Genomic DNA, 112,557 nt, shown 5'->3' on the forward strand with positions numbered 1-112,557 from the left:
AGCGCGATGGTCGAGGCGAGAGACGTCCACAAGCATTTCGGCAGTAACCACGTCGTGCGCGGCATCAATCTCACCGTCGCGAGGGGGGAGGTCACGTGCCTGCTCGGTCCGTCCGGCTCCGGGAAGAGCACGTTGCTGCGCTGCATCAACCACCTGGAGAAGATCGACGCGGGCAGCATCAGCGTCGACGGTGAGCTCGTCGGCTACCGCCGCGTGGACGACAAGCTCTACGAACTGCGCGACAACGAGATCGCCGAGCGCCGGCGCAGCATCGGCATGGTGTTCCAGCACTTCAACCTGTTCCCTCACATGACCGTGCTCGAGAACCTGATCGAGGCCCCGATCCAGGTGCGCCGGGAGAAAGCGAAGGACGCGAGCGCACGCGGACGCGAACTGCTCGCGCGCGTCGGCCTCTCCGACAAGGCCGACGCCTATCCCCGGTCGCTCTCCGGCGGCCAGCAGCAGCGCGTCGCGATCGCGCGAGCACTCAACATGCGCCCCACGCTCATGCTGTTCGACGAGCCGACGTCGGCGCTCGACCCCGAACTCGTCGGCGAGGTGCTCGACGTCATGCGGGGCCTGGCCGCCGACGGCATGACCATGATCGTCGTCACCCACGAGATCGGATTCGCCCGCGAGGTCGCCGACACCGTGACGTTCATGGACGACGGCGTCGTCGTCGAGAGCGGGCCGCCGAACGAGGTGCTCGACGCACCGCAGCACCAGCGCACACGGTCGTTCCTCGCCAAGGTCCTCTGAAGGCCAATTTTCGCAGAGAAAGGACGGCCACCATGCAGTCTTTCGACATCGCCGTCGTGGGCCAGGGCGCCCTCGGCAGCGCGGCCGCGTATCACCTCGCGCGACGCAACGCGAACGTCGTCGCATTCGAGCAGTTCGAGCTCGGGCACGTGCGCGGTGCCTCACACGACACGTCGCGCATCGTCCGCACCTCCTACGGGGCCGAGCGCTACGTGCGGCTCGCCCAGTCGGCGTACCGGGACTGGGCGGACTTCGAGGCCGTCTCCGGCGAGCGGCTCGTCACCACCACGGGAGGCCTGATCTTCCTGCCCGTCACGGGGCCGTATTCGGCGGCGGACTTCACCACGAGCCTCGCGGTCGTCGGCATCCCGTACGAGCTGCTCAGCCCGGCCGAGGTGCACGAGCGCTGGCCGCAGTTCCGGATCCCGGAGGGGGTGGAGACCGTCTACACGGCCGACACCGGGATCGCGCACGCATCGCGCACGGTCGCCGCCCTGCAGATGCAGGCCCGCGCGCACGGAGCGGTGCTCCGCGACCGCACACCGGTCGTGCGGCTCGAGCCGGACGACACCGGCGTCGTCGTGCACACGGACGCCGGAGCGGTGCACGCCGGCAAGGTCGTGGTCGCCGCTGACGCCTGGACCAACACGCTGCTCGAGCCGCTCGGCGAAGCCATCCCGCTGGTCACGATGCAGGAGCAGGTCACCTACTTCAAGCCCGCCGACGCTTCGCTGTTCGAGCCCGACGGATTCCCGGTGTGGATCTGGGAAGACGACTTCTGCTTCTACGGGTTCCCGACCTATGGCGAGCCGACGATCAAGGCAGCACGCGACGTGTCCGACAACGTCATGACGCCCGCCGATCGCACCTACGAGCCGTCGGACGACCTGCTCGCCCAGCTCACCGAGTTCGTGAACTCGACGATCCCCGCCAGCGGAGCCGCGCTGCGGACGGTGACGTGCCAGTACGCGCTGACCCCGAACCGCGAGTTCGTGCTGGGCCCGCTGGAGCGGCACCCGAACATCATCGTCGCACTCGGCGCCGGGCATGCCTTCAAATTCACCCCTGCGATCGGGCGCATCCTGGCCGAGCTGGCGATCGACGGCACCACCGCGGACGACATCTCCGCGTTCATGCCCGGCGCCTGACCGCTCTACCCGTGCGGGCACCGACGGCCCGGTGACAGTGGTTGGACACCTTCCCAGGCACCGGGCTGCCGCTGAGGCTTGCCGCGGTGAGCAAGAGTTCGTCGAGCCGCTGCGCGCCTCCGGCGTGCCGGTCCGGCGCCCGATCGGTCCGGATCGGGCAAGACACTAGCGGCGGCCCGACTGCTCGACGTATTCGCGGAGATCGGACAGTGCGAGATCCCAGGCCTCGTCGTGCTTCCGGTACTCCTCCTCGAGCTCCGGCCGCCGCCACCCCATGGCCTCGAATCCCCACTCGGTCACGTGGACCTCCGTGCCGTCGTCCACCTCGGCAACGTCGAACACGACCAGTAGGGAGTGACGCTCGGTGGAGCACCACCGGAACGAGAACCGATACGGCCGGTAGGTCTCGACGACGGTGATCTCGCCGAGGGCGTCGTCCGGCCACCACAGGCGCCGGCGCGCGGGTCGGCTGATCGCCGTGAACACGTCGTCCGGCGTGGCATTCACCAGAATCTGCTGGGTGATCCACACCCGCGCGGATCGGTGCTTTCGACGTTGCCCGGCCGCTACGAAGCACAACGCCAGTCCGGCTCCCGCGAGGAGGAAGCAGGCGCTGGTCGGTCGCTGACCGCTGGGTGGGGTGGGGGTGGCGGCGACCAGGAGGAAGTCGGCGATCCCCCATACGACCGCGAGCCCTCCGAGGACGTAGAGGACCGTGGGGAGCGGGCTCATCGGCGTGGGCGGCCGGCTCTGGGCCGGCCAGACCGCTGGCTGGTAGACCATGTGCGCTCCCTCGGGGAGACGACGAAGGACTCGTACCGTGACAGCGACGTCTACACGCGACCTATACGGCGTCGCGCCGAGCGGGCGTGGGTCGCTCGGGCCATGCGCCGACGACCTCGGCGCCGTTTTAACAGTCGTCTCAGGATCGCTCGGTAAGAAGTAGGCATCGCCGGGCGACGTGGGTCCGGGCCTCGCCGGCATGGCCGGACGCGCCGCGCTCGACAGCGGCACGGTCAGCGCCGGCCCGTACCGGACGGCCGCGACCCGGAAAGGCAGCCATTCATGATCTCTGTGCTCGTGGCGGACGCCCAGCCGCTGCAGCGCTTCGGCTTTCGCATGCTGCTGGAGAACACGCCCGACACCGAGATCGTCGGCGAGGCCGAGAACGGCGCCGAGGCCGTTCGGCGGATCACCGATCTGCGTCCCGACGTGGTGCTGATGGATATCCGCATGCCGGGCCTCGACGGGATCGAGGCCACCCGGCGCATCGTGGCCACCGGTGGGCGGTCGCGGGTCCTGGTGCTGACCACGTTCGACTCGGATCGGTACGCGTTCGCCGCGCTGCGGGCCGGGGCGAGCGGATTCCTGCTCAAGGACATCCGCCCGGACGAACTGCTCGCCGGTATCCGGGCCGTCGCCGCCGGGGACGCGGTGATCGCGCCGGCCCTGACCCGGCGGCTGCTCGACGCGTTCGCCGACCAGCTCGATGGTGAACTCTGCGGGCCCGTGCGGCAGGATCCCCGGCTGGACTTCCTGACCGACCGGGAGCGCGAGGTCCTCGTCGCCATCGGCCACGGCCTGACCAACGGCGAGATCGCGCAACGGTTCACACTGTCGGAGTCGACGGTGAAGACCCACGTCGGACGGGTCCTCGCCAAGATCGGCGCACGCGACCGGATCCAGGCCGTCATCCTCGCTTACGACCTGAGACTCACCCGGCCTGTTCAGCACTTCGTCCCGCGCGACCGGTGACGCCACCTCAGGACTTGCGGGGAGAGACCGTCATGATGCCCGTGCACATCTCGTCGCTGGTGCCGTCGCCCCAGACCACGTAGCGCGGCGGCAGCTTCTTCAGCTGCGGCAGCTGTTTGCGCAGCCCCGCGTCGTGCGTACACGTGACCCGCAGCGTGTCCCCCGGACCGACCTCCACCGGCGACGGCAGCGTCATCAGCCGTTGGTTGTCGAAGTCGAACTGCGGCACGTCCAGCACGACCTTGGCCTTCGGCGTGCCCGGGTTGAGTTCGACCTTCAAGGCCCGCCCGAGCATGTGCATGTGGCCGAAACCGGCGAACAGCGTCATCGGCTCCTCCACCTCGTGGTCGCAGGTCTGGGTGTTACCGGGCGTCGGCGTTCCCCCGCTGCACTCCTCCACCTGACGGTCCGCCATTTCGCCGACGTCCGGCCCGAACCGTTTCGTCACGTCGGCGATCGAGGCCGCCCGATCGCAGAGCGGGCCCGACTCGTCGGCGGCGCAGGGCAGGTCGGTCGGCGCGTCGACCGACCACGTTTCGAGTTCGCGGGTCTGCGGCGTGCCGTCGGTCAGCCGCAGCCGCACCGCCGAGCGGTCCGATCCGCTCGACTTGCCGTCGGTCGCGAGCAGGTTGTAGTGGATCTGGAGGACGACCAGGCTGCCCGGCTCCAGCTTGTAGCCGGCGTCCTGGTCGAGCAGCGTCTCCGCAGCGCCCGGCGCCCAGGTGTCCACCCATGCCGCGTCCCCTTCCTCGACCTCGGCGCCGGCCACACCGGTTCCGCCGAAGCACTGCCACCCGAGACCGGGGGTCTTCGCGTCCTGCGCGCGCACCGCGGCCGCGCCGCCCGGCGGCACCGCGTACACGATGGCGTGGTGCGCGATGGCGACGTTCTCCGGTGTGAACTGCGTCCCGGTCAGGAACGCCGCCTTGGTCAGGCCCGGATCGATCGCCTGGCACCGGTACTCGTCCGTGCCGCCCTCCGGCGGTACGGGCGTGTAGGCCTCGGCCATCTTCCGGTTCAAGAAACGCTCGCCGGCGCGCAGCGGCTGAACCGACGACTCGCCCGTGTGCGCGCTGTGCGAGCCGGCCGCCGGGGGCGATGGACTGGTGCCGGCGTCCGACCCACAGGCGGCGACGGTAGCGATCAGCGTCATGGCGGCTGCCGCGAACATCCACCGTGGACTGTCAGATTTCCTCATGGCCCGAACGCTAGGACCGGCTCCGTCCGGTTTCGTCGTACCGCGGTCGTCATCCTCGGCCGATGACTGGTACCGCAGTACCACCCCGGCAGAGCCTGAGCGTCGGTTTAACGGTCGTCTCAGATTCGCTCGGTACCAAGTGGCCTCGGACAAGCGATCCATTCCGTCAGGAGGCTATTCATGTCAGTCAAAGAAGCTCCGCCCGGCCGGTGGGTGCCGTGGCTGGTGATCGGGTTGTGGGTGGCGCTGGCGGTGGTCATGGTGCCGTTCAGCGGAAAGTTGAGCTCGGTCACCACCGACAAGGCCGTGGACACCCTGCCGGCCAGCGCCGAGTCCACCACGGTGGCGGCGCTGGAGGACAGCCTCCCCGGTGGCGAGGACAACACGTTCGTCTTCGTGTACCACCGCACCGGCGGCCTGACCGACGCCGACCGCGCGACGGCCGAGCGCCACTACGCCACCCTGGCCAGGCGGTACCCACCCACAACGGCAGCGGACGACGGCCCTCCGACGAGGCTGTCCACCGACGGCGAGGCGATGATGTTCACCCTCGACGTGAGCACGGCCTACGGCGGAGCGGAGACCCTCGTCGGCCCGTTGCGGAACGCCGCGAAGGACCGCCCCGCCGGCCTGGAACTCGAGGTGACCGGCCCGGCCGCGATCGACGGCGACATGGAGGCCGTCTTCGACGGCATCGATGTGCAGGTCTTGCTCACCACCATCATCGTCGTCACGATCCTGCTCATCCTCACCTACCGCAGCCCGGTGTTGTGGTTCGTCCCGCTGGTGGCCGTGGGCGCGGCCGCGCTGACCGCGATGGCGAGCGTCTACCTGCTCGTCAAGGGCTTCGGAATCGTGGTCAACGACCAGAACTCCGCGCTCCTGACGATCCTGGTGTTCGGCGTCGGCACGGACTACGCGCTGTTGCTGATCGCCCGGTATCGAGAGACTTTGCACCACCACGAGAACGTCCGGGTAGCGATGGTTCACGCCCTACGCGGCGCGGCGCCGGCCATCGTCGCGTCCGCGGCCACCGTGGTCGCCGGCCTGCTCTGCCTGCTCGCCGCGGACCTGAACAGCACCAGCGGGTTGGGCCCGATCGGTGCGGCCGGCATCCTTTGCGCGCTGGTGGCCATGCTGACGCTGTTCCCGGCGGTGCTCGTGGTGCTCGGCAGGCGGATCTTTTGGCCGGCCATCCCGCGGTTCAGCGCTTCTGTGGTGGAGAAGCCGGGCCTGTGGGGGCGGCTCGCCGCGGTCCTCAACCGCCGCCGGTGGCTGGCGACGCTCGGCGCGCTCGGCATCCTCGGCGTGCTCGTCGTCGGGCTGTCGGGCAACACCGGCGCCCTGCGGGAGCAGGACCAGTTCCTGAACGCGCCCGAGTCGGTCACCGGCTTCACCGTTCTGCGCCAGCACTTCCCGGAGCTCGGCGGCCAGCCGATGACGATCTACACGCGCCCGGCGTCCCAGGAGCGGGTGCTCGACGTCGCCAAGGGCACGCGCGGCGTGGCCATGGCCGCCCCGGGTCCGACCAGCGGCGGCTGGACCGAGATCTCGGTGTTCCCGAAGGACGCGCCGGACAGCCCCGCGGAGTACGACACGATCAAGCGGGTCCGTACCGCCGTGCATGCGGTGGACGGGGCGGAAGCGATCGTCGGCGGACCGAGTGCGGAGCACCTCGACACCGAGGTGACCACCCGCCGCGACGAGAAGCTGGTGATCCCGCTGGTGCTCGCCGTCGTCCTGATCATCCTCGGGCTGCTGCTGCGCGCGATCGTGGCCCCGCTGGTCCTGATGGCCACCGTGGTCGTCTCGTTCGCCGCAGCCTTCGGCGGTAGCGTGTTCGTCTTCGACACGGTCCTCGGTTTCGAGGGGATCGACTATTCGGTGCCGCTGCTGGCATTCCTGTTCCTGGTGGCGCTCGGCGTCGACTACAACATCTTCCTGGCCAGCCGGGCCCGGGAGGAGACCGTGCGTCTCGGCACCAGGGAGGGCATGCTGAAAGCCCTTTCCGCCACCGGTGGCGTCATCACCTCGGCCGGTCTGGTCCTGGCGGCGACGTTCGCGGTCCTCGTCTCGCTTCCGCTGGTGATGCTGATCGAGGTCGGGTTCCTGGTCGCCTTCGGCGTGCTGCTCGACGCGCTACTGGTGCGGTCGGTCCTGGTGCCCGCCCTCACCCTGCTGATCGGACGGCGGATCTGGTGGCCGAACCGGCTGTCCCGTCCGAGGGCGGTGCCGCCGAACGGGCGACACTCGCGCGCCGACGACCAGGAGCTCACGCTGCAACGGTGAGCGCGGCTGAGATCCGGGACGGGGACCCAGGCCCGTCCCGGATCTTTGCCGGTCAGCCCACCGCGGTGTCCTCATCGGCGGTGAACCGCGCGATCGGGGCGGGCGAGGCCGCGACCGGAAGGTCGACCCGAAGCAGCGTCCCTCCGCGTGCGGAGCGGCCGACGGTGGCCCGTCCGCCGTGGGAGTCGACGACCCGCTGCACGATCGACAGCCCGAGACCGGATCCCGGCATCGCGCGGGCGCTGTCGGCACGGTAGAACCGGTCGAATACCCGCGGTACGTCGACGGCGTCGATGCCGGGCCCGGCGTCGTCGACTTTCAGCACCGCCGACGTGCCCTCGACACGGAGCCGGACCTGGACCACCTGATCCGCGGGTGACCACTTGCCGGCGTTGTCGATGAGGTTGAGCACCGCCCGCTGGAGCGCAGCGGGACGCCCACGTACCCATACGGACGTCACGTCGAGCGCGACCTCGATGTCGGGCAAGCGGGACCGCGCCTGGGTCGCGGCGGCCACCACCACGTCGGCGACGTCGAGCAGCTCGGTGCTCTCGTCGCTGACGTCACCGCGGGCCAGGTCGGTCAGCTCGGCGGCCAGGGTGCTCAACTCGGCCACCTGGGTGCCGAGATCGTTGAGCAGCCGGGTCCGGCTTTCCGCCGAGAGGGCGGTGTCGAGAGTGCCACGCCGGTTGAGCCGGACCAGCAGCTCGATGTTGAGGCGCAGGCTGGTGAGCGGCGTCTTGAGCTCGTGGGCGGCGTCCTCGGCGAGCAGCCGTTGGGCCTGCCGGGAGTCCCGGAGCGCGGCGAGCATGTCGTTGATCGACTGGCTCAGCCGCCGGATCTCCCCACCGCCCTCGTCCGGGATGTCGGCATCGAGATTCCGGGTGCGCGCGACCCGGACCGCTGCGGCGGTCAGCCGGTCGATCGGCGCCAGCCCGGTCCGCGCCACGGTTCGCCCGACCAGGGCGCCGCCGGCCACGCAGAGCAGCCCGATCAGCAGCATGCCGAACCCGAACTGGTTGATCGGGCTGTCGTCGGCGAGGTCGGCCACCTGGACCGCGCCGTCGCCCGCCCGCAGCGTGTAGATGCGGTAGCCGTCGTTCCAGTCGGTCGACTCGATCAGGTCGGCCGACGCGCCCTGCGCCACGCGCCCGGCGTGCTCGCTGACGGGGGGCAGCGCGGGTTGGCCGGCCGGCGTCCGGGTCGAGCCGTCGGGCAGGATGACCCGCACCAGCCGACCGGATCCGGGATACGGCGGCAGCTGCACCCGCGCCAGACCGGCGCGCTCCGCGTTCGTCGCCAGGACACGGGCGTCGGCGCGTAGCTGATTCTCGGCGGCGTCCCGCAGCTTCCGGTCCATCAGCTCGCTGGCCACCTGGAAGGACACGAACACGCTGACCGCGATGGCCGTCGCCGCAATCACCGTCAGCCTGGTCCGCAGCGACCGCCGGCGCCACCATCGGGTCAGCCGGCGCGGTTCCCGGCGGGCGTTCCTGCTCACGGAGGAGTCTCCCGCAACGTGTATCCCAGGCCGCGCAGCGTGTAGATCAACCGCGGCTCGCCCTCGGCCTCCATCTTGCGGCGCAGGTAGCTCACGTACACCTGAAGGTTGTTGGCGGTGGTGCTCATGTCGAAGCCCCAGATCGCCTCGAAGAGCGCGTCGCGGGTCAAGACCCGCGTCGCGTTGCGCAGGAGGACCTGCAGGAGGGAGAACTCGGTCCGGGTCAGGCGCAACGGCCGCTCGCCCCGCCACGCCTCGAATCGGTCGGGGTCGAGCCGGACGTCGGCGAACGACAGGATCTGCGACTCCTCGTCTGCCGGCGCGCGCCGGCGCAGCAAGGCTCGCACCCGGGCCAGCAATTCCTCGGTGGCGAACGGCTTGGGCAGGTAGTCGTCGGCGCCCGCGTCCAGCCCTGCGACCCGGTCCGAGATCTGGTCACGAGCGGTCAACATCAGCACCGGCAGATCCCGGCCCGCCGCCCGTAACCGCCGGCAGGTCTCCAACCCGCCGAGCCGGGGCATCATCACGTCGAGGATCAGCAGATCCAGCGTGTCGCCGTCGGTCCCACCGACCCCGTCGAGCACCGCGAGACCGTTGGCGACGGTACTGGTTTCGTAACCTTCGACCTGGAGCACCCGCTCCAGCGACTCACGGATGGCCGCCTCGTCATCCGCGATCATGATCCGCACGCCGGCCCACCCTCTCCAGTCGATGCTTTTTGCCGCTCACTCTCCCCGATCATCCTGAAGCGAGTATTAGAGCCGTCGCCGCTGTGCGCCCGCGGGTCGCGCTCCAGCGGATGCCCGCACGCTCCCGGCCTCCGGCAGCGTGGATGCATGCACTGGCTGACCGACAGCATCGGCGGCTACCTCCTGGGCCTGCTCCTGGTCGGCCTACTGACCCGCCTCCCTTGGTCGCCGCCCCTAACCCCGGGCCGTGTCTGGGGACAGTCACGTACGGCTGAACAGCCGGTCCAGATGCACGTCGATCGCGGCGAGCGCATCGTGGGGCTCGATCACGTCGAGTTCGATCAGCGAGGTGAAGCCGGTGAGGGCGAGGAGCAGGTTGGTCTCGGTCGCCGGGTCCCGGCCGGAGTCGATGTGCCCGTCGGCGATTGCCTGGCGGACCAACTGCTCGACAAGGGACCGCCCCTGGACGAGGCCGCGGCGCGCCTGCTCGTGCATGACCTCGTCGTGCAGCGCCTCCAGGACGTAGGCGGCGCTCATCCGGCTGGTCGCGCGGGCGTCGGCATGCAGGGGAAGCATTTCCGCGAGCGTCAGTCGCAGCACGTCACGGGGGTGCGGACGGTCACCGAGCTGGTCAAGCCCCCGCTGTATTCGCACCGAGGTCTGCTCGGAGGCGAAGTCCATGGCGAAGGAGAGCATGGCGGCCCGGGAGGCGAAGTAGTGCTGCAGCTGCCCGTGTGACATGCCCGCCTCCTGTGCCACCACGCGCATCGTCAGCTGCGTGACGCCGCGCTGCTCCACTACTCGCCACAGTGCGCGGGCGATCGCTTCGCGGCGTTCGCGGTGATCCACCTGTTTCGGCATCCCTGGTCGCTCCCTCATACCCTGGTCTTTTCCAATCCAGTTGACATAATACATCTGGCTTATAACCTTGGGGTCTACGCCAGGGAAGGAATCGTCATGGTCGAACAGCCAGACGTACAGACCACGGAGGGCGTGGTGCAGGGGCGCTGGCGGCAGGGCCACGCGGTGTTCCGGGGCATCCCCTACGCCCAGCCCCCGGTCGGAGCGCTTCGCTTCGCCGCGCCCGCGCCACCACCCCGCTGGGAGGGAACGCGGCAGGCAGTCGAGTTCGGCCCGGCCGTGCCGCTGTCCCTGCCGATCGACGTCACTCCGCAGGGCACCGACTGGCTGACGCTCAACGTCAGCACTCCGGATCCCGGCGCCGCGGGGCTGCCGGTGCTGGTGTGGATCCCCGTGGGCGGCTACCTCTCGGCGGCGTCGAGCGACCCGATGTTCGACCCGGCAGCGCTCACCGAGGCGGGACTCGTCGTGGTGATCATCAACTGCCGGGTGGGCGCGGAGGGATTCGCGTTCCTCGACGACGTGCCGCCCAACCGCGGATTCCTCGACCAGATCGCGGCGCTGGAGTGGGTGCAGCGCAACATCGCCGCCTTCGGAGGCGACCCCGGCCGGGTCACCGTGGGCGGGGTGTCCGCCGGGGCGGGCTCGGTCGCCGCCCTGCTGACGATGAAGTCCGCACGCGGCCTGTTCCGGCGGGCCATCGCCCATTCGGTGCCCGGGCTGTACAGCACCCCGGCGCTGGCCCGGCAGGTCACCGCCGCGTTCGCGGACCGGCTCGGCGCGGCGGCCCCCACCGCCGAGGCCCTGCGCGACATCGACCCCTGGCACCTGGCCGCCGAGCTCACCTCCTTCAACGCCGGCCTCCACGCGCACCAGGGAAGTTGGGGACGCCTGACGGCGACCGGCACCGCGCTGTGCCCCGTCGTCGATGGCGAGGTCCTCCCGGAAATGCCCTGGCCCGCGCTGACCGAGGCGCGAGCGAACGGGACCGAACTGCTCGTCGGCCACGCCCGGGACGAATTCCGGTACTTCAGCGTGGTGAGTGGACGGTACGGAACCTTCACCGAGGAGGACGCCGACGCTGCCCTGGAACTGCTTGCCCCGCAGCCGGACGGCGCGCGGGCCTATGGTGCCACGTTCCCGCAGGCAGGCCCGGAGGAGCTGGTGGAAACGGTGTACTCCGACGCCCTCTTCCGCATGCCGTCACAGAAGCTGGCCGAGGCGAACGCCGCTGCCGGTGGCACCTCGTACCTGTTCGAACTGTGCTGGGTTGCCCCGGCCCTCGGCGGCATCCTGGGCGCCTGCCACAGCCTCGACATGCCCCTGGCGTTCGGCACGCTGGACAGCCCCGTGGGCACCCAGCTGATCGGCGAGGAGCCCAACCCCGAGGCCGTCGCGCTCTCCCGCGAATTCCAGGAGGTATGGGTCCGCTTCGTCACCACCGGCGACGCGGGCTGGTCGGCTCACCGGCCCGGCGAACAGCTCACCCGCGTCCTGGACACCGAATCGAAGACTCTGCCCTACCCCGAACAGGCATCCCACCAGATCTGGGAAGGCCACTTCCCCGCCCCCTTCGATCTCTCGTAATTCGCGCTGTCCCTCAGCTCCGGTCCCGCCAGGTGGTCAGCACGGACCGGACGGCGCTGGAGACCTGTTGCTGTTCTGTGAGGTCGGCCCCCTGGTGCTGGTCGTGCTCGGTCAGCCTCACCGCGTCGCCCTGGATGGTGGTGGTGGCGGCGAAGTTGAACTTGGTAGTCGAAGTGGCCGAGGTAGGCCTCGATCGCGGTGACGGTGAGGCCGGTCTCTTCGTAGACCTCTCTGTGCAGGGCCTCGGTGAGGGTTTCGCCGTCGTCGACGCCGCCGGACGGCAGCTCCCAGAGGCCGCCGAGATAGTCCTCAGCGGCGCGGCGCAGCAGCAGGATCTTGCCCCCGGTATCGGCGATGACGGCGCCGACAACATGTTTGGTGATCGCGTCACGGTCGGCGGCGGCGAGCTACCGGCACATCGACACCGCCCGCTACTACCGCAACGAAGAAGGCATGGGCACCGCCGCGCGTGGCCCTGTGGAGGATCTGCTCGGCTACGGACGCCGAGCGGACTACGCACGCCCGCGACGCGGACGACCCGAGTATTTACCCAGCTCACATGCCTGCGTCGCTGCTCCAGCGGACGCCCCGTAAATCTGTCGGCTCAGCCGACTGCAGTGGCCGCGCCGTCGTCAGAGATCGACTGCGACGGGCCGGCACAGACCAAGCGCAAGCAGACCCGTTAACGAGATCTTTGACGAAGAGCGACGTCCAGGCGAGGGTAGACGCGGCGCGCGTTTCCCTCGTACACCCCCTGTCGGCTCGATCCGCTGAGCGGCAGGGCATCGACGTACCGGCGGGTGTCGTCGAAGTACTGACCGGTCTGCGGGTCGATCCCGCGAACCGCGCCGACCATCTCCGAGCCGAACAGGATGTTGTCCACGCCGACGACGTCGAACAGCAGATTGATGCCCGGCTGGTGGTAGACGCAGGTATCAAAGAAGACGTTGCTCATCACCGACCCGGCCAGCGGCGGTCGCCCGAGCATGTCGGCCAGTCCGCGGAACCGCCCCCAGTGGTAAGGCACCGCGCCGCCGCCGTGCGGGATGACGAACCGCAAGCTGGGAAACGTCTCGAACAAGTCGGACTGCAAGAATTGCATGAACGCGGTGGTGTCGGCGTTGAGATAGTGCGAGCCCGTGGCGTGGAAGTTGGGGTTGGTCACCGCCGACACGTGCACCATGGCTGGTACGTCCAGCTCGACCATAACCTCGTAGAACGGGTACCAGCTCTCATCGGTCAGCGGTGGTGAGGTCCAGTGGCCGCCGCTGGGGTCGGGATTGAGGTTGCAACCGACGAAGCCCAGCTCTTCCACGCAGCGACGCAGCTCGCCCACCGAGTTGGCGATCGGCACGCCGGGCGACTGGGGCAGCTGGCACACTCCGATGAACTTGTCGGGGTAGAGCTCCACCACCCGGGCGATCAGGTCGTTGGACACTCGCGCCCAGGCGGCGCTGACGGCCTCGTCGCCGAAGTGGTGGCCCATCGCGGACGCGCGCGGCGAGAAGACGGTGAGGTCGATGCCGCGCTCGGCCATCAACCGCAGCTGGTTGCCCTCGACCGTCTCCCGGATCTCGTCGTCGGTGATCTCGGGATACCTCGGCGGCTGCGCGCCCGACCGGTACGCCGCCTGCTGCGCCTCCCGCCAAGAGGTGTGCGCGGCCGGCGCGGTCGTGTAGTGGCCGTGACAGTCGATGATCATGGCCGGTCGTTCGCCCCGTCCGGGGCCACGACGGGGGTGCCGTGGGTGTGGAAGGTCTCGATCGTCTTGAGGCCCCATGCCTGCCCCTTGGCCCGCTCCTCGCGGGTCCAGCTGATCGTCTTCCAATCCGGCGCCAGAATCAGCCGGGCACCCGCGTTGCAGATCTCGATGCGGTTGCCCCCGGGTTCCCAGACGTACAGGAAGAACGTCTGTTGGATGGAATGCTTGTGCGGTCCGGTCTCGATGTGTACGCCGGCGTCGAGGCAGACGTCGGCCGCACGCAAGATTTCTTCGCGGGTGTCGGTGGCGAAGGCGATGTGGTGCAGGCGGCCGCTGGTACCGGTCCAGTCCTCGGTGTACACGAGGTCGTAGGTTTTGTTGCCGACGTTGTACCAGATGGCTTGAGGGCTGCCGTCGTCCTTGACGATCTGTTCGGTGCAGCGGGCACCCAGGACGTCGCGCAGGAAGGCCGACGTCGCCGGCACGTCGGCGGTCAGGTAGTTGACGTGATCGAGGCGGCGCAGATTGGCACCCCGGCCGGGGTAGGCGGCCGCCTGGTTCTTCAGTGCGGGACGGTCGGTGTCATCGGCGCGGTACCACTCGACGTCCCAGTACAGGCCCAGCTCGTGACCGTCCGGGTCGGCGAAGAGATACACCTCCCCCAGGTTGTGCACGTCGGTCACGACACCGCGGCCCAGCCCGGCGGCCTCGATCTGCGCGATGAGCCGGTCGACGCCCTCCGGGCTGCCGGCGCGGAGATAGGTGCGGCCGATGCCGGCCGCCTCCCGCTGTACGAGTCGAACCGTCCACGACTGGTAGTCGTCCCAGGTGTGCAGGTAGATCGAGGTGTCGTCGCGGTACACCTCACGCAGTCCCATCACGTCCACGAAGAAGTCGCGGGACGCCTGCAGGACGGGGGTGTACAGCTCAACCGGGCCGACGTGGGCGATTTCCCGGCGACGGTCGGGGTCGTGCGTGAGGCTCATGGGAGGGCCTTTCCGCTGCGTGGCCACACGAGGCCGTCGGACAACTTGCGGGCAGTGCGGACGACGGCGCTCGTGCGGACCCGGGTGGCCGGGCCATCGCCGTCCAGCTCCAGGTGGACGTCGAAGGAGCCGGTCGGGTGCTCGATGCGCACCAGGCCGCCCTCGGCGGCCATGCTCGCCACCGTGCCCGGTGCGAGCACGCCGGCCGCGACCGACACGGCGCCGAGCACGCCGATCGCGGAGTGGACCCGGTGCGGGATGAAGGTGCGGGTCGTCACCGTTCCCCCGTGCCGGGGCGGCGACACGATGGTGATTTTGGGAACGGTGGTGTTTCGGACGTCGCCGAGGCCCAGGGCCGGACCTGCCTCCCGCCGGACAGCCTCCACCCTGGACCGCAGCGTCTCGTTGGCCTCCAGCGTCTCCGGCAGCTCGGTCCCGTCGATGTCCAGGTCGGTAGCGCGGACCAGCAGCACCGGCATGCCGGCGTGCACGCAGGTGACCTCGATCCTGGCGAACCGGTCGACGAGACGTCCGGTGGGAAACACCGGTGCGTCGCCGCCAGGGAACTCGAGTTCGATCGGGGCGGCGGGGAACGGCGTGCCGGCCATGACCGTGTCTCCGTCGTAGCGCACCCGACCGTCAGGTGTTCGTACACGCGCAGTCGCGAAACTCGTCGTTGGGTTCATGATGCGGATGCGAACGTCGGTGATTTCTCCGGCGACCGCGACCAGTCCCCGCTCGACGGCGAACGGCCCGACCCCGGCGAGCAGGTTGCCGCAGGTCTGGGCGTCGGTGACGGTCGCCCGGTCGGGCACCACCTGGAGGAAGAGATAGTCGACGTCGGCGTCCCCGGTCGACGAAGGGCTGAGCACCGCCACTTTGCTGGTGAGCGGATGTCCGCCGCCGAGACCGTCGATCTGGCGTTCGTCCGGCGAGCCCATGATGCGCAGCAGCAGGTCGTCGCGCTCGTCCGGATCAGCCGGCAGATCGTCGCTCAGGAAGTACGCGCCCTTCGAACTGCCGCCGCGCATCTGCATGCAGCGGATCCCGTCGATCTCATAGCTCATGTCGCACCGTCGTCGGGCAGCCGGTCCACGTATTCGACGCCGAGGTCGGCGAGCAGCGAGCGCAAGTTGTACATGTCGACGCCGAGCGCCCCGGCCTCCAACTGGGCCCGCTTGTCGGCCTCGTTGGCCAGTCGCTGGGCCGCGGCCTCGGCAACCTGACGGCCGGCCGAGATCGGCAGGACCAGAACGCCGTCATCGTCGGCGATCACGATGTCGCCGGGCCGGACCAGCTGCCCGGCCGCGACGACCGGCACGTTCACCGAGCCCGGGCTGGCTTTGACCGTGCCCTGCGCGTGCACGGAGCGCGACCAGACCGGGAAGCCCATTTCGCGCAGCGTGGCGATGTCACGTACGCCGGCGTCACTGACCAGGCCGATGACTCCATGGGCCCGAAGAGACGCGGCAAGCAGATCACCGAACATCCCGTCGGTCGACGGCGAGGTGGTGGTCACCACGAGAACGTCGCCGGGTCGGCACACCTCCACCGCCGCGTGGATCATCAGGTTGTCGCCAGGGTGACAAGACACGGTGATCGCCGAGCCGGCGATCACCGCGCCCGTCTGACGGGCCTGGACGGCGGGGCCGAGCAGGCCGATCCGCCCGGCCGCCTCGTGCGCGGTGGCGACTCCAGCCCTTCCGATGGTGGCGATGATGTCGTCGGCGGCCCGGTCGACGGACCGCACTACGTAGTGAGCAGCCATGGGGTCCCAACGGTTCGTAGACGGGGGCATCCGTTGACCGTCAACGATCAACCGTCCCGAGTTCGCCGAACGTAAGCCGGTGTTAGCAATATTGTCAACAATATTTCGCTGTCGGGCGCATTTGCCCCCACGGGAGGGCCCATGCTCCGATCCTGGCGCCTATCCGCTGTTACCGCCCGGCGCCGGACGCTGGCGCCAGCCGGCGCTCGGACTGCTGATCGTTACGATCGCCGAGGCCGTCCCTCGGCCGGGCATGGTCGATCACCGGCTCCTGCCGCCGTTCAGCTCGATGGCCCGATCACGGGGCCGACAGGTCGCCGTGCTGGTACCGTCCCACCGGCCGACCCTGGTCCTCGAAGACGTCCGGGTCGACCCGTCCGACGAGCGGTACCAGCCCGGCACCCGATCCTCGCCTGAACCATGCCCTGGCGGCAGCAAGAGAGTGAACAAGGCAGCAGCCGGGCTATCCGCTAAGCGACGCAAAACTCATTGCCCTCCGGGTCGAGCATGACGACATGATCGAACTGCCCGCCGTAGAACTCCTCACGCACAACGGTCGCACCGGCCGGCACGAGGCGGGCAACCGTCGACCGGACCAGGCGTTCACGTTCGGCGGCATCCCCTGAAATCTCCGCGGCGACCCGGATATCGATATGCATCCGGTTCTTCGCCGTCTTGCCCTCCGGAACTCGCAGAAAGCCGATAGCCGGACCTGTCCCGTCCGGATCGACGATCGAGGCACCGTCCGGATCCTCATAACCGGGCTCGAACACGTAGCCCAACGCGTCTGCCCAGAACGCCGCGATCCGCTGCGGATCCACGGCGTCACACCCCAGCGTCCAACGCATCGCCATCCGCACACGCTACCGGCCGCCCAGCCCTCGATCTGCGGACCAGGCAGCAGCCCTCGAGTCTGTCGATGTCTGCGGCGTGAGCGAGCGTTTCCCGGACGCCGAGGCCGTCCGGCCGCGCCTGCTGCGCTGACTTCATCAGTGCGCCGCCGCGGTCGAAAGCGGTAGCTCGCAGGGCAATCCTGCAGGGACTCGGGACCAGTTCCTCGCAGGAGTCCTTGCGCCCATCGCTCTCGGACGTCAACACCCTGCGGGGGCGCACTGCCGGTTGGCCCGAAACGCCCGTTGAATGACTTCTGCGCAGCTGGCCTCCGGCCTGCGACTCCTCCGAACTGAATGGAGACACCGCGTGCGACTCATTCGACATCTCTCCGTTGTCGCATTTGCCAGCTTGTTGTTCCTTGTCGGTCTGAGCATCGTTTCCTCGCCTGCGCAGGCAGCCAACCCCTGGGATTGCGCAGCCGGCGACAACCCGAACAACTTCTCCGGGACTGTTTCGACTCCCTTGGCTCCCGCGCGTTCGGGTAGCCGGGCGATTGAATTCCGCTTCCACGCAGGCCACCGCTGCGCCTGGGGACGCATTCTCTACGGCGCACCCGGCGACCTGGTCTGGGTGGACTGGAAAAACAGCAGGTCCGACCCCGACTCCGCCCGCGTGCAGCTACGAGTCTGGCAAATTAATGACGGCGAAAGTCAGTTCACGAACTCCTACAACGACGCGGGCCACGTGATGCGCGCCTGCGGTCAGGCGGTCGGACAGCCCGTGGGCTGCACCGGCTGGTACTGAACCGAGCCCTGTCGGCCGCACGAGGTTTCCTACCGGCCGACAGGGGTTCGGTTCCGCTCCGCGCAGTGTGCTGACCCTTTGAAAGCGTGTTCGTGAATCTCGGTCGAGAGCGGTTCGGGGAGAGACGGGTGCGCTAGCGGGTGGCCGGTCGTCCTCGCGCCGGGCGTGGGGTTGTGGTGGCGATCGCGGCCTAGCGGATCGTGGCTCCGCTGGTAGCCGGAATGGCGTTTGTAGTCGCGGACCAGCCGCCGCACGAGGTCAGCCAGGCGAGGGCGCGGGCGACCCGCAGCACGCTCATCGCGCTGACCCGATCCTGAACTCCGACCGGGCGGACAATGACCATCCTGCAGCCGGAAGGTTCGCCCGTGCTTCTCCCAGCGGGCGAAGACCGCGTACACCGTCGTCCACGACAGGAGATCTGCCGCCCACCGGTGAGGGTGCCGCCGTCGGCAGCAACGGCTCGCTCACCATCCACCCGGCATCAGATCACGCTCTCAGCACCGGCGGAATCCGGGAACGCGGTGCACGGTTACGGCCGCTGCCAGCTGCCAGTCGGCCGGAACACCGATGACCTTCCACTTCTCCCCAGCGGCCAGGGCGCGCTGCCAGGACGCGAGCAGTACCGCACGGTCGGCTACGAAGACTTCAACCACGAAGTCGTCACCGACGGCGGAGGCGTCACCGAAGAACTGGTAGCCGTACCAGGACCGTAACCGGTCGGGCTGCTGCCAGTTCTCGACCGGCTGCGCCCAGCGCGTCCGATCGTTGGCCGAGGCCGAGCGTCGCGTGAGCACCATCGTCCGGTCCGGGCGAAGATCGGATGTGCCGAGAAACGCCTGGCAGCCTCGGACGTCCTGGCCGGATCCCGGAGACGTGATCCGCACCTCCTGGCTGGAATAGGCCGGGGCTGCCCCGGCCCTGCCTGGTAGCTCCTGAGCCGGCAGCGCCACGACCGCCGCGGTGAGAAGCAGCGCCCACAGAGCGGTGACGCACGGCCTACGCCGAGCGGGCGGGGGCGCTGCCAGCCGCCGAAGCCGTGCGACCCAGGCAACCGGGTCGGTCGGCCGGGCGGCCGGATTGGGATCCATCGCGGTGAGAACCTGGTCGATCAGCGCATCGCTATCGGTGAGGAGCAGCCTGTTGACGGTGGTCGCGAGCGTGTTCCTACTGATGTCCAGGTAGGCGGCGCAGGATGCTGCGGGCGGACCGACGCCGGTGAGACAGTAGTAGGCGACCGCGCCAAGGGCATAGATGTCCGTCGCCGTGCTCCGCGGCGCACACGGGTCTCGTAGCACCTCGGGGGCCGCATATCCCGCCGTATGCATTCCCAGCCGGTCAGCGGCCTCCTCCAGCAGCCGAAGACCGCCGAGATCGACCAAAATGAGGCCGTCGGCTGGATCGATGATGCAGTTGCTCGGCTTCACGTCGTTGTGCAGCAGGGAGTTGCCGCTGGCTGCGGAGCGCGCGTGGAGGCCTCCCAGCGCGTGAGCGAGGTCTTCGACGAGCGCCAGCCGCTCGTCCAGATTCCCATCGGTAATTGGCGCGTCGGCCACCTTCTCGGCCAGGGTCGGGCCTGAAATCCAGGGCATCACCACGTACGGAACGCCCGGTCCGTCCCCCTTCCCCCCGTCGGCGAGGAAGACGTCGAGCGTCGGGACCAGGCGGGGAACGTTCAAGCTGGCCAGCAGGATCCGGTGGTCTTGCCAACGCTGCAGATCGGCCGCGGTGGGCCAGTCCGGACCGACTCCGGGCGGGCGGCGGAGTTGTTTGACGGCAAACCAGGGACCGGCGTCCGTGTCGCCTCGGAACCGGGCCCGCCAGGCGATACCTTCCCCACCGTGCCGCGCAGATCCGACCAGCTCGAAGCGGTCCGGTTGGTTGGGCGGTCCGGCTTTCACGATGGCTCCGCTGTCTTCATCAAAGCCGCGATCTGTCCAATGTAGTTGCCGAACGACCCTGCAGGGGTGCAGTTACCGGACGACGACGGGCGAGGTTCGCTGGACCTAGTACCAATGGACACAAACCTAACCGGGCGTCGTCCACAATGGCGTCGAGTGTTGGAGTGAGAGGTCCGGGAGGTTCGCGCGATGGGGCAACCGGTCACCGTCCATCACGAGCGGCGGCTTTACCCGATCACGCACGGAGAAGAGCTGATCCTCGGGCGGGGACGGAACTGCCAGATCCGGCTCGCTCATGAGCCCGAAGACACTCGGGTCTCCCGGACCGCCGGATCGTTCAGCCTGCTCCCGGACGCGGTGCTGGTCCGGAACCTCTCCGCTACCCGGGAGCTGTACCTGGTCGCCGCGCAGACGCCGGATCGTGTGCTCGAGCCTCACAGCGCGACGACCTCGCTCCCCCACCTGACGTTCGATCTGGTGGTCGTCGGCAACTGCGGTCGCCGCTACCCACTCCGGGTCGACGCATCTCGACTTACCGCGACGTCGACGTTCCGACACCCGAGCCGGGCGTCGACGGGAGAGAAGCTGACCACTCCGGGAATCGCCGACCTCAACCTGACCCCGGCCCGACGACGACTACTGGCCGCGCTCTGCGGGCCGTTGCTCGACGGCAAGGACGAGCCGGCCACGTATCGCGAGATCGCCGTTCAGCTCGGTCTCAACGCCGGGCACGTCCGGAACAGCCTGCGTGAGGTGCGCGAAATGCTGGCGGATGCCGGCGTACCAGGGATGGTCGCCGCAACCGCCGACGCTTCTCCGGATCTGCGTATCGCGCTGGCTCGTTGGGCGATCCGCAATGAAGTGGCCGCCGACTCGGGACTCGTTCTCCGTGAGGATCGCCATGGCGCCTGACTACGAAGATCCGCCGACCCAGACGGGCACCGGCGAGCCGTCCTTCCCGAAGGCCGTCCGGTCGGAGCCGCCGATCGCCGAGGAGACGGTCTGGTTCGTCGGCCCACCAGAGGAGCCGGATCGCTTCGAGGTCACCGGCCCGCCAACGGCCGGTTCCGAGGGCGTGACCTGGCGGGCGCGGTACACCGGCAGGCTCAACAGCCCGCTGGCGATCGCCGTGAAGCAGCTGAACCGGCCGCCCGGGGCAGGTCTCGACTGGCCGTCGCCAGCTGAATTCAATCGGTGGCAGGACCATCGCATCCTCCTGCAGAGCATGCTGACGCCGCATCTGGTCTCGGTGATCGACGTATTCCTCGGCAGTCCGCCGCACCCGGCCGACGTCGAGGGGTCTACAGGACTCATCCCGTATGTGGTGATGCCGTGGATCGAGGGTCCATCGCTGGCCCGGTACGTGGGTGGCTCCCGGGCTACCGCGCGCTCGCTGTCCGAGCGACTGGCGCTGGTCCGCGATCTGGCTGAGGCGCTGGGTTCCCTTCACGCGATCACCCGGGCGGGGGGCAACGTTTTGACCCACCGTGACATCAAGCCCGGCAACTGCATCGTCACCCCCGACCGAGGACTGGTACTCGTCGACCTGGGTACGTTGCGGCTCACCGCGGACGGTTTCGACGACCTCGGGATGCACACCCCGGAGTACGCGGCACCAGAGGTGCTCGCCGACCCTCGAGCTTCCCGCGGGAGGTCCTCCGACGTGTACTCGCTCGGCGCTGTTGCGTATTTCGCGCTCGTCGGCGCCGACCCGCCGGCCACCGACCGTGTCGACGCGGCCGGCTTCAACCTGAGATCGGTTGCCGCCTCCGCGCGGGTCCCGGATCCGGAGGCGTTCGCGGACCACCTGCTCACAGCGATGCACTCCGATTCGGCCGCGCGGCCGACGGACCCAGTGGCCTGGGCGAACGAACTCACGCGACGAAGCACGCAGTCCCGCGCGCTGACCACGCGGGTGCTTCCGGCCGCACTGGTCGCCGTCGGAATGGCCGTGCTGTGCGCGGTGGTGTTGGTGTGGGGACAGTCGATCGGCGGCCGGTCGAGCACCCAGGCCGCTGTTACACCGCCCGCCGACGGGTTCACCCCGCCCGTACCGACCCTCTACGGGGTCCAGATCCTGGAGCCCGAGCCGGCTCATCGCGTGCAGCGCTGCGCGTTCTTCCGTGGTCGTTCGGCGCTGCCCCCAGGCAAGACGATGGTGCTCGCGATGCACAACCGGACGAACGGCGAACCGGTCCGCTACCTCGTCGAGGTCGAAGACTGGGACCGTCCGTCGCGCTTGGGCACCTGGCGGGGGAAACAGTTCTTCGGTGCCGCTGATAGCTCGGTCGGACAGGATTACACCGTTGAGGTGCTGGTCGTCGACCTCGGTGTGGTCACCAGGAGTAAGCGCGTAGCGCAGGCGGCGGGTGAACTCTGGACCCTCGAAACGCTCCCGGCGACCTGGGAGGTCGCAGCCGCCGTCACGGTCCGCCGCGTCGCCGGTCCCGGCAATTGCTGATGGCGCCAGTACAACGCCCGCCGTCGCCGCCGGACAGGCCGGTGACGCCCCGCAGTTCCAGCCCGTCCTGGACGCCATTCGCGTCACCGGTCGCGATCTCACCGGCTTGACCAGCCTGCTCCGCCTGCTGTCGCTGGGTGCTCTGGAGACGCTGCTGAGTGAGGACGCCCACCCGTCCCGGCGATCCTCTCAGTCGCCGGTCACACGCGGGCTTGCGGCGCACCGCCGGTCGTTCCGGAGTGATGAGCTGTGCGCCGGATGCGGATGTCGGGCCTGCCGTCCGAGCCGATCGTCACTTCGGCAGGCACCGCGAACACCTCGGCGATCCGTTTCGGCGTGAGCACTTCGGACGGCGTGCCCGCCGCGACGACTTCCCCACCGGAGAGCAGCACGATCCGGTCGCAGTACTGGGCCGCCAGATCCAACCCGTGCAGCGCCACGACGACTGTCACCGGCGACGTCGCCAGCTGTTCCAGCAGCTCCAGCTGATGCCGGACGTCGAGGTGGTTCGTCGGTTCGTCGAGCAGGAGCAGGTCGGGCTCCTGCAGGAACGCACGGGCCAGATCGACGCGCTGGCGCTCGCCCCCGGAGAGCGACGACCACGCCCGATCGTTGTATCCGGGCAGACCGGCCCGGCCCAACGCGCGTGCGGCACCTTCCACATCAGCCTTGCTGACCGGCGCCAGCCGGGGCCGGTGCGGAATTCGCGCCAGCAGGAGTACGTCCCGCACGGTCATGTCGAGGTCCGGGGGCGTCTGTTGGGTGACGACCGCGACCCGTCGCGCGACCGCCCGCCGGGACAACGTCGTGCGATCGACCCCGTCGAGCTGCACGCGCCCGCCGGTCGGCGACTGGAGTCCGGCAAGCGTCCGCAGGAGCGTGGATTTTCCGGACCCGTTGGGTCCGAGCAAGCCGACCGTGCTGCCCGGTTCCGCCACGATGTCGACGCCGGACAGCAGGCGCTTTCCGCGGACAGCTACCGTCACGTTCTTGCCGGTGACCTTCACGCCGTCGCCCTCCGCCGCAAGACCAGGGCGAAGGCCGGCACGCCGACCAGCGCGGTCACGACCCCCACCGGCACCTCCTGCGGCGCGAACACGGTGCGCGCCGCGGTGTCGGCCCAGATCAGGAAGACGGCTCCGGTCAGCGCCGACGCCGGGAGCAGCAGCCGGTGGCGCGCGCCCACCAGGAACCGCGCGGCGTGTGGCACCAGCAGTCCGACGAACCCGATCGCGCCGCTGCTCGCGACCAGCACGGCCGCCAGCAGTGCCGTGGTGGTGAAAAGCAGCGCCCGCACGCGTCCGGGGTGGAAGCCCAGCGTCTGCGCGATGTCGGTCCCGTAGGAGAACGCGTCCAGCGCCGGCGCCGAGGCCCAGCACACGAGCATGCCGATCGCGCCGACGGCCGCGCACAGCGCGACCGTCGGCCACGACGCCACCGCCAGCGACCCCAGCAGCCAAAACGTGATGCTCCGGGTGTTCTGCGCGGTGGCGTCCGATACCACGATCAGGCTCGTGACGGCCGAGAACAGCTGTCCGGCGGCGACTCCGGCCAGCACGATCCGACCCGGCTGCGTCCACCGGGCACCGGCGAGCACCAGCGTGACGCCGAACGCCACCACCGCTCCGGCGAACGCCCCCAGTGACAGTGCCGCCGCGCCGGTGCCCCAACCGAGCACCAGCACGGCAACCGCTCCGGTGGACGCCCCGCCCGAGATACCCAGCAGGTAGGGATCGGCGAGCGGGTTGCGCGTCAGCGCTTGAAGGACCGCGCCACAGACGGCGAGACCGGCTCCGACGAGCCCCGCGAGCAGCACTCGGGGCAGCCGCAGATCCCAGACGATGCTGTCGGTGAGCAGCGTCGGCGGTGCCACCGGCAGCCCGGTGCGGGCCGCGAGCACCCGCAGCACCAGGCCGGGCGAAAGATCCGCAGCGCCCAGTGCTACCGCGACGGCGACGCTCGCCATCAGCCCGCACAGGGCCGCGACCAGCCAGGCCGGACCGCGCAGCGTCATCGGCGAGCGGCGACGACGACGTCGTCCAGGTACTGCCAGACCGTGCTGACCTCCGCGAACCCGGCCCCGCGGAGCGCCGCGAGGTGGAGGTCCAGCGGGGACTTCGGGTTCGGCAGGCGGTCGGCGAACCGCTTCTCCCTCCTCTCCCGGAGGTCGGCCAGCTCCGGATGCTGATAGGCGAGCTCGTGCCACGCCCGGTAGTCGAGGGCGCCGGAGGCGAAGCCGGACTCCTGGGTCTCCGCGTCGTGACGTTCGGCGACCGCCTGGAACGCCGGGGGCAGGAACGGGAGGTGATCGGCGTTGAGCAGCAGTCCGCCGGGCTTCACCAGTCGCGCCGCGCTCGTGTAGACGCCGAGCAGCTGCTGTTGGGAGAGCCAGTGCAGCGCGGTCGAGCTGACGATCGCGTCGAACGGCTCGTCCCCGACGTGGGTTCCCCAGTCCGCGGCCACGAGGTCGACGTCGAGCACCCGGGCGCGGTTGCTCGGGAGCACGCCGCGTGCGATCTCCAGCAGCATCGGGTCGTAGTCGACGGCAACGACGGTCGAGCCGGGTAGCGCGGTGAGTACGCGGTCGGAGAGGGCTCCGGGGCCGCAGGCCAGGTCGAGCACGCGCACATCGGTGCCGAGGTGCAGGCGGATCGTCTCCAGCATCACCGTGAAGCGTTGCTCCCGGTGCGCCACGTAGGCCTCTTGCTGGACGTCCCACTGGCGCAGCAGCTCGCGCGCCTCATCGGTGTTCATTTGAGTACCGTCCCGAGGCTGGAGCTGACCTTCTCGACGGCTTCGACGTTGCGGATCGACGGGTCCATCGAGGAGCCGGACACGGTGATGAATCGGTTCTCGCGGACGGCGGTCAGCCTGGACGTCACCGGGTTGCCTTTCAGGAATTCGATCTTGGATTCGGCGCTGTCACCGTCGCCGCCCCGGGTCAGGTCGGCGACGATGATGACGTCGGGATCGCGGGTGGCGATCGTCTCCCAGTTGCCGGCGGGCCAGGTCTGGGTGGCGTCGCCGTAGACGTTTTTCAGTCCGAGAAGCGCGTTGATGGCGGCGGGAACACCGTTCGGTCCGGCCACGTAGGGCGTGCTGGTGCCGGAGTAGTACCAGAGCGCGGTGGTGTCCTGCGGAACGTCCACCGCCTCGACCGCCGCGTCGAGACGCTTCTGCTGCTCCGTGACGAGCTCGTCGCCGCGGTCGGTGACGCCGAAGAGCGTGGCGACCTCGCGGATCTCGGCGAACAGTCCGTCGAACGACACGCTGGTCCGGCCGTCGGCCGGTTTCTCGCAGGCGAACGGCGAGAGGTAGGCCGGGATGCCGAGCTTGGCGTGGTCCGCACGCGGACCGCCCGCGTCGGCGGCGTAGGCCGACGTGAATGTGGAGTACAGGAAATCGGGCTTCGCCCGCAGCACGGCCTCGCGTGCGGGGTAGAGCTTCGCGAGCACCGGCACCGTCGCGTAGTCGTCCTTCAACGCTGGCAGGACGGGGTCGGTCTGGTACGCCGTGCCGGCCATGCGATCAGCCAATCCGAGCGACAGCAGGATCTCGGTGGCGTTCTGCTCGAGCGCGACGGCGCGCTGCGGCGGCTTCGCGACGGTTAAGCGCTGCCCGCAGTTCGTGATGGTCCGCGGCGCACCGGACGCGTTCTCGGCGGACGCGCCGGTGTCGACCGGTGCGCCGCCGCACGCGGTCGCCGCGGCGATGACCAGCAGTGCCGCCCCGATCGCCTGAATGAAACTGGTTTTCATGTTCGTGACGATAAACCAGTACAGCTGCTGCCACGGGAGTGGGGCCGCCGGGACCCTTTGACCGCGCTAGAGCGGGCATCGGTAACGGAGTGCGGCTCGGTCGCTGGGCCGCCGTCGGGGCCTCCGATCCCGTCGCACCGCCGAGGATCAGCGCCGGAACCGTACGCGTAGTCCCATCGCGCACTCCCACCTACCAAGGGATGCACCATTGCTCGACGAGAGTCGTCATGCGCGCTTGAGAACGAGTACGTCTGGAGTCGCACATTTGCGACGAAACTGTGAGGACCGAGCCGGACCTTGAGCACACCGCCGCTGGTGCTAAACGGCGAGATTCCTCTATCCACTCAGCGACCGTCTGCTGGGTGCGGTCTATCGAGCTGGCGTCGATACCCGTGGCGGTCCAGTCCTCGGGGTCGAATCGACGGATAGCTTGTAGCGCGCCTCGGAACGTCGCGCTGGTGAATCCTGCGTCCTTCTCCGCGGCGAGTCGGAGCAGCCTTTCCTTCGGGATTCGGTCCAGGAGTGCCACGACGTCGATGTAGTCGCGAACCTCGGCTCGGCCCCAGAGCGCGAGGACTTTGTCGGCGGCGAGGTCGTCGAGACGGAGTACTGCGCCGAGTTCGAGGTCGACGGTGGGGCGAAGGCGCCCACCGTCGGGGGAAGATTTCGACTTCGCAGGACAGCCCGGTCCGCGGATCGTGCACGATGAAGCGATTGGTGTGCGGCGGTCGCGCTGCTGGGGTGAATTCCAGGCCGGCGGAGGCGAGCGCGCCTCGCAATGCGGCAGCGACTTGGACGGCCTCGACAGGATCGATCTCAGTGAACAGGTCGACGTCATGCGTCGCGCGGTCGACGATGCCGTGGGGGATCATCGTGGCTAGGTGTGTGAGTAGTGGGTTCTGGCTCAAACTGTGTGATCGACATGCCAGCCCCGCATGGCGCTGGCCGCCCCAGTCAGGGGTTCGCGGCGCGTCGGGTATAACTCACCCAATGGTCAGAATGGAAACTGAACGTCTCATGTTGCGCGACTGGTGCGACGCGGACTATGCGCCCTGGGCAGCCATGAACGCCGACCCGGAGGTGCGGAAGTACCTCGGGCCCCGGCTCACACCGGAGGAATCCGCAGCATCCATCCGCTTCTTCCAGGAATGCCTCGACCGCAACGGGTTCGGATTCTGGGCGGTCGAACTCCGCGATACTGGGAAGTTCATCGGGTTCACCGGTCTGGACGAGGTCGACGACGCCATGCCCTTCCGCGGAATCGAGGCCGGTTGGCGCTTGGCCCGCACGTAATGGGGCCACGGCTACGCCTCCGAGGCCGCAACCGCGGTGCTCCACTACGGCTTCCGCAAGCTCGGGCTAGCCGAGATCCTGGCTGTCACCACCGAGACGAACACTCGCTCCCAGGCCGTCATGCGCCGAATCGGGATGACCACCGACCCCGCAGACGACTTCGACGACCCCGAGGCCGAGGAGGGCCCGCTACGCCGCTGCGTCCTCTATCGGAAGCAGACCGCGTCCATTAACTGACGCCCCACCTTGTTGCGTGGCGCAGGGCGCGGCTCGACCGGTGGCGAGGAGACTTCTACTCAGCGAGCGAGGAGCGCGCGTTTGCGCAGAAGGTCGAAGCCGGCGCGGCCATACATCTGTCGCTTGATCATCTTGAGCTGGTTGACGTTGACCTCGACCGGCCCGAATTGTGCGGCTGGCTCAACCCGGCGGTGACTGCGGCCAGATCGTTGGTCAGGCCGATGGCGAACCGGGCGATCGGCGCGCAGCTCTTGAACGGCGTCACACCGCAGGACAACGAGTCACCTACGCGTCAATCACACTTCTTGAGCCAGAACAGAGAATTGACCGCACCACTAGGTCCTGCGGTCTACCCGCGATTTGGTTGGGCATGCTGGCTGTCGGCTCGATGGTCAGCGGAAACGGATCGCGTTGATGGCGATCGTGGCGTAGGCCATGGTGAAGCTGCCGCCCATCGCGTCGATGGTCGTGCCGACGGCGGTGAGGACTTCGGCCAGTGATTCGGCGGGCAGTTGGGTGAGTCCGCCGGAGGTCGGCATCTGGTCGAGCCATTCGTCTTTGGTGTAGGTGTGCTGCCAGTCGAAGCGCCACTGTTCTGGTTCGCTGAACAGTCCTGTCGACCGGATGGCGTCGGCGGCTGGGGCGATGAGCGCTTCCAGACCATCGAGAGCGTGGCGGAGTCGCTCGACGTGGAACGGGTTGTCGGGTGCGACTCGCTGGTAGGCCGTGGCGAAGGCGTCGACGATCTCGAGCGGGAGTTGGAAGATGTGCCAGAACGGCACCAGCCGGCCGCCGGGGCGGAGGACTTGTGCTGCTTTCGTCGCGCCGGTCGTGGGGTTCACCCAGTGCCAGGCGCTGCCGGCGACGACGGCGTCGAAGGTTCGCCCGGCCGGGTCCCAGTCCTCGAAGGTGGAGACCTCCACTTCGGTCCCGTGGCGGCGAGCGTAGTCGGCCATCCGCGGGTCGGGCTCGACTGCGAGCACCGTGCATCCTGCGGCCTGGAGTTGGCGGGCGGCGATGCCGGTCCCGGTCCCGACGTCCAGGACCGTTGGTACCGGGCTGATGGCGGCGATGCGGTCGATGAGTGCCTTGGGGTAGGGCGGCCTGGTCCGTTCGTAGCGTTCGGCGTCGGTGCCGAACGATTCGGCGGCGCTCCGGTGCTGATGGAGCGGGGCGCCTGAGGGCTGTGCATCCCTGTTCATGGGCTCAGCCTAGGAGCTACCGCCTCGTCTCGTGCCACTTTTTGTGGCACCACTTGTGGCAGGATGTGTGGCGTGGCGGCGATGGTTGAGGAACTGATGCAGAGCGCGGTGCAGGCTCGGCGGGTGGCCCAGGACGCGATCGCGTTGGCGGTGCGGGAAGCGCGGGCCGCGGACTGGTCGTGGGACAGGATCTCTGCTGCTCTGGGCGGAACGCCGAACGGAGAGACCCTGCGGCGCAACTTCGCGGCCGAGAAGGACCCTGCGACCTGAGGTTCCTGGCGGCGCTGTCGCACTCGCGTCGCGTCGTCCACCGGTTCGCACTCCCGATGCGGGTCAGTGCGCCTCGGCTCGGGTGCGGGCCTGCGCTGATCCACTCCACGGTCGCGAGGGTGTGGATGACCGCGGGGTCGATGTTCGAGCGGGCTCGGAGCGGAGTATCGGTGGGATCGGCGGCGCGCCAGTTGAGGGCGGCCGGGTGCGTCCGGTTTCCTGGGCTTCAGTGGGTGGCTCGGGGATCGCGGCTGGGTGTGGATGCCGAGGACCGATCAGTGCTCAGTCGGGCATGGGAGTGGACGTCATGCCAGCCATCGGCGTGCAGCAGATAGCCGCGGAGCGTTCCTTCCATCGGGAATCCGGCGGCGTGCGCGACGCGGCAGGAAGCTGAGTTGCCGGTGGAGTGCAAAAGGAAGATTCGCGGTCTCGGGTCGGCGCCGGTGGCTGCCCAGCGGTCCTGCCAGGTGGCGCCCGACTGCTCGGTCGGCCAGTCCAACAGCAGCCGCAGACCCATCTTGTGGCCATTGCCGTCGCCGCCGATCAAGAACGGCGCGGTCGTCAGCCGGCCCCAGACCGCCTCCCGGTCGGCGGCCATGGCCGCCCACCAGCGTTCCTGCGGCCGCGGCGCACATCTGGTTTGCCGCGGCTGCGCCGCAGGCATGATCTCGGACAGCGCGGTCGGTTCCGCCGCGTTCAGGAGGGTCGTCATCGCGGGGCCGTCCCGAACAGCTCGCTTAGCGCCTCGGGCCGGTAGCCCGCCGCGATCGGCGGTGTCCGTCGCGCGGCGGCCTGGCGAGTCGCCTCGGCGTGGTGGGCCAGGACTCTCCGGATCACCTCGTGCGTGCGCGGGGTCAGATAGATCTGCGTCGTCGTCAACTGCGCGTGGCCGAGCACGAACTGGATATCGGTCAGCGGCAGGATCGGGTCCTCGGCCATCCGGTAGGCCGCGGTGTGCCGCCAGGCGTGCAACGTCACCGCCGCGCCGGCCCTGCCGGTCGCCCGTTCGAACATGCGGTGGACCGCTTGATAGGTCAACGGCCGCGCCGGAGCCCGCAGTGTCCACCACAACGGCAACCCGGCTCCGGCCGGAACCGTCTTGGCCGTCTCCAGGCCAGAACTGCCGCCGTTGAACGGCGAGCTCAGACCGTGCACATCATTGGTCCGCCGGACCGGGCAGCTCGTCGGCGGTGATCTGGGTCAGCGCACCAGCTCCGCCGTCCACCACGTGGATTCCGCCGGTCATCCAGCCGGCGTCGTCCGAGGCGAGCAGCAAGGCCAGGCCGACTACGTCCGGTACCTGACCCCAGCGGCCCAGCGGGATCGTCCGCTGCCAGGCCGCCGCGCCCTCCGGCGACCGCTTCGCGCCCCCGATGTTGGTGACCACCGGTCCAGGGGCAATCGCATTCACCCGGACACCGAACGGCGCCAGCTCCAGGGCCGCTTGCTTGACCAGCCCGACCGCTGCGGCTTTCGACGCCACGTACGGGTAGCTGACCCGGGGTTCCGCACGAAGGCCGGCCGTCGAGGCGGTGACCACGACCGACCCGTTCCGGCGCGGCTTCATCACTCGCGCGCAGGCCTGTAGTCCGTAGAACAGACCGTCCAGATTGATCCGCAGGACCCGGCTCCATTCGGACGGCGGGAGCGTGTCGAGCGTGCCGCCGGGCTGGAGCAACGACGGGGCGCCGTTTACACCCGCGTTGAGAAACGCGACGTCCAGATCGCCGACCGCCGCCACCAGTTCCTCGTTGGCGGACGGATCCCGCACGTCGCACACGTGCGGGCGGGCGCCGGTCGAAGAGGCCAGTCGCTCGAGACCCTCAGCGTCGACGTCGGCGACGTGCAGCGTCGCTCCCTCGGCCGCGCAGGCCAGCGCCAGGCCCCGTCCGATACCGCTGGACGCTCCGGTGACCAGCACGGTCTTACCCCTGAAACGATCGCTCACGAGACGGCCCTCTCACTCAGGCGGGTCAGAGTCCCGGCCGTGCCGTCGACCCGGACGAAGTCCCCGGTCCGGATCTCGGCCAGCCCGGTCCGATCGAGATCGGTGATGGCGGGGATGTCGAGAACCACCAGCCCCAGAGCGAGCTTCGAGTTCATCCGCTCGAAAACGATCGCGACCGGCGCGGTGCCCTGCAGTTTGGCCAGGTGGAACTGGCCCGACCACCCGGACGACCCCTTGGCACCCGGCAGGATCAGTACACCCCCGGCGAAGCTGGCTCCCCGTTGCGGGTGTCCGCTCTCCACGATCGTCCCGTTCGCCGGGTTGATGCCGCCCCAGCCCGAGACCGGTGCCGTGCAGACCAGCGCCGGCCCGATCGCGACACCGGGCAGCACCCCGCGTCCCGCCAGCACCCCTCGGCCGGTCGACGGTGCCGGCTCAGTCACGGGTCCACCGCCCGGTGATCGCGGCGCGGACGCAGTCCTCGACACTCCCGAACCAGCCTTGGACACCGGCAATGGCCGGCAGGTAGTGGACCTGCTTGGCCGAGTCCGTGGCGAAGACCTTCGTGCTCGGGGGCAGGAACTGGCCGATCGCCGGGCAGGTGTCCGCCAGCACCCGGGCCCCGGCCGCTTCGATCACCGCCAGGGTCCCATCAGCGGCCGCGCGCGATCGGAGCAACGACGGCGTGAACACCCAGAGCGTCGAGGAGACCCGCCGGCCCTCCAGCAACCGCGCCACCTCGTGCACCTGTTCGAGCGACGCGTGCGGGCAGCCGATCATCACGAAGTCGACGTCCCGGTCGGTCGCGGTGCGGCACAACGAGGCCACCGTGTCACGCCGGGCCTCCTCGTCGTAAACCGAGACCGCGTCGATGAAGCCACCGCCGAGCGACTCGGCCTCCGGCGTCGCCCCCGGCAGGTGGTACATCTCGACGTCCCCGGACGATGCCGCGGCCGCGCCGAACTGCTTGAGCTGTGGCAGCGTCGGCCGCAGGCCGTCGCCACGCAGCACCGGTACCGCATCCTCCACGACCGACCCGACCCAATAGCCGAAGACATTCCAGTCCTCGGTGGTCACGACCGGGATCCGGACGTCGATCGCATGCGTGGCCCGGCGACGTTCGTCGAGATGGAAGCCGCAGTAGGGCGTGCGTCCGGTCAGCATCGACGCCGCCGAGGACTCCCGTCCCTCGGTGTTCGTCCGCGCGCCCAGCACCGAGTTGATGTAGACGACGGCCGAGGACTCCATCCAGGCGCAGTGCTCGCCGAACTGCGGTACGTTCCCGACCTGGTACGGCGTGCAGGTGTTGAAAAGGTCGACGCCTTTCTCGGCCAGGTAGCGCTCGCTGGAGTCCATCGCCGCGGCGTCGGCGGCCGACAGCCCCTGCAGCTCCCAGTTCTCCCGGTCCCGGGGCCCGATCAGCTGGCAGCTGTGGGCGCGGAATGCGGGCACCTCCACCGGAGAAGTCAGATCGAGCGAGAAGCGCGAGAACAACCGCGATGGATCGGTCGTGCCGAGCACCCGGGAGTGCCGGGGACCGAAGATGTTCGCGCCGCACACGTTGTCGGTGTCGATCAGGCGCTCGGCTCCCATCAGGTCGCCGTATCGCACGAGCAGATCCATCGCGGCCCGGACGGCCTCGCCGTCGGCGCCGTCGAGCATCCGCTGATCGGCGTCACTCAACCGCAAGGCAGGCCCCCTCGTCGAGCAGTCGCGCGCGCAGTTCCGCCACGTCGATCCCGCCGACGCCGACGCCGTGCTTCAACGCCAGGTCGGCCGCGGTCCCCGCGGCCTGGCCCATCGCGAAACACGGCCCGGCGACGCGCGCCGCGGACTGGCCCCCGTGCGTCATCGACGCGCAGCGACCGGCCACGAGCAGATTGGGCGGTCCGCTGCGCGGCACGAGCATCCGGTAGGGCAAGCCGTTGTAGCCGACCGGGTCGTCGCCATAGGGCCAGCGGATGTCCAGATCGCCGTCGACGTGGGCCTCGACCGGCCAGCCGTTGAGCCCGATCGTGTCGTCGAACGTAGCGCAGGACCGGACGTCGTCCTCGGTGAGGACGTACTGCCCGATCAGCCGTCGGGTCTCCCGGATCCCGATCTCCGGCCCCATGTCGACGATGTACGAGCCGGCGAACCCGGGCGCGTTGTCCCGGATGAACTCGAACACCTCCTGGGCCTGGCCGCGGCCCTGGATCTCGCCGAGCGTCAAGTGCCAGACGTCGGTGCCGTCCAGCGCCGTCCCGTCGATGTTGCGCAGCTGGGTCGCGTTGGCCCGCCACTCGATCTCGTCGCGCTGCGGCCGCACGATCGCGCCGCGCCGGGGGAACGCCGGGCGGCCGGCCGCGACCGCGGCGTCCATCAGTTTCGGTAACGTCTTCCACGCCGGTCCGGCCGCGGCCGCATCGACTCCGTTGATCCGGAACATCGTGGACGGGTAGAGCATCTCGGTCGGTGGCGGCTTCACGTGCTCGGTACCGGTCCATGCCAGCAGGTCACCGTCGCCGGAGCAGTCCACGAACACGTCGCCGCGCAGCACACCCCGTCCGGACTTCGATTCCACGACAACGCCGGTCACCCGGCCGTCCTCCGTCACCGCGCCGACTGCGAACGCGTGGAACAGCAGCTCCGCGCCGGCGGCGAGGACGTGGTCGTCGGCGGCCTTGCGGTACGCCGGGATGTCGTAGGCCTGAGCCTGGATGCGGTCGGCGAACGACAGGTGCGGGCCGCGCAGGCCGCCGAGCCGGTCGATCCGTTCCAGCAGGTCCACCGCGTGTCCACGGACGGTCAGCACGTGTTCGCCGTGGACGTTGGAGTACATCCCGCAGATCGTGCTCAGGCCGCCGGCGGTGCCGGCCCCGCCGAGGAACCCGCCCTTCTCGACGAGCAGCGTGCTCCGGCCCGCGCGGGCCGCGGCGGTCGCGGTCGCGATGCCGGCGGGGCCGCCGCCGAGGACGACGACCTCCCACTCCCCCATTACCGGGGTGACCCGCGCGGGTTCGCGAATGACGGCGTTCGGCATGGCTCCCCAGTGTTCGGTCAGCAGGCGGTGCAGCTCGTCGGGTACCTCCTGGCTGAGCAGATGTCCGGCGTCGAGCTCCGCCAGGCGCCCCTGCGGGGCCGCGGAGGCGAGCAGCCGAGCGTGATGAGCGGACACGACCGCGTCCTGCGTGCCGAGCACCGCGAGGACCGGCATCGGCAAGGAGCTCAGCGAGGCCCTCAGGTCGGTGCCGGCGATCGCGCGGCAGCACGCCGCGTATCCCTGCCGATCGACCGCGCGCAGACCGTCGATCGTCCGAGTGATCAGCGCGTCAGGGTTCGTCGACGGCGCGTACCACCGCCCCAGCAGTCCCTCGGTCAGCGGGGCGACGCCGTCGGTCAGGACGGTCTCCGCCCGGCGACGCCAGAACTCGGGGTCGTCGGCGAACATCGGGGCGTTGATCACCGTCAGGGTGCGAACCCGCGCGGGAGCCGCCACGGCCACCGCGGTGGCGACGGTGCCACCCAGCGACAGCCCGACGAGGTCGGCTTCCGACACGTCCAGATCGTCCAGCGTCGCGAGGACCCCGGCGGCCAGAGCGTCGATCGTGGTGGAGTCGCCGTCCGACGGCGCACTGCCGTGGCCCGGCAGGTCCACCAGGATCACCCGGGCGCTGCCGGCGAGCCGCGTGACCTGCGGCTCCCACATGTCGGTGGTGGTGCCGAGCGAGCCGACGAACACGACCGGCCTCATACGGGTACCTCCAGCTTCCGTTTGCCCGCCTTGGCCGCCTGGATGCCGTGGTGCACCCGGGCGCGCAGTGCGGCGAACGAAGCCGACGACCTGGTGTCCACCTGGTCCCGTTCGGCGGGGAGATCCACCGCGATGTCGTCCAGGATCAGCGTCGGGGAGGCCGACAGGACCAGCACCCGCTCACCCAGGTAGACCGCCTCGTCGACGTCGTGGGTGACGAACAGCGTGGTGATGCCGAGCGTCCGCCAGAGCGAGCGGACCAGGTCTTCCAGATCCGCGCGAGTCTGCGCGTCGACGGCGGCGAACGGCTCGTCCATCAGCAGGACGTGCGGCTGGTACGCAATCGCCCGGGCGATCGCGACGCGCTGCTGCATGCCACCGGAGAGCTGCCACGGATACGCATCGCCCGCGTCGTCGAGGCCGACCGCGGCGAGCGCCTCGCTGACCTGCTGCCGCCGTACGTCCTTCGCAGTGCCCTTCACGCGCAACGGCAACTCGACGTTCTGCTGCACGGTCTTCCACGGGAACAGGCTGCGCCCGTACTCCTGGAAGACCACGGCCATGCCCGGCGGCGGTCCGGTGACCGGGCTGCCCTCGATCCGGATCTCGCCGGACGTCGGTTCCAGCAGACCTGCGAGGCACTTGAGCAGCGTGGTCTTGCCGGCGCCGGACGGGCCGACGATGCACGCGAACTGCGAGCGGGGAACCGTGAACGTGATGTTCCCGATCGCCTCGACCCGCCTGCCGCCTCCGTCGTACGTCTTCTTCAGTCCCGTGACCTGCACCATGTCAGACATCAGGCACCCTTCCTCTGTGCTGCGCGCAGGCCCAGGTACCACCGGAGAACCCGCTTCTCGATCACGGCAAACGTGACGGAGAGGACAAAACCAATGATTCCCAGCAGGAGGATTCCGCTCCACATCTCCGGGATCGAGAAATTCCGCTGGAACTGGACGATGCTGAAACCGAGCCCGTCCGTCGCCGCGAACATCTCGCTGATCACCATCAGGATCAGGCCGATCGACAGCGCTTGCCGGAGCCCGGCCGCGATCTGCGGTGACGCGTCCGGCAGCACGTGGTGGCGCAGGCGCGCCGCTCCCCGGATGCCGAACGTGCGGCAGGTGTCGCTCATGACCTCGTCCGCGGCCCGGACGCCCTCGATCGTGTTGAGCAGGACCGGCCAGACGCAGCCGGAGGCGATCACGATGATCTTCGACGTGTCGCCGATGCCCGCGATCAGGGCGATCACCGGCACCAACACGGTCGGCGGGATCGACCGGACGAACTCCAGCACCGGTTCCGCGGCCCGGCGCAGTGTGCGGGTGAGCCCGAGCGCCACGCCCAGCGCGATGCCGGCCACGGCCGCGGCCAGGTAGCCGGCCGCGAGCCGCCACAGCGACGGCAGCACGTCGTCGGTGAACCGGGCGAACAGCCAGAGTTCCCGGAACCGGTCGAGGATGTCGCGCAGCGGCGGCGAGTAGAAGTTGGTGCTGTCCAGCGTCGCGAACCACCAGACCGCCAGGAGCACCACCGGGAGGCCGAGCGCCTGCGCGAGGCGCAAACCGAGGGTCTTCACACCGCCTCCAGATCTCGGCGCACCGACGGGTGCCAGTGCAGGAACCGTCGCTCGACCAGCCGGGTCACCAGGTTGACCAGCGCACCGAGAACGCCGGTGACCAGCACCAACGCGTACATCGTGGTGATCGCGCCGCCGCTCTGGGCGGTAGCGATCAGGTTGCCGACGCCGGGCGTGCCGATCACCAGCTCGCCGGTGATCGCGAGCACCAGCGCCACCGAGGCGGCCAACCGGATTCCGGTGACCGCGTAGGGCAGGGTCGTCGGCCACACGACGTGCCGGACGGTGTCCCAGACGCCGAAACGGTAGGACCGGGCGGTCTGCGCGGCGACCGGGTCGACGTCCTGGACGCCGTAGAGGACCTCCAGCAGCACCTGCCAGAACGCCGCGTACACGATCAGCACCACGCCCGACCGGAAGCCGGTCCCGACGATCAGGATGACCGCGGGGATCAGCGCCACCGACGGGATCGGGCGCAGGAACTCCACGGTCGAGGCCGTCGCCGCACGCAGCCACGGGACCGAGCCGATCACGACGCCGACGACGACGCCGGCCACGACCGCGAGGACCAAACCGATCGCCCAGGTGCGGCAGGTCTGGGCGACGGCCGTCCAGAGCGTGCTGCCGCCGGCCAGGTCGGCCAGCTCACCGAGAACGGAGCTCAGCGGCGGCACCGAGCCACTCGGAAACAGGCCGGTTCGCGGCAGTACCTCGGCCAGCGCCAACGCGATCATGACGCCGCACGCCGGCGCGGCCCAGCGGCGCATCATCCGGCGCCTCCGATCGGCGTGATCAGCACGCTGCCCCGGGACGGTGTGGTCACGGTCCGGTCGTAGATCGACAGCCAGCCGCGCGAGCGGTCGGTGTGCGGCTCCGCCGAGCGCCGGCCGGCCAGCGTCGCGGCGTCGACTTCGAGGTCGACCGTGCGTCGCAGCAGGTCGATCACGATCCGGTCGCCGTCGGCGACGAGGCCCAGCGGGCCGCCGGTGGCGGCCTCCGGCGACACCTCACCGACGACGATGCCCTTGTTCACCAGGCCGGAGAGCTGGCCGTCGGTGACCACCGCAACCTTCTCCCCGAGCCCGGCGCCCTCGAGGGCGAAGACGAGCGCCGACGCCATCGCCATTCCCGGTCCCCCGTGCACCCCCATGCCACGCAGGACGACGACGTCGCCGGGCCGGATCTCCCCCCGGGCCAGGCCGTCGAGTGCCTCCTCGCGGCCGGGATAGCACCGGGCGGGGCCGGCGAAACGGGATGGCCGTTCTTCGTCGGCGGGCAGCTTCACGACGGCGCCGTCCTCGGCCAGCGAACCGCGCACGACCAGGATCGACGGCGTGTTCGAGAACGGCCGGTCGACCGGTCGGATGAATTCCGTGTCCGGGGCCGGAGCGTCGGCGAGCACGTCACCGAGCCGGCGCCCGGACACCCCGATCACGTCGAGGTCGAGCAGCGATGCGAGCTGCACCATCACCCCGCGAGCACCGCCCGCGTCCTCCAGGTTCTCGATCAGGTGTGGTCCATTGGGGCGGACCGCCGCGATCACCGGCACGCGCGGCGCGAGCTCCTCGTAGAGGCGCCAGACGTCCACGTCCAGACCGGTTTCCTCGGCGACCGCCTGCAGGTGTTTGATGCTGTTGATCGATGCGCCGATGCCGAGCATGACGACGACGGCGTTGCGGATCGCGGCCTCGGTGAGCACCGCACGGGGCTTCACGCCCTCGGTGACCAGCTCGACGATCCGCCGCCCGGCGGCCTCGACCGCCTCCCACATCGCCGGGCTGTTCGCCCGGACCGGGGCGGTGCCGGGCAGCATCATGCCGAGGGCTTCGGCTGCGATGTGCATCGAGTTCGCCGTGCCCAAGCCTGCGCACACGCCGGGACCGCGGATCGCCCGCTCGGACAGTGTGGTCAGCTCGTCGACGGAGATTCCGCCGAGCCCGGACTGGCTGCTGAGCAGGAACACCTCTTCGATGTCGGGGCCACCGTCCTCGGCCAGCGCGTTGCGCTGGTAACCGCAGGCCACCAGCACGGTCGGGACGTCGAGCCGACCGGCGGCCATCAGGTGCGCCGGGCCGGTCTTGTCGCAGGAGGTCAGGCACACCATGCCGTCCAGGCGAGCGCCTTCGACGACGACCTCGATGTCGTTCACGATCAGGTCGCGGGTCGGCAGGATGTACCGCCCGCCGGCGCCGTTGCTGGTGACGAAGTCCGAGGGCGCCGCGGTGCGGATTTCGAACGGCAGTCCTCCCGCGTCCCGGATGGCCTGCTTCAGCCGCGGGACGATGTCGTCCAGGTGGCTGAAGCAGGCGGCCAGGTCGTTCGACGAGTTGACGATCGCGATCTTGGGCCGGGTCATCTCCTCGTCGGTGATGCCCAGTGATCGCCACTCCGCCCGGCGGACCGCCCAGCGTGGGCTGCCCTGGGGCAGGTCGCTGCGCAGCGCCGGAAGGGGGAGGTCGACCGAACTCACTGCCCGCTCCCGGACCAGACCAGGTCGTCGTAGCTGACGTCCTTGGTCGTCATGCCGAACTGCTTGGCCAGCGCGGAGAAGTTCTTCACCGAGGCCTCGGGAACGTCGGGGGCGAACGTCGGCAAAGTGATGGTCTTGGCGACGTCCGGCGCGACCTTTGCGTACTCGGTGACCTGCGTACGCACGTCGTCGGGGTGGGACTGCGCATAGGTGAGCGACTCGTCGATCGCGGCCGTGATGGCCTCGAACAGCTTCGGGTCCTTCTTCAGCTGAGCTTCGGAGCTGAAGTACACCGACGTGGTGAGGCTGGACGGGCTCATGTCCAGGTACGGCGAGGCGATGATGCGGGTCTTCGTCGACGCCGCCGCGATGGTGTCGAACGGCTCGGCCGTGACCATCGCGTCGATCTTTCCGTCTTTCAGCGCGGTGACCGCGTCCGGGAACGGCATCTCGACGTAGTTCACGCTGTCGATCGCGCCACCGGCCTTGTTCACCGCGGTGTCGCCCAGCAGTTCGAGCAGATTGCCGAGCGTGTTGACGCTGACTCGCTTACCGGCCAGGTCGGCCGCGGTCTTGATCGGGCTGTCCTCCCGGACGCGGATCATGCTGACGTCTTTGCCGGCCTGCCCGGTCGACGACGAGCCCGACCCGATCACCTTCAGCGGGAGACCCTTGGCCTGCGCCTGGATCACCGAGACGATGTTGCTGAACGCGAACTGGTACTCGCCGGTGACGACCGGCGGAACCAGCGCCGCACCGCCCTGGCCGGTCTTGATCGTCAGGTTGATGCCGTGCTTCTTGAAGATTCCCTGGTCGACGCCGAGGTAGAGCGCGGCGACGTCGACGACCGGGATGAACCCGGCGGTGACGGTCACCGGCTTGCCAGCGGTCGGGGCGCCGGACGAGGAGGACGACGAACCTCCTCCGCACGCGGCCAGCAGCAGCGCCGTGGCGGTGCTCGCCGCGACCAGGGTGCCGGTTCTCAGCCATCGAAACGTCATCGTTCCTCCAGGAGGTGGGGGGCTTGTCGAGGACGGTACATCTCCGAACGGTCGTGCGGAAGACGAACGCACAACTGTGCGGACAGCGAACGCACCGGCGTTCGGACAGCGTACGATCGGCCCCACATTGGGAGCGGATCGGGAGGACATAGTGGTAACCACACCACAGAGCGCGGACAAAACGGACGAGGACTTCGTCCAGTCGCTGGCCCGCGGCTTGGAGGTAATCCAAGCGTTCGACCGGGACAACCCACTTCGAACCCTCAGCGACGTCGCCAAGGCGACCGGGCTGACCAGGGCCACGGTCCGGCGCTCGCTGCTCACGCTGGAGAAACTGGGATACGTGCGGTCCGAGGGGTCGCTCTTCACCCTGGCTCCGAAGATCCTCGAGCTCGGTCATGCCTACCTGAGCGGGCTGGGGCTCCCCGACATCGCCCGGCCGCATCTGCGCACGCTCATGGAGGAGACGGGTGAGACCACCGCTCTGTCCGTCCGCGACGGCAGCTGGGTCGTCCACGTGGCGCGGGTACCAGCCAGCGGGATGGTGACGGTCGCGATCAACGTCGGGACGCGGTTCCCCGCCTACGCCACTGCCATGGGCCGCGTCCTGCTGGCCGGCCTGCCTGCCGACCAGCTGGACGCCTATCTCGAGCGGGTGGAGTTGCAGCCGCTCACCGCGCAGACGGTGGGGTCGGTGGATCAGCTGCGCACCGTCCTCGCCCGGGTGGCCGCCGAGGGCTACTGCGTCGCCGACCGGGAGCTCCACGAGGCGCTGCGCGCGGTGGCCGTACCGGTCCGCGACACGAACGGCGCCGTGATCGCCGCCGCGAACATCGCCACCAGCACCGGGCTACGCACGCTGGAGGATCTACGCGGGATGCTGCCCGCCCTGCGTCGGTGCGCCGACGACATCGAGGCCGAGGAAAAGCTGCTCGAACCACGTTAAGACACGCCCGTCCGGTCGGAGCTTGGGACACAACGTGAAGGCGGGGAGCCAGTCGGCATCCCCGCCCCCGCGCCGTACGTTCAGTCCCCGGCGTGATTGATCGCCGGACGGGGTGGAGCCGCCCGGTTGATTGGCCGAACGGCATCGGCAGGCGGTTCCACGTCTCGTCCGGAACCCGCCTGTTGCGGGGCTGTCGGGTTGAGGAGCACCCCCGTGCCGACGTCGCGCCCTCGACCGACGCGAGGACGCGCGGACGCAGGAGTCCTCCGCGCGTTCACCCGCACAGTGCCGTCCGCGGTCGGCTCGACTGTCCAACTGAGTCGGGTGCCGTCCGCGTCGGTCAGGACCAGCGGCGTGTACGACTCAGCGATGCCCGTGTTCAGGAGCACGAGTTCGTGGATGTGGTCGTAATCGGGCGATCCGGCGGGACTGCTGGGTCATGGCCGGCATGATGGTGTCCGCAGCCTCCGCTGCGGTGGCGAGCTTCTCCGGGCTCCGCGGACTGGCCGAGGCCCCTGGATGGGCTCCGGAACTCGCATGGCTGTTGCCAGTCGCGGTCGACGCCTACGCCACCACCTCGGCGCGGGTCTGGCTCGCTGCCTCGACGCAGTCGCTGGAAGCACGTCGGTTCGCTCGGACGAATGCGCTCGGCGCGATCACGGTCAGCATCGCCGGCAACGCCGTCTATCACGCGGTCGGTGGGCCGCATCGGGCACCCGGCTCACCGCGCTGCCGAGCCACTTGCTGTGGGGCGGATAGCGTCGATGCTGAAGAAGGCGCGGGCGCATCAAGTCTCGAACGAGTCGGGCGGCGACCATCGCGGAGCCGACCTCGTCGCCGACTTCCGCACACCGGCCGACGAACGGCTCTTCCTCCGCGATGCGCTGCCACCGACACGCCAGGACGTAACGCCAGACGGCGTCGGCGTACCAGGCCGGCCCTGCCCGGGCGCGGGTCAGTTCGCCAGAGTCGTCATGGATTACCGCGCCGGCCGTGATGGTCGCCAGAGCTTGGGTGGGAACGGCCAGACCACCGGCTGCCAGTCCGCTATGGCAGCGATCACACCGGCCGTACTCACATCCTCCACCAATGACTCGTCATCCGTGCAGAGTCGCGCCACCGATCGAAGGACGTGATGATCGCGATGAATTCCACTCCGGTAGAGCCAATCCAGGTCGTAGTCGTCGGGGCCGGTTACGCCGGCTTATTGGCCGCCAACCGGCTCCTCGGGTCGCTGAGCGACGCCGAGACGCGGCGGGTACGCCTGACGGTGATCAACCCGACCGACCAGTTCGTCGAACGGATCCGGTTCCACGAGCTGGCCGCCGGAACTCGCCAGTCGGCTCTGGTCCCTCTCGACACCGTCTTGCATCCGGCGGCCGACGTGCTGGTGGGACGGGTCGAGGTCATCGATCCCGATACCCGCACCGTCCAAGTCTCCCGTCCCGGCCGGTCGGAGATCTCGGTGCATTGGGACCACCTGGTTTACGCGGTCGGTAGCAAGGCCTCGGCCGCGATCCCAGGAAGCCGGGAGAACGGCTTCCTGCTCGGCGACCTGGACGGTGCACAAGCAGCCGCCGACGCCATCCGCAGGTCCGGGGACGGCGCACGCATCGTCGTGATCGGAGGCGGTTTCACCGGGGTCGAGGCCGCCGGCGAGATAGCTGAGCAGCACCCACGCTCCTCGGTCGTGCTGATGTGCGACGGCGCTCTGGTCCCGACGATGCGTCCTGCCGCGCGCCGCTCGCTGACCAAGGGGCTGCGCAAACTGGGCGTGGAGATCCACGAGCGAGCCGCCGTCACATGGATCGAGCCCGGCAAGGTCGTTCTGTCTAACGGTCAGGTCGAAAAGGCCGATGTGTGCGTCGTCGCCACGTCGTTCACGGCCCCCGACCTCGCCCGGACGAGCGGGCTCGCGGTGTCCGCCGACGGACGTTTGCGGGTCGACGCGGAGTTGCGCGGTCTCGACACGCCGCGCATCGTCGGAGCTGGGGATGCGATCGTGGTGTCCGATCCGCTGGGCGATCACCTGCGCATGGGATGTGCCGTGGCCCTGCCGCTCGGCGGGAAAGCAGCCGAGACCGTGCTGGCGCAGATCCGCGGGGAAGAAGTGAAGCCTCTCTCGATCGGGTTCCAGGCCCAGTGCATCAGTCTGGGCCGCAAGCGCGGCTACATTCAGATCGTGCACGCCGACGACAGTCCGCGCCGCTTGCACCTCGGTGGCCGCCTCGGAGCCCGCGTCAAGGAGTCGGTGTGCAAGATGTCGGTGGCCATCCCGGCGAAGGAGCGGGTCAAGCCCGGCGCATACCCCACGCCGAAGGGCCCCAAGCAGAAGATCCGATCATGACGTTCGGCATCACCGACGAGGTACGCGGCCGCCTGTTCGGGGTCGCGTACCGCCTGTTGGGATCGGCACACGACGCCGAGGACGCCGCCGGCGAAGGTGTTCTTCGCTGGCAGCAGCTGAGCGACGAGAACCGGGCGCGCGTGCGGGAACCATTGGCGTGGTTGACCCGAGTCGTCAGCCGGATCTGTCTCGACCAGCTGAAGTCGGCGCGCGCGAAGCGCGAGCAGTATCAGGGCGTCTGGTTGCCGGAGCCCGTGCTCGAGAGCGGCCGGGCCTACGAAGACTCCATGGCCGTGGATCCGGCCGACCGGGTCACGATGGACGACTCGGTCTCGTTCGCGTTCATGGTGGCGCTCGAGCGACTGTCGCCGGCCGAGCGAGTCAGCTTCATACTGCACGACGTGTTTGGCGTACCTTTCGCCGACGTCGCCGAGGCGGTCGGAGTCAGCGCGGCCGCGTGCCGGCAGTCCGCGGTCTCGGCCCGCAAGAACCTACGCCGACAGCGCCGCTTCGATGTCGCGACCGACCAGCGCGACACCGTCGTGGCCGCCTTCCTGGACGCCTGCCGAGGAGGAGACCTGGCGGCCCTGATCCGGGTTCTGCACCCGGAGGCGGTGGCGGTCGCCGATGGTGGTGGCGCTGTTCGCGCGGCACTGAAGCCCATCGTGGGCAACGAGGCAGTCGCTCGCTACTTGATCAGGTCGCTTCAGCTGCAGGAGAAGAAGGCCGTCGACACGCCGACGTACGCGATACGGTCCGTGAACGGGCGAAGCGGCATTGTGGTCGAGGTGGACGGTCATCTCGTCGGGACCGTCGACATCTCGATCGCCGACGGCACCGTCACCGGGGTCTACCTGCAAGTCAATCCCGACAAGCTCCGGCCCTGATGCGGCCCGGGCCACGTTTCCGTCCTCGGAAGCGTGGCCCGGGCCGCAGCGCCACGCCTCTCACGTCAGCGAGGCCGCTTTCCGGTTGGAGAGCAGGCCCGATCGGGCGAGCAGCGCTTCGGCCGAATCCACCGGCGGATAGATGAAGCGGGTGTTGATCGTCTGCTTCTCGGCCTTGGCCTGCTCGCCGGCGTGCACAACGTCGCGTTCGAAGCCCGTCGTGGCGACGGCACCGGCCGGCCCCAGGTCGAGGTGGTTGCTGTAGGGATCCGGAGCGAATTTCAGCGGGTCGCGCCCGAACAGGTCGCTGACCGCATTGTGCCCAGCGCACTTGCCCATCGGCTGCGCGAACTGACAGCTCTGCAGTGTGGTGTGGTCGGAGTCGACTGCTGCGGCCGCGGTGTCACCGGCGGCGTAGACGTCAGGTACTCCCGGCACGCGCATGAAGTCGTCGACGACCAGGCGGCCGAGCCGGTCGCGATCGGCCGGAACGTGCCAAGTGAGCGGGTTGGCCAGCATCCCGATCGTCCACACGACCGTCGAGGTGGGAATGATCTCGCCGGTGGCCAGGCGAACCTCGGTCGCGCTGAGCTCCTCGACCGTCGTGCGGAGGCGTAATTCGACGTCCAACTTCGCGAGCGCCTGCTCGATGTGAGCACGTGGCCCGTTGCCCAGCGCGGTACCGACCACCTCGGCGCGATCGACGAGTACGACCCGTACCGGGACGCCCGGGCCCGCGATGCTCTCCAGCCGCGAACCGAGCTCGGTCGCGATCTCGAGGCCGGTGAAGCCTGCGCCCACCACGACGGCGGTGTACCGGCCGGGCGTGTCGGGCCCGACGGGCAACCGACGCAGGTGCTGGTCGAGCGCGGTGGCCGAGGGAAGCGTGTCGACGTCAAAGAGGTGCTCGGCGCCCGGGATCACCGGACGAACGACCTGGCTGCCGGCAGCAAGGATCATCTTGTCGTACGGAAACAGGAGTTCTTCGCCGACGCGATCGACCGCGTGAACGGTTTTTCCGGCGACATCGACGCGGTTGATGATGGCCGGCACCCGGCGAACGCCCACCGGTCCGAGGATGCGGTCGAGCGGGACGCGCATGCGATCCGAGTCGCTCTGGTACAGACGCGGCCGGATGACAAGGTCGTCTCCCGCCGAGACTAGGGTGACCCGCACCGGCTCTCCGATGTCCCGCGCGGCCCGCACTGCCGAGGCCGCGCTCCACACCCCGGCGAAGCCACCTCCGAGCACCAACACTTCTTTCATTAGATGCCACCTCCGTCTCGAGCCCTATTCTGGATAATAAATATCCAGAATAGGAAGGTCAACGTGGGTCGCCTCACTGATCGGATCTACGATGTCCAGATCATGCGTATGAGCAAAGGCGTCGAATGGGCCATCCACACCCTGCTCAACCTGGGCGCCGTCGGCGACCGCAGGGTGAGCGTGACGCTGCTCGCCCGCGCTCACGACGTGTCCGAGCCCTACCTCACCAAGCAACTCCAGCAACTGGTGAAGCACGGCCTGCTGACCTCGACGCCGGGTCCACGCGGCGGGTACTCCCTGGGCCGCTCGTTGGACCAGATCACTCTCTTGGACGTGGTGGAGGCGATCGAGGGCACGACCTCGACGTTTCACTGCGCGGAGATCCGCTGCTGCGGCTTGATAGGCGAGCTCAGCCCGCCGCCGACCGGCCCCTGCGCCGTGATGGTGGCGATGACGCGGGCCGAAGACGCTTGGCGGGAAGCCCTCCGCGCCGAGACACTCGGCGACATCCGCTCCGCCCTCGAGGGCAAGGTCCACAATGCGGTCCGCGCCGCCCTCGAACAATCCAGATGACAGAAGAGCGATCCGCCTGCCCCGGCAACCGGTCGTGTAACGGCCCCCGGGAAGCCAGTGAGGATCGGGCCGCTGCCGCCGGCGCTGCCGCGGCGCCGGCGGTGGGCCAGCCGGTCGACTTGTTCGGGGATGGTGGCGCGGATCCCGCGTCGACGCAGGTAAAGGCGGTTGGCGCGGGATCGGTAGGCCTTATCGGCCAGGACCCGCGCCGGCCGGGCCCGCGGCCTACCGATGCCGCCGGGGACGCGGATGGCCTCGAGCACGGGCTGGAACTGCGGAGCGTCTCCGGCCTGTCCGGCGGTGATCAGCAGGGCCAGCGGACGCTGTCCGCCTTCGGCCGCCAGATGGATTTTCGTGCTCAACCCACCGCGTGACCGTCCCAGACCGTGGTCGTTGGGCTCTGCGGTGCATCCTCCCGGCGCTTGTTTTTGATCCGACCCCCTTTTACGGGCGCCCGCGGCGTGCTGATGCGCCCGCACCACCGTGGAGTCGACCGAGACGTCCCAGGTAATCAGCCCTCGCGGCTGGGCGCGGGACTGCAGATCCGACACGACCCGCGCCCAGGTGCCGTCGCGTTGCCAGTCCCGGAACAGGGCATACGCGGTCTCCCAGGGTCCGTAGCGTTCGGGCAGGTCTCGCCACGGCGCGCCGGTCCGCACCCGCCACCGGATCCCGTCGATGACCTGCCGCCGCGACCGCGGCGGCCGCCCGCCTGGCTTCGCCGGCGGCAACACCGCCGACAGGACTTCCCACTCCGCGTTCGTGAGATCACCACGAGCCACGCCTCACCCAACGAACGACGAGCTTTTCAAACACGCCCTAGTCGGCGACGAATCGAACCTGCACCGCTATCTCAAAGCGAAAACCCATCCGCGTGCCGCTACCGGCGGGTTCTTCCTCCGCGCAGAAGCCATGCACAGCTATCTGCGCGCTATCGACTCCACAGCGGCCGACCGCCGCGCCTGGGGGCACGAGAAAGTCAGCGAACGCTCCCACGGAGAGTCGTTCCTTGCCGTGCTGCGTCACCGCTTCGTCGATCAGGGCGTGTACTTCCTCGACGAGCCCGAGTCGGCCTTGTCTTTCCACTCGAGCCTGACGCTCCTGGCGCTGCTAGACACCATGCGAGCCGAGGGATCGCAGATTATTCTTGCGACGCGCTCCCCATTGCTCGCCAGCCTGCCCGGCGCGACGATCTTCGAACTCGGCGACTGGGGTATCCGCCAGACACCGTGGGAGGACCTCGAACTGGTCGAGTCCTGGCGCGACTACCTCCGCGCCCCGGAGCGCTGGCTACGGCTCCTCACCGCCGACCCCGACTAGGAGACCAGGCTCCGGGATACCGCAACTTCGCCGTTCTAGCCTGGGATACATCACCCTCTGCCCACGGATCTGGCTCGATACCCGAATACCGATCGACTTCTCCAAGCCGCTACCGGGCCACCCGCCGACGCGGCGGCAGCCCGCAGCTGCGGATCTTCCAGCCCAGCCCCCACCAGCTGCGCCTGGATTTCTCCGGCGACGTAGACCAATGGTCCGAGCCCCTGCTCAACGCCGCCGGGCGGCGGCCGAGGATTACGAGTCGGATTGCAGCGGCGTCGCCGGCCATTCGAGCAGTCGCGCGCCGAGTACTGCGGTGTGGAGGATGAAGCGCTGGTCGGGGTCGGAGACGCTGAAGCCGGTCAGCTGCGCGATGCGAGTGAGCCGGTAGGTGACTGTTCGCACTGACACGTGGAGTCGCCGGGCCGCTTCCATGGCTACGCCCCCGGCCGCGAAGTACTGATGGAGGGTTTCCAGTGGAACCTCCGCTCCACCGCGGGCGTGAGTGAGCGGCTCCAGGACATCGCGGACGAGGTCCACGATGGCGGCTTGGTCGCGTCCGAGGACCCGGTAGACGAGCAAATCGCGGGCGTTGATGACATCGCTGTTCAGGTTTAGTCGGTCGGCGTACTCCAGTGCGTCCCGGGCTTCCTCGTAGGAGCGGGCTACGCCGTAGGCGCCGGTGAATGCACGGCCGGTCGCGATACGCCAACGCCCTGGGACGCGTCGCCGCTCGAGGCCCTGGTGCAGGGCGGATCCGGTGTCGAAGTCGCTGGTCGTGGCGGGAACCACGGCGATGACCCGGCCGTCTTTGGCGGCGACGAGTACCTCGCGGTCCCCGAACCGCTCCACGACCACACGTTCCAGGGCAATCGCTGCGTTGTCGAGTGAGTGGTCGGCCTCACAGGGGGCGATCAGCGCGACCGCGTGGGCCTTGCCTAGATCGATGCCGAACGGTGCCGCTCGCTCGACGAGTGCAGACACGTCGGCGTCGCCGCGCAGTAGGTCATCGACGAACGCTGCCCGCAGTGTTTCCTCGCGCCGGATCATCTCGCGGCGTTGCGATTGGTGGCCGTCGACGAGGATGCCGACCGCGTCGTCCAGGACTCTCAGGACCGCCTCGGCCGCGGCGCGTACCTTTTCGGGATCGGACGAGCGCGCCACGGCTGGCAGTTCCCGCCACAGCCGCCAAGCCGCGGAGAGATAGAGGTCCACCGCCCGGCCGGCGTCGACGCCTTGCTCGGCGGCGCGGCGGCCGAGTTCGCGGACGGCGTCGCGCTGCCAGGGGTCCGGACGGCGGCCGTGGATCGCCGCGTCGGCCAGCATCGCCAGGTACTCGCCGAGCAGGTCAGCCGGCGTGTGGCAAGCGGCCGCGGTGGCAGCGCCCACGGCGGCGAGCCAGTCATCGGTCGGTGCTGCCGCACTGCGGGATCGTTCCCGTGCCATCGCGTCCCCTTCCCCAGAGTGGGCCTGGCCTGGAGTGGCTGTTGCGGGTCGGCGTCATCGTTGCCGGTCCCCGGCAATTTTAGTCGCCTCAATCGGCCGGAACCGACCCTGGTCTGCCCGACATCGGCCAGGCAGGGTGAAGAACAGGAAAGCCTGGGAAGGGGTCTGGAGTGCTCAGTCCGCACGAGCAGCACGCTTGGGAAGAGATCACCCGGGCTTACCCGAGCGATGCCGCGGAGGAGCCCGTACGGACTGACCACACGCTGTTGGGCGCGCGTGGCCGAATCAAGCGGAAGAGCAAAGACATTCCGCTCGTGGGAATTGTCGGCGTCTGGCTAGGCGTCCTTCTGATCTTGTTCGGATTTCCCACCGCAGGGGCCGTGCTCGGCCTGGTGATCGTCTTTGGGTGGGGGCTGCGGTTTTGGTGGGCGGAGGTCCGCGCCGCCGATTGCGAGGAATTACCGAGACGAAATTCAGATCGCCACGAGCCGTGAACCGCTGGCATCTCGCACCTCCTGGCGCGACATGCACTCCGCTCGGGTCCTGGCCCAGCTCGCCGAGGGGGATGGCGCCCGTCGCTCAGGGCAGCGGTATCTCGATCCACGTCACGGTGCCACCCGCGACAGCCAGGCTGCCGCAGGTGCTTGGAACCGACGACGTCCTGGAGTTGTTCGGGCCGGTGGTCGGGTGCTTCGACGCGGGATGCTGATCGAGTATCTCGATCAGCATCGTGTCCTCGCGTCGGCTCACGATGAGTTCGCCTCCGCCAGGACTTCGGTCCAGGACCTGGCCGATGACCTGGGTGATCACCGCGGTGATCTCAGCGACGGCGGGTGGCGGAAAGGAACTCGCGAGAAAGGGCCGGGCGGCCCCGGCGGCCCCGGCGGCCGTGGCGCTCTTGGTCTTGCCTGAGAAAGACAGCCAAAGCGAAGTCACTGTCCGTAGCCCCTCTCGCGGACGCTGGACTGGCGGTCGTCGGCGCGCGGCACGCTGCGGGCCAATCGAACGTGGACGACGAGACCGACGACCGCCAGGACGCTCTTCCTAGTCGCCGACGGCGGTCAGCGCAGCGGGTCGAACGGCGCGAGCTCCGCCGGTACCTCGCCTTTGAGGACCGTTTCGGCCAGCAATTGACCGGTGATCGGGCCGAGCGCGATGCCCCACATGCCGTGCCCGCCGGCTACGAACACCCGTGGTGCGGCGGTCGGGCCGATCAGCGGCAATCCGTCGGCGGTACAGGGCCGGGATCCGACCCACTCGTCCGCGCGGTCCTCGAGGTCCACGCCGGTCAGGAACGGGCGAACAGCCTCGACGATCGCGGTGATACGCCGAGGGTCGAGCGGATCGTCCGACCGGCGGAACTCCATCATTCCGGCGATCCGCAGCCGGCCGCGCAGAGGTGTGCAGGCCACCCGTTGCCGGGGAAAGTAGATCGGCCCGGCAGGCAACGGGTCCGCGGGCACGCTGAAGCTGTAGCCGCGACCGGCCTGCACCAGCTGACGCACTCCGAACGGTCCGGCCAACCGCGTCAGCTCCGCGCCGGTCGCGAGCACGACCGCGTCGTGCGTGTATTGCTGTCCGGTGGAGCGCACCACGGTCGCGCCCGCCGCGCCCGGTCGCACTGCGGTCACGTCGACGTTTTCGACGATCAGTCCGTGCCGCGCCCTGACCGCCATGCTCAGTGAGCGGAGAAACTCCGGCGGATCCAAGTAACGCTGACCGTCGATGACGACCGCGGCGCCCACGCGGTCGGTCAGCGCCGGCTCGAGGGCCTGCGCCCGCCAGTTGAGCACCGGCCGAAAGCGCACGTCCTGACCGGCGTCGCGAATCGCCGTCAACTCGGCTATCAGGCTGCGTGCCTCTCGTTCGGTGCGGAAACCGGCCAGGAAGGGGGTCGCGTGGCGCGTCGGTACGGTTACTCCGCCTGCGGCCAGGACGTCGAATGCTTCCAACGCCCGCTGATTGACCGGGACGTAGGCGGCCATGCCACGCCGCCACTGCCCGTGCGTGCTGTGAGCGACGAATCCCCGCAGGAAACGCAACAGCGCCGGGTCGGCCCGCAGCGGCAGGTAGACGGGTGACGCGGGGCTGAGCAGTGCCCGCAGTCCAGAGCGGAGCACCGCCGGCTCGGGCAGCGGTGCGGTCAGGCCGGGCGTCAGCCAGCCGGCGTTACCCCACGACGCGCCTGCGGCGACGAGGTGACGCTCGTAGACGGTGACCTTCACACCGGCCTCCTGCAGGAACCATGCCGTCGCCAAGCCGACCATGCCGGCTCCGATGATCGCCACGTCCTGCGGTCTCGCGGCGGGCCACGCCGCACCGTTCGGGAATGTCATCTCGGCCCGCTCAGCGATCGGACCGTGCGCAGGGGACGCACGCGGCGGCGTACGGACGGAACTCCAGGCGCTCACCCGGAATCGTGGTGCCGCAGCGCACGCAAGAGCCGTAGGTGCCCAGCTCGATGCGTTCGAGCGCGGCGTCAATCTCCTCGATCGTGCGCAGCAGGTCCGCGGCCCGCCCGGTGATCACCGAATCACCGGGGGACGCGAGGTCCTCGGCGGCGATCACCTGCCGTTGCCGGACGCAGTCTGCGCGCTGGGCCACCAGCAGCGCCCGGAACGCCTCTTGATCCGCTACCGGATCGAACGAAGGGGTCGGGGACACAGCGACGATCGACATCAGAACTCCTTTGAAGAACGAAGAAGCGCCCCGGGCGAGGCCGGAGCGCGGAAAGATCGAGTGAAATGCGTCGATCAGCGCCGGCCCGGCGGCACCAGCTTCTTCTGGCGCTCCGCAGCGCTCGTCGGGAGCATCGTCGCGCCAGGCACGCCATTCGGCATGCGCATCGCCTGCCGGGGCAATCCGACGGTGGTCAGTTGCTCGGACATCAACCGGATCACCTCCACGCATGTGCTGCTCTGAATTGCCGGACCACCTCCACCCTCCGTCAGGCGGCCCCGGGGCGGTAGGTCAAGCACCGGCGAACACCGGAGGCAGTTTCTTGCCGATGGTCGGCAATGACGGAAGGCCTCGGACGGTTGTGGCTGCCGGAAATCGGAAGTGAAAAAGCAGCAGCTACGTTTGCGGTCGCGTAATCGACGCTGGCGCTGCTGCCTCGGCTGGCGTATCAACCAGCAGGCAATGTTCATCTACATCTAGACCGAGCCCTTCGTGAGCGACGAGGACCGTGGCCGCGTGTGGCTCGGCGTTCAAAGGGGACTGCCCAGATCTACGGCGGCATGAGCAAAGGCGAGCGCAACCGGATCAAGATCCGCGTCCGCTCGACGATGGCTGCTCAGGCAGCGACCGAGGGACGGTACCTCGGTGGCCGCCCGCCGTACGGCTACCGGCTCGGCGACGCTGGCCCTCACCCGAACCCGGCGAAGGCCGCCGACGGCAAGCGCCTCCACGTCCTCGAACTCGACCCGGTCGCGGCGCCGATCGTCGCCCGGATCTACGCCGAGTACCTCGATGGCATGGGGTTCTTCGCCATCGCTCAGGGCCTCACCCGCGACGGCATCCCGTGCCCGTCGGCCCACGACCGGAAGCGCAACAGCCACCGAACCGGCGTCGCGTGGAGCAAGTCCGCCGTCCGCGCGATCCTGCTCAATCCTCGGTATACAGGCCGTGAGGTCTGGAACAAGCAGCGTAAGGACGAGGTCCTGATCGACGTCGAAGACGTGGCGCTCGGCCACGAGACGAAGATGCGCTGGAACGACAAGGACACCTGGATCTGGTCCGCGAAGCCGACGCATCCCGCGATCGTCACCCCCCAGGTCCAGGCGCTTGCCGCCGCCGGTAGCCGCCGGCCGAATGTCCGGAAGACCCGGACCATGCAGCGGCACTACCTGTTCTCGGGCCGCGTCCGTTGCGGGCTGTGCGGTCGGCTCATGCAGGGCAATTTCAACAACGGCCGCAACCACTACCGATGCCGCTACCCGGCCGACTACGCCGCCGCCAACCACGTCGAGCACCCGAAGGCGGTCTACCTTCGGGAAGACGTCCTCGCTGGCCCGGTTGACGAGTGGCTCACCCAGGCGTTCGCGCCTGCCAAGCTCACCAAGACGCTCACCGCGATGAGCGAGGCAGAAGACAGCACGGACGACACTGCACTCGCCGCCGCGAAGGAAGCCATCCAGTCCTGCGGACAGCGACTCCAGCGCTACCGGGCCGCGCTGGAAGCTGGCACCGACCCGTCGCTCATCCAACAGTGGACCGCTGAAGTGCAGGCCGAACGGGTCCAGGCGGAGGCCAAGATCCGCGAACTGACCGGACGCCAGAGGATGACCACCGAAGAGATAAAAGCGCTGGTCAACGCACTAAGGAGGTATTCGGCGAGTCTTGATCGACGCCGACCCGATCGACCGGGCACAGGTCTACCGGAGTCTCAATCTGGATTTGACCTACCACCCGGGCCGGCGAACTGTCACGGCCGAAGCCAGGCCCGAAGGCCATGTGCTTGTGGATTGTGTCCGAGGACCGAGCCGAACTTTAAGCACACCGTCCATTCAGATCTTCACCGATTTGATGCTCGCCCAGTAGGTACGCGCCGCACACCGGACGTTCGGGCTGCCACTAATCGAGGTTGCTGGCGGCTACCCACGAACCTATTGTGCGCTCCACTGTCGGTGTCGGAGCTTGCAGCGACCGCCACATGCCCAGGCGGATGGCCTCGGCGCGGAGCGACTCGCAGCCATTGACCCAGCTATGGCGGTTCACCTGTAATCCGGGCCAGGGAAGCACACCGAAGTGGACTAACACTGGCACATGACCGGTACGTTCTAGGTATCTCGGCGGTGCTTCAGACTCTCCCGGCCACCGGTGATCTACAGGGAGCGAACCATGGGCCTACCGATGCCTCAAGGCCATCAACGCGACGTCGTCTACTTGGCCGCCCATGGCCATCATGTTGTCCTTGGGACCGCCGGCACGGGCAAGACCGTGATGGCGATTCATCGTGCTGCGCATCTGGCGGATGTTCGAACTCAGAATCACGGTCCGGTGCTATTGCTCACTTACAACAACTCCCTCGTCACGTATCTGCGTCACCAGGCCAACAACCTGCCCGGCGTCGCTATCGAGACTTATGGGAAGTTCGGCAGAGGCTACCTGGCGTCGCAGGGCAAGATGACTTACAACCAGATCGCCGATCCGGACGTTCGCCGGTACCTGGTCGGGCAGGCAGTCAAGACAGTCGCCGCGCGCCATGACCCGAGCCAGTTTTTCGATCGATCGACAGACTTTTTCCTGGATGAGCTGGAGTGGATCGACGGAAACGGGCTCGCGACCTTAGCGGACTACCTGGCGGTGAACCGCGTTGGCCGGATGGCCCCGCTGCAACCAAGCCAGCGGGAGGCAGTCTGGGAGATCCGCCAGGCCTACGTAGCAGCCCGCATAGCGGCTCACCGTCCATATGACTGGCCAGCCGTGCCCTCTGCGGTTCGTTGCTCGCTCGCTACCGACACGGCTGTTCGTCGCTACAAGCACGTTGTCGTCGACGAGGCGCAAGATCTGTCTCCGGAGGCGATCCGATCGCTCGCCGAAGCCATCCCAGCTGACGGCAGCCTCACGCTGTTCGGCGACTACGCTCAGCAGATCTATGGGCAGCGAATCTCTTGGCGCTCCTGCGGCTTGAAGGTCCAGAAAATAGAGATATTCCTGGATAACTATCGCAACAGTCCAGAGATTGCTCGCCTTGCAATAGCCATGGCGCAGATGCCTCATTTCCAAGACTCGGCAGACCTTGTGGAGCCCCGCGCCTCGCAACGCGCTGCCGGCGCGAAGCCGACCCTGGTGCGTTACGCGTCCGTCGCGGAGGAAACGACGGCAGTTGCGGCTACGGCCGCGAGCTTTGGAAAGGTCGCGCGCGTCGGGATCCTCACGCGCACCCGAGCTGAAGCCCGCCTCGCCGTGCAAGGCCTTCAGGGCGTGCACGTCTTACATGAAAACCTGCAACGCTGGCAGGTAGGCGCTGGCGTCCACGCCGGCACGTATCACTCCGCCAAGGGTCTGGAGTTCGACGTCGTTATCCTGCCCTTTTGCGGAGCCGACCGATGCCCCGACAAGGACACCGTCGCTGCCTTCGGCTACGAGGAGGCGGCCAGCCGCGAAAGCCGCTTGCTCTACGTCGGAGTGACTCGCGCCCGTGACGAACTCATCATCACTCACACCGGCGATCCGACGCCGTTACTGCCGCCCGTCTCCTCCGACCTATATCACGTGACCACATGACGGGCGCGTTTAACGTCGCAGTCGCCACCGCGTTGAATGACCTACCGTTGACTCGGCTCACGCACTTTACCCCAGCGTTGAATCTGCCCAACATCCTCTTCGACCGCCAGCTACGCAGCGCGGCGGACCTGTCCGAGGACGTCCGCGCCTGCTACCGAAATACCGATCTGCAGCGTCTAGACGGCCGCCCGGACAAGGTCTGCTGCAGCCTCCAGTACCCAAACGGCTTCTACTTCGACATCGCCCGCCGCAAGTCCGACGTCGCCAACTACCCAGACTGGGTGTGCCTTCTTCTCGACAAAATCGTTGCCGCAGCTGATGACACGTTGTTCTGCCCGCGCAACGCCGCAGCCGCCGGGAGTGTCACCCTCCCCGGTCCAGACGGCCTGAAGGCCTGCTACGCCGAGTCCGTACTCGGCCAGGGCGGTCAGACCCGGACCCGCGGGCAACACCACGACCCTGCCAGCCCGACCGACGTCCAAGCCGAAGTGCTCGTGACGGCGCCTGTGCCGCTGTCGATGATCCGTGCGATCGTGTTTCCCACCGAAGCCGCAGCCATCGAAGAATATGGGCGATTAGACCGTTTCGGCCTGCTGCCGCCCCCTGACATGCAGTGGGTGATCTCCCCGGGCATGTTCGACAAGTGGACTATCACCAGCGCCGTCCAAAACAGGCAATACTTTCCCGAGACCACTTGGTCACCGACGCCATCACCGAGGGCAACACCATGACCGCCAACGCCGACCTGACGATCCTCACAGCGCGGAGCATGTTCCTCAGCGCGGCTGTCGGCGACGCGCTGGGCTGGCCGCAGGAGGTCCGCGGCGGTCTGGTCGGTGGGCAGAAGGAACGCGACCGTCTCACTGCGCGACCAGAGTTTCGGAGATGGACCAGACACGCGGGCCACTACTCAAGCCGCTACCGAGACCCTGTTCGACGCGGCGAGTACAGCGACGACACGCAGCTTCTGCTGGCCACAGCCAGATCCTGTCTGGCCGGCGATCGATGGTGGGAGCGGCTCACCCAGGTGGAACTTCCTGCCTGGCCGACCTACCAGCGCGGCGGGGGCGGCACAGTCCTAGTAGCGGCCGGTGCATGGGCCGACGGACGTCCCCCATGGCAGCGCGACGGTCCAGCGCGCGTCCAAGCCATCGAAAAACGCTATCGCGGCGCTGGCGCCAACGGCGTAGCGATGCGCATCGCACCTCACGTGCTCTGGGCCGATAGTCCCGAGGACCTCATCCGGCGAATCGTGCTCGACGGCATCGCCACCCACGGGCACCCCCGAGCACTCGTAGGTGCCCTGGTCTATGGATTTGCGCTTCGCCACGCCATGAACTCACGAACGACGCACGGATTCGGTGACAGCATTGAGGCGGCCGCCGCTGGCCTGATCGACGTCGACCATGTCCTTCCCATCCTCCCATCAGACTGGGGCACGACCCAGAACCTGGAACTCTTCGCGGTCACCTGGCAGGACACCAACAAAGAAGTCTCGCAACTCCTTGCTCTTACCTCGGACTCGCTAAATCGCGGAGCGATGAGCGACCCCGAGGGAATCCTGGAACGACTCGGCTGCACCGATCCCAAATTCAACGGGGCCGGAACCGTCTCCGCAGCGGCGTCCATTTACCTCGCCAGCAGATTCGCCGCGCGCCCCCTAAGTGGCCTGCTCTCGGCTGCGTTTCTTCGTAAGGCCGACACCGACACACTCGCCTCACTCGCCGCCGCGATCCTCGGCGCCCTGCAGGACACAAGGTGGCTCGGAACCCTGGCCGACGATGTACAAGACGCCGCGTACATCACAGGCCTAGCGGAGCGCAGCGCCGTCCGAGCCCAGAGTCCTCCGCCATGGCCAACGACTCGTCCAGCCACACTGCGCCGCACGCTCCGCGACGCGCTGATCCGTAAGCGCGTCGACGGAGGCGAATTCCCTGACGGGCGGCAATTCCGCATCGACACCGTCGGAATACTCCCTGACACGCGCATGCTAAGAGCGCAACTCCGACTCGATGATGGCCAGACTGTGCTCATCGACATCCCCGCAGACTCAGTAGCGGAGCCTTCCCGACCGCGAGAAAATCGCGACGCCAAATCACCCACGCTTTTCAACCCGGGCTTGGATCAGGGCCACCGTTCGCATGAGCCAGCCGTTCTCAGCGATGAGAGAGCCCCGACGTCGCCTCCGGAATCGACAAGACTTGCCGCTAAAGCCAGGGAGCTCGGAGCAGATGTCCTCCTCGCCACGCGAAGTCTATCCCGCTGCGCGGCTTTCTACGCCCAACTAACGGGCCGCAATGTTCCAGTCCGAGCCAATGCCGCCGAGATCAGCCCCGGCTTGATCCTCTATCAAACCTCCGCCGAAACATTGACCGACCCTTCATCGATCGTTGTGCAGATCGCGGTGGATAATCTCGCTGCGGCCGCAAAGCGCCTCGGCATTGAGTCCATCGGCGCTACTGACCAAATGACTATTCTGGAAGTGCGCGATCCTGACGGGCGCGAAGTTCGTATCAAACAGCACTCATCGAGTTCGTCTGCAAACCGCTAAGCGAATTCCTTTGACAGGGTCGAACTGACCAGCGAGGCAAGGGCATTGCAGCCGACCTGAAGACCGTTCTTGGACTACGACCTCGAGATCCGCACCGTGCTCTGCAGCACGAACGCGATCGAGTCGCTGAACGCCCGTTACCCGCGGGCGATCAAAGTCCGCGGGCACTTCCCCACCGAGCAGGCCGCGTGAAAGTGCCTCTACCTGGTCACCCGGTCCTTAAACCCGACCGGGACCAGAAGGGTGAGGTGGGCGATGCGCCGGAAACCCGCGTTGAACGCTTTCGCCATCACCTTCGGTGACCGATTCCCAGCCGCCGAGGCCTACTGATCAACCCACCGGAAACACCGTTGGCGAGACAGTCCCGCTCGGCTGACCAGAACGGATCAGTCGTCCAATTCCTCGATCCACTCAGCGACCGTCTGCTGGGTGCGGTCTATGGAGCTGGCGTCGATGCCCGTGGCGGTCCAGTCCTCAGGATCGAATCGGCGGATGGCTTCTAGCGCGTCCCGGAACGTTGCGCTGGTGAATCCGGCGTCCTTCTCCACGGCGAGTTGGAGGAGTCGTTCCTTCGGGATTCGGTCCAGGAGTGCCACGACGTCGATGTAGTCGCGAACCTCGGCTCGGCCCCAGAGTGCGAGGACTTTGTCGGCGGCGAGGTCGTCGAGATGGAGTACCGCGCCGAGTTCGAGGTCGACGGTAGGGCGGAGACGCCCGCCATCGGGAAAGACTTCGACTTCGCAGGACAACCCGGTCCGCGGGTCGCGCACGACGAAACGATTGGCGTGCGGCGGTCGCGCCGCTGGGGTGATTTCCAGGCCGGCGGCGGTGAGCGCGCCTCGCAATGCGGCAGCGACTTTGACGGCCTCGTCGGGATCGATCTCAGTGAACAGGTCGACGTCGTGTGTTGCGCGGTCGACGAGGCCGTGGGCGATCATCGCCCCGCCGCCGGCCAGCGCCAGTGTGTGCGCCTGCGGCAGGGATAGCGCGGTCTGGGTGATCTGCTCTTGGAGCGGGTCGAGCGCCATCGTCAGGCGAGGCCCGACGCGTCGATCAGCGGTTGCCAGGCACGCCGGAGGTAAACCGGCAGCCAGAGCCGGTCCCAGAGCCGTACGAGTTCGCGGCCGTTGACTAGCGATCGGATGTCGTCGAGGGTGCCTTCACGCAGCACGATTTCGTACAGCCGTGCGCGGCGGCTTTCTCTGCCGAGGTCCCAGGTGACCGCCTCCGGATCCGGGCCGGTCCAATACACCCGCAGCGGCAGGTGGACCTCTCCGTCCAGGGGGCCGCGCAGGTCGTCGACCGCGGATGGTAGCTCCGGGTCGTGTACCCAGCCCGGCCGGGCCGCCTCACTCATACACACCACCATAGTCAGAAGCCTGCGGTATCAGGCGGGGACACGATCCATCCGACCGGTCGGCGTCGGATGCCCCTGCATGCTCAACTGTGGTCAAGGGCGCCCGTCGATCGAGGACGCCAGGATGACCACGTTGAAGCCCGTCCCTGCCGATCCATTCACCGCCTGGCTGACCAGGCGCCGACCACCGTCCCGCCTCGATCTCGCTACCGCGCCGGGCCGGCGATTTGCGTTCTACGCGCGGACCTCGACCGTCGGTTTCCAAGACCCTTCTTCTTCGGTCGCCTGGCAACGCGAGGCCGCCGACGCACTGATCGCCGGATCCGGGCAGATCGTCGGTGAGTACGTTGATCTCGGCTGCTCTCGCCGCGTCCGATGGAGGCAGCGCCCCGAGGCGTCTGCGCTCCTCGACGCGGTTGCGTCAGCTAGCTCGAGATTCGATGCCATCGTGGTCGGTGAATACGAAAGAGCGTTCTCCGGCGGCCAACTCCAACAGCTACTTCCGTACCTCACCGATCACGACGTCGAGCTATGGCTCCCCGAGTTCGACGGACCGGTACGCCCCTGCGATCCGACACACGCGGCCGTCATGTTGTTGCTCGGGACGCAGTCGGCGCGTGAGGTGCAGCGCTCCCGGTTTCGTGTCATGGCCGCGATGCGATGCCAGACCATCGGCCAAGGTCGATATCTCGGCGGCCGTCCGCCCTATGGCTACCGGCTCGTGGACGCCGGTCCGCATCCCAACGCCGTCCACGCCCAATGGGGACGCCGGCTGCACCGCCTGGATCCTGATCCGGCGGCTGCCCTGAACGTGAAATGGATCTTCGCGCAACGCCTCTCCGGTTGCAGCCTGGCCAGCATCGCCCGTCGCCTCAACGACGCAGGCATCAAGAGTCCGTCCGGCGCCGATCCCGGACGCAACCGCAACCGGGTCGGTGGGCCCTGGACGGTGCAGACCGTGGCCAGCGTGCTCGGCAATCCGCGTTACACAGGCCGTCAGGTGTGGAACCGTCAGGCCCGTTTCGACGACGTTCTGCCGGCCGGGTCGGGGCTAGGTACGCGGCGCTGGAACCCCGGTTGCGACTGGATCGTCAGCGAGACGGTTGCACACCCCGGTCTGGTCAGTGAATCCGACTTTGTCGCCGCCCAAGCGATTGACGCGCCCCCTGGCACGCCTATTCCGGCCCGGCGATACGCATTGATCGGTCTGCTGATCTGCGCCATCTGCGGCCGACGTCTCGAAGCGCACTGGTCCCACGGCCGACCCGGGTACCGCTGCCGGCACGCCACACGAGTGCCCGATGCAAACCAGCCGGTCACCCGAAGAACGTGTACTGGCGCGAGGACAACATCGTCATTCGCCTCGCCGCGCGCATACCAAGAGCCGACGGATCCACCGACACGCTCGACGCTCCGGAGGCAGCGGTTCGGTTCCTACATGACACTGGGCAGGCCATCGAATGTGGCCGGGATAGCCTCGTACTCACCGGCGACGGCGACACCAGCTGATCGACCCAGCGTCGGGGCCATAGGTCCCGCCGCCTGAGAAAGCAAACCCCTCACCAGCAGAAATACCGCTCGTGGGGGGTTTCTGTGTCCGAGGGGGACTTGAACCCCCACGCAGTGCATTCCTGCATTAAGCAGGTAGGCATGCCATTGATCATATCGATTCCAGAAGCTGTCGCAACTCCCCCATTGGCCATCGCATAGCGCTGAACCGATTCGTGAATTGTGTCGATGAACGAAGTCGTCGGAGACTGTGCTGTGAGGTCTAACACCCGCCCGCCCTCGCACCGTGGCGGCGTCCACAGCGATGACGCCGACAGCGGTTGGCTGTGGTTTATCGTTGGCCCATGCCCGCAGCAGCTCCAGCACCTGACGAGCCGGAAGTGCCCGCTGCCAGCCCGAAGGCGATTCGAGCTGCGCTCCTCCCGGAGGAAGCCGGTTACTTCGACCGGGAGTACCGGCAAGCGATGAGCGAGGCCGTTGAGTCCCTCGAACTCACTGGCGTACTCGCGTTGCTTCGCCGCTGGCAGCGAGTCGCGTGGTCGTCGCGCGACGAGCCCGCCCACCGCCGGATGCTCCAACACGCCGAGCGGCTGTCGGCCGGCGAGGCGGTCGCGACTGAACCGTGGCCGGTGACCCGCGCGAGGCTCGGCCTGTAGGTGTATGCCGTCGAAATCGACGCCGAGGTCGTAGAACAGATCGCCGCCTTGCCGACCTCCGCGCTGCCGTCCTACGCCGAACTCATGGCGCTGTTGGAGGTCGCTCCGCCGAACCATCAGATACCCCAAACAAGGTCGCCGCGAGGGTGTAAAGGACCTTGTCGATGTGGTCGGCCCGGCCGACGAACCCAGTGTGCGCACAAGCGATGTCGTACAGCTTCTGGCCTGCGGCGTGCGCCTCGGTGCGTGTCGACCGCGGCTCGGGCACGACGTAGCTGCAGCAGCGCCGGCACGGCGTCCCAGGATCGGACGACCAGCCGGGCGGTGGCCCGCTCCTGCTCCGCTGCCGCCAGCTCGTCCTTGGCGTCACGCTCCCGGTGCAGGGCCGCAAGCCGCAGCAACTCGTCCCGGCGGCGACGTGCGCCTTCGGTGCGCCGATGCAGGTCTCGTCTCTGGCCGTCGAGCGTCGTGTAGCGCTCGCCGGCCAGTCTCGCGCCGCGCTCGGCGTCGTGGGCGGCGGCCAGCAGCCCGCGCCGGAAACCCGCGGCTCGGTCGCCCGCTGTGTCACGGGCCCGCTCAGCGGCCGTTACCCGGTTGTGCGCGTCGGCGACCGCAGCAAGCAACGGCTGCGCGTCCACGCAGAACCGCTGCTGGGTCTGATACCCAGGGCGTTGCGCCAGCTCGGTGGCGACCTCGCTGAGCAGATCCCGCACGGCGGCCGCGCGGCCAGAGTCCGCGACGAATCCGAGCAGGTAGCGCGCGAAGTCGTTCTCGCTGCGGATGTCGGTGAACAACGTGTCGATGCCACCGTCGGTCGCGTTGATCGTGACGAAGTAGCGGTAGAGCTCGGCGTCGAATCCCCGCTGCTCCAGCACCCGTCGCCACGCCTCGATCTGGTCCACGACCACCGCGTCGGCACCGGCCGCCGCGCGGGCACGGATGTAGGCGCCGAACCGCTCCAAATCCACCGTGCCGCGGGTTCGATGCGTCAGCGGGAGATCAGCGAGGTCAGTACCTTCGAGCTCCGGGTCGGGACGCATCGTCCAGAACAGGCGCTTGAGCTTCTGCGCTCCGACGCCGTTGTGGTCTACCGGCCGGCGCTTGTTCGTCCACTCCCAGACCGCGCCGGTCAGCAGGATCGCGCCGTCCGGGGCCTCCCATTCGGCGACGACGTGCGCCGTGTCGTCGCCGAGGACCAGATCCTCCAGGGTCCGCGTCACGTCGCCCTTGCGGCGCCGCTTGCGGGCGGCCAGGAAGTCGCGCCGACCGGGCAGGATGTGGGCGATCAGCAACGACATGATCGTGGTCTTGCCGGAGCCGTTGCGCATCCAGATCAGGCTGTCTGCAGGGCTGCCGTCTGCGCTGACGGTCTCGAGCGTGAGGTCGGCGAACCGGTTCTCCGGTACTCCGACGGTGTCCAAGTGCAGGCGTCGCAGCTTGTACATCAGCGTTCGCCGTCGCTGTCCAGGTCGAGGGAGCCTGTTGCCGTGTCTCGGCGAGGATCGTGAACGCCAGATGGTCGACCACGTCCGTGACACCCAGACGGAACCTGTCGGTGAGCTGATAGGCGTCCTCGTCGTCACCGATCGCGGCGATCGTCCGCGCGCGCCTCTGATCTGCCAGCCAGGTCAGGTACGTCCGCGTGTGCCACAGCTGGCAGTCGCGGCGGAGCCTGCCCCTGTCGCCGGGCAGCACCGGCGGGAGATCCAACCATGCCCGCGTCGCCAACGCCGCTCCTCTATCCAGATCGTCCTCGCTGTTCAGCCCGGCGATCCGCTCGGCCGCGCGGGTAATGAACGCTGCCAGCTCCCGCGGACGCACGACCGTCGTCGATCCCTCAGCCAGCTCGGCTCCGGTGGGATACGCGTACGCTGCGACGGCGATCAGCACCAAGCCGGCCAGCAGCCGGTCGGTGATGCGCGCCGTTGACGTCCGCACCCCCGGCAGATCGTCGAGCGCGACGGCGAACGGACCGTCCGCCTCCCCGGTCACCGCCAGGCCCTGTGGTGTCACACCGAGGACGTAGAGCCCGAGGCCTTCGGCGAAGGAACGCACGAACTCGTGGAACGTCGTGTCGGTTCGCCACCGCGTCAGCAGCTGCTCGTAGTCCGGGAACCGTCCGCCCGGCCGCGCACCAGAATCCAGGGCGAGCGAGAGAAGCCGGCCCGCCTGATACGCGTCGTCGTCGTTCACGACACCTGCCGCTCCAGGTCCTGCTCCACGGCCGTCCGGCTGACCAGCAGGTCATCGCCCTGCCACCGATCGGACACGAACCGCATACCGTCGGCGGTCGCGCGCAGGCCCGCGAGGGCCGCCGGCAAGCCGGGCGCTGCTCCCGGCTCATCGGCGTCGAACCCGCCTGCGACGAAGCGACCGGCCGCCGCCAAGTGAAGGACGTCGGCGAGCAGATCGGGATCCTGCACCTCGTCCGCCCGGTCGGCGCCGGCCTGCGCCAACGCCGAGATTCGTCGCGGACTGTCCTGGCAGGCAGCGAACACCTCCGCGGCGACGCGCTCGACGTCCTCAGGCATCCCGCGCTCCTCGGGCTCGTCGAGATCGCCCGGATCGTCCCAGGGACGATCCGGGCGCTCGTAGGAAACCGGGGGTCGGAGCAGGAGCAGGGCGACGCTGTCCAGCGACCATCCGCACCGACGCCGGACACCGAGCCGTCCGGCCAGCGCGGATCCGGCCGCGTCAGCGGTCTGTGCACCTACGCCGAGATAGGGAAGCATCACGTCGTCGACCAGATCGATCGCAAGCGTCGCCGACGACGGAGCGAACCGCTGTGCCGCCTGCGCGGCCAGATACACCGGGATCGCCGCGACGATCAGCCGCTCCAGCGCGGTGTGGACCCCCTGGCTCCGGTTGATTTCCTGCAGGACCGCCCGGCAGGCGTCGCGTTCCCGCTCCGCCCCGCGCGACAACCCTCGATCGGCCAGCTGCAGGATGCGACGGTCGAGCGCCAGTTGCTCGGTCACGTGCGCGTGCGCCGCCATCAGCTGAGCCGGCACGTCGCTGGACCAGTCGACGCCCCGCAAGTCACGGCGGGTCTCGTCCAACCGGTCCCGCAGTGACGCGGCCAGCCCTTCGGCGGTACGTCGGGCGTCAACGGCTGACCGCTGGGCGCGTTCGAACTCCCCCGACTCCATCTGCCGTCGCAGGATCAGCTTCGCCGCGGCCTCACGATCGGCGAGATCGACGTCCAACGCTTGCAGGTACAGCATCACCGCCTCGTTCGTGGCCGACAGCTGCGGTGTCTCCCCTGAGTCGAGCAGCCGCAGCAGCCGGAAGCGGTAGGTACGCGCACCGGGCCGGCCGTCGTTGAGGAGATTGGACAGCGTCAGCTTCGCCACCTGAGCCCAGGGCCGGTCCGGGTCGTCCGGTGCGAGCCGCCGGGCCATCGTTGTGAGGTGACCGAGTAGCTCGACCGGTGTGACCGTGCCGGTCATGCTGGCCTGGTGCGTCACGACGTAGTCGATCGCCCGTAACGCGAGTTGGACGAGGTCGTAGCGGGCGCGGTTGAAGTCGGCCTTCGTCGCTGACCGAATCTCCAGACGATGCAGCGGTTCGGTCAGGCGCGCCACCTGCCACCGTCGGTAAAGTTCCTCGTCCGCCATAGATGCCTTCCGCCGGCACGACCTAGAACTACAAAGAGAGAGTATGACGCTACCCTGCGCTAACGCTGGGGTGGCTCGCAGCAAAGGTCAGAGACCTGTCGGGACGGATGAGGCGCCATTCACCCGGGTGGACTGGCTTGCCCAGACGAGCCGCTTCCGCACGTGGCGCCGCCCCGTCGCACAACGGCTGTAGCGCCAGGGTGCTCGAACCCTGCGGCCTGCATGCCCCGTCCGTCCTGGGTTCGCATGCAACCAGCCCCCTCAGGCGGGTTGGTGGTCCAGCGTGCAGGTTCAGCTCAGGAATCTCGGCCTCGATCGGCACGGCTGACACAAGGAATGAACCCCGATACCCAAAGTGGGCGTGTGATCACGGAAGGTTGTCCGTTTGGTGCATGCACCGGGTAGCGGTGAAGCGAGGGCTCGAATGCGCGTCGAAGTTCTGTCCGATCACGGCGGCGAACAACTGGACCGCTCCCGAACCCAGATGGAAACAGCCGCAACCGCCGCCGGCCAGTGGGACGAAGTGCGCCGCCAGGCTGACGCGGACCGACGCTCTGCCCGCCGGCGAAAGCCATTGTGGAAGCGGATCTTCGCCGTCTCGACCCCCGACGAACGCGCCGCCCTCGCAGCCGGACTCGCAGCCGAAGGGCAGACAATCAGAGCACACCACGAGTGGCACTCGGCCCACCAGCGCTCGCAGCAGCAAGCCGCAGGAAATCTGGGTGAGGACCGCGTTGCCTTAGCCCTGAGCGCATTGCCCGACGAGTGGACTCTGCTGCGCGGCTACCGCAACCGCCGCGGCGAGACCGACGGCGTACTCGTCGGCCCGCACGGCATCTGGGCCATCGAGGCCAAGTTCCGCAACGTCCATCTCCATGTCGACGGCGAGCACTGGTGGTACGACAAATACGACCGCTACGGAAACGTCGTCGAACGGGCCCGAGCCGTCGACGGTGGGGGCCGAACCTGGGCCGAGCAAGTCAACGCCGTCGCCGGCGATCTCCGTCAATGGCTTCGCCGCAACAACGTCGAAGCGACCGTCCGAACCGCGGTCGTCCTCACCCACAACCGATCGGTGATCGCGCACTGCGTCCGGCCTACGGTGGATCTGGTGACCAACGACCCCGTGCACCTCCTCGCAGCCGTCCAGGACAGCCGGATACAACTGCCCGAGGCGGTCTGCTCCCGGGCCGTGCAGTTGATACATCGCGACCACCGGTACCACGAGAAGCGACGCAGCAGCTAAGACCGAATCCCCCGGCAGGTCGGGAGACTAACGAGCTGGGTGGCCGGTCCCGGTGAGGCCGGTCCGGTGTCGGTAGTGGGCTTCCTCGAGTTCGCCCGGCGGCAGGTCGGTGCCCTCGCCGAAGCCCCAGCACCTCACCCGGGGCCGACCGTGCTGATTTTACCCGGCCCCACAGCGTGGAGTACTCGGTGGAGCAGCGGCGGCGACTCCGGTGGCTGCGAAGCGGTAGAAATCCGAGCCAGAGCTAGCGCGTGTACTGATTCTCCGGTCACGGGAGGCCGAGGTGCTCCCGGAAAGTCGTACCGGTGTCACCGGCCAGGAGCACGATCTTGAGCACGCTCGCGGTCTCGCGAGGTTCAGGCGAACCCTCGCCCGTACTCGTTCGAAGGGCTGCGGTATACCGTGTGGATGTGGTTCGCACCGCCGGCTTGTACGCCGGTTGCGTCGCCGCCGGGACCGCCGCCCATTGACCCCTGGTCGGCGTACTCGATGATCAACGACGGGCCGGTGATGCGGAAGTACACCGAGCTGTCCTCCTGGGTTTCGCCGCTCCAGGCGAAGTAGGTGTCGGGGAGATCCTTCTCGATCAGCGCGAACTGCCCCGCGGCTGCCGTGTCGTTGAGCATGCCGATCCACGCGCCGGCCAGCTTCAGCAGCAGCGCGCGCTGAGCAGCCGTCATCGCCGAGCCGGCGATGCCTTCTGCCTTGAGCGTCTGGCCGTCCTTGCCCGGCCCCAGGACGAGGTCGCTCACCGTGGAGCTCAGCACTGCCTCGGCGAACTGGGCATCGCTCAGCGCCTTGGCCAACGCGAACGCAGTGTCTGTCTCGACGCCCAGGGGATGCACGGTGGCCCCGTCACCGGTGAACGACGAGGGCTGGCAGCCGGTGAGGGTGGGGGCCATGGTCTGCTGGTCGCCCTCGATGGTGACGTTGAGCCCGAGGTGGTGACCGCCGAATTCCAGCATCCAGCGGTTCGTCTTCGACGGTGTGCCGACGAAGGTGATCACATAGTTGTCCTGCCCACAGGCGTAATTGGTGCCGCTGTCGGACAGCACCTGGTCGGCGGACATGATCCGCTGGACCTTGTTGTAGCCGTCGGCACTGAGCGCCGACGCCAGTACTGCCATGGCGGCCTTGCGCTGGGCGGCCGTCAGGTCACCGAGTCGCAGGCCCTGCCGGATCACGTCGCTGATCGGGTAGTTCGACCAGACCGCGGTGCCGAACTGCTCGCCGACGCGGCCGGAGAAGTCCTTCGCGGTCGCGGTCGTGGCCTTGGGGTAGTCGAGCACCAACTTGCTGGTGGAAGACGAGTTGAGTGTGGCCAGGAAGCCCTCGGCGGCCGTGACGATCCGAGGAGTGGCGCTGCCGGCGGCGGCCGTCGCGCTGGCGGAGGAAGTCGCCGTCGCGGTGGCTGCCCCCGACGTCACGGCCGAATCGCTCGCAGAGCCGCACGAAGCCAGGAGTGGCACGCTGACGGCGGCACCGGTCAGCGTCGCCGCACGAGCCAGGAACGTTCGGCGAGTCAGCGCCCTGCGCCGTTCGTCAGGTGTCGGCGGAGCGGTCGCTGATGGGGGGTGATGGTGATGACCAACTCGGCACATGGCGGCTCTCTTGGCTGCTCTGGTGGATATCGGGCAACCCAGCTGAACATTCGGTCCTGAGAGCGGACTGGGGACGCACCGAAAGCAGCATGAGAATCTGGCACCGCGTACGGGCGGCCACCGGTACGTGTCCCCGCAAGGGTCTGGCTGGCCGCGTCAGCGGGGCCGATCCGGTATCGCTCCCGCTGAGTGGGACGTCGTCCGGCGGAGACGCGGAATCGGTCTCTAGCCTCGGAGCGGTCGGGCGCGTCTCGTGCCGGCGATCAGAGGAAGCGAGGGCGTCGGTGTCCATCCGCAGCCTGAACCATGCGGTGCTGTTCGTCTCCGACGTGTCGCGCAGCAAGGCGTTCTACATCGACACGCTGGGCTTCGAGATCCTCGCGGAGATGAGCGGCGCAGTGTTCCTCCGCGGCACGAACTCCGCGAACGACCATGACCTCGGCCTCTTCCCGGCTGCCGGACCGCCCGCGGCCGACGGCTCGGTCGGCCTCTACCACCTCGCCTGGAGGTCGGCACCCTCCGTGAGATGGTGACCGTCCGGGACGCGCTGGCGAAGGCCGGCGCGTTGACCGGAGCGGCGAATCACGCGGCCACCAAGGCCCTGTACGGACGCGACCCCGACGGGATCGAGTTCGGGGTCACCTGGCTGGTGCCGGAGAAGCAGGTCGAGGACGAGGTCTTCCCCGGTGTGCCGCCGACCCGCCCGTTGGACCTCGACGCCGAAATCGCTCGGTACGGAGCGGACACGCCCGGTGGCCCGCGCACCGATCGCAGCCTCTACCTGCGGTTACTGGCGCGCACCACGGACGGCTGACTAGGCCGCTCGGCGTTGCCGCCGACGTTCCCGCTGAGCAACCGGATCGGCCACCGGCGCGGCCACCGCTGAACTCGCGGGGAAGCCGATGGTGGGCGTCCGCGGGCACGTGTACTTGGTCGAGCAGCTCCCGGATCCGCTGCCGGGCCTGGTCCCGGCGGGTGCCGGGCACGGTGAGCGGTTCGGCGAGGATGTCGCCGATCGTGAGCGACGGGTTGAGGCTCGTGTAGGGATCCTGGAACATGACCTGGATGTCGCGGGCCAGCGCCCGGCCGACGCCGAGGAAAGCCAGCCCGGACTGGGCGGTGATGGCGCCCGTCGAGCTCCGACAGCACCACACCGCCACCGAGCCGGGCACCCGCTTCGCGACGGTGCTTATCCGCCCCAGCGTAATGGCGATCCGGACACCCCCTTCGGACGCATCGACAACCTGGCCCGCGTCCGCATCGGGACCGGCTAGCGCACTACCGGGCGGAGACGGCCCGGGCTGCGGTCATCACCCGGTTGCGGCCGGCCCGCTTGGCGTCGTAGAGGGCCCGGTCGGCGATCGTCAGCAGGTCGGCGGACGGCTCGCCGGCCCCCGCGCAGGCGACCCCGGCGCTGAACGTCACCGAGAGAGCCGTGTCGCCGACCGGGATCGGGGTGACCGCCAGCCGCCGGCGGAGTGCCTCGACGGTCTCGACGGCCTCCGGCAACGATCGGCCGGTGAAGACACAGACGAACTCTTCACCGCCGTAGCGGGCGACCACGTCGGCTTGACCGAGGCCGTCCGTCAGCGTCTCGGCCACCGCCCGGAGCACCGCGTCGCCCGCCGGGTGCCCGTACTCGTCGTTGATCCGCTTGAAGTGGTCGATGTCGATGACGGCCAGCGCCGTGCCGGTCGCCGCGGCCCGGTCACAGGCCGCGAGGTAGTCCATGAGATGACGACGGTTGTGCAGGCCGGTCAGCGCGTCGCGGGACGCCTGCTCGGCCAGGTCACGGCGGAGAGCCTCGATGACCTCGAGCTGGACGCGAAGCTTCCGGTTGGAGTCCTCGAGGGCCCGCTGCTGCCGGCGTGCGGCCGTCACGTCGCGCGAGACCAGCGTCCACCCGATCACCGCACCCCGCCGTCCACGCAGCAGGGTGACCCGCATCTCCAGGTGCTCGTCCGTGTCCGGAATCGTGATGTCGACGGTCTCCGATGTGTCGGTCTCGGGTAGCCGGAGGTCGGATGCCACGTCGGTGATCAACGCACCCTGGAGCCTCCGGACGTGCGGTGCCAGCCGGGCCACCAGCGCGCGAGCTGCGGGGTTGGCCGTCACGACGCGCCGGTCCGCGTCGATCACAGTGACCGCGTCGTCCATCGTGTTGAGGATCGACGCGCGCGCGATCGGCAGCAGACGGAAGACGCCCTGGATCAGGCCGCCGAGGAAGACGACCATGCCCACGGTCACCGCGAGCAGCGCGGCGCGGGTCATCCCGCCATGCAGGTACGAGACCATGGACGTGCCGGCGCCGCTCGCCGGCAGAAGCACCGCGAGCAGGGACAGCCAGGCCCGCGCACCGCGCACCCGGCGCTGGAGAATCTGACGGCCGACGAACGCCACGGCGCCGATCGTCACCAGCGCCAGGTAAAGCAGATACAACGTCGCCATCGGAGGTGGAGCGGCCATCGCCCCGGCGGCGGCGCTCGTCCCCGGGTCGGCGATCAGGAGGTGGTGTCGGCCATTGGTGGCAGCCGCCAGCCCGATCAGCACGGGCTCGACGCCGAGGAGCAACAGCCAGCGGCCGGGCCGCCACTGCGGCGCGGCCGTCCGCACGCCGATCGCGATGCACCCGGCCAGCGTCAGCGTCGCGCTCGTGAAGGTGAACGCGTTCACCGCCGGATCCTGGGACCGCAACGCGCCCGCCAGCAATGGCAGCGAACTACCGGCCACACCGAGCGACGCCGCGATGAGCGCTCCAGCCATCGGCAACATGCGCCACGCGCGAACAACGACGACGACGTAAACCAGGCACGCCGCGATCACCAGGGCATAAGCCACCGCGACCAGCGACGCTCCCATGCCACAACCTCCCGATCGGCGGCAGCACGACGGCAGCCTGCGATTGACACGGACCTCATCGGCGGGCAGCTGCCGAATTGAGAGGAAGCGCCGCAGTGCTCCGGACCGCCCGCGTTGCGAGCACCCCGCGCGCGCCCTCGATCGCCAGGCGGGCGCACTCGGCCGGCGAGCTGCCCGCCTCCGCGCGGGAGCGCATCGGCGCCTCCACGCTGATCGGCAACACCGGTGGCAGCGCCAGGAGCAGGTCGGTCAGCGGAAGCTCACCCTCCCCCGGGACGCTGCGGTCGATCGAGTCGTCCCGGTACCGGGTGTTGCGTTGACGCAGTGAACTGTCGGCCAGGTGCACGTAGCCGACGACACCGGGCTCGAGACCGGCCAGCTTCGCCGCGGAGTGGCCCGAGCGGGCGACATGCATGGTGTCGATCAGCATTGTGAACTCCGGCCGCCCCACCTGACGCACGGCCTCCAGGGCCGTCGGGAGGTCGGTGACGGTCGAGGATCGGGCGAATTCCATGGTCGTGACCGCTCCGCGGTCGGCGGCAGCGTCCCGAACGCCGCGATCTGGTCGGCGCTCCGCGAGAGATCCGGATCCATCGTCACGGCATTGACTCGCCGGGCACCCAGCTCGACGAGCAGATCCAGCGCGGGCAGGTCGTCGCTGAGCTCGCGTCCGGGCTGCACGACGAACCCCTCCCCCAGTGAGATCGTCACGCCCCGCTCGTCCAGGGCCGCGGCCATCCGGCGCCGCAGCGGCGGGTCACGGAGGAAGGAGTAGCTGTCATGTCCCCACAGGTTATACGGACGTCCGTACGGCGTCGGATCCGAGCACCTCGCCGAGCAGCCCCAACTCCGTGCCGGATCGGGCCGCGACGGCCGTGAGCACGTCGACGTCCTTCAGCATCAGCTCGGCCAGCCGCGCGGCCACCTGGTCGAGGCCGATCCAGCCGACGGCACTGAGCGCGCGGCTCGCGCCGCTCCCGTGCTCGAGGGCCGGCAAGATCTGTTCGACGGGTAACCCCCACTCCGCGCCCAGGCGCACGGCATCGATCGCGAGCCCGACCTGGGCGACGAACAACGCGTTGTTGACGAGCTTGATCCGCTGGCCGCTCCCGGACGGACCGACCGCCAGTACCGGTGCGGCATACGTGTCCAGTAGCGGGCGCACCCGTTCCAGCGCGCCGGCGTCTCCGCCGACCCGGAGCGTGAGCCGGCCGGCACTGACGTCCCGCGGTGTGCCGGAGAGCGCCGCGTCCAGCACCGCGATCCCCCGCGCGGCACCGAGGGCGGCGAACCGGGACGCGGTCGCGGGGTCGCAGGTCGTGTGCTGAACCAGGACCGCCCCGGAAGGGCATGGCCTCGATCGCCGTCGGCAGTGCATCGACCACCTGCGCCTCGGAAAACACGACGCAGAACACCACGTCGGCGTCCCGGACCACCTCCGGGACCGTGTCGGCGCACCTCAGACCGTCGGCCTCGCCGGACGCCTGGGCCTCCGGCCGGCGGGTCAGGACCGCGGGCTCGTGTCCCGCCCGGCGCAAGCGATCGATCATCGCGCGCCCCATCCGGCCCGCGCCGATGAACCCGATCCTCACCGGCGGCCGCTACTCAGCGAGGGCCCGCTCCCGCGCGGGCCGCCAGGCCAGGCCGAGCAGTACACCGGCGCCACCGAGGCCGATCACCACCGCGATCAGCAGGCCGCCGTAACCGTCCGGCAGGTTCAGCCCGAGCCCGGAGTCCACCGAGATCCGGCCCGGACCAGTGATGGCCAGACCTCCGCACACGACCGCGATCATCAGCACGTACTCGAAGCCGTTGCGGAAGACGAAGAAACCATGGGTCCAGTGCTCGATGACGGCCGCCACCGTCATGACGCCGACGATCGCCCCGGCCGACAACGGAGTGAGGAACCCGGCCGCGAGCCCGGCGCCGGCGGCGATCTCGACCAGCACGCTCGACCACGCGTGCAACCGCCCCGGACGGAGACCGAGGCTCTCGAACCAGCTCGCGGTGCCGTCGATCCGGCCGCCGCCGCGCCAGTGATTCCACCCGTGCAGGATCATCGTCGCCCCGACGACGACCCTGATGACGAACACGCCCGCGTCGAGATGGTTCATCGCTGCTGCAACCTGCCGTCACTCCTCGGTGATCACGTCTCGCCGCCGTCGACCGTACGGACGCCCGGCAGGTCTGTCGCCGGCCCGTGCCGCTCAACGGGACGGCCCCGTGCCGTGCTGGTCCCAGGTTCACCGACCGATGACCGCGGCGCAGCGATGTCACGCCGCATTGCTCCGAGCCGCGATTCAGAATTTGATCGCCACGGCCAGAGCGACGTGGGGGTCGCTCGCGACCTCGAGTGCGGTGGCGAGCTCGCCCAGCGGGAACTCGTGAGTGACGAGCGACTCGACGTCGAACTCCGGGCTTTGCATCCCCTTCAGCACGAAGTCGACGTCCTGGGGGCCCGCGCCGTCGGAGCCGACTATCTCCTGGTGGGCCGACCAGAGCTCGGTCAGGTCCACGGGGAGCGGCCGCGGACGGATCCCCACCACCACCATGCGGCTGAAGACCCGGCCCATTGCCTGGTACGTGCGGATGACGGCGTCGTCACCGGCGGCGTCGACGAAGATGTCGACGTCCGCGGTGATCCCGCTCGCTGACCGGGCCGTGCCGAACACCTCGATGGCCTTCGACGCGAGATCCTCCAGCCCCGTGTGGCACGTCGCGAAGCCGAGCTTGGCCGCCAGCTGGAGCCGGAGATCCGACCGGTCGACAACCATCACTTGTGAGCAGCCGAAGCGCTTCAGCGCGATCGCGGTCGCGATACCCACCCGCCCGGCACCGAAGACCACGGCGGTGTCGTCGTTCTCCGGCTCGCCCCGCCCGGCAGCATGGGCACCCACCAGGAACGGCTCGATCAGCGTCGCTGCTTTGACCGGGATCTGCCTGCTCACCGGGTAGAACTGCTCGCCGGACTTCGCGGCCGGCAGCAAGGTGAACTCGGAGAGCGCCGGGGAGGCCGGCGCGGACCGGGACGACGTCACCGGATGGATGCGGTCACCCACCGCGACGCCCTCGACCGCGTCGCCCTTCGCGACCACTTCGGCAATGACCTCACGCCCGAACCCGCCACCGGCTTCCGCTTCGTGCACGGCGGCGGCGGCGGCGGAGCCGCAGATGCCGGCATACAAATTCCGCACCAGGACATCCCGCTCGCCGGGAGCCGGCAGGTCCAGTTCGCCGGCCGTGAACTGGCGCGGGCCCTGGAAAATCGCAGCCTTCACGGATGTCTCCGATTCGATCTGGAACCTGGTCGTCACGTCATCGAGGCGGCCCGGCACTCAGCGGCATGGATGTCAGTCAAGAGAAGCGAGTGGGGACACGGTCAGAAAAGCAGCAACGGCTGACAAGTCACGGACAAGAACCTGACCGGACGCTGACGTGATCCAGGTCACATTCTTGGGAGAGTCGGCAGCATCTCGCCGTTTCTCCCCCTCCCGTCGGCAAGCCGCTTACCCTGTCGATCGGCAGGGTTCCACCCTGTCGATCGACAGGCTGGGTTCCGCTGACGTTCCCCGGCCCGAAGGAGTGGCGATGACTGCGTCCCTCGTACGGCTCCCCGGCCGCGGTCAGACGCGCCGGATCCTCACGGCGGCCGCGGCGAAGCTGTTCACCCGGCACGGCTACGCCGGCACGTCGCTGCAGATGATCGCCGACGAGGTCGGGATCACGAAGGCGTCGGTGTACCACCACTTCCGTACCCGGGAAGAGTTGCTGTTCGCCGTCGTCGAGCCGTTGCTGACCGAGGTCCGCACCATCGTCGACGAGGCGGAGCTTCTTCGAGGACGGCATTCCCGGGCCGGCCACCTCCTCGCCGGGTACACACGGCTCGCCGTCCGGAATCGGCCACTCTTTCCTGCGGTGTCGGCGGACCCGAGCGTCGGCAAAGTCCTTCGCGGCCGTCCTGACGTGCATGAACTGGTCGCCCGGCAGATGAAGCTCCTCGCCGACGTCGATCCCGGACCGGCGGGCCGGATCAAGGCGTCGTTGGTGCTCTCCGGAATCGCCGGTGCGGTGGGTCCAGGAACCGAGCACATCGAAGCCGACGTGTTACGCCACCAGCTGGTCGAGAGTGGTCGTCGTTTGCTGGGTCTGCGGGGGCCGGGGCACGGAGGGTCGGCGTGACCCTCGACGCCGGAGCGCAGGTTCCGGTGCTCGGGAACGGCCAGCGGATCCTCGTCATCGCCGACGATCCGGAAACCATTGACGTGCTCTCGACCACGCTCGGGCTGGCCCATTACGTTGTCGAGGTCGCGACCGGCAACGCCGCGCTGGCCCGCCTGACCGAGCACCGCTTCGACCTGTTGATGATCGACAGCAAGGTCTCGGACTCCAGCGCGCTCACGCTGGAGCACCGCCCGCTCGGCGACCGGCCGCCTGCACTCGTCCTCGCTGACGACGACGCCCTACCGAACGTGGTTTCCCGGCTCAGACACAACTGCGACGACTACGTGGTGACGCCCTTCCGCCTGGTCGACCTGCTTGCCCGAACCCGGCGACTGCTGAGATCGAGCGAGACCGAGGCCGGCCGGGAGGAACTCCGCTACGCCGATCTCGTTCTCGACGACGCCCGCTGCCAGGCTTGGCGTGGGACGCGCGAGTTGGACCTCACCCCAGCGGAGTACCGACTTCTGCGTTACCTGGTCGCCAACGCCGAGCAGGTGCTGACCAAAGAGCAGATCGGGCGGCACCTCTGGGGTGGGGACCGTAGCGGAAACTCCATCGAGAAGCTCGTCTCGCGGCTGCGAACCAAGGTCAACCAGCAACCGCCCGCCTTGATCGGCACTCGCCGGGGTTTCGGCTACCTGCTCGGCAGGTCGGGCCACTGACGCCGCGCTTCGGGGGTTCCGTACTAACACCTGCAGCACAAAGGGTTTAAACAGCTTGCTCATTAACCATATTCTCTGAGCTGGTGTGAGAGAGCACTTCGCCCCCCTCGTGCGGCGGCCGCGCGCTGCAGCCTCCGCGCACGCCCTCGACAACTTCGCCATCCCTGATCGAGGAGTCCTCCATGTCCTCTGCGCAAATCGACGGAGGTGGCTCGGCCCCGGCCACCGATGCCCCGATAGCGCCGTCGGGGCCGACCGTCACCGCCCGTCCTCGCCTAAGGCCCGCGGCAGCCGCGGTTTCACGCGGTGCCGGCCAGGGCGGGCATCTCCATGGCGTACGTAACGCCCGTTGGGCTACTCGCCGGCGCTCCGGCTGGCCGACCTCGCCCCCGGGTCACGACGAGTACCTCGGTCACGTCAACAGCCCGGGCGCCGGCGCCTTCCTCGTCGCGTTGCCCACGATCGGCTTGGCCGGCTTCGCCACTATGCTGCACCGGCAATCGACGTGGGACTCATCGGCGGCCTGATCGCCAGCAATGCTCAGCCGGGTGGGGCTCACGTCGGTCGATCAGGCCATCGTGCTGGACGTCCTGCCCGAACGGCCCAGCAGACACCGGGCGTCCTCGCCGCGAGCATCGCCCCGCTGGTGCTCACCGCCGGCATGGCCGGTGATGCGAAGAACTACCCCTTGCTCTTCGTTCTCGGTGGCGTCCTGGCGTTCGTCGGCGCGGCGTCGTCACCGTCGCGCGGGTGCGATCGGTCCGCCGGCTAACTCAGATAATCATTAAACTGTTTCAGCGGTTTTGCTGACACGACGCGCGCCTCCTCGTACGGTCGTGCAATACATCTTTTGCTCTAGCAACGGCACAGGCCTCGTCCGAAAGGAAGGTCGCGCGATGACCCAGGCCAACCAAAACGCGCCCACCCTGCGAAGCCTGGGGCTGGACACGATGCGGTCGGTGCTCGGCCAGGCCCCGGCCGACGAGAACGTCGACCTGCGGGACGGCCAGTTCGGCGAGGACCTCGTCGAGATCGGCCTGGTCAACGTCTGGGCCCAGCTCTGGGCCCGCGAGGGCCTCGAGCGACGCGACCGCAGCCTCGTCACGCTGGGCATTCTCATCGCACTCGGGCTCGACGACGAGCTGAAGAACCACGTCCGGATCGCCCGGACGAACGGTCTGACCGAGGACGAGATCGCCGAGGTCATTTATCACGCCGCGGGATATGCGGGTTTTCCGCGCGCGATGGCGGCCCGCAAGGCCGCCCGGGAGGTCCTGGGCGGCTAGCCGCACAGGGTCCGACCACTCAATGCAGAGGAGTCGCAGTGGCTTTGGAGGGAAGAAACGCGGTCGTCACCGGCGGCGGTCGCGGGCTCGGACGCTCGATCGCCGTGGTGCTGGCCGCCCACGGCGCCGCGGTCGCCGTCTGGGACCTGAACGCGGAGAACGCCGCCGAGACCGTCGCCGAGATCCAGGCAGCGGGCGGCAAGGCCGTGGCGATCACCGCAGACGTCTCCGACTCCGGCGCCGTCGCCGCCGCAGCGGCGACCAGCCGGGCGGACCTCGGTCCGGTGACGGTCCTGGTGAACAACGCCGGCATCTCGAACTACGTGCCGTTCGCCGAGCTCACCGAGAACCAGTGGGACCGGATGATCGACGTCAATCTCAAGAGCCAGTTCTTGGTCACGCAGGCGTTCCTCGGCGACATGCTCGAAGCCGGGTGGGGCCGGATCGTCAACATCTCCTCGTCGTCGGCGCAGACCGGCGCGCCCTCGATGGCGCATTACGCGGCCTCCAAGGGCGGCGTCATCGGGTTCACCAAGGCACTGGCGATCGAGCTGGCCGCGACCGGCATCACGGTCAACAACGTGCCGCCCGGCTTCGTCGACACCCCGTTGCTGCGCGAGGGCTTCGACGTCCCCGAGGTCGCCAAGCGTCTGCCGATGAAGCGGCCCGGGCGCCCCGAGGACATCGCTCACGCCGTCGCCTATCTGGCCTCCGCGGAAGCGTCCTATGTGACCGGACAGACGCTGAGCGTCAACGGCGGCCGGTACCTCGTCTGAAACGGCGTTCTGAGGAAGAAGGAACGATCATGGCCGAAACAGCCGAACTCCCCGAGTTCCCGATGCCGCGGTCGGGCCGGTGCCCCTTCGCGCCGCCGCCCGAACTGCTGAAGCTGCACGATTCCGAGAAGCCGTTACGCCGGGTGCGGATCTGGGACGGAACCACCCCGTGGCTGGTCACCGGTCATGCGGCCGAGCGTGAGCTGCTGGCCGATAGCCGGGTCAGCGCCAACCTCGCGCTCGACGGATACCCGCACAGCACTCAGGCGACGAAGGCGCACGCGGGCACACGGACGTCCTCGATCAACAGCGCCGACGGCGCCGAGCACCTCCGTTGGCGCCGGATGCTGACGAACTCCTTCACCCGTTCCCGGATGGTGAAGCTCCGCCCGGAGATCCAGCAGATCACCGACGACCTCATCGACCGGATGCTGGCGGGCCCCAATCCGACGGAGCTCAACGAGGCGTTCTCGCTCCCGCTGCCGTCGTTGATGATCTGCGCGCTGCTCGGCGTGCCGTACGAGGACCATGCGTTCTTCCAGGAGCACGCGGGCGTCATCAACGGGCTGTACCGCACGCCGGAGCAGAACGCCGAGTCCGGCGCGATCCTGCGCCGCTACATCGGCGAACTGGTCCAGAAGAAGATCGACGCACCCAGCGAAGACGTTCTGTCTGACCTCGGTCAACGGATCACGGCCGGGGAAATGACGCTGGACGAAGCCACCTCGCTCGGCCACATCCTGCTGGTCGCCGGGCACGACACCAGTGCCAACATGATCACGCTGAGCACGGCCCTGCTGTTGCAGGAGCCCGAGCAACTGACGGCCCTGCGGGAGCGATCCGGCGACGAGAAGTTCGTGGCGAACGCCGTCGAGGAGCTACTGCGGTACCTGACGATCCCGCACATGCACGCGCGCCGGGCGATCCTCGACGACATCGACTTCCACGGCGAGACGATCCGGGCGGGCGAGGGTGTCATCACCAGCCTTCCCGCGGCCAACTGGGACCCGGTGGCGTTCCCGGAGCCCGAACGGCTCCTGCTCGACCGCCGCGCGTCCCACCACATCACGTTCGGCTGGGGCCCGCACCAGTGCGTCGGTCAGCAGCTGGCGCGGGTGGAACTGCAGGTCGTCTTCAGCACACTCTTTCGCCGGATCCCGACGCTGCGCCTGGCCGCGCCGCTCGAGGAGCTGAAGTTCAAGGCGGACTCGCAGGCCTTCGGCATTTACGAGCTACCGGTCGCCTGGTGAGTCCGTCCGCCCCGCCGTCAGAAGTGGAGTTCCCCGGTGCCCGATAGTTCCTTCCGCGTGACCCGTCTGTACCACCCCAGTCACCACGTCACCGACCTCCGCGCGGCCGAGGCCTGGTTCGAGCGGGTGTTCGGACGCACCAGCCGGCCGATGGCGGAGATGACACGCGGCCGTCCGGCCAGCGATGGCTACCCCACGGATTACTCGACGTTCACGCCGATCAACGACGTCCTGTTCGACATGATCGACCCGAAGCTCTACGTCCTCGACGGCGTCCAGCGCTATGCGAGCGTCGACAAGCCGCACCTCAAGGGGTTCGGCTGGTACGTCGACGGGATCGTCGACGCCTATCGCTCGCTGCGGCGGGCGGGCGTGGCCATGGTCGGGCAGCAGGACGAGGTCGCCGACACCGACACCCCGCCGACGGCCCCCGGCTCGCCCATGCCGATCTTCTTCACCGTCCCGGAGAGCGCCGGCCTGCGGTACGAGTTCCTGCCGCAGATCCCGTTCCCGCTCGACCACCGGCTGGTTCCCGGGTGGGAGCTGCCTGCGGTGTCCGACGACGACCCGCTCGGCCTCGTCCGGGCTTCGCACCACACGGTTCTCACCGACGACCCCGCAAAGGGACTGCGAGTGGTGCGGGACGCGCTCGGCGGCACCGTGATCCACGAGGGCCGCAACGAGGTGCTGGGAACCACCAGTATCTACGTCCACCTCGCCGACGCGGTGTTCGAGTACGCGATCCCCGACGAGGGCACCGCCGCGCGGGACGACTGGCGCACCAGCGCGCCCAACGATAGCTACCACACGATCACCTGGCAGGTCGCCGACCTCGATCGTGTCGCGCGACACCTGGAAGGACAACGTGTCGCCGTCCGCGCGCGCACCGACGAGGCGATCCTCACCGACCCCGAGACGAGTCTCGGCATCCCCTGGGTCTTCACCACCGAGCCGGTCCCCGGGGATCCCCGATGAGCGAGGTCGACGTGCTGGTCATTGGGGCCGGCGTTACCGGTATCCACCAGCTCTACCGCGCCCGCGAGGCCGGATTCTCAACGCTTCTGCTGGAAGCCGGCGACGGGGTCGGCGGAGTGTGGTTCTGGAACCGCTACCCGGGGGCACGGCTGGACTCCGAGAGCTACACCTACGGCTACCTCTTCTCCAAAGAGCTCTTCGAGGGCTGGGAGTGGACGGAGCGCTACGCTGGTCAGCCGGAGAACGAGGCGTACTTCAACTACGCCGTCGATCGGCTCGGATTACGCGAGTGGATCCGGTTCGGCGCACGGGTCACCGCCGTGGTGTTCGACGAGAAGTCGAGCACCTGGCAGGTGAGTGCCGGTGATGGCTCGACGATCCGGGCGCGGTTCGTCGTGGCCGCGACGGGTGTGTTGTCGGTACCGATCTATCCGGACGTGCCGGGCCGAGAGACCTTCCGCGGCGTCCAGCACCACACCGGCCTCTACCCGCGCGACCCCGTCGACTTCACGGACAAGCGGGTCGCGGTCGTCGGCACCGGCTCCAGCGGCGTGCAGATCATCCCGGAGATCGCGCGCGAGGCCGCGTCACTGACCGTCTACCAGCGGTCGGCGAACTGGTGCACGCCGCTGGGCAACGAGCCGATCGGCGCGGAAGCGTACGCGCAGATCAAGGCGGACTTCGAGCCGATGCGCGAGAAGCTGAAGGAGTCGCAGAGCGGTTTCCTGCACCAGCGGCGGGAGCGGAAAGCCTTCGAAGACTCAGCGCCGGACCGCGAGGCGTTCTACCGGCAGATGTGGACGAGCCCCGGATTCTCCAAGCTCATCAGCCACTACTCCGACATGATGACCGACGGCTCGGCGAACGCCGACTGGTGCGAGTTCATGGCGGGCAGGATTCGCGAGCTGGTCGACGATCCGGCCACTGCGGAGAAGCTCATCCCCCGTGACCACGGCTGGGCCGGTAAGCGGCCGCCGTTCGTGACCGGCTATTTCGAGACCTACAACCGGCCGAACGTGACGCTGGTGAGCACCCGCGAAACGCCGATGACGCGGGTGACGGAGACGGGGATCGAGACCACCGACGGTCAGCGGAACTTCGACGTCATCATCTGGGCCTCCGGTTTCGACTTCGGCACCGGCGCCCTGAACCGGCTCGGCGTGCGCGGACGCGGCGGCCTGCCGCTGGAGAAGTACTGGGCGGACGGCCCGCAGACCTTCGCGGGCCTGATGAGCCACGGGTTCCCGAACTTCTTCTTCCCCGGCGGCCCGCACGGCGCGGCCGGCAACAACCCGCGATACGCCGAGGACCAGGTCGACTTCGTCGCCGACCTGATCGAGCACGCCCGCGCCGGCGGCCATCGCACCATCGAGGTGCCCGAGGACGTCGAGCTCGAGTGGAACCGGATGGTCGAGGAACTCGCCGTGCACTCGTCCTTCGGTGAGCACAGCTACTTCTACGGCGCCAACGTCGCCGGGAAACCGCGGAGCTTCCTGCTCAACCCCGGGGGACGCCCGGTGCTGCGGAAGATGCTCGGCGAAGCCGTGGACTCCGATTACGACCGCTTCTTCGCCTGAAATGGGATCCGCAATGGACGACTATCGTTTCGACGGCCGGGCCGTCGTCGTCACCGGCGCCGGCCGGGGCATCGGCCGTGCCTACGCACGCCTGCTCGGCGACCTCGGCGCCAAGGTCGTCGTGAACGACCTCGGCAGCACCATCGCGGGCTCCGGTGCCGACGACGGCCCGGCACAGACCGTGGTCAAGGAGATCATCGACGCCGGCGGCACGGCGGTCGCGGACACCAGTGATGTTTCCACGCCGGCCGGCGGTGCCGCCCCGATCGCGCTGGCGGTCGAGCGGTTCGGACGCATCGACGCCGTCATCAACAACGCCGGCAACGTCCGCTTCGGGGCACTGCCCGACCTGGCCCTGGAGACACTCGAAAGCCTGCTGTCGGTACACGTGAAGGGGGCCTTCAACACCAGCGCGGCGGCCTGGCCGCACTTCCTGACGCAGGACTACGGGCGGATCGTGCTCACCGGCTCGATCGGCATGTTCGGCCTGCCCGACAACCTGCCCTACGCCACCGCCAAGGCGGCGATGATCGGAATGGCCCGCAGCATGAGTCAGACGGCCGCCGGGCACGACATCACGGTCAACGTCATCGCCCCCAACGCGATGACGCGGATGGCCGGTGGCCCGTCGGAGGGCATGGACTCGTTGCGCGAACAGGGCCGCGACTCCAGCGGCGGCGCGATGGACCCCGCGCTCGTCGCACCGATGGCCGCCTACCTCGCCAGCGAGGCCTGCGCGGTCAGCGGAGAAGTCTTCCTGGCCGGCGCCGGACGCTTCGCCCACCTCTTCGTCGGCGTCACCGAGGGCTACCTGCCCAGCGATCCCCAGAAGACGACCGTCGAGGACGTGGCCACCAACCTCGACCGCATCAAGGACCACGACGGATTCCACGTTCCGGACAGCCTGATGGCCGCCGTCGGCCGGTACATGTCTCATCGTTGAGGAGAACCCCATGACTGACTTCCCGCACCACGCCCTGGGCAAGGAGCTGAACAACTGGGGCCGCTGGGGCGACGACGACCAGGTCGGCACGCTCAACTTCGTGACGCCCGAGAAGCGGGTAGCGGCGGCGAAGCTCATCCGTACCGGCAAGACGTTCGACCTCGGCATGGCGTTCGACTCCGAAGGTCCGTTCAAGGCCGGGGGGTTCCGCAACAACCCGATCCACGTCATGTCGCTGCTGCCGTCGGACACCGCGAGCTCGAAAGACGGCTTGATCTCGGCCGACGACATGATCTTCACCGGTCTGCAGTCGGCGACGCAGTGGGACGGCCTGGCGCACGTCGGCTACGGCGGCTACTTCTACAACGGCGTCCCGGCGGGCATGGTGAACAACTTCCGGGGGGCGATGAAGAACGACTTCCCGAAGGTCATCGACCGGCTGATCTCCCGGGGCGTGCTGCTCGACATCCCCCGGCTCAAGGGCGTCGACCGGCTGGAGGACTCCTACGCGGTCACCGAGGCCGACGTGCTCGCGGCCGAAGAACGGCAGGGCGTGCAGGTCGAGTCCGGCGACATCGTGCTGCTGCGCACCGGCTCGTACAAGTGGTTCCTGGAGGGCGACCGGGCCCGCTTCCTCGGCAACGTGGCCGGCCCCAGCCTCGGCCTCTGCCGCTGGCTGCACGACCGTGAGGTCGCCGCGCTCGCCGTCGACAACTATGCCGGGGAGTCGTGGCCCAGCCCGGTCGAGGGTTCGACGATCCCGTTCCACCAGGTGGTGATCCGCGACATGGGGCTCACGCTCGGCGAGATGTTCAACTTGGAGGAGCTGGCCGAGGACTCCGAGGCCGACGGCGTCTACGAGGTCTTCCTCAGCGCCACGGGCCTCAAGGTGACCGGCGCCGTCGGGTCGCCGCTGACTCCCATCGCGATCAAGTAATGGCCCGGTTCGCCGATGTACACGCGGGCGTCCTGGCAACGATCGCGGCGCACTCGCAGGCCCAGGACGACGGCCGCGTCGAGGACATGGTCGCCCTCTACCGTGCCGACGCGATCGTGGAGATCCCTGGTATCGCCACGCTGACCGGCGCCGATGCCATCCGGGCGGCCTTCTCCCAACCGGCCTGGCAGCCCGATCCGGCCAAACCTCAACGCCACATCGTCTCCAACACCGTGCTGACGAAATGGGACGACCACACGGCGGAGGCGACCAGTGATGTCGTGATGCTCACGTTCGACGGGACGGCCTGGGCCCCGGCCATCGTCGCGCGCTATCACGACCGGTTCTCCGAGTCCGGCGGCCGGTGGCTGCTGACCGGGCGCGTCGACGAGTACGTGGGGTTCACGCCATGAGCGACGGCCCGCTCGCCGGTCTGCGCGTCATCGACGCGGCCACCCTCGCGGCCGGCCCCCTCGTGGCTACCTGGCTCGGGGAGCACGGCGCCGATGTCGTCAAGATCGAGCAGCCCGACGGCGGTGACCCGCTGCGCCAGTGGGGGGCGCAGAAGGACGGCATCGGGCTGATGTGGAAGAGCCTGGGGCGCAACAAGAAGAGCGTGACGCTCAACCTGCGCCTGCCGGCGGGCCGGGATCTCCTGCGGCGGTTGGCCGCGCAGGCCGACGTCATCGTGCTGAACCTTCGCCCGTCGACGCTGCGGAAGTGGCAGCTGGACCACGACAGCCTCGCCGCCGCCAACCCCGGGCTGGTCACGGTGCACGTCACCGGCTACGGTGCCGGCGGCCCGAAGTCCGACCGGCCGGGGTTCGGCACGCTCGGCGAGGCGATGAGCGGGTTCGCGCACCTGACCGGTTCGCCGGACGGGCCGCCCACGCTGCCGTCGTTCATGCTCGCCGACGGGGTCGCGGCGCTGCACGCCACGTACGCGGTGATGATGGCGCTCTACCACCGGGACGTCCACGGTGCGGGTGGCCAGCTCATCGACGTCAACCTGATCGAACCGCTGGCCCGGCTGCTGGAGCAGCAGGTCCTGACCTACGACCAGCTCGGCGAGGTGCCGGTCCGGACCGGGAACCGGTGGGACATCAGCGCGCCGCGCAACGTGTACCTGACCAAGGATGGGCACTGGCTGGCGATGTCGGGCAGCGCGCCGACGATCGCCAAGCGCGCGCTCCAGGCGGTGGGCCGGCCGGAGCTGACCAAGGACCCACGGTTCGCCGAGGCGCAACAGCGACTGCGCAACGCCGTCGAGATCGACGCGATCATGGCCGGATGGATTCGCGAGCACACCCTCGACGACGCGATGACCGTGTTCGAGGAGGCCGAGGTGGCCGCCGCCCCCGTCTATGACGCCGCGCAACTCCTCGACGACCCGCACCTGAGCGCTCGGGGCACCTATCCGAGCCTTCCCGACGCCGACTTCGGATCGATGCGGGTGCAGGCGCCGGTCCCTCGCTTCTCCGCGACCCCCGGTCGGATCGACCACCTCGGGCCCGAGCTCGGCGAGCACAACGACGAGATCTACGGCGGCCTGCTCGGGCTCGCCGACGACCAGCGGCGTGAGCTGCGCGAGCACGGCGTCATCTAAGGGGAGACAATGGGCACCACGGAGTCGTGGATCGCCGGTGAATCGGTGGGCACGAACGAGGTCTACGAGAACATCGACCCCTCGACCGGAGACGCGATCGGGACCGTCTCCCGGGGCGGCCCCGACCAGATCGACGCGGCGGTCACCGCCGCCCGCGCCGCCCAGCGCAGCTGGCGCGCGACCACGCCCGAGCACCGCGCGGATCTACTCTGCACGCTCGCCGACCTCATCGAAGGCGACGCCGAGGAGCTCGCCCGGCTGGAGAGCGCCGACTCGGGCAAGCCGTTGTCGCAGTCCCGCAACGACGCGAAGGTCTGCGCGCGCTACTTCCGCTTCTACGGACGCGCGATCGACTCCTACTACGGCCTGAGCATCCCGCTGCGAGACGACCTGCACGTCTACACCCGGCGCGAGCCGCACGGCGTCACTGGCCACATCCTGGCCTGGAACTACCCGTTGCAACTGCTCGGCCGGGGGGTGGCCCCGGCCGTCGCCACCGGCAACTGCGCGGTGGTCAAGCCTGCCGACGAGACCCCGCGCACCGCCGTGGCGGTGGCGCGGCTCGCGAGCCGGGCCGGCTTCCCGCCCGGGGTGTTCAACGTCGTCACCGGTCTCGGGCCGGAGGCCGGCACCGCGCTGGCCGACCACCCGGGCGTGCGCCACCTGGGGTTCGTCGGCTCGACCCGGGTCGGCAGCCTGGTCGCCGTCGCGGCCGCCGAGCGGGTGGCTCCGGCGACGCTGGAGCTGGGGGGCAAGTCCGCGCACCTGATCTTCGCCGACGCCGACGTCTCCCGGGCGGCGCAGGTGGCCGCGGCCGCGATCTTGCAGAACGCCGGACAGACCTGCTCGGCCGGTTCCCGGGTGCTCGTCCACGAATCCGTCCATGACGAGGTGGTTGACCGCATCGCGCGGCACTTCGCCACCGTGACCATCGGCCCGGGTCTGGACGACCCCGGCCTGGGGCCGCTGGTCTCGCGCGGGCAGCAGGACCGCGTGAGTGCGTTCGTCGAGTCGCCGCACGGCGGCACGCTCGTTTGCGGCGGTTCGGTCGCCGAACCGGACGGCGTCACCAAGGGCGCCTTCTTCGAACCCACCCTCATCGACGGCCCGGACCCGGACTCGCCGATCGCGCAAGAGGAGATCTTCGGTCCGGTGCTCACCACGCTGCGCTTCTCCACCGAGGAGGAGGCCTTGGCGCTGGCCAACGGCACCGACTACGCGCTGCTCGGCGCGGTGTGGACCGCCGACCTCCGCCGCGCGCACCGGCTCGCGGCGCAGCTCGAAGCCGGCCAGGTCTACGTCAACACCTACGGCGCGGGCGGCGGCGTGGAACTGCCCTTCGGCGGGTTCAAGAAGTCCGGCTACGGCCGGGAGAAGGGCGTCGAGGCACTCGACGCCTACACCGCCACCAAGACCGTCGTCGTCCAGCTTTAACGAGAGGACCTCATGAGCCGAACTGATCAGCTGACCCTGGTCGCCTTCATGCAGGCGTCCAACGTCTCGGTGTACTCCGGCTCGTGGCGCTACCCGAGCGCTGCGGCAGACTACCTGGACATTCGTTACTACCAGCGGATCGCCCGGACCTTGGAGGACGGCGGCTTCGACCTGCTGTTCTTCGACGACCGGCTCGCGATGCCCTCGATCTACGGCGACTCCCCCGCTGAGGCGATTCGCTACGGCGCGCGTCCGATCAAGCTCGACCTGACCGCCGTGCTCGGCGCGGTCGCCGCCAGCACCCAGCACATCGGGCTGGGCGCCACGTACTCGACGACCTACTACCCACCGTTCCACGTCGCGCGGACGTTCGCGACGCTCGACCACCTGAGCCGCGGCCGAGCGGCCTGGAACGTGGTGACCTCGGTGAACGATACCGAGGCCCAGAACTACGGGCTCGACGAGCATTTCCCCCACGACAAGCGCTACGACCGGGCCGAGGAGTTCATCGAGGTCGTCTCGAAGCTCTGGGACTCCTGGGAGGACGACGCGATCCTCAACGACCGCCAGCAGGGCATCTTCGCCGACCCCGACAAGGTCCACGAGCTCGACCACCAGGGGGAATACTTCACCGTGCGCGGCCCCCTGACCGTGCCTCGCACCCCGCAGGGCCGCCCGGTCATCATCCAGGCCGGCCAGTCCGGCCGCGGCCAGCAGTTCGCCGCGAAATGGGCCGACCTCATCTTCACCGCCGACCCGAGTCAAGAGATCGCCCAAGAACACTACAAACAGCAAAAGCAGCTCATCGACGACGCCGGGCGCGACGCCGCCACCGTGAGGCTGCTGCCGATGGTCTACACGATCGTCGGCGAGACCGAGGCGATCGCCAAAGAAAAGGAACTGATCTTCCTCAACGAACTGGTCCACCCGATGGCGTCCCTGACGCTGTTGTCCGAGGTGACCAACTACGACTTCGCCGGGCACTCGCTCGACGACCTGGTCACCGACGAGCTGATCGCGCAGGTCTCGGGCATCCGCGGGCTCGTCCAGGGCGTACGCCGGCACGTGGGCAGCGCGAAGCTCACGCTGCGCACCCTGGCCAACCACCGGGCGACCCTGCTGCAGGGGCCACGATTCGTCGGCACCGGGCCGCAGGTCGCCGAACAGATGGGGCAGTGGTTCCAGTCCCACTCCTGCGACGGCTTCGTCCTGGCCGCCACCCACTTCCCCGGCGCGTTCGAGGACTTCGTCCGCCTGGTCGTGCCCGAGCTCCGCGCCCGCGGCCTGGTCCGCAGCGAGTACACCGGCGACACCCTGCGCGAGAACCTCGGCCTGGAGCGGCCGCGGAACCTGTTCACGGAGACCACCGATGCCTGAGGCCCGCCCGCTACGCCGGTCGGAGCTGGCCACCCCGGCCACCAGCGACAAGATGATCGCCAAAGCCGCCGCGTCCGACGCCGATCTGGTTTTCCTCGATCTGGAGGACGCGGTCGCGCCGCACCTTCGCGAGCAGGCCAGGGCCGGCGCCGTCCGCGGGCTCAACGAGCTCGACTGGGGCACCACCGTGCGCGCGGTGCGCATCAACGGGATCGGCACGAAGTGGGCTTACGGCGACATCGTCGAGGTCGTCACCGGGGCCAGGGAGAACCTCGACACGCTCATCGTGCCGAAGGCCACCGCCGGCCGGGACGTGTGGTGGGTCGACGTTCTGCTCAGCCAGCTGGAGGAGGACCTCGGCCTGCGCACGAAGATCCGCCTCGAAGTGCTGATCGAGGACGTCGCCGGGGTTGCGCACGCCGAGGACATCGCCACTGCCAGCCCCCGGCTGGACGCCGTCATCTTCGGCGCCGGTGACCTTTCGGTCTCGCAGGAGGCGCGCGTGGACACCAACTTCCGTCCGCGCGACGGTTACGCGGGCGACTTCTGGTACTACGCCCGAATGCAGGTGCTCACCGCGGCCCGGGTCGCCGGAATCGCCGCCATCGACGCCCCGTACCCCGACTTCGGCAACCCGTCCGGTTACGAGGCGGACGCGCGCGCGGCGGCGTCGCTGGGCTTCGACGGGAAGTGGGCGATCCATCCCTCCCAGATCGAGATCGCCAACCGCGTTTTCCGCCCCAGCGACGCCGAGGTCGAACGGGCCCGCCGCAACGTCGAGGCCTACCGCGCCGCCGAGGCCGCCGGGCTCGGTGCGACCAGTGTGGACGGCCAGCTGGTCGACGCCGCCCACGTCAAGCTGGCCGAACGCGTCCTTCGGCACCACTCCGCGGTCGTCGGCTCCTAGATCTGGCGTTCCCTCTCCGTACTCATCGACCAGGAGCGTTCCATGAGGGTTTTCGTCGACGTGGACAAGTGCGTCGCCGCCGGCCAGTGTGTCTTCACGGCCATGGAGGTCTTCGATCAGCGCGACGACGACGGCCTGGTCGTCCTCCTGAACGCTGAGCCGCCCGCCGAACTGGCCGACGACGTCCGCCACGCAGCACTGATCTGCCCAGCGCAGGCCATCCGCACCGAGGAATAGCGTCGTCAGCCGGAAGTACCGCGTGTCGGGCCTTACGACGAGGCCCGACGCCACTGGGTCACCCGTTGTGCGCGGCCAGGACCCGATCGATGAGGGAGGGGTCGATCATCGCGAGCAGCTTTTTCAGCGGTATCTGCTCCACCAACGGCAGGACCTCCGGGTTGGTGATGCTGACCTCGAAGCCCAGCGTGCTGATCACGCTCAGGAGCGCGGCCCGGCCGGACGGATCGTCCATCCACTCGCGGACCGTGGAGTCGCTGCCGAGCGGTGTCTCCGGCTCGGTGCGGTCCAGGACGAACCCGGTGGTGCTCCGCAGGTCGCGCGAGGACGCGGCTGCGGTGAGCTCGTACCGGCCACCGGCGATGACCCACGCCTGGTGACGGGTGCTGTAGGAGGCGAACTCGCGGTCCGCGATGTCGACGACCACCCGCGCGGACTCTCCCGGCGCCAGCGGGACCTTCGCGAAGGCCACCAGCCGGCGAGCCGGCCGGTCCGGCTGCGTGGCCGGTCCGCTGGCATAAAACTGCACGACCTCCGCGCCGGCCCGGGTCCCGGTGTTGGTGACGGTCACGGTGGCCCGCACCTGACCGTCAGTACGATCGACCACCACGTCGCCGTACTCGAAGGACGTGTACGACAGGCCGTGCCCGAACGGGTACGCGACCTCGCGTCCGACCGTGTCGTAGAACCGGTACCCGACGTAGTGACGTTCGCCGTAGAGCGTCCGAGCGCCGTCACCGGGGAAGTTGAGGAATGCGGGGGTGTCTCGCAGGGCAAGCGGGATCGTCTCGGCGAGCTTGCCGGAGGGCGACTCCGCGCCGAAGAGAAGCCGGGCCGCGGCGGTCCCACCGGCCTGGCCACCCAGGCCGAGTTCGAGGATCGCGGCGGCATCCCGGGCCCAGTCGGCCACCGTGACCAGCCCACCGTTGGAGAGTAGTACGACCACTCGCGGGTTGACCGAGGCAACCGCGCTCAGCAGCCGGCGCTGCCCCGCGGGGAGATCGAGGTGAGTGCGGTCGAAGCCCTCCGACTCCTCCGCCGCCGGAAGGCCGAGGAAGAGCACGGCGTCCTCGGCGGCCGCGGCCAGCCGAACGGCCTCGGAAACCAAGGCCTCGGTATCGGCCTCGGCATCCGAGGTCAACGAGAACCCGGGGGCGAAGGTGACCTCGCGCCGGCCGGCGACCAACTCGCGTATCGCGTCCAATCCGGCGTCCAACCGGGTCGGCTGCACCTGCGAGCTGCCGGCACCTTGATAGCGCGGCGTACGGGCGAACTCTCCGATCACCGCGAGCCGGCCGGCACCGGGCGCCAGCGGCAGGAGCGGCCCGTCGTTCTTCAGGAGGACGGCGGCCGCGGCTGCCGCCTCGGTCGCGAGCTCGTGATGGTCGAAGGCAGACCCCGTGGGCTCGCGGTGATAGGCCGCGGCCAGTGCGGCAACCCGGTGGGATGCCCGGGTCAGATCGTCTTCGCTCAACCGACCACTGCCGACGGCCTCGACCAGCGTCGTGACGCTCCGGCGGGCGTCATTGCCAGGCATTTCCAGGTCCAGGCCGGCGGCGACCGCGGCCGCCGGGTCCTCGACCGCGCCCCAGTCGGAGACGACCAGCCCGGCAAAGCCCCATTCGTTCCGCAGCACGTCGGTCAGCAACCAGGGATTCGCGGTGGACGCGACGCCGTTGATCCGGTTGTAGGAGGCCATGACCGTCGCCGGCGCCGCCCTCTTCACTACCCGCTCGAACGCGGCGAGGTAGATCTCGCGCAGGGTCTGCTCGTCGACCTCGGCGGAGACCGTCATCCGGTTGGTCTCCTGGTTGTTGGCCGCGAAGTGCTTCACCGACGCGGCGACGCCGGTGGACTGCAGGCCGTTCACCCAGGCCACGCCGAGTTCACCGGCCAAGAGCGGGTCTTCGGAGTAGTACTCGAAGTTCCGCCCGCACAACGGCGACCGCTTGATGTTGATTCCTGGCCCCAGCAGGACGTGCACGCCCAGGGCCCGGCATTCCCGCCCCAGCGCCTCCCCGATCCGGCGGACGAGATCGAGGTCCCAGCTGGCTGCCAGGCCCGCCGCGGTCGGGAAGCAGGTCGCCGGATGGCTCCGCCCGAACCCGCCATGGCCCAGCGACGGGTCCTGCAGGCGAACGCCGTGGGGCCCGTCCGTGAGCACCAGCGACGGTACGTCGCCCACCGCCCGAGTACTCCAGGTGTCGGCCCCGGACACTAGGGCGGCCCGCTCCTCGATCGAGATCGTCTCCAACGGGCTGTTCACAGGTCTCCTCGGGACGGAAGGTTCCCGGCGTCGCGGATTCGCCGCTGCCGGCGTCGTTCCTGCTGAGCAGCGGGGTCGGCCACTGGCGCGGCCAGCAGTAGTCGCTGGGTGTACGGATCCTGCGGCGCGGTCGTGACGTCGGCCGTGGCCCCGGTCTCGACGATGCGTCCCCGGTGGATCACGGCGGTGCGGTGGCTGACATGACGCACCACGGCCAGGTCATGGGAGATGAAGAGGTAGGCCACGCCGGTGCGACGCTGGATGTCCAGCAACAGGTCCAGCACCCGGGCCTGGGTGGAGAGATCCAGCGCGGAGACCGGCTCGTCACAGACGATCAGCTTCGGTTCCAACGCGAGCGCCCGGGCGATCGCGATGCGTTGTCGCTGCCCACCACTGAATTCCCGGGGCAGCCGATGGTGGGCGTCGCCGGGCAGTTGGACCTGATCGAGCAGATCCCGGATCCGCTGCCGGGCCTGGTCCCGGGAAGTGCCCTGGACGGTGAGCGGCTCGGCGAGGATGTCTCCGATCGTCAGCGACGGGTTGAGGCTGGTGTAGGGATCCTGGAAGACGACCTGGATGTCGCGGGCCAGCGCGCGACGCGCCTTGCCCGTGACGTGCGTGATGTCGCGCCCGTCGAACCAGATCCGGCCACTACTGGGCCTGGCCAGGCCGAGCACGGCCCGGCCGATCGTGGTCTTCCCGGAGCCCGACTCCCCCACCAGGCCGAGTGCCTCGCCCCGGCCGGCGGTGAGGGAGATCCCGTGCAACACGTCCACGGAGCGCGGGCGGAAGCCATGGCCGGGGTAAGAAAGGTACAGGTCATCGATCTCGAGCAACGCCATACCCTCACGCCTTCCGCTCGAGTAGGTCCGCTGTGTCGTTCACCGGATGGGAGCCGGGCGGCGGGTCCGTACGGACGTGGCTCTCGTCCAGGATCGCGTCGAGCAACATCCGGGTGTGAGCATGCCGCGGGTCGGCGAACACGGTGGTGAGGTCCCCGGTTTCGACGATGTGACCCCGGTGCATGACCGCGATCCGGTCACAGAGATCCGCCACGACGCCGAAATTGTGCGTGACCAGCAGGACGGCCATGCCCAGCTCCGCCTGGAGATCCCGGAGCAGATCGAGGATCTCGGCCTGGATCGTGACGTCCAGGGCCGTGGTCGGCTCATCGGCGATGAGCAGCTTCGGCTCCGACGCGATGGCCCCGGCGATCAGGACGCGTTGTGCCATCCCACCGGAGATCTCATGAGGATAGGCCCGGAACGTGCGCTCCGGCTCCGTGATGCCCACGCGCGCCAGCAGTTCGAGCACGCGCGCCCGCGCCGCTGCGCGCGACAGCGAACGATCAGTGGACCGCAGCCCCTCGATCAACTGGGCGCCCACGGTGGCCGAGGGGTCGAGGTTGGACATCGGTTCCTGCGGTACGTAGGCGATCTCCGGCCCGCGCACCCGGCGCATGTCCCGCTCGCTCAGGCCGAGTAGTTCCTGACCGTCGAGGCGGATCGAACCGGCCACCACGACCGCCTCGGCCGGCAGCACACCGAGGACCGCGAACGCGGTCTGGGTCTTTCCCGATCCCGACTCCCCGACCAGGCCCACCACGTCCCTCGCGTCGACGCGCAGCGACACGCCGGAGACCACCTCGCGCAACTCGCCCGAGACCTGCGGATAGGCGATGGTCAGGTCCTCGACGACCAACAACGCCGGCTCTTCGATGCGGCCGCCGGTCGCGGCCAGGACCGTGGCCTTCGGCGCCCGGCTGCGGCTGCGCTTGGGCTGGACTCCTTCGAGCGTGTCACGCAGGGCGTTACCCAGCAGAACCAGGGACGCGGTGAAGATGCCCAGGAGCAGGCTGGGCCAGAGGAACTGCAGCGGCGCGCGGTAGAGGTTGACGAACCCGCTGTTGATCATGGCGCCGAAGCTGGGCACCGAGTCCGATCCCACGCCCAGGAAGGCGAGCCCGGACTGGGCGGTGATCGCGCCTCCGGCCAGGAACGCCGCGGAAATGATGATCGGCCCGCGGACCGCGAACAACACGTGACGACCCAGGATCCGGAGATCGGGCAGCCCGGATACGCGGGCGGCGTCGACGTACAGTTCGTTCTTCACCGCGAGCACCAGGTTGCGCACGATCCGGTAGATCCCCGGCGACAGCAGCACACCGAGGAAAGCCATCGTGGCCCGGTAGTCGCCCTTGGTCACCGGCAGCAGCACGATCAGCGCCAGGATGCCGGGGAAAGTCATGATGAGGTTGAACGTCCACTCGGTGACCGCGCGCGTCCGGTGGCCGAGGTACCCACCCACCAAGCCGGCGCTGACCCCGATGACCAGCGCGATGCTGGTGCCGATCAGCGCGGAGATCGTGCTGGTGTTGATCGAGTACAGCAGCCTCGCATAGATGTCGCGGCCGCTGTCGTCTCCCCCCAGCAGATATCCCTGTGCCCCTATCTTGGCGTTCACCGCGTCCAGCGAGGCGTGGTTGGGACCCCGGCTGGTCAGCAGCGGCGCCAGCAGGCCGACCACGACGATCAGAAGGATGACGCCACCGCAGATCACTGCCTGCGGATCCCGCAGCAATCGCCGCCAGAGCGACCGGCGGCCCGGCGGCTCCGATCGGGGAGCGGTCGGCAGGGTCTCGATGCTCACTGGAGTCTCGCCTTCGGATTGAGCCAGCCGTTGACGATGTCGGTGAGCAGGTTGACCCCGACGACCAGCAGCACGCCGAAAACGGTGACCCCCAGGACCACCGGGATGTCGCCCTGCTGGGAGGCCTGGAAGGTGAGCGTGCCGAAGCCCGGCAGGGCGAAGAGCTGCTCGATGATCAACGCGCCGCCGAGCATCGCGACGAACTGCAGCGACAGCACTGTCAAGGCCGGGCTCGCGGCATTACGCAACGCATGGCGCAGCACGATGGAGCGGCCCGACACGCCTCTGGTCCGCAACGTCCGCACGTAGTCTTTACGCAGTTCGTCGATCATCGATCCGCGTACCTGCGCGGTCAGCGGCGCCGCCCCGCCGATCGCCAGGGCGATCACGGGTATCACAATCGAGGCCAGCCATCTGCTGGGACTCTCCCCCAGTGGCGTATAGCCGGTGGCCGGCAGCCAGTGCAGCTTGATGGCCAGGACGTAGACCAGCGCGATCGCGAACAGCAGGTTGGGCACCAGGTTGCCGATCAGGGACGCGCCTTGGGCCAGGCGGTCCAAGGCCCCGCCCCGGGACGCCGCGAACACCCCGAGCGCGACGCTCACCACCGCGCTGACCAGCATCGAAACCAGAACGATGGAGAGCGTGACCCCGAGCCGGTGGGTGACCGCGGACACCACCGGCTCGCTGCTGCCGTATGACACCCCGAAGTCTCCCCGGGCGACGTGGCCCAACCAGTCGAGGTACTGCACGAGCACCGGCCGGTCGAAGCCCATGCTGGCCTTCGCCGCGGCCACCGCGTCCGGAGTCGCGCCGGTCCCCAGCCTGTTGCGCACTACGCCCTCTTCCGAGCTGGCGAGCAGCAGGAACGTGATCAGCGTGGCCAACAGCGCGAGCACCACGCCGGCCGCGAGGCGACGCAGGACATAAAGCACCATGCGGGTTCCTTCTCCCCCGAGATTGGGCGGTGCGTCCGGCTCCGGGTCGTGCTCGGCCACGACCCGGAGCCGCCTGGTCAGTCGGGCAGAGCGAAGGCGCGGAGCGTGGAAGACACCAGGGGGTTCTCCACGTACTTCACGCCCTTGGTGGCCCAATCGTTGCCGTTGTAGGCGATCGGAGCCGCCCAGGCGTTCTTCACCGCGAATGCGCTGATCTGCTTGTAGAGCGTGGCGGCCGCCGTCGGGTCCTGTGCCGCATTGACGTCGGTCATCAGCTTGGTCAGCTGGGGGTCGGTGGTGTGGAACGGATTGAGCAGCCCGGTGGGGGCGAAGTTGGTCTGCATCTCCGAGGCCGGGTAGGTCAACCCGTTCATGAAGATGACGACCGGGTACTTCTGGGACGAGATCTCCGTGGCGATGTTCTGCGGCGGAACGGCGACGAAGGTCGCCTTGATACCTATCTCGCCCAGCTCCTGCACCAGGGTCGGCTCGTACGGTTTGGTGAAGCCGGGGCTCGGGATCGAGATCGAGAAGCCCTTCGCGTACCCCGCGTCGGCCATCAGCTTCTTCGCCTGAGTGACGTTGTAGCCGTAGGTGTTGTCCACCGCCGGGTCGTAGCCGTCACCGTTCACGTTGAAGAGCTGGTTGGTCGGCTTACCGACGCCGTTCTGGATGACCTTATTGATCTTCGCGCGGTCGAGGGCCAGGTTGATGGCCTGCCGCACCCGAAGATCCTTGAGTGCCGGGACCTTGACCCCGCCGCGGTCGGCGATGATCAGCGCCGCGACCACCGTCGCGTCGACCCTGGTGATGGTGAAACCGGCGGCCTTGAGCTGCGCCCCGTCCCGGCTGTCGATCGGGGAAGCGTTCGTCTGGCCCGACTTCAGCGCGTTGAGGCTCGCCGTCGGGTCGGTGAACACGCGCAGGGAAACCTTCTTGAACGGGTAGGCGCTCTTGTTCCAGTAGTCCTCGCGCCGTTTCAGCACATAGGTCGAGCCGGCCACCGTGCCGGACTTTTCCAGCGTGTACGGGCCGGACGCCACCGGATCCAGTGCCGAGCTCGGCTGGGCCATCGTCGCCGGATCGGCGATCACGCCGAGGGGGCCGGTCAGCCCCGGGAGAAAGCCTGCGTCGGGTTGCTTGAACTTCACGACGACCGTGGAGTCGTCGGTTGCGGTGACACCGTCGACGTTGACCATCGAGGCGTACTGCGGGCCCGGGACGGTCTTGATCCGGTCAAGGGTGGCTTTGACCGCAGCGGACGTCACCGGGGTGCCGTTGCTGAACTTCATGCCCGTGCGCAGCGTGAGGGTCAGCGTTCGGCCATCGGCGGTGTACTGCCACTTCTCCGCGGCGTTCGGTTGAACCTTCCCGTCGGGGTCCAGATAAAGCAGCGTGTCGTACACGCCGCCCCAGACGTACTGGGCGGCCCCGCCCGTGATCTGCGCCGGGTCGAGCGACGCGGGCGCCGACCTGAGCGAGATGGAGAGGGTAGTGGCGGCGCTCGAAGACCCGCCGTCCTCGCCGGAGCTGCCGGAACACGCGGCCGGCGCGAGCAAAACGAGCGCAGCGGCGATCGATGCGATGGCGCGTATCCGCGCCCTAGGCTTTCTGACCGGACTGGCCATGGCGGTTGTGCCCTTCGACGCTGATGCCGGACAGGGTGGCAGCGACGGCGCCGTCGTTCGGTACGCGCGGCGGTCGCCCGGGAGGAACTCGGGGACGTCACCGGTCGGCAGGCTGGGGCAGGCCGACCGGTGACGAGAGGACTCAGTGCTTGTAGAGCGCGAGCGGGACGCGCCCGACGATGCCGTCGAGCTGACCACCGCTGCGGGCATCCGCCCAGGTCACATACGCGTACTTATCGGTGACGAGGATCCGGGAGAACTCGTCGCCCTCACCCTTGAAGTACGGCTGGGTGGTCTTGTTGACCTTGACGGTGGGGCTGAACGTCTTCCCGTGATCGAACGAGACCGTCGAAAAGACGTCCACGTCCGGCTGAGTCCGCCACATGACGCCGAGTGCACCCCGGGCGCCGAAATCGATCCACGGCCGGAACGCGCCGGGAGCGCTGATCACGGTCGGGCCGGTCCACTTCGTCCCGGCGTTCTCGGTGACGTAGACCTCGAAGGTGTCGCCCCTCGGGATCATCACGGCGAACCGCCCGGCCTTCGTCGGGTCGGCCGAGACCCACGGAATCGGGTCGGAGGCCAGCAGCGCCTGGCTCGGCACCGTCGAACCGCTCGGCGGCGCCACCGTCGCGCCCTTGCTGTCGGTCAGCAACGAGCTGGTGAAGGTCTTCCCGCCGTCACGGCTCACGGCGATCGTCACGGTGGTCGGCTCGATCGACGTGTTGTTGACGACCTTCAGGCAGGTGCCCGTCATCAGGATCCCGTGGCCGACGGCGATCTGATTGCCGAATGCCTGATCCGGAAGCGTGGTCGTGGGAGTGGTCCAGGTGCGGCCGCGATCTGAGCTGATCGTCACGGCGTGCGGGCTCGGGGCCGGCGTGAGCGTGCCCACCGCGTAGACCTTGTCGGTGGCCGCGTCGACCCGCAGTCGCGGCGTCGTCGCGATCAGGAGGGGCGTGTCCACGGGTGTGCTCCACGTGCGACCGCCGTCGGTGGAGCGAGCGACCCCCACGTGGTTCGGGGCTCCGCCGCAGCCGCCCGGGGACGACTCGGTCGGCGCCCCTGGCGCGCACCCGAGCCGGTTGAACGCGGTGTAGAAGGTGCCCTGGGAATCGACGGCGAGGTAGGGGTCACCGCACTCGGCGCGGTTTCCGTACGGGAATGCCACGCGAGTCCAGGTAGCCCCGCCGTTGGTGGAGTACGCGGCGTAGCAGTGGTACTGGGTCCGCACGGTTGTCGTCGCGGGCGTGTGGTCGGTCGAGATGTAGACGACGTTGTTCGGGTTCTTCGGGTTGACGGCCACGATCGGCTGGCCGTTGGACAAGGTCGACGCTTGCGTGACGTTGACCTCGAGGCTTCCCGCACCGCCTCCGGCGGCGCTGGGAAGACTCGCCTGTGCGCTGGTCGTGAGCGGCAGCACGAGGGCCAGCCCGAGGGCTGCTCCGGCTGCCAATATTCGCTTCCTGATCCTCTGGGTGGAAGGTGTCGTCAGTGACATCTTGCCTGCCTCTCCTCGTGCGCGGCCTGGATGGTCCAGGCCGGTCGGGGGCTGTCCGTGGCGCCGACAGCAGACAACTGAGGTGGATGGATTAGGTCGATCTCGGCGTCGCGGTTGCGGGGACGCAACGCGGCACTCAGGCGCCCGAGCGGTAAGGCAGGGGCGTCTTCGTACCGCGCGTCGGGTGGTGCGCCGCGTCGCCTACCGCGGCCGGAGGTGACCGGTGCCGGTATTGGTACCGCAATATTTTCATCGCGTCAACGAATCAGTTATATTAGTAAGGTCTCTGCACCTCTTGGACGAAGATCGGTGAGACCCGCCCAAACCCCTCGTTGACGGCACCCGTCTTTTGCTCTAGCAATATGCGCTGAGACCCGGGAGGGCATGTGGACACAAAGAGACCGAAGCTCGGCTCCGTCGATCGACTACTCTTCTGAGGTGGCCCGACCTGCTCCAGCCTCCGCGCGGGCGGTGAACATCATCGCGTTCCTCACTGCGCACCCGTCGCGGGGCTTCACCATCAGCGAGCTGGTTCAACACCTGAAGATGAACATCGCGTCAGCGCACTCCACGCGCGGTACTCGGCGACTGCGGATTCGTCGTGCGGGACCCGGTCCACCGCACCTACCGGCTCGGACCGGCGCTCGCGGTCACCGGCTTCGCCGCTCTCGAGCAGCATCCGGCCATCCCGGCCGCCATCGAGCAAGCCGAGCTGCTGGCCGATGAGCTCGACACCGAAACCACCGTCACCGCGGTCGCCGGGCGGGACGTCATCCTCCTGGCTCGCTGCGGTCCGGAGCGGCACGAACAGCGCATCGGCTACCCCGGCGACCGGTCACCGTTACTCGCGCCGATCGGCGCCCTGTTCATGGCCTGGGGGTTCCGATGCCCACCATCGCTGCGCCGGCCGTGTACGAAGCCGTCACCAGAGTGCGGGCGGAGCCCACCGACGCCGACGCCGAGCATCAGCTCGCGGAGGTGCTGGGGACGATGGACGAGACGCTCCTGCCACTGGAAGGCTTACCGCCATCGAGGGAGATCGTCTTCACGACGGTCGCCGCGCCGATCTTCGATCCTCTGGGTCGCGTGCCCCTGACGCTCAGCGCTACCGGCCCCGGGCACCCCGTCCCGGTCGAACGCGTCTTGGAGGGCGGGCGACGGCTGGTGCAGGCCGCCGCGATCGCGACCCGGCAGGCGCGGGGACGGGCGCCCGGAGGAGAGGCCTCCTTCGGACGGATCGGCTGACGGCCAGCGTGGCAGCCTCCCCAGTCGATCGTCTCGGCCGAGCACAGTCACCACTACGGCGTACGGAAAGGCCAACCCCGATGTCCCAGCGTGAAGCACTGCTGATCCTTAGCAACCCGGTCGACGGCAAGGACGCGGAATTCCGCGAGTGGTACTGGGGTATACACATCCCCGAGGTCCTCGGGCTACCGGTCATCGAGGCCGCCCACCGGTACTCCGTGCCGGACGCCCTGAGGGCGAACGCGCCACAGCGGTACGCGACGCTTTACGACGTGAAGGGCTCCGCCGCCGAAGCGATGAACGCGCTCTTCACGTCGGGCCTCAGTTCCAGTGACACGCTCGATGTGGCCACCGTGGTGGTGCTTCCGCTCGTCGTGCACGACTGAACCGGAGGAACACCTGCCGACGCTCAGCCCAGCTTGCGGTAGTCCCAGCTGGCGACCTTCGACGGCGTGAGCCGCAGCCAGCCGTGCCGGCCGTCGTAGGGCAGGTCGCCCTGGCCCGCGTAGTACTTCGCGGCGAACATCCGCTCAGCCGCCTCCAGCTCGGGGATCGACTCCGCGCCGGTCCGGGGCGCTTCGCCGACCTGCTCCAGTGTTCCGCGCAGCTCGACTCCGTGCAGCTCGGCGAAGTCGTGCCCGGCGTCCACCACGACCGCGACCCGCGGATCGTTCGTGATGTCGCTCCACCGCTGGCTCTTGACGATCGAGTTGAGCCAGAGCGACGTCCCGTCCCAGACGAACCAGAGGGGCGACACGTGCGGCGCACCGGACGAGGTCAGCGTGGCGACCCGGCAGGTGCGGGCGCCGGCGAGGAACGCGTCCAGCTCCGGCTTCGACATCGCGATTCGGCGTCCACGCTTCTGCGTGCCCAATACCTCGTCCGCCGCCATGGCGCCTCCCTAAATTAGTTTGCTAGTTTAACTGTATGGCTGAACGCACTGCGGCGATCGTCGGGATCGGAAGAACCGAATTCAGCAAGGACTCCGGACGGACCCCGCTGACGATAGCGGTCGAAGCCGCCCGCGCCGCGCTCCGGGACGCCGGCCTGGACGACACCGACGTCGACGGGATCATCAACTTCAACACCAACGACTCCGCGCCCTCCCAGGACGTCGGCCGGGCCCTCGGCGCCGTCGATCTGGGGCTGGCGGCCGATCTGCAGGGCGGCGGGAACCTTGCGGTGACCGTCGTGGGCCAGGCCTTCGCCGCCGTCCAGGCCGGGATCTGCGACACCGTCGTGGTGTTCCGGTCCCTGAACGGACGCTCCGGCAACCGGTACGGCCGGGGCGAGAAGCCGTCCATCCCGCTGCGCGGCGAGATGCAGTTCGCGGCGCTCAACGGCTACGTGATCCCGCCGATGTGGATCGCCATGTTCGCGCAGCGCCACAAGCACGTCTACGGCACCACCGACGAGGACTTCGGGCACATCGCGCTGACCATGCGCAGGCACGCCACCGCCAACCCGCACGCGATGCAACGCCACCCACTCGGTATGGACGACTACCTCGCCGCCCGCTGGATCTGCGAGCCGTTCCGGTTGTTCGACTGCTGCTTGGAGACCGACGGCGCGGTGGCTCTCGTCGTCACCTCGCTGGACCGGGCCCGCGACCTCCGTCAGCGTCCGATCGTCCTCACGGGGTTCGGGGAGGCGCACACCAGCGGCGGGTCATGGACCAACTTTCCCGACCTGTCGGAGATGTACTCGGCCTACGCCGCGAAGCGGCTCTGGAGAAGTACCGACCTGCGGCCCGCGGACATGGACGTGGCCTGCATGTACGACTGTTTCACCGGCACGGTGATGGCGACCGTCGAAGACTTCGGTTTCTGCCCGAAGGGCGAGACCGGGGCGTTCTTCGCCGAGGGCCGCGCGACCTACGGCGGGGACGTGGTGGTCAACCCGCACGGCGGGCTGCTGTCCGAGGGCTACCTCCACGGCCTGAACCATCACTACGAGGCCGTGCTCCAACTCCGCGGCGACGCCGGTGACCGGCAGGTGCCAGAGGCGCGCACCGCGCTGGTCACCGCCGGGGCCGGCCCGGCCGGCGGCGCCCTGATCTACCAGGCGGACCGATGACTCCCCCACCCCCGGCGCCGTTGATCGACGCGGACAGCATCGGCTTCTGGGCCGCCACCCGCGAGGGACGGATCGCGCTCTGCCGCTGCGGTGACTGCGGTACCTGGCTCGCCCGCCCGCTGGCGAGTTGCTCGCGCTGTGGCGCGAAGACCCGCTTCGAAGACATCAGCGGAACCGGAACGATCTACAGCTACATCGTGGTCCACCACCCGAGCGTGCCCGCGTTCGCCGCGATGGTCCCCTACGTCGTGGCGCTGGTCGAGTTCGACGAAGGCCCGCGGCTTCCCGGCCTTCTCCTCGGGCAACCCGGGGAGATCGGCGACCGGGTCCGCGCGGAGCTGACCCGCTTCCCCGGCGCCGACGAGGACGCGGTCACGTTCCGCCGGATCTAGAGACCCTTCGTCCGGCCGCCGTCGACGTCAATGATCGCGCCGTGGAGCCACCCGCTCTGCGGCGAGAGCAGGAACGCGACCCAGTTCGCGACGTCGTCGGGCGTCCCGAGGCGGGTGATCTCGTCGCGGCGCACCATCTCGGCCATGATCTCGTCCAGACTGCGTCCCGCGGCCTCGGCCCGCGCGGTCAGCATCGCGGTGATGCGCGGGGTCGTGACCGCGCCGGGGTTGATCGCGTTGACCCGGACCCCGTCCTCGCGTCCGCGGTCGGCAAAGACCTTGGTGAGCGCCATCAGCGAGGCGCTCAGCGCCCCGGTCATCGCGAACGGATCCCGCGGCGTGCGCGCGCCGATCCCGCCGATGTTGACGATGTCCCCGCGCGCGACGGAAAGATGGGGCCACGCCGCACGCATCATGCGGAGCGCCCCGAGCACCTTCACCTCGAAGCCGGTGACCCATTCGGCGTCACTCAGAGCCAGTGCGCCGCCGGCCTTGGTCGCGCTAGCGCAATTCACCAGCACGTCGAGGCGCCCGCAGCGTGCCACGACGTCCGCGACCGCGCCCTCGATGGCGGTGGGGTCGGTGAGGTCACAGCCGATAGCGAACGCGCCGGGGAGCCCATCGGCCGCCGCGGTCAGCCGCGACGACGCGCGGGCCACGAGCGCCACCCGGTGGCCCTCCCCCGCCAGACGCCCCGCGATCGCGTTCCCGATGCCCTCGCTCGCGCCGGTGACGACCGCGACGCGGCTCACCGCTCCCCGAACGCGTGCACGGCGGCCACCAGTTCGTCGAACATCAGGTCGTAGCCAGCAATACGCTCGTCGGACAGCTCGTGCGGGATCATGTCGGTGATCCAGGTCAGCCGGGTCGCTCCGTCCGGGTCCACGCCGACGTGCATCTCGGCGTGGTGGAACTCGGTGCCGGTGAGCCCGGGCACCGTGTACGACGCCCGCCGGTGCACCGGGTCGGTCGTGACGATCCGCTCCCAGATCTCCCGGCCGTCCTTCGTGGTGACCACCCGGTAGTCGTCGACCTGCCGCTCGGCGACACACGCCGAGAAGACGTGCACGTCCGACCGGGCGTAGGCCTCGAGAAACGCCCAGGCGACGTCCGGCGAGACCTGCACGGTTGCGCTCCGATAGATGCCGGCCATGCTAATTCCGTCCCAGGCTGGTGGTCGCGATCGTGTCGATCCAGGCGTCGTAGTCGGTGCCCTTATCGACGAGGGCCCGATCCGCTCCCTCCTGGGTGAGGATCAGGAAGCGCTCGTCGGCGATCCCCCGGCAGACGACGTCGGCAACCTGCTCTGGCGTCAGCGCCGCCCGCACCGCCGGGTGGTCGGACGGGAACGTGCCGTCGAGCAGCATCCGGGTCAGCATCGGTCCCGGACAGAAGCAGGAGACGTTGATGCCGTCCGGCCGGTAGCGCACCGCGAGCCACTCCGACAGCGCCAGAGCACCGCGTTTGGTGACCGTGTACGCGGCCTTGTCCAGCTGGGTGGAGAGCGCGATCGAGGATGCGGTCTGCAGCAGGTACCCCTCGCCCCGGGCCAGCATCGACGGCAGCACCTCCTGGACAGCGTGCAGGTGCGCCATGACGTGCAGTTGCCACATCGTCGACCAGACACCCTCGCGGTCCGGCTTCTCCTGTCCGGACGGGCCCGAGACGCCGGCGTTGGAGAACCAGATGTCGATCTCGCCGTAGGTCTCGCGCGCGAGGTCGGCCACCGCCCTCACGTTGGCCGCCACCGTGATGTCGGCGGCCAGCCCGACCGCGCCGATCTCTTTGCTGACCCGCTCGACCGCCTCGGGCTCGATGTCGGTGACGACGACCCGCGCGCCCTCGGCGGCGAACCGGCGCACGATCGCCTCCCCGATGCCGTTCCCCGATCCGGTCACGACGGCTACCCTGCCGCTCAACTCCATGCGCACTCCTACCATCCAACTTATCTAACTGATATCACTATCATTATGAAACTGGGTGACGCGACGATCGATCGGGCTTTCGAGCAGTCCTTCCCGGTATCGGTCTTGAGCCTGACCACCGACGAAGCGCTGATCGAGCGGCGGGCCGGAACGCTGCCGCCGGGGTTCCTGGACCGGAAATCGAACGCGTTCGCGTTCACCAGCCAGAGCTGGATCGTCCAGGTCGACGGTCTGGTCGTCCTGGTCGACCCGTGCACCGGCAACGGGCGCCACCTCGGGCAGGCCCCGGTGTTCGACGATCTGGACACGCCGTACCTCGACCGCCTCGGCGTGCGGCCGGAGCGGGTCGACGTCGTCTTCAGCACGCACCTGCACCACGACCACTGCGGCTGGAACGTGCGGCGGGACGGCGGCCGGTGGGTTCCCACGTTCCCGAACGCGTCCTACCTCTTCGTCGACGCGGAGTACGAGCGGTGGGCGTCGACCGATCACCCGAACACGTTCAGCCCCAACGTCTTCGGGCAGTGCGTCCGCCCGGTCGTGGACGCCGGGCTGGCCACCGTCGTCTCGCCACCGCACCGGGTCTCGCCGAGCCTGACGATCGAGCCGGCGCCGGGCCACACCCTCGGCCATGCCGTGCTGCGGCTGGAATCGGACGGCACGACCGCGTACTTCACCGGCGACGCGTTCCACCACCCGCTCCAGTTCACCGACCCAGGCCTGCACCTCCCGGGCTGCGACGACCTCGCCCGCGCGATCGAGACCCGGGCCGCGCTGGTCGACCGGGTCAGGCGGGAGAGCGCATTCGTCTTCCCGGCCCACTTCCCGGCCCCGCACTACGGCCGGCTCGGGCTCGACGGCGACGAGGTCTGCTTCCTGCCCGGCGAGACCGGACTACTACAGTCGCGGTAGCCGACACGAGTGCGTTACCGCCGGTGGACGACGCCCGGCCGAGAGCGGCCGACTAGCGTCGAGCCATGACGTTCGCGCTCTCGACACCGCGAATGATCGCCGGTACGCGTCAATGGTTCCTCCGGAACCCACCGGCGCTCGATCTGCTGCTCGCGGTGCTGGTGGTGGGACTCGCGCTCGGTCCATTCCTGAGCGGCACCGGCTGGCGGCCGGAGCGGCCCGGGGGCATCGTCTACGTCGCGCTCCTGCCCGGCTTCGTGGCGCTCGCCACCCGTCGCCGGTGGCCCCGGGCAGCCCTGCCGATCGCGACCGCGGGCCTGGTCTGGCAGGTCGGTTTCGGCGGCAACTGGGACGCCGTCCTGGTGGTCATCACCGGCGTGGTGGCCTACGCGATGGCCATCCGGACGCCCCGGCGGGTCACTTGGCTGCTGGCCGTCGCCTGCGGAATCGTCCTGTATGCCGCGTACGGGATCTGGGCCGGCGAGGGACTCCGCGCCGTGGGCAGCCTGCCGGTGCTGGCGTTCATCGGCATGGTGGTCGCGGTCGGTGACGCCACCCGCAACCGCCGGGCCTACCTGGCCGAGATCGAGGAGCGGGCCCGCCGGGCCGAGGAGTCCCGGGACGAGGTCGCGCGGCGCCGGGTGGTCGAGGAGCGGCTGCGCATCGCCCGGGAACTGCACGACGTCGTCGCGCACCACATCACGGTGATCAACATGCAGGCCGGTGGCGCGTCCCGCGTACTGGACCGCCGGCCCGACCAGGCCCGGGCCGCGCTCGCGACCATTGGCGAGGCCTGCGACCTGGTACTGAAGGAGCTGGGGTCCGTCGTCGGCGTGCTGCGTCAAGCCGATGACCCGGACGCGGTGACCGGACCCGCCCGCGGGCTGGCCCGCCTGCCCGAGCTGCTGACGGCCGTCGCGTCCGCGGGCCTGCACGTCACCGACCGAAGCGGGACCGACCGAAGCGGGACCGACGCCCGGGAACTGCCCGCCGTCGTCGATCTCGCGGCCTACCGGATCGTCCAGGAAGCCCTCACCAACGCGCAGAAGTACGGCACCGGGACCGCCGAGTTGACGATCGGCTACACCCGGGCCGGCGTCGTCATCGACGTCGTCAACCCGGTCGCCGCGCCACCGCGGTCGGGTGGCTCCGGGTACGGCCTCGTCGGGATGCGGGAACGCGCGGCCGCCGCGGGCGGCACGCTGAGCGCTCGTCCGGACGGCACCGGCCGCTTCGTCGTCCACGCCGAGCTGTCCGCACCGAAGGAGAACGGGTGACGATTCGCGTCTTGCTCGCCGACGACCAGGCCCTGATCCGGGCCGGATACCGCATGATCCTGGACGGAGAGCCGGACATCGAGATCGTCGGTGAGGCGATCGACGGACGGGAGGCGGTCGAGCTGGCCCGTTCGGTCCGCGCCGACGTCGTGCTGATGGACCTCCGGATGCCCGGGCTGGACGGCATCGAGGCGACCCGTCGCATCGCCGCGGACGACGATCTGGCCGGCGTCCGCGTGCTGGTGCTCACCACGTTCGAGGACGACGCCAACGTGATGCTCGCGGTCCGGGCCGGGGCCAGCGGGTTCCTCGGCAAGGGCGTGGGCCCGGACGAACTGGTGCGGGCCGTCCGGGCGGTGGCCGACGGGGACGCCATGCTGTCGCCGCGGGCCAGCCGGGGCCTTCTCGAACACCTGCGGGCCCAGCCCGACCCGGGTCTGCCGGTCGACGAGGCCCGGCTCGCGGCACTGACCGAACGGGAACGCGAGGTGGTCGGACTGGTCGCATACGGGCTGACGAACGACGCGATCGCCGAGCGGCTGTTCCTGTCCCCGCTGACCGCCAAGACGCACCTCAACCGGGCGATGGCGAAACTGGGGGCCCGCGATCGGGCCCAGGTGGTCGTGGTCGCCTACCAGAGCGGTCTGGTCCAGGCCGCGCGGTAGGGAAACCCGGGAACTACCGCGGCTGCGGTAGCCGACCGGACCGCGGCTGGACGACGCGGACGGCACGTCCCCGCCGGAACGATGAGCGAGTCCTGCTCTCGTACTCCGATCGAGGTCCCCGGTGTCTTTCCTCGCCCGAGCCAGTCTCGCGAACCGGAAGCTCGTGGCCATCGTCACGCTGCTGGTGGTCGTGTTCGGCGTCTACGTCACGACGACGCTGAAACAGCAGCTCATCCCGGATCTGGCCTTCCCCGCGGTCACGGTCGTCGCCCAGTACCCGGGTGCCTCCCCGGAGGTGGTGGACGAGCAGGTGGCGAAACCGATCGAGGGCGCGGTCCGCAGCCTCGACGGCCTCGACACGACCACGACGAGGTCGTCGCAGGGCTCAGCAGTCGTCTCGCTGTCCTTCGACTTCGACGTCGAGCCCGACGACGCGGCGAACGACGTCCAGCAGGCGCTGTCGAGGCTCACCGCCACGCTGCCCGCCGGGGTCGAGCCGCAGGTCCTCACCGGCGGTACCGCCGACCTGCCGACGATGGTGCTGGCCGCCAGCTCCGACGGCAACCAGCAGCGCCTCGCAGAGCGCTTGGCCACGTCGGTCGTCCCGGAGCTGAAGTCGGTACCGGGCGTCAACGACGTCGCGGTCTCCGGCGTCCGCAACCAGGTCGTGACCGTCACGCCCCGGAACAGCGCCGTGAGCACCCAGCCGATCGTCGAGGCACTCAACGCGCTCGCCGGGACGAATTCCGCCGGTTCGATCACGTCCGGCGGCACGAACGTCAGCCTGGCCGTCGGGACGTCGATCACGTCGCTGCCGCAGCTCCAGGCCCTCTGGCTCCGCACCGATCCCCCGGTCCAGCTGAAGGACGTCGCCGCGGTGACGCTGACCGACGCCCCGATCACGTCGATCACGTCGATCACCCGTACCGACGGGAAACCGAGCCTCGGCATCGCGATCACGATGGACCACGGTGGGAGCGCGGCCTCGATCTCCGACGGTGTCCGTGACGAACTGCCCGACCTGGAGCAGACATTGGGCGACGGCACGGCGCTGACCGTCCTGTCCGACAGCGGGCCGCCGGTGAAGAAGGCGGTCGACGGGCTGTTCGTCGAGGGCCTGCTCGGCCTGGCCATGGCGGTCCTGGTGATCGTCGCCTTCCTGCGGTCCGCCCGCTCCACGCTGGTCACCGCGCTGTCGATCCCACTGTCGCTCCTGGTCGCGCTGATCGGGCTCTGGGCCCGCGACTACTCGCTGAACCTGCTCACGCTGGGCGGTCTGACGATCGCGATCGGCCGGGTCGTCGACGACTCGATCGTCGTCCTCGAGAACATCAAGCGGCACCTGAGCTACGGCGAGGACCGGAAGCACGCGGTGGTCTCCGCGGTGGGCGAGGTAGCCGTCGCGGTCACGTCCTCCACCTTGACGACGGTGGCCGTGTTCCTGCCGATCGCGCTGGTCGGTGGCATCGTCGGGCAGATCTTCGCTCCGTTCGCGGTCACGGTGGTCGTCGCGCTGCTCGCCTCGCTGGTCGTCGCCCTCACCGTGATCCCGGTGCTGGCCTTCTGGTTCCTGCGGACCCCGAAGGGAGCTGCCCCGGTCTCCGAAGCCGACGAGCGCAACGGCCGGCTGCCGCGGACGTATCTGCCGGTGATCCACTGGGCCGTGCGGCGGCGCAAGACCGTCCTCGCCCTCGCTCTGGTTCTGCTGATCGCTACCGTGGGCATGATCCCGCTACTCAAGACCAACTTCCTCGGCGACTCCGGGGAGACCGGCCTGCGCATCACCCAGACGCTGCCGGCCGGCACCGACCTGGCCACCACCGACGCGGCCGCAGCGAAGGTGGAAAAGGCGATCGGCAGCGTTCCCGGGGTCGCGTCCTACCAGACCGTGGTCGGTTCCACGGGGAGCGGCCGGTCCGCCGCCGGCAGCAACACCGCGTCCTACACCGTCAACCTGACTGACGGCGCCGACGCGGGTGACGTCCGGAAAGACCTCGAGGACGAGCTCGACGGCGCCGGCGAACTGACGTTCGCCACGCCGGGCAGCGTCGGCGGCGGAGACATCGCGATCGTCGTGCACGCACCCGACGACACGACGCTCGCCGCGGCCACGAAGCAGATCCAGACCGCCCTGGAGGGCGTCTCGGAGGTCACCGACGTCCGGAGCGATCTGTCCGAGAGCTCGCCGCAGTTCAGCATCGTCGCCGACGGAGAAGCCGCGGCCCGCTACGGCCTGGCCGACACCACGATCGTCTCGGCGCTGCGCCAGGCGGTCGACGGTGTGACGGTCACGCAGGTTTCCCTGGACGGCGCGCCGCGAGACGTCGTCGTCAGGTCGGTCACCGCCGCACCGCACAGCCTCGCGCAGGTTCGGGCGCTGACGGTCCCGACCGCCACCGGACCCGTCCGGCTCGACCGGGTCGCGACCGTGACCCAGGTGGACGGTCCGGTGCAGATCACCAGCACCGACGGGTCGCACACCCACACGGTGTCGGCCACCCCGGTCGGGGACGACACCGGCCGGGCCGGCGCCGCGGTCGACGCCGCGGTCGCGAAGCTGACGCTGCCGCGCGGGGCGACGACCGAGACCGGTGGAGTCTCCGCGAATCAGAGCGACGCGTTCTCGCAGCTGATCTTGGCCGTCCTCGCCGCAGTGGCGCTGGTGTTCATCGTGCTGATCACGGTGTTCCGGAGTATCCGGCAGACCCTCGTGCTGCTCGTCTCGATCCCGTTCGCCTTCGTGGGCGCGTTCACTGCGCTGCTGGTCACCGGCACGCCGCTCGGGTTGGCGTCCCTGATCGGCATCCTGATGCTGATCGGCATCGTCGTCACCAACGCGATCGTGCTGATGGACCGGGTCAATCAGTACCGCGAGCAGGGCCTGAGCGTGTCGGACGCGGTCGTGGAGGGCGGCTTGCGGCGCCTGCGCCCGATCCTGATGACCGCGCTGGCCACGATCTTCGCGCTGGTCCCGATGGCGCTCGGCCTCACGGACGCGGGTGGCTTCATCTCGCAACCGCTGGCCGTGGTCGTGATCGGCGGCCTGCTGTCGTCGACGCTGCTGACCCTGGTGCTGATCCCGGTGCTCTACACGATGGTGGAGACCCGCCGCCCGCACAGCAACGGAGCGTGATCACGATGCTTCCGGATGACGCTCCCCTGCGGTTCCACCACAGCTGCACGCTGACGCTAAAGAGTATCCTCTATATTCGCCAGGTGGCCCGACCTGCACCAGCCTCCGCGCGGGCGGCGGGCATCATCGCGTTCCTCACCGCACACCCCTCGCGCGGTTTCACGATCAGCGAGCTGGTCACGCATCTGAGCCTGAACATCGCGTCCGCCCATGCCACGCTCGCGGTGCTGGATGAGGTCGGGTTCGTGGTGCGCGATCCGGTGCACCGGACCTACCGGCTGGGGCCCGCACTCGCCGCCACCGGGTTCGCCGTACTCGAACAACACCCGGCGATCCCGGCCGCCATCGAGCAGGCCGAGATCCTGGCCGGCGAACTCGGCGTCGAAGCCACCGTCACCGCGGTCGCGGGCCGGGACGTCATCTTCCTCGCCCGCCGCGGCCCGGTACCGCGCTCACCCGGAGTCGGCTATCCCGGCGACCGGTCACCGCTGCTGGCGCCGATCGGCGCCGTGTTCATGGCCTGGGCAGCGGAGAAAGACGTCGCCGCCTGGTTGGATCGGGCCGGCGCCTCCGGACCGCTGGCCGCCTTTTACCGCTCGATCCTGGCCGAAGCCCGGGCCCGGGGTTACACGGTGCCGATGCCCGCCATCGCCGCGCCCGCCGCGATCGCCGCGGTCAAGCGCGTACGCGCCGACCCGGGCGACGAGGCCGCCGAGCGGCACCTGGCCGATGTCCTGCTGAAATCCGAGGACACGCTGTTGCCGCTGGACGGCGTGCCGGCAGCGCAGGAAATCGTGTTCGAGACGCTCGCCGCGCCGATCTTCGACCCGATCGGCCGTGCGCTCCTCTCGCTGTGCCTCACCGGTCCGGAGCACCCGGTGCCGGTCGAACAGGTTCTGGCGTACGGCCGGCGGCTGGTCCAGGCTGCGACGATCGCGACCCGCCAGGCCCGTGGACGGGCTCCCGGCGACGAATCGCCGTTCGGACCCACGGCCTGAACCGCACCGTCCAACAAAGAGCTGAATCAGTTAAATTTTTAGTAGCATCGGTACCAATGCCGCAGAACACTGCAGCTCAGCGACGGGTCGGGCCATCGACTCTTGACAGCCCGCCCGACCGGTGTGACGCTCCTTACAGGGCACTGATTTCTAAAGGATTTCGTCCCCGACGCGTTGACGTAAGCCGTATGTCCTGGCGAGCAGCGAACACAGGATGGCAACAGGGTCCCGAACTGAGAGGCGGCAGCCGTGTTAGTTGGATCGATAACGCCATCGGCCCCCAGCGGCCCGGCACCGCGCGACTGCATGCTCAGCCCGGCCACGAGTAGTCCCGAACGCACGGTCCTGGGCCGGGTCGCCTCCGTCCTGGAGGCCTTCGACGAAGGTCACGAGGTCCTGAGCCTCAGCGAGCTGTACAAGCTCACCGGCTTGCCCAAATCAACTCTCCACCGCCTGGCCGACCAGCTCTGCCAGGTCGGCTGGATCGAGCGCGACCCCGGCGGCTATCGCGTCGGCATGCGGCTGTTCGAGCTCGGCAACCTCGCCGTCGAAGGGAAGCGGCTGCAGGAGGCCGCGTTCCCGCACCTCCAAGCGCTCGCCGCGAAGACCGGTATGGCCGCGCAACTCGGCATCCTCGACCAGACCGAGGTCGTCTACCTCGAGCGCATCGGCGGTGGCTCGTTCCGGCTGCCGACCCGGCGCGGCGGCCGCAAGCCCGCCTACTGCACCGCGCTGGGCAAGGCGATGATCGCGTTCGACGAGGAGGCGATCCAGACTGTCGTCACCGCGGAGATGCCCAGGAAGACCGCGAACACGATCACCGAGCCCGGCGCCCTCCGCTCGGAGCTCGGCAAGGTCCGCGAGTTCGGCGTCGCGTTCGACCGGGGCGAGGCCTACGAGGAGTTCGTCTGCGTGGCGACGCCGATCCGTAACGCCGGCCGCACGCTCGGAGCCGTGTCGGTCACCGGCCCGGCCGGTCGGATGCGCTGGGGCATGGCGAGCGAGGCCGTCCGCAGCACCGCGGCCGCGATCTGGAACGCGAACTTCAGCGTCGACTTCCGGGCCGTCGGCTCCGTCCGCCCGTAACACCGCTGAGAAGGGAACGAGCTCGCTGATGAGCGAACTGACGCACGACAGCACGCGCCGGATCTTGGACACGCCGCGAGGGCCGCTGCACTATCACGAGGCTGGCGACGGCCCGCCGCTGCTGCTGCTGCACGGCTCGGGCCCCGGGGTCAGCGGCTGGGCGAACTTCGGGAACAACCTGCCGGTGTTCGCCGAGCACTTCCGCACGTTCGTTCTCGACTTCCCGGGCTTCGGCAAGAGCTACTCGTCCGAGACCAGTCCGATGCTCGCCGCGTTACCCTCCGTGCTCGACTTCCTCGACGGTATCGACGTCGGTCCGCTCCCGGTCCTCGGGAATTCGATGGGCGGCATGATCGCCGCCCGGCTGGCGTCCGGTTACCCGGAGCGGGTGACCAGGCTCGTCACGATCGGCGGTATCGGCCTCCCGCTCTTCAGCCCGTCGCCGCCGGAAGGCATCAAACTGCTCGTGCAGTTCGTCGAGGACCCCACCCGCGAGCGGCTCCTCGCCTGGATGGAGTCGATGGTCTACGACACCAAGATCCTGACCGACGAGTTCGTCGAGATGCGGTGGCAGTCGGCGTCCGACCCGGCCGCACTGGCCGACGTCCGGCGGATGTTCAGCTCTCAGTCGCTGGCCGCCATGGGCAAGCCGGCGGCCATGGCCGCCGAGTCGCTCGGCATGCTGACCCGGATCGAGGCGCCAACGCTGATCACGTTCGGCCGCGACGACCGGGTGACGCCGCTGGACAGCTCGATCGTCGCGATGCGCTACATCAAGCGGTGCGAGCTGCACGTCTTCTACGACTGCGGGCACTGGGCGATGATCGAACGCAAGGACGAGTTCGAGGACACCGTCCTCTCGTTCCTGCTGCGCGACGTCAAGCCGGCCGTGGCCGTCTAAGTAGACTTGATTGATGACCATCGCCGAAGGCATCGAGCGCTCTTCGGCGGTGCCGGAGACACTCGCGCCGCAGGTCGCACGACAGCTCGAAATCGAGATCATGCAGCGGGGCTGGCCGGTCGGGCAGCTGCTGGGGTCCGAGACGGAGCTCCGGGAACGGTTCGGGGTCTCCCGTTCGGTGCTGCGGGAGGCGATCCGGCTGCTCGAGAATCAGCGGATCGCCCGCATGCGGCGCGGGCCCGGCGGCGGGCTCGTGGTGCACGCCCCGGAGCCCTCGACGGTCACGCGTGCGCTTGTGATCTATCTGGAGTACCTCGGCACCAGCACCGAGGACCTCCTCGGCGCCCGCCTCCTGCTCGAGCCGCTCGCCGTCCGGCTGGCCACGGAGCGGGTGACCGAAGATGATATCGCCGAGCTGCGAGCGGCCATCGAGGACGAGCAATCCGCGGACCACGGGTTTCACGTGCTAGTGGGCCAGTTTTCGGGCAACACCGTACTGCGGCTGTTCACCGAGGTTCTCGCCGGGCTGACGGCCCAGTACTCCCGGGTCGACCGGCGGACGTCCCGCACGGCGATCCGCGCGGATTCGGCGCTCCGGCATCGCGATATCGTCGACGCGATGCTCGCCGGCGACGCGGCG

Annotated in this window: 105 protein-coding genes and 8 pseudogenes (2 of these 113 running past the window's edge); 56 read left to right on the plus strand and 57 right to left on the minus strand. The window is 69.0% G+C overall.

Features of this window, described 5'->3' with window-relative positions; translation table 11 throughout:
- The 3 genes in view from ACGFY5_RS15220 to solA are tightly spaced (at most 32 nt apart) and all read left to right on the plus strand, a layout consistent with a single transcriptional unit that may run on beyond the window.
- A protein-coding gene (locus ACGFY5_RS15220; RefSeq protein ID WP_392720232.1) for an amino acid ABC transporter permease crosses the window boundary here: on the plus strand, position 1 shows a 1-nt sliver of it. 887 nt of this gene lie to the left of the window's left edge; only 1 of the gene's 888 nt is visible here; its start codon lies beyond the left edge, outside the window; its stop codon straddles the left edge of the window (only 1 of its three bases is visible, at position 1).
- A gap of 5 nt (positions 2 to 6) precedes the next feature.
- The gene (locus ACGFY5_RS15225) at positions 7 to 759 is read left to right on the plus strand and encodes an amino acid ABC transporter ATP-binding protein (RefSeq protein WP_392720519.1); all 753 of its coding nucleotides are present in this window, start codon (positions 7 to 9) and stop codon (positions 757 to 759) included.
- A 32-nt stretch (positions 760 to 791) separates the two neighbouring features.
- A complete protein-coding gene (gene solA / locus ACGFY5_RS15230) occupies positions 792 to 1,907 on the plus strand; it encodes an N-methyl-L-tryptophan oxidase (RefSeq protein WP_392720233.1) in 1,116 nt (371 codons plus the stop codon).
- 165 nt (positions 1,908 to 2,072) lie between these two features.
- Here the strand turns inward: solA and ACGFY5_RS15235 are convergent, their stop codons facing one another.
- A complete protein-coding gene (locus tag ACGFY5_RS15235) occupies positions 2,073 to 2,690 on the minus strand; it encodes an SRPBCC domain-containing protein (RefSeq protein ID WP_392720234.1) in 618 nt (205 codons plus the stop codon).
- 282 nt (positions 2,691 to 2,972) lie between these two features.
- Here ACGFY5_RS15235 and ACGFY5_RS15240 point away from each other — a divergent pair, with 282 nt between their 5' ends.
- Positions 2,973 to 3,662: a response regulator gene (locus ACGFY5_RS15240; protein WP_392720235.1), complete on the plus strand. Its 690-nt coding sequence runs from the start codon at positions 2,973 to 2,975 to the stop codon at positions 3,660 to 3,662.
- A gap of 7 nt (positions 3,663 to 3,669) precedes the next feature.
- Here ACGFY5_RS15240 and ACGFY5_RS15245 read toward each other — a convergent pair whose 3' ends face one another.
- Entirely contained in the window at positions 3,670 to 4,860 is a 1,191-nt protein-coding gene (locus ACGFY5_RS15245; RefSeq protein WP_392720236.1) for a monooxygenase, read from the minus strand.
- Between the two features lie 180 nt (positions 4,861 to 5,040).
- Here ACGFY5_RS15245 and ACGFY5_RS15250 point away from each other — a divergent pair, with 180 nt between their 5' ends.
- Positions 5,041 to 7,149, plus strand: a complete 2,109-nt coding sequence (locus ACGFY5_RS15250) for an MMPL family transporter (protein ID WP_392720237.1) — start codon at positions 5,041 to 5,043, stop codon at positions 7,147 to 7,149.
- A gap of 52 nt (positions 7,150 to 7,201) precedes the next feature.
- Here the strand turns inward: ACGFY5_RS15250 and ACGFY5_RS15255 are convergent, their stop codons facing one another.
- The 3 genes from ACGFY5_RS15255 to ACGFY5_RS15265 form a co-directional block, all read right to left on the minus strand.
- Complete coding sequence (locus ACGFY5_RS15255) at positions 7,202 to 8,650, minus strand: ATP-binding protein (protein ID WP_392720238.1); 1,449 nt, start codon at positions 8,648 to 8,650, stop codon at positions 7,202 to 7,204.
- Positions 8,647 to 9,339: a response regulator transcription factor gene (locus tag ACGFY5_RS15260; RefSeq protein WP_392720239.1), complete on the minus strand. Its 693-nt coding sequence runs from the start codon at positions 9,337 to 9,339 to the stop codon at positions 8,647 to 8,649. The genes ACGFY5_RS15255 and ACGFY5_RS15260 overlap by 4 nt, the downstream gene beginning before the upstream one ends.
- Positions 9,340 to 9,600: 261 nt before the next feature.
- Complete coding sequence (locus ACGFY5_RS15265; protein ID WP_392720241.1) at positions 9,601 to 10,200, minus strand: TetR/AcrR family transcriptional regulator; 600 nt, start codon at positions 10,198 to 10,200, stop codon at positions 9,601 to 9,603.
- 96 nt (positions 10,201 to 10,296) lie between these two features.
- Between ACGFY5_RS15265 and ACGFY5_RS15270 the strand changes: the two genes are divergently transcribed.
- A complete protein-coding gene (locus tag ACGFY5_RS15270) occupies positions 10,297 to 11,787 on the plus strand; it encodes a carboxylesterase/lipase family protein (RefSeq protein ID WP_392720242.1) in 1,491 nt (496 codons plus the stop codon).
- Here the strand turns inward: ACGFY5_RS15270 and ACGFY5_RS15275 are convergent.
- From ACGFY5_RS15275 to ACGFY5_RS15300, 6 genes are all read right to left on the minus strand, one after another.
- On the minus strand, positions 11,721 to 12,170 hold the full coding sequence (locus ACGFY5_RS15275) for an NUDIX hydrolase (RefSeq protein WP_392720521.1): 450 nt from the start codon (positions 12,168 to 12,170) through the stop codon (positions 11,721 to 11,723). The genes ACGFY5_RS15270 and ACGFY5_RS15275 overlap by 67 nt on opposite strands.
- 299 nt (positions 12,171 to 12,469) lie before the next feature.
- Complete coding sequence (locus ACGFY5_RS15280) at positions 12,470 to 13,489, minus strand: amidohydrolase family protein (RefSeq protein WP_392720243.1); 1,020 nt, start codon at positions 13,487 to 13,489, stop codon at positions 12,470 to 12,472.
- The gene (locus ACGFY5_RS15285; protein WP_392720244.1) at positions 13,486 to 14,475 is read right to left on the minus strand and encodes a VOC family protein; all 990 of its coding nucleotides are present in this window, start codon (positions 14,473 to 14,475) and stop codon (positions 13,486 to 13,488) included. Before ACGFY5_RS15285 ends, ACGFY5_RS15280 begins: the two co-directional genes overlap by 4 nt.
- Positions 14,472 to 15,542 carry a 4-oxalomesaconate tautomerase gene (locus ACGFY5_RS15290; RefSeq protein ID WP_392720245.1) on the minus strand — a complete coding sequence of 357 codons (1,071 nt, stop codon included), beginning with the start codon at positions 15,540 to 15,542 and terminating at the stop codon, positions 14,472 to 14,474. The genes ACGFY5_RS15285 and ACGFY5_RS15290 overlap by 4 nt, the downstream gene beginning before the upstream one ends.
- Entirely contained in the window at positions 15,539 to 16,243 is a 705-nt protein-coding gene (locus ACGFY5_RS15295) for a 4-carboxy-4-hydroxy-2-oxoadipate aldolase/oxaloacetate decarboxylase (protein WP_392720246.1), read from the minus strand. Before ACGFY5_RS15295 ends, ACGFY5_RS15290 begins: the two co-directional genes overlap by 4 nt.
- A gap of 470 nt (positions 16,244 to 16,713) precedes the next feature.
- Entirely contained in the window at positions 16,714 to 17,097 is a 384-nt protein-coding gene (locus ACGFY5_RS15300) for a VOC family protein (RefSeq protein WP_392720247.1), read from the minus strand.
- Between the two features lie 346 nt (positions 17,098 to 17,443).
- Between ACGFY5_RS15300 and ACGFY5_RS15305 the strand changes: the two genes are divergently transcribed.
- Positions 17,444 to 17,881, plus strand: coding sequence for a glycosyl hydrolase (locus ACGFY5_RS15305; RefSeq protein WP_392720248.1), 438 nt, complete (start codon positions 17,444 to 17,446; stop codon positions 17,879 to 17,881).
- A gap of 494 nt (positions 17,882 to 18,375) precedes the next feature.
- Here ACGFY5_RS15305 and ACGFY5_RS15310 read toward each other — a convergent pair whose 3' ends face one another.
- Positions 18,376 to 19,779, minus strand: coding sequence for a serine/threonine protein kinase (locus tag ACGFY5_RS15310; protein WP_392720249.1), 1,404 nt, complete (start codon positions 19,777 to 19,779; stop codon positions 18,376 to 18,378).
- A gap of 189 nt (positions 19,780 to 19,968) precedes the next feature.
- Between ACGFY5_RS15310 and ACGFY5_RS15315 the strand changes: the two genes are divergently transcribed.
- Positions 19,969 to 20,691: a hypothetical protein gene (locus ACGFY5_RS15315; protein WP_392720250.1), complete on the plus strand. Its 723-nt coding sequence runs from the start codon at positions 19,969 to 19,971 to the stop codon at positions 20,689 to 20,691.
- Positions 20,681 to 22,240, plus strand: a complete 1,560-nt coding sequence (locus ACGFY5_RS15320; protein ID WP_392720251.1) for a serine/threonine protein kinase — start codon at positions 20,681 to 20,683, stop codon at positions 22,238 to 22,240. Before ACGFY5_RS15315 ends, ACGFY5_RS15320 begins: the two co-directional genes overlap by 11 nt.
- A gap of 200 nt (positions 22,241 to 22,440) precedes the next feature.
- On the opposite strand, the gene ACGFY5_RS15325 is transcribed toward ACGFY5_RS15320, so the two are convergent.
- The 4 genes from ACGFY5_RS15325 to ACGFY5_RS15340 are packed head-to-tail and all read right to left on the minus strand — an operon-like array spanning position 22,441 to position 25,998.
- On the minus strand, positions 22,441 to 23,247 hold the full coding sequence (locus ACGFY5_RS15325; RefSeq protein ID WP_392720252.1) for an ABC transporter ATP-binding protein: 807 nt from the start codon (positions 23,245 to 23,247) through the stop codon (positions 22,441 to 22,443).
- Positions 23,244 to 24,254 (minus strand): FecCD family ABC transporter permease, encoded by a 1,011-nt coding sequence (locus ACGFY5_RS15330; RefSeq protein WP_392720253.1) that lies wholly within the window; start codon positions 24,252 to 24,254, stop codon positions 23,244 to 23,246. Before ACGFY5_RS15330 ends, ACGFY5_RS15325 begins: the two co-directional genes overlap by 4 nt.
- Entirely contained in the window at positions 24,251 to 24,994 is a 744-nt protein-coding gene (locus ACGFY5_RS15335; RefSeq protein WP_392720254.1) for a class I SAM-dependent methyltransferase, read from the minus strand. The genes ACGFY5_RS15330 and ACGFY5_RS15335 overlap by 4 nt, the downstream gene beginning before the upstream one ends.
- Positions 24,991 to 25,998: an ABC transporter substrate-binding protein gene (locus ACGFY5_RS15340; RefSeq protein WP_392720255.1), complete on the minus strand. Its 1,008-nt coding sequence runs from the start codon at positions 25,996 to 25,998 to the stop codon at positions 24,991 to 24,993. The genes ACGFY5_RS15335 and ACGFY5_RS15340 overlap by 4 nt, the downstream gene beginning before the upstream one ends.
- A gap of 990 nt (positions 25,999 to 26,988) precedes the next feature.
- Between ACGFY5_RS15340 and ACGFY5_RS15345 the strand changes: the two are divergent.
- A pseudogene (locus tag ACGFY5_RS15345) lies at positions 26,989 to 27,528 on the plus strand (GNAT family N-acetyltransferase).
- A 59-nt stretch (positions 27,529 to 27,587) separates the two neighbouring features.
- Here ACGFY5_RS15345 and ACGFY5_RS15350 read toward each other — a convergent pair.
- Positions 27,588 to 27,757: pseudogene (locus tag ACGFY5_RS15350) on the minus strand (ISL3 family transposase); the annotation flags it as partial.
- A gap of 163 nt (positions 27,758 to 27,920) precedes the next feature.
- Positions 27,921 to 28,730: a class I SAM-dependent methyltransferase gene (locus ACGFY5_RS15355; protein ID WP_392720257.1), complete on the minus strand. Its 810-nt coding sequence runs from the start codon at positions 28,728 to 28,730 to the stop codon at positions 27,921 to 27,923.
- Between the two features lie 72 nt (positions 28,731 to 28,802).
- On the opposite strand from ACGFY5_RS15355, the gene ACGFY5_RS15360 reads away from it, so the two are divergent.
- Positions 28,803 to 29,000 (plus strand): hypothetical protein, encoded by a 198-nt coding sequence (locus ACGFY5_RS15360; protein ID WP_392720258.1) that lies wholly within the window; start codon positions 28,803 to 28,805, stop codon positions 28,998 to 29,000.
- Between the two features lie 226 nt (positions 29,001 to 29,226).
- On the opposite strand, the gene ACGFY5_RS15365 is transcribed toward ACGFY5_RS15360, so the two are convergent.
- Genes ACGFY5_RS15365 through ACGFY5_RS15415 form a run of 11 tightly spaced genes read right to left on the minus strand, consistent with a single transcriptional unit; the run spans position 29,227 to position 39,728 of the window.
- Positions 29,227 to 29,712, minus strand: a complete 486-nt coding sequence (locus ACGFY5_RS15365; protein ID WP_392720259.1) for a GNAT family N-acetyltransferase — start codon at positions 29,710 to 29,712, stop codon at positions 29,227 to 29,229.
- Complete coding sequence (locus tag ACGFY5_RS15370) at positions 29,709 to 30,155, minus strand: tyrosine-type recombinase/integrase (RefSeq protein WP_392720260.1); 447 nt, start codon at positions 30,153 to 30,155, stop codon at positions 29,709 to 29,711. Before ACGFY5_RS15370 ends, ACGFY5_RS15365 begins: the two co-directional genes overlap by 4 nt.
- 1 nt (position 30,156) lies before the next feature.
- On the minus strand, positions 30,157 to 30,948 hold the full coding sequence (locus tag ACGFY5_RS15375; RefSeq protein ID WP_392720262.1) for an SDR family NAD(P)-dependent oxidoreductase: 792 nt from the start codon (positions 30,946 to 30,948) through the stop codon (positions 30,157 to 30,159).
- A complete protein-coding gene (locus ACGFY5_RS15380) occupies positions 30,945 to 31,391 on the minus strand; it encodes an aconitase X swivel domain-containing protein (protein WP_392720263.1) in 447 nt (148 codons plus the stop codon). The genes ACGFY5_RS15375 and ACGFY5_RS15380 overlap by 4 nt, the downstream gene beginning before the upstream one ends.
- A complete protein-coding gene (locus tag ACGFY5_RS15385; protein WP_392720264.1) occupies positions 31,384 to 32,637 on the minus strand; it encodes an aconitase X in 1,254 nt (417 codons plus the stop codon). Before ACGFY5_RS15385 ends, ACGFY5_RS15380 begins: the two co-directional genes overlap by 8 nt.
- Entirely contained in the window at positions 32,624 to 34,681 is a 2,058-nt protein-coding gene (locus tag ACGFY5_RS15390) for an alpha/beta fold hydrolase (RefSeq protein WP_392720265.1), read from the minus strand. Before ACGFY5_RS15390 ends, ACGFY5_RS15385 begins: the two co-directional genes overlap by 14 nt.
- The gene (locus tag ACGFY5_RS15395; protein ID WP_392720266.1) at positions 34,678 to 35,478 is read right to left on the minus strand and encodes an ABC transporter ATP-binding protein; all 801 of its coding nucleotides are present in this window, start codon (positions 35,476 to 35,478) and stop codon (positions 34,678 to 34,680) included. The genes ACGFY5_RS15390 and ACGFY5_RS15395 overlap by 4 nt, the downstream gene beginning before the upstream one ends.
- On the minus strand, positions 35,478 to 36,257 hold the full coding sequence (locus ACGFY5_RS15400; protein ID WP_392720267.1) for an ABC transporter permease: 780 nt from the start codon (positions 36,255 to 36,257) through the stop codon (positions 35,478 to 35,480). The genes ACGFY5_RS15395 and ACGFY5_RS15400 overlap by 1 nt, the downstream gene beginning before the upstream one ends.
- Positions 36,254 to 37,024, minus strand: coding sequence for an ABC transporter permease (locus ACGFY5_RS15405; RefSeq protein ID WP_392720524.1), 771 nt, complete (start codon positions 37,022 to 37,024; stop codon positions 36,254 to 36,256). Before ACGFY5_RS15405 ends, ACGFY5_RS15400 begins: the two co-directional genes overlap by 4 nt.
- Positions 37,024 to 38,727 carry a dihydroxy-acid dehydratase gene (locus tag ACGFY5_RS15410; protein WP_392720268.1) on the minus strand — a complete coding sequence of 568 codons (1,704 nt, stop codon included), beginning with the start codon at positions 38,725 to 38,727 and terminating at the stop codon, positions 37,024 to 37,026. The genes ACGFY5_RS15405 and ACGFY5_RS15410 overlap by 1 nt, the downstream gene beginning before the upstream one ends.
- Positions 38,724 to 39,728: an ABC transporter substrate-binding protein gene (locus ACGFY5_RS15415; RefSeq protein WP_392720269.1), complete on the minus strand. Its 1,005-nt coding sequence runs from the start codon at positions 39,726 to 39,728 to the stop codon at positions 38,724 to 38,726. The genes ACGFY5_RS15410 and ACGFY5_RS15415 overlap by 4 nt, the downstream gene beginning before the upstream one ends.
- Before the next feature lie 148 nt (positions 39,729 to 39,876).
- Here ACGFY5_RS15415 and ACGFY5_RS15420 point away from each other — a divergent pair, with 148 nt between their 5' ends.
- Positions 39,877 to 40,674, plus strand: a complete 798-nt coding sequence (locus ACGFY5_RS15420) for an IclR family transcriptional regulator C-terminal domain-containing protein (protein ID WP_392720525.1) — start codon at positions 39,877 to 39,879, stop codon at positions 40,672 to 40,674.
- 451 nt (positions 40,675 to 41,125) lie between these two features.
- Positions 41,126 to 41,305: pseudogene (locus tag ACGFY5_RS15425) on the plus strand (DUF2637 domain-containing protein); the annotation flags it as partial.
- A gap of 70 nt (positions 41,306 to 41,375) precedes the next feature.
- Here the strand turns inward: ACGFY5_RS15425 and ACGFY5_RS15430 are convergent.
- Positions 41,376 to 41,711, minus strand: a pseudogene (locus ACGFY5_RS15430) (DUF4037 domain-containing protein); the annotation flags it as partial.
- Between the two features lie 107 nt (positions 41,712 to 41,818).
- Here ACGFY5_RS15430 and ACGFY5_RS15435 point away from each other — a divergent pair.
- Together ACGFY5_RS15435 and sigJ are read left to right on the plus strand one after the other, a co-directional pair.
- Positions 41,819 to 43,021 carry an NAD(P)/FAD-dependent oxidoreductase gene (locus ACGFY5_RS15435; protein ID WP_392720270.1) on the plus strand — a complete coding sequence of 401 codons (1,203 nt, stop codon included), beginning with the start codon at positions 41,819 to 41,821 and terminating at the stop codon, positions 43,019 to 43,021.
- Positions 43,018 to 43,908: an RNA polymerase sigma factor SigJ gene (gene sigJ, locus ACGFY5_RS15440; protein ID WP_392720271.1), complete on the plus strand. Its 891-nt coding sequence runs from the start codon at positions 43,018 to 43,020 to the stop codon at positions 43,906 to 43,908. Before ACGFY5_RS15435 ends, sigJ begins: the two co-directional genes overlap by 4 nt.
- Positions 43,909 to 43,968: 60 nt before the next feature.
- Here sigJ and ACGFY5_RS15445 read toward each other — a convergent pair whose 3' ends face one another.
- Positions 43,969 to 45,174 carry an NAD(P)/FAD-dependent oxidoreductase gene (locus ACGFY5_RS15445; protein ID WP_392720272.1) on the minus strand — a complete coding sequence of 402 codons (1,206 nt, stop codon included), beginning with the start codon at positions 45,172 to 45,174 and terminating at the stop codon, positions 43,969 to 43,971.
- A 102-nt stretch (positions 45,175 to 45,276) separates the two neighbouring features.
- On the opposite strand from ACGFY5_RS15445, the gene ACGFY5_RS15450 reads away from it, so the two are divergent.
- Entirely contained in the window at positions 45,277 to 45,747 is a 471-nt protein-coding gene (locus ACGFY5_RS15450) for an RrF2 family transcriptional regulator (protein WP_392720273.1), read from the plus strand.
- A 65-nt stretch (positions 45,748 to 45,812) separates the two neighbouring features.
- Here the strand turns inward: ACGFY5_RS15450 and ACGFY5_RS15455 are convergent.
- A pseudogene (locus ACGFY5_RS15455) lies at positions 45,813 to 46,529 on the minus strand (IS5 family transposase); the annotation flags it as partial.
- Between ACGFY5_RS15455 and ACGFY5_RS15460 the strand changes: the two are divergent.
- Complete coding sequence (locus ACGFY5_RS15460) at positions 46,426 to 47,067, plus strand: AAA family ATPase (RefSeq protein ID WP_392720533.1); 642 nt, start codon at positions 46,426 to 46,428, stop codon at positions 47,065 to 47,067. The pseudogene ACGFY5_RS15455 and the gene ACGFY5_RS15460 sit on opposite strands and share 104 nt — an antisense overlap.
- 252 nt (positions 47,068 to 47,319) lie before the next feature.
- Here ACGFY5_RS15460 and ACGFY5_RS15465 read toward each other — a convergent pair whose 3' ends face one another.
- The 4 genes from ACGFY5_RS15465 to ACGFY5_RS15480 all read right to left on the minus strand — a co-directional run bounded on the left by ACGFY5_RS15465 (position 47,320) and on the right by ACGFY5_RS15480 (position 51,189).
- Positions 47,320 to 48,510, minus strand: a complete 1,191-nt coding sequence (locus ACGFY5_RS15465) for a PucR family transcriptional regulator (protein ID WP_392720274.1) — start codon at positions 48,508 to 48,510, stop codon at positions 47,320 to 47,322.
- Between the two features lie 579 nt (positions 48,511 to 49,089).
- The gene (locus ACGFY5_RS15470; protein WP_392720275.1) at positions 49,090 to 49,446 is read right to left on the minus strand and encodes a hypothetical protein; all 357 of its coding nucleotides are present in this window, start codon (positions 49,444 to 49,446) and stop codon (positions 49,090 to 49,092) included.
- 125 nt (positions 49,447 to 49,571) lie between these two features.
- Positions 49,572 to 50,846 carry an NAD(P)/FAD-dependent oxidoreductase gene (locus ACGFY5_RS15475; protein ID WP_392720276.1) on the minus strand — a complete coding sequence of 425 codons (1,275 nt, stop codon included), beginning with the start codon at positions 50,844 to 50,846 and terminating at the stop codon, positions 49,572 to 49,574.
- Positions 50,847 to 50,856: 10 nt separating this feature from the next.
- Positions 50,857 to 51,189 (minus strand): TraR/DksA family transcriptional regulator, encoded by a 333-nt coding sequence (locus ACGFY5_RS15480; RefSeq protein ID WP_392720277.1) that lies wholly within the window; start codon positions 51,187 to 51,189, stop codon positions 50,857 to 50,859.
- 60 nt (positions 51,190 to 51,249) lie between these two features.
- Between ACGFY5_RS15480 and ACGFY5_RS15485 the strand changes: the two genes are divergently transcribed.
- The 6 genes and pseudogenes from ACGFY5_RS15485 to ACGFY5_RS15510 all read left to right on the plus strand — a co-directional run.
- Entirely contained in the window at positions 51,250 to 51,432 is a 183-nt protein-coding gene (locus ACGFY5_RS15485; RefSeq protein ID WP_392720278.1) for a hypothetical protein, read from the plus strand.
- Positions 51,433 to 51,986: 554 nt separating this feature from the next.
- Positions 51,987 to 53,210, plus strand: a complete 1,224-nt coding sequence (locus ACGFY5_RS15490) for a recombinase family protein (RefSeq protein WP_392720279.1) — start codon at positions 51,987 to 51,989, stop codon at positions 53,208 to 53,210.
- Between the two features lie 142 nt (positions 53,211 to 53,352).
- Complete coding sequence (locus ACGFY5_RS15495; protein ID WP_392720280.1) at positions 53,353 to 54,741, plus strand: 3'-5' exonuclease; 1,389 nt, start codon at positions 53,353 to 53,355, stop codon at positions 54,739 to 54,741.
- The gene (locus tag ACGFY5_RS15500; protein ID WP_392720281.1) at positions 54,738 to 55,472 is read left to right on the plus strand and encodes a DarT ssDNA thymidine ADP-ribosyltransferase family protein; all 735 of its coding nucleotides are present in this window, start codon (positions 54,738 to 54,740) and stop codon (positions 55,470 to 55,472) included. Before ACGFY5_RS15495 ends, ACGFY5_RS15500 begins: the two co-directional genes overlap by 4 nt.
- A complete protein-coding gene (locus tag ACGFY5_RS15505; protein ID WP_392720282.1) occupies positions 55,385 to 57,292 on the plus strand; it encodes an ADP-ribosylglycohydrolase family protein in 1,908 nt (635 codons plus the stop codon). The genes ACGFY5_RS15500 and ACGFY5_RS15505 overlap by 88 nt, the downstream gene beginning before the upstream one ends.
- 63 nt (positions 57,293 to 57,355) lie before the next feature.
- Positions 57,356 to 57,622: pseudogene (locus ACGFY5_RS15510) on the plus strand (transposase); the annotation flags it as partial.
- Positions 57,623 to 57,678: 56 nt separating this feature from the next.
- On the opposite strand, the gene ACGFY5_RS15515 reads toward ACGFY5_RS15510, so the two are convergent.
- A complete protein-coding gene (locus ACGFY5_RS15515) occupies positions 57,679 to 58,320 on the minus strand; it encodes a nucleotidyl transferase AbiEii/AbiGii toxin family protein (protein WP_392720283.1) in 642 nt (213 codons plus the stop codon).
- Between the two features lie 2 nt (positions 58,321 to 58,322).
- Positions 58,323 to 58,649 (minus strand): hypothetical protein, encoded by a 327-nt coding sequence (locus tag ACGFY5_RS15520; RefSeq protein ID WP_392720284.1) that lies wholly within the window; start codon positions 58,647 to 58,649, stop codon positions 58,323 to 58,325.
- A gap of 124 nt (positions 58,650 to 58,773) precedes the next feature.
- On the opposite strand from ACGFY5_RS15520, the gene ACGFY5_RS15525 reads away from it, so the two are divergent.
- Both ACGFY5_RS15525 and ACGFY5_RS15530 read left to right on the plus strand, forming a co-directional pair.
- Positions 58,774 to 60,195 (plus strand): recombinase family protein, encoded by a 1,422-nt coding sequence (locus ACGFY5_RS15525; RefSeq protein WP_392720285.1) that lies wholly within the window; start codon positions 58,774 to 58,776, stop codon positions 60,193 to 60,195.
- A 307-nt stretch (positions 60,196 to 60,502) separates the two neighbouring features.
- On the plus strand, positions 60,503 to 60,814 hold the full coding sequence (locus ACGFY5_RS15530) for a DUF6247 family protein (RefSeq protein WP_392720286.1): 312 nt from the start codon (positions 60,503 to 60,505) through the stop codon (positions 60,812 to 60,814).
- Between the two features lie 116 nt (positions 60,815 to 60,930).
- Here the strand turns inward: ACGFY5_RS15530 and ACGFY5_RS15535 are convergent, their stop codons facing one another.
- Both ACGFY5_RS15535 and ACGFY5_RS15540 read right to left on the minus strand, forming a co-directional pair.
- Positions 60,931 to 62,259, minus strand: a complete 1,329-nt coding sequence (locus tag ACGFY5_RS15535; protein WP_392720287.1) for a hypothetical protein — start codon at positions 62,257 to 62,259, stop codon at positions 60,931 to 60,933.
- 744 nt (positions 62,260 to 63,003) lie between these two features.
- Entirely contained in the window at positions 63,004 to 64,431 is a 1,428-nt protein-coding gene (locus ACGFY5_RS15540) for a hypothetical protein (RefSeq protein WP_392720288.1), read from the minus strand.
- A 424-nt stretch (positions 64,432 to 64,855) separates the two neighbouring features.
- Between ACGFY5_RS15540 and ACGFY5_RS15545 the strand changes: the two genes are divergently transcribed.
- Complete coding sequence (locus ACGFY5_RS15545) at positions 64,856 to 65,677, plus strand: nuclease-related domain-containing protein (protein ID WP_392720289.1); 822 nt, start codon at positions 64,856 to 64,858, stop codon at positions 65,675 to 65,677.
- A gap of 356 nt (positions 65,678 to 66,033) precedes the next feature.
- On the opposite strand, the gene ACGFY5_RS15550 is transcribed toward ACGFY5_RS15545, so the two are convergent.
- The gene (locus ACGFY5_RS15550; protein WP_392720290.1) at positions 66,034 to 67,104 is read right to left on the minus strand and encodes a DUF3500 domain-containing protein; all 1,071 of its coding nucleotides are present in this window, start codon (positions 67,102 to 67,104) and stop codon (positions 66,034 to 66,036) included.
- A gap of 458 nt (positions 67,105 to 67,562) precedes the next feature.
- Between ACGFY5_RS15550 and ACGFY5_RS15555 the strand changes: the two are divergent.
- A pseudogene (locus tag ACGFY5_RS15555) lies at positions 67,563 to 68,092 on the plus strand (VOC family protein).
- Positions 68,093 to 68,556: 464 nt separating this feature from the next.
- Here the strand turns inward: ACGFY5_RS15555 and ACGFY5_RS15560 are convergent.
- The 6 genes and pseudogenes from ACGFY5_RS15560 to ACGFY5_RS15585 all read right to left on the minus strand — a co-directional run bounded on the left by ACGFY5_RS15560 (position 68,557) and on the right by ACGFY5_RS15585 (position 73,415).
- On the minus strand, positions 68,557 to 70,137 hold the full coding sequence (locus ACGFY5_RS15560) for a diguanylate cyclase (protein ID WP_392720291.1): 1,581 nt from the start codon (positions 70,135 to 70,137) through the stop codon (positions 68,557 to 68,559).
- A 55-nt stretch (positions 70,138 to 70,192) separates the two neighbouring features.
- Complete coding sequence (locus ACGFY5_RS15565) at positions 70,193 to 70,651, minus strand: hypothetical protein (RefSeq protein ID WP_392720292.1); 459 nt, start codon at positions 70,649 to 70,651, stop codon at positions 70,193 to 70,195.
- 279 nt (positions 70,652 to 70,930) lie between these two features.
- Positions 70,931 to 71,515 (minus strand): NAD(P)-dependent oxidoreductase, encoded by a 585-nt coding sequence (locus tag ACGFY5_RS15570; RefSeq protein ID WP_392720293.1) that lies wholly within the window; start codon positions 71,513 to 71,515, stop codon positions 70,931 to 70,933.
- 49 nt (positions 71,516 to 71,564) lie between these two features.
- Positions 71,565 to 71,699: pseudogene (locus ACGFY5_RS15575) on the minus strand (NAD(P)-dependent oxidoreductase); the annotation flags it as partial.
- A gap of 39 nt (positions 71,700 to 71,738) precedes the next feature.
- Positions 71,739 to 72,251: a DoxX family protein gene (locus ACGFY5_RS15580; RefSeq protein ID WP_392720294.1), complete on the minus strand. Its 513-nt coding sequence runs from the start codon at positions 72,249 to 72,251 to the stop codon at positions 71,739 to 71,741.
- A gap of 186 nt (positions 72,252 to 72,437) precedes the next feature.
- The gene (locus tag ACGFY5_RS15585) at positions 72,438 to 73,415 is read right to left on the minus strand and encodes a zinc-binding dehydrogenase (RefSeq protein WP_392720295.1); all 978 of its coding nucleotides are present in this window, start codon (positions 73,413 to 73,415) and stop codon (positions 72,438 to 72,440) included.
- A gap of 310 nt (positions 73,416 to 73,725) precedes the next feature.
- Here ACGFY5_RS15585 and ACGFY5_RS15590 point away from each other — a divergent pair, with 310 nt between their 5' ends.
- From ACGFY5_RS15590 to ACGFY5_RS15665, 16 genes are all read left to right on the plus strand, one after another.
- Complete coding sequence (locus tag ACGFY5_RS15590) at positions 73,726 to 74,316, plus strand: TetR/AcrR family transcriptional regulator (protein ID WP_392720296.1); 591 nt, start codon at positions 73,726 to 73,728, stop codon at positions 74,314 to 74,316.
- Positions 74,313 to 75,020: a response regulator transcription factor gene (locus ACGFY5_RS15595; protein ID WP_392720297.1), complete on the plus strand. Its 708-nt coding sequence runs from the start codon at positions 74,313 to 74,315 to the stop codon at positions 75,018 to 75,020. Before ACGFY5_RS15590 ends, ACGFY5_RS15595 begins: the two co-directional genes overlap by 4 nt.
- A 505-nt stretch (positions 75,021 to 75,525) precedes the next feature.
- Positions 75,526 to 75,792 carry a hypothetical protein gene (locus tag ACGFY5_RS15600; protein ID WP_392720298.1) on the plus strand — a complete coding sequence of 89 codons (267 nt, stop codon included), beginning with the start codon at positions 75,526 to 75,528 and terminating at the stop codon, positions 75,790 to 75,792.
- Between the two features lie 178 nt (positions 75,793 to 75,970).
- Positions 75,971 to 76,306, plus strand: a complete 336-nt coding sequence (locus ACGFY5_RS15605) for a carboxymuconolactone decarboxylase family protein (RefSeq protein ID WP_392720527.1) — start codon at positions 75,971 to 75,973, stop codon at positions 76,304 to 76,306.
- 38 nt (positions 76,307 to 76,344) lie between these two features.
- Positions 76,345 to 77,082, plus strand: coding sequence for an SDR family NAD(P)-dependent oxidoreductase (locus tag ACGFY5_RS15610; protein ID WP_392720299.1), 738 nt, complete (start codon positions 76,345 to 76,347; stop codon positions 77,080 to 77,082).
- 29 nt (positions 77,083 to 77,111) lie between these two features.
- Positions 77,112 to 78,332, plus strand: coding sequence for a cytochrome P450 (locus ACGFY5_RS15615; RefSeq protein ID WP_392720300.1), 1,221 nt, complete (start codon positions 77,112 to 77,114; stop codon positions 78,330 to 78,332).
- A gap of 57 nt (positions 78,333 to 78,389) precedes the next feature.
- Complete coding sequence (locus ACGFY5_RS15620) at positions 78,390 to 79,307, plus strand: glyoxalase/bleomycin resistance/dioxygenase family protein (protein WP_392720301.1); 918 nt, start codon at positions 78,390 to 78,392, stop codon at positions 79,305 to 79,307.
- Positions 79,304 to 80,884 (plus strand): flavin-containing monooxygenase, encoded by a 1,581-nt coding sequence (locus ACGFY5_RS15625; protein ID WP_392720302.1) that lies wholly within the window; start codon positions 79,304 to 79,306, stop codon positions 80,882 to 80,884. Before ACGFY5_RS15620 ends, ACGFY5_RS15625 begins: the two co-directional genes overlap by 4 nt.
- Positions 80,885 to 80,897: 13 nt before the next feature.
- On the plus strand, positions 80,898 to 81,827 hold the full coding sequence (locus tag ACGFY5_RS15630) for an SDR family NAD(P)-dependent oxidoreductase (protein ID WP_392720303.1): 930 nt from the start codon (positions 80,898 to 80,900) through the stop codon (positions 81,825 to 81,827).
- A 10-nt stretch (positions 81,828 to 81,837) separates the two neighbouring features.
- Entirely contained in the window at positions 81,838 to 82,764 is a 927-nt protein-coding gene (locus ACGFY5_RS15635) for a cyclase family protein (RefSeq protein WP_392720304.1), read from the plus strand.
- Positions 82,764 to 83,177, plus strand: a complete 414-nt coding sequence (locus ACGFY5_RS15640; protein WP_392720305.1) for a nuclear transport factor 2 family protein — start codon at positions 82,764 to 82,766, stop codon at positions 83,175 to 83,177. The genes ACGFY5_RS15635 and ACGFY5_RS15640 overlap by 1 nt, the downstream gene beginning before the upstream one ends.
- Positions 83,174 to 84,370 (plus strand): CaiB/BaiF CoA transferase family protein, encoded by a 1,197-nt coding sequence (locus ACGFY5_RS15645; protein ID WP_392720306.1) that lies wholly within the window; start codon positions 83,174 to 83,176, stop codon positions 84,368 to 84,370. Before ACGFY5_RS15640 ends, ACGFY5_RS15645 begins: the two co-directional genes overlap by 4 nt.
- 9 nt (positions 84,371 to 84,379) lie before the next feature.
- Positions 84,380 to 85,804: an aldehyde dehydrogenase family protein gene (locus tag ACGFY5_RS15650; protein ID WP_392720307.1), complete on the plus strand. Its 1,425-nt coding sequence runs from the start codon at positions 84,380 to 84,382 to the stop codon at positions 85,802 to 85,804.
- Positions 85,805 to 85,816: 12 nt separating this feature from the next.
- A complete protein-coding gene (locus ACGFY5_RS15655) occupies positions 85,817 to 87,181 on the plus strand; it encodes an LLM class flavin-dependent oxidoreductase (protein WP_392720309.1) in 1,365 nt (454 codons plus the stop codon).
- Positions 87,174 to 88,088: an HpcH/HpaI aldolase/citrate lyase family protein gene (locus tag ACGFY5_RS15660; RefSeq protein ID WP_392720310.1), complete on the plus strand. Its 915-nt coding sequence runs from the start codon at positions 87,174 to 87,176 to the stop codon at positions 88,086 to 88,088. Before ACGFY5_RS15655 ends, ACGFY5_RS15660 begins: the two co-directional genes overlap by 8 nt.
- A 42-nt stretch (positions 88,089 to 88,130) precedes the next feature.
- Positions 88,131 to 88,325, plus strand: coding sequence for a ferredoxin (locus tag ACGFY5_RS15665; RefSeq protein ID WP_392720311.1), 195 nt, complete (start codon positions 88,131 to 88,133; stop codon positions 88,323 to 88,325).
- A 58-nt stretch (positions 88,326 to 88,383) separates the two neighbouring features.
- On the opposite strand, the gene ACGFY5_RS15670 is transcribed toward ACGFY5_RS15665, so the two are convergent.
- The 5 genes from ACGFY5_RS15670 to ACGFY5_RS15690 all read right to left on the minus strand — a co-directional run bounded on the left by ACGFY5_RS15670 (position 88,384) and on the right by ACGFY5_RS15690 (position 95,584).
- On the minus strand, positions 88,384 to 90,591 hold the full coding sequence (locus ACGFY5_RS15670; RefSeq protein WP_392720312.1) for a glycoside hydrolase family 3 C-terminal domain-containing protein: 2,208 nt from the start codon (positions 90,589 to 90,591) through the stop codon (positions 88,384 to 88,386).
- The gene (locus ACGFY5_RS15675) at positions 90,588 to 91,433 is read right to left on the minus strand and encodes an ATP-binding cassette domain-containing protein (RefSeq protein WP_392720313.1); all 846 of its coding nucleotides are present in this window, start codon (positions 91,431 to 91,433) and stop codon (positions 90,588 to 90,590) included. The genes ACGFY5_RS15670 and ACGFY5_RS15675 overlap by 4 nt, the downstream gene beginning before the upstream one ends.
- A gap of 4 nt (positions 91,434 to 91,437) precedes the next feature.
- Entirely contained in the window at positions 91,438 to 93,240 is a 1,803-nt protein-coding gene (locus tag ACGFY5_RS15680) for an ATP-binding cassette domain-containing protein (RefSeq protein WP_392720314.1), read from the minus strand.
- Entirely contained in the window at positions 93,237 to 94,178 is a 942-nt protein-coding gene (locus ACGFY5_RS15685; RefSeq protein ID WP_392720315.1) for an ABC transporter permease, read from the minus strand. Before ACGFY5_RS15685 ends, ACGFY5_RS15680 begins: the two co-directional genes overlap by 4 nt.
- A 77-nt stretch (positions 94,179 to 94,255) precedes the next feature.
- Positions 94,256 to 95,584 (minus strand): ABC transporter substrate-binding protein, encoded by a 1,329-nt coding sequence (locus tag ACGFY5_RS15690; RefSeq protein WP_392720316.1) that lies wholly within the window; start codon positions 95,582 to 95,584, stop codon positions 94,256 to 94,258.
- Positions 95,585 to 95,672: 88 nt separating this feature from the next.
- On the opposite strand from ACGFY5_RS15690, the gene ACGFY5_RS15695 reads away from it, so the two are divergent.
- A complete protein-coding gene (locus tag ACGFY5_RS15695) occupies positions 95,673 to 95,939 on the plus strand; it encodes a hypothetical protein (protein ID WP_392720317.1) in 267 nt (88 codons plus the stop codon).
- A 9-nt stretch (positions 95,940 to 95,948) separates the two neighbouring features.
- On the opposite strand, the gene ACGFY5_RS15700 is transcribed toward ACGFY5_RS15695, so the two are convergent.
- Entirely contained in the window at positions 95,949 to 97,262 is a 1,314-nt protein-coding gene (locus tag ACGFY5_RS15700; RefSeq protein WP_392720318.1) for a sialidase family protein, read from the minus strand.
- 930 nt (positions 97,263 to 98,192) lie between these two features.
- Here ACGFY5_RS15700 and ACGFY5_RS15705 point away from each other — a divergent pair.
- Complete coding sequence (locus ACGFY5_RS15705; RefSeq protein WP_392720319.1) at positions 98,193 to 98,552, plus strand: hypothetical protein; 360 nt, start codon at positions 98,193 to 98,195, stop codon at positions 98,550 to 98,552.
- 80 nt (positions 98,553 to 98,632) lie between these two features.
- Positions 98,633 to 98,938 (plus strand): hypothetical protein, encoded by a 306-nt coding sequence (locus tag ACGFY5_RS15710; RefSeq protein WP_392720320.1) that lies wholly within the window; start codon positions 98,633 to 98,635, stop codon positions 98,936 to 98,938.
- A 23-nt stretch (positions 98,939 to 98,961) separates the two neighbouring features.
- On the opposite strand, the gene ACGFY5_RS15715 is transcribed toward ACGFY5_RS15710, so the two are convergent.
- Positions 98,962 to 99,444: a pyridoxamine 5'-phosphate oxidase family protein gene (locus ACGFY5_RS15715; RefSeq protein WP_392720321.1), complete on the minus strand. Its 483-nt coding sequence runs from the start codon at positions 99,442 to 99,444 to the stop codon at positions 98,962 to 98,964.
- 35 nt (positions 99,445 to 99,479) lie between these two features.
- Here ACGFY5_RS15715 and ACGFY5_RS15720 point away from each other — a divergent pair, with 35 nt between their 5' ends.
- Positions 99,480 to 100,628: a nonspecific lipid-transfer protein gene (locus ACGFY5_RS15720; protein WP_392720322.1), complete on the plus strand. Its 1,149-nt coding sequence runs from the start codon at positions 99,480 to 99,482 to the stop codon at positions 100,626 to 100,628.
- Positions 100,625 to 101,020: a Zn-ribbon domain-containing OB-fold protein gene (locus ACGFY5_RS15725; protein ID WP_392720323.1), complete on the plus strand. Its 396-nt coding sequence runs from the start codon at positions 100,625 to 100,627 to the stop codon at positions 101,018 to 101,020. Before ACGFY5_RS15720 ends, ACGFY5_RS15725 begins: the two co-directional genes overlap by 4 nt.
- Here the strand turns inward: ACGFY5_RS15725 and ACGFY5_RS15730 are convergent.
- From ACGFY5_RS15730 to ACGFY5_RS15740, 3 genes are read right to left on the minus strand one after another with little or no spacing between them, the layout of a single operon-like run.
- Positions 101,017 to 101,772 (minus strand): SDR family oxidoreductase, encoded by a 756-nt coding sequence (locus ACGFY5_RS15730; RefSeq protein WP_392720324.1) that lies wholly within the window; start codon positions 101,770 to 101,772, stop codon positions 101,017 to 101,019. The two genes, ACGFY5_RS15725 and ACGFY5_RS15730, sit on opposite strands and share 4 nt — an antisense overlap.
- Positions 101,769 to 102,173 carry an SRPBCC family protein gene (locus tag ACGFY5_RS15735; protein WP_392720325.1) on the minus strand — a complete coding sequence of 135 codons (405 nt, stop codon included), beginning with the start codon at positions 102,171 to 102,173 and terminating at the stop codon, positions 101,769 to 101,771. The genes ACGFY5_RS15730 and ACGFY5_RS15735 overlap by 4 nt, the downstream gene beginning before the upstream one ends.
- Before the next feature lies 1 nt (position 102,174).
- Positions 102,175 to 102,918 carry an SDR family oxidoreductase gene (locus tag ACGFY5_RS15740; RefSeq protein ID WP_392720326.1) on the minus strand — a complete coding sequence of 248 codons (744 nt, stop codon included), beginning with the start codon at positions 102,916 to 102,918 and terminating at the stop codon, positions 102,175 to 102,177.
- Positions 102,919 to 102,990: 72 nt separating this feature from the next.
- Between ACGFY5_RS15740 and ACGFY5_RS15745 the strand changes: the two genes are divergently transcribed.
- The 8 genes from ACGFY5_RS15745 to ACGFY5_RS15780 all read left to right on the plus strand — a co-directional run.
- The gene (locus tag ACGFY5_RS15745) at positions 102,991 to 103,857 is read left to right on the plus strand and encodes an MBL fold metallo-hydrolase (RefSeq protein ID WP_392720327.1); all 867 of its coding nucleotides are present in this window, start codon (positions 102,991 to 102,993) and stop codon (positions 103,855 to 103,857) included.
- Between the two features lie 65 nt (positions 103,858 to 103,922).
- Positions 103,923 to 105,134 carry a sensor histidine kinase gene (locus ACGFY5_RS15750; protein WP_392720328.1) on the plus strand — a complete coding sequence of 404 codons (1,212 nt, stop codon included), beginning with the start codon at positions 103,923 to 103,925 and terminating at the stop codon, positions 105,132 to 105,134.
- A complete protein-coding gene (locus tag ACGFY5_RS15755; protein ID WP_392720329.1) occupies positions 105,131 to 105,799 on the plus strand; it encodes a response regulator in 669 nt (222 codons plus the stop codon). The genes ACGFY5_RS15750 and ACGFY5_RS15755 overlap by 4 nt, the downstream gene beginning before the upstream one ends.
- A gap of 121 nt (positions 105,800 to 105,920) precedes the next feature.
- The gene (locus ACGFY5_RS15760; protein ID WP_392720330.1) at positions 105,921 to 108,932 is read left to right on the plus strand and encodes an efflux RND transporter permease subunit; all 3,012 of its coding nucleotides are present in this window, start codon (positions 105,921 to 105,923) and stop codon (positions 108,930 to 108,932) included.
- 5 nt (positions 108,933 to 108,937) lie between these two features.
- On the plus strand, positions 108,938 to 109,930 hold the full coding sequence (locus tag ACGFY5_RS15765) for a helix-turn-helix domain-containing protein (protein ID WP_392720528.1): 993 nt from the start codon (positions 108,938 to 108,940) through the stop codon (positions 109,928 to 109,930).
- A gap of 306 nt (positions 109,931 to 110,236) precedes the next feature.
- Positions 110,237 to 111,016, plus strand: coding sequence for an IclR family transcriptional regulator (locus ACGFY5_RS15770; protein ID WP_392720331.1), 780 nt, complete (start codon positions 110,237 to 110,239; stop codon positions 111,014 to 111,016).
- Positions 111,017 to 111,041: 25 nt separating this feature from the next.
- Positions 111,042 to 111,917 (plus strand): alpha/beta fold hydrolase, encoded by an 876-nt coding sequence (locus ACGFY5_RS15775; RefSeq protein WP_392720529.1) that lies wholly within the window; start codon positions 111,042 to 111,044, stop codon positions 111,915 to 111,917.
- A gap of 13 nt (positions 111,918 to 111,930) precedes the next feature.
- Positions 111,931 to 112,557, plus strand: partial view of a FadR/GntR family transcriptional regulator gene (locus ACGFY5_RS15780; RefSeq protein ID WP_392720332.1) — the start only. 762 nt of this gene lie beyond the right edge of the window; the window shows 627 of its 1,389 coding nt (coding positions 1-627); the start codon lies at positions 111,931 to 111,933; the stop codon falls past the right edge of the window.

The organism is Cryptosporangium sp. NPDC048952 (assembly GCF_043197895.1).
Taxonomy (GTDB): domain Bacteria; phylum Actinomycetota; class Actinomycetes; order Mycobacteriales; family Cryptosporangiaceae; genus Cryptosporangium.

Coding starts and splice junctions, on each gene's coding strand:
- ACGFY5_RS15390 (WP_392720265.1), bottom strand. CDS start 34,681: ATGAGGCCGGTCGTGTTCGTCGGCTCGCTCGGCACCACCACCGACATG.
- ACGFY5_RS15705 (WP_392720319.1), top strand. CDS start 98,193: ATGCCCACCATCGCTGCGCCGGCCGTGTACGAAGCCGTCACCAGAGTG.
- sigJ (WP_392720271.1), top strand. CDS start 43,018: ATGACGTTCGGCATCACCGACGAGGTACGCGGCCGCCTGTTCGGGGTC.
- ACGFY5_RS15665 (WP_392720311.1), top strand. CDS start 88,131: ATGAGGGTTTTCGTCGACGTGGACAAGTGCGTCGCCGCCGGCCAGTGT.
- ACGFY5_RS15315 (WP_392720250.1), top strand. CDS start 19,969: ATGGGGCAACCGGTCACCGTCCATCACGAGCGGCGGCTTTACCCGATC.
- ACGFY5_RS15445 (WP_392720272.1), bottom strand. CDS start 45,174: ATGAAAGAAGTGTTGGTGCTCGGAGGTGGCTTCGCCGGGGTGTGGAGC.
- ACGFY5_RS15235 (WP_392720234.1), bottom strand. CDS start 2,690: ATGGTCTACCAGCCAGCGGTCTGGCCGGCCCAGAGCCGGCCGCCCACG.
- ACGFY5_RS15435 (WP_392720270.1), top strand. CDS start 41,819: ATGAATTCCACTCCGGTAGAGCCAATCCAGGTCGTAGTCGTCGGGGCC.
- ACGFY5_RS15720 (WP_392720322.1), top strand. CDS start 99,480: ATGGCTGAACGCACTGCGGCGATCGTCGGGATCGGAAGAACCGAATTC.
- ACGFY5_RS15335 (WP_392720254.1), bottom strand. CDS start 24,994: ATGAACACCGATGAGGCGCGCGAGCTGCTGCGCCAGTGGGACGTCCAG.
- ACGFY5_RS15605 (WP_392720527.1), top strand. CDS start 75,971: ATGCGGTCGGTGCTCGGCCAGGCCCCGGCCGACGAGAACGTCGACCTG.
- solA (WP_392720233.1), top strand. CDS start 792: ATGCAGTCTTTCGACATCGCCGTCGTGGGCCAGGGCGCCCTCGGCAGC.
- ACGFY5_RS15615 (WP_392720300.1), top strand. CDS start 77,112: ATGGCCGAAACAGCCGAACTCCCCGAGTTCCCGATGCCGCGGTCGGGC.
- ACGFY5_RS15635 (WP_392720304.1), top strand. CDS start 81,838: ATGACTGACTTCCCGCACCACGCCCTGGGCAAGGAGCTGAACAACTGG.
- ACGFY5_RS15580 (WP_392720294.1), bottom strand. CDS start 72,251: ATGAACCATCTCGACGCGGGCGTGTTCGTCATCAGGGTCGTCGTCGGG.
- ACGFY5_RS15735 (WP_392720325.1), bottom strand. CDS start 102,173: ATGGCCGGCATCTATCGGAGCGCAACCGTGCAGGTCTCGCCGGACGTC.
- ACGFY5_RS15270 (WP_392720242.1), top strand. CDS start 10,297: ATGGTCGAACAGCCAGACGTACAGACCACGGAGGGCGTGGTGCAGGGG.
- ACGFY5_RS15640 (WP_392720305.1), top strand. CDS start 82,764: ATGGCCCGGTTCGCCGATGTACACGCGGGCGTCCTGGCAACGATCGCG.
- ACGFY5_RS15295 (WP_392720246.1), bottom strand. CDS start 16,243: ATGGCTGCTCACTACGTAGTGCGGTCCGTCGACCGGGCCGCCGACGAC.
- ACGFY5_RS15460 (WP_392720533.1), top strand. CDS start 46,426: ATGACCTGCCGCCGCGACCGCGGCGGCCGCCCGCCTGGCTTCGCCGGC.
- ACGFY5_RS15330 (WP_392720253.1), bottom strand. CDS start 24,254: ATGACGCTGCGCGGTCCGGCCTGGCTGGTCGCGGCCCTGTGCGGGCTG.
- ACGFY5_RS15770 (WP_392720331.1), top strand. CDS start 110,237: ATGCTCAGCCCGGCCACGAGTAGTCCCGAACGCACGGTCCTGGGCCGG.
- ACGFY5_RS15320 (WP_392720251.1), top strand. CDS start 20,681: ATGGCGCCTGACTACGAAGATCCGCCGACCCAGACGGGCACCGGCGAG.
- ACGFY5_RS15530 (WP_392720286.1), top strand. CDS start 60,503: ATGCCCGCAGCAGCTCCAGCACCTGACGAGCCGGAAGTGCCCGCTGCC.
- ACGFY5_RS15545 (WP_392720289.1), top strand. CDS start 64,856: ATGCGCGTCGAAGTTCTGTCCGATCACGGCGGCGAACAACTGGACCGC.
- ACGFY5_RS15490 (WP_392720279.1), top strand. CDS start 51,987: ATGGGGTTCTTCGCCATCGCTCAGGGCCTCACCCGCGACGGCATCCCG.
- ACGFY5_RS15500 (WP_392720281.1), top strand. CDS start 54,738: ATGACGGGCGCGTTTAACGTCGCAGTCGCCACCGCGTTGAATGACCTA.
- ACGFY5_RS15520 (WP_392720284.1), bottom strand. CDS start 58,649: ATGAGTGAGGCGGCCCGGCCGGGCTGGGTACACGACCCGGAGCTACCA.
- ACGFY5_RS15525 (WP_392720285.1), top strand. CDS start 58,774: ATGACCACGTTGAAGCCCGTCCCTGCCGATCCATTCACCGCCTGGCTG.
- ACGFY5_RS15725 (WP_392720323.1), top strand. CDS start 100,625: ATGACTCCCCCACCCCCGGCGCCGTTGATCGACGCGGACAGCATCGGC.
- ACGFY5_RS15535 (WP_392720287.1), bottom strand. CDS start 62,259: ATGTACAAGCTGCGACGCCTGCACTTGGACACCGTCGGAGTACCGGAG.
- ACGFY5_RS15365 (WP_392720259.1), bottom strand. CDS start 29,712: ATGACGACCCTCCTGAACGCGGCGGAACCGACCGCGCTGTCCGAGATC.
- ACGFY5_RS15590 (WP_392720296.1), top strand. CDS start 73,726: ATGACTGCGTCCCTCGTACGGCTCCCCGGCCGCGGTCAGACGCGCCGG.
- ACGFY5_RS15280 (WP_392720243.1), bottom strand. CDS start 13,489: ATGATCATCGACTGTCACGGCCACTACACGACCGCGCCGGCCGCGCAC.
- ACGFY5_RS15655 (WP_392720309.1), top strand. CDS start 85,817: ATGAGCCGAACTGATCAGCTGACCCTGGTCGCCTTCATGCAGGCGTCC.
- ACGFY5_RS15225 (WP_392720519.1), top strand. CDS start 7: ATGGTCGAGGCGAGAGACGTCCACAAGCATTTCGGCAGTAACCACGTC.
- ACGFY5_RS15515 (WP_392720283.1), bottom strand. CDS start 58,320: ATGGCGCTCGACCCGCTCCAAGAGCAGATCACCCAGACCGCGCTATCC.
- ACGFY5_RS15480 (WP_392720277.1), bottom strand. CDS start 51,189: ATGTCGATCGTCGCTGTGTCCCCGACCCCTTCGTTCGATCCGGTAGCG.
- ACGFY5_RS15265 (WP_392720241.1), bottom strand. CDS start 10,200: ATGCCGAAACAGGTGGATCACCGCGAACGCCGCGAAGCGATCGCCCGC.
- ACGFY5_RS15300 (WP_392720247.1), bottom strand. CDS start 17,097: ATGGCGATGCGTTGGACGCTGGGGTGTGACGCCGTGGATCCGCAGCGG.
- ACGFY5_RS15625 (WP_392720302.1), top strand. CDS start 79,304: ATGAGCGAGGTCGACGTGCTGGTCATTGGGGCCGGCGTTACCGGTATC.
- ACGFY5_RS15405 (WP_392720524.1), bottom strand. CDS start 37,024: ATGCGCCGCTGGGCCGCGCCGGCGTGCGGCGTCATGATCGCGTTGGCG.
- ACGFY5_RS15565 (WP_392720292.1), bottom strand. CDS start 70,651: ATGGAATTCGCCCGATCCTCGACCGTCACCGACCTCCCGACGGCCCTG.
- ACGFY5_RS15465 (WP_392720274.1), bottom strand. CDS start 48,510: ATGGCACGGGAACGATCCCGCAGTGCGGCAGCACCGACCGATGACTGG.
- ACGFY5_RS15750 (WP_392720328.1), top strand. CDS start 103,923: ATGACGTTCGCGCTCTCGACACCGCGAATGATCGCCGGTACGCGTCAA.
- ACGFY5_RS15710 (WP_392720320.1), top strand. CDS start 98,633: ATGTCCCAGCGTGAAGCACTGCTGATCCTTAGCAACCCGGTCGACGGC.
- ACGFY5_RS15630 (WP_392720303.1), top strand. CDS start 80,898: ATGGACGACTATCGTTTCGACGGCCGGGCCGTCGTCGTCACCGGCGCC.
- ACGFY5_RS15290 (WP_392720245.1), bottom strand. CDS start 15,542: ATGAGCTATGAGATCGACGGGATCCGCTGCATGCAGATGCGCGGCGGC.
- ACGFY5_RS15245 (WP_392720236.1), bottom strand. CDS start 4,860: ATGAGGAAATCTGACAGTCCACGGTGGATGTTCGCGGCAGCCGCCATG.
- ACGFY5_RS15560 (WP_392720291.1), bottom strand. CDS start 70,137: ATGGGAGCGTCGCTGGTCGCGGTGGCTTATGCCCTGGTGATCGCGGCG.
- ACGFY5_RS15415 (WP_392720269.1), bottom strand. CDS start 39,728: ATGACGTTTCGATGGCTGAGAACCGGCACCCTGGTCGCGGCGAGCACC.
- ACGFY5_RS15250 (WP_392720237.1), top strand. CDS start 5,041: ATGTCAGTCAAAGAAGCTCCGCCCGGCCGGTGGGTGCCGTGGCTGGTG.
- ACGFY5_RS15475 (WP_392720276.1), bottom strand. CDS start 50,846: ATGACATTCCCGAACGGTGCGGCGTGGCCCGCCGCGAGACCGCAGGAC.
- ACGFY5_RS15745 (WP_392720327.1), top strand. CDS start 102,991: ATGAAACTGGGTGACGCGACGATCGATCGGGCTTTCGAGCAGTCCTTC.
- ACGFY5_RS15540 (WP_392720288.1), bottom strand. CDS start 64,431: ATGGCGGACGAGGAACTTTACCGACGGTGGCAGGTGGCGCGCCTGACC.
- ACGFY5_RS15650 (WP_392720307.1), top strand. CDS start 84,380: ATGGGCACCACGGAGTCGTGGATCGCCGGTGAATCGGTGGGCACGAAC.
- ACGFY5_RS15450 (WP_392720273.1), top strand. CDS start 45,277: ATGCGTATGAGCAAAGGCGTCGAATGGGCCATCCACACCCTGCTCAAC.
- ACGFY5_RS15285 (WP_392720244.1), bottom strand. CDS start 14,475: ATGAGCCTCACGCACGACCCCGACCGTCGCCGGGAAATCGCCCACGTC.
- ACGFY5_RS15645 (WP_392720306.1), top strand. CDS start 83,174: ATGAGCGACGGCCCGCTCGCCGGTCTGCGCGTCATCGACGCGGCCACC.
- ACGFY5_RS15340 (WP_392720255.1), bottom strand. CDS start 25,998: ATGAAAACCAGTTTCATTCAGGCGATCGGGGCGGCACTGCTGGTCATC.
- ACGFY5_RS15355 (WP_392720257.1), bottom strand. CDS start 28,730: ATGAACAGGGATGCACAGCCCTCAGGCGCCCCGCTCCATCAGCACCGG.
- ACGFY5_RS15240 (WP_392720235.1), top strand. CDS start 2,973: ATGATCTCTGTGCTCGTGGCGGACGCCCAGCCGCTGCAGCGCTTCGGC.
- ACGFY5_RS15495 (WP_392720280.1), top strand. CDS start 53,353: ATGGGCCTACCGATGCCTCAAGGCCATCAACGCGACGTCGTCTACTTG.
- ACGFY5_RS15395 (WP_392720266.1), bottom strand. CDS start 35,478: ATGTCTGACATGGTGCAGGTCACGGGACTGAAGAAGACGTACGACGGA.
- ACGFY5_RS15715 (WP_392720321.1), bottom strand. CDS start 99,444: ATGGCGGCGGACGAGGTATTGGGCACGCAGAAGCGTGGACGCCGAATC.
- ACGFY5_RS15675 (WP_392720313.1), bottom strand. CDS start 91,433: ATGGCGTTGCTCGAGATCGATGACCTGTACCTTTCTTACCCCGGCCAT.
- ACGFY5_RS15570 (WP_392720293.1), bottom strand. CDS start 71,515: ATGCACTGCCGACGGCGATCGAGGCCATGCCCTTCCGGGGCGGTCCTG.
- ACGFY5_RS15765 (WP_392720528.1), top strand. CDS start 108,938: ATGCTTCCGGATGACGCTCCCCTGCGGTTCCACCACAGCTGCACGCTG.
- ACGFY5_RS15660 (WP_392720310.1), top strand. CDS start 87,174: ATGCCTGAGGCCCGCCCGCTACGCCGGTCGGAGCTGGCCACCCCGGCC.
- ACGFY5_RS15685 (WP_392720315.1), bottom strand. CDS start 94,178: ATGGTGCTTTATGTCCTGCGTCGCCTCGCGGCCGGCGTGGTGCTCGCG.